The following is an 84340-nucleotide window of genomic DNA, read 5'->3' on the forward strand; positions in this document are numbered from 1 at the left end:
CATAACTCCAAATTCATCATTAGTCTTAACATCTATCATAGCAGAATCTTTTGTTTTATGATTGATAAAGTCAAAGAAAGAGTTAAGGCCGGTTTGGATTTTTTGAAGTGGAGAAAGATTATATTGGATTACAAGTTTAACCACAAGTAGAGCGACTGCTATTGCTATTAAACCTACTATAATTTGAGCAGATAAGGCTTTTTTAATAGGATTTGTATAAGCACGATTTTCTGTAATTGTACAAACTTTAAAATTTTGATTTATGGTAGAATTACACATTACTTCATATAATGTATTTTTATCATCTTGAACTTGAAATAAAGAGTCTCTATTATCTGGATCTAAATAGTATGACGGATTTGTGTTTATAATTTTTGATATATTTATGCCTAATTGGTCTTTTGTTAGTATTTTATCTTGATTTTCGTGAAACATTATTTCACCTTCATTGTTGTATACTACCGCATAAGTAGTAGCAGATCTACCAAAAGCTAATACATCTTTAGAAAAAGAACTTAATGCATAATCGCCACCAACAACACCTATAAATTTTCCATTTTTGTATACAGGTGCAGCATATGTCATGGTAACGGTATTATCTGTTGATGACTTATAAGGATTAGTTGTAATAACTGTTTTTGCTTGTTTTGCTTGAGTATACCAAATACTATTTTGTAAATTAAATCCATTTTCAGGATTTAAAAATTTTCCATTTGATAAAAATACACCATTTAACTCTTCAATTCCAAAAAAAGTTAGTTGAAAATTAAAAGCTTTTTGAAAAGATGAAATAAGCGATAAAATCTGTTCTCTATCATCTAATGGTGCTTTAGAGAGTTCGCTTGCTAAAGTATTTATAGCATTTCTTTTGCTTTGACCATAATTATTAAAAGTTAGAGTTACATCATCCATTGTTTTTAATTGAACATCTTTTATGAGTTCAAAAGTATTGTTTTTGGTTTGAAAATAACCCAAAATACTAACTATACTTAATATGGTGATAATTAATAGTCCAACTATTGAAGTCATTTTGCCTGATACATTCAATTTTAACATTATTTTTGTGTTCTCCTTGTTTTTGATTTTTACCTTATATTTTAAAATATAATAATTTTATATCTAACTTTATCATTATATTTTAAAAAGTTTATTGTATTTACGGAATTATATTATAAAAAAATAATTTTTTTATTAATTTATAATAAAAATAATTTTTATATATATTTAAGATTAGTTTGATATAATTTCAACTTTAATGCGGGAATAGCTCAGGGGTAGAGCACAACCTTGCCAAGGTTGGGGTCGCGAGTTCGAATCTCGTTTCCCGCTCCATTATCACCCGCCCGGGTGGTGGAATTGGTAGACACAAGGGACTTAAAATCCCTCGGAATTTTTCTTCCGTGCCGGTTCAAGTCCGGCCTCGGGCACCACTTTTTGGTAACTCAAGGCGACATAGCCAAGCGGTAAGGCATGGGCCTGCAAAGCCTTGATCTCCGGTTCGAATCCGGATGTCGCCTCCAATGCGATGTTAATACTTGATATTTTTATTCTTTTACGGGAGATGGCTGAGTGGTCGAAAGCGGCGGTCTTGAAAACCGTTGAGGGTCACACCTCCAGGGGTTCGAATCCCTTTCTCCCGGCCACTTTAACATAATTTTTCATATTTTGTTTTACATTTAAAAAGATATTTCTTAATTTCTTTAAGAAATTAAGAAAATTATTCTAAGTCTAAAACCCCGCCTTTGCTAGCATTACTAACAAGCTTTTGATACATTTTAAGCCATCTTGAATTTATTTGCTTATAAGGCATTTTAAAATTTGCTTTGCGTTTAGCAATTTCATCTCGGGCTAAATTTGCATTAATGCTGTAAGTATCTACATCAATTTCTATCTCATCACCATCTTTTAAAAGCGCTATAAGTCCACCTTCTGCAGCCTCAGGAGAAATGTGACCTATACTAAGTCCTCTTGTAGCTCCGCTAAAACGACCATCTGTTATAAGTGCAACTTTAGCACCAAGCCCCATGCCTGTGAGTAATGAAGTCGGACTAAGCATTTCTTGCATGCCAGGTCCACCTTTTGGCCCTTCATAGCGTATCACGCACACATCGCCTTCTTTAACTTTACCTTTTATAATGCCTTTGATAGCTTCTTCTTGAGAGTTAAAACAAACCGCTTTTCCTTTGAATTTACGCTCGCCCATAATACCTGCAGTTTTTATCACACAGCCTTGCTCAGCTAAATTCCCAAAAAGTATAGTAAGCCCACCTACATTTGAATAGGCATTGTCTATTTTTTTTATAATGTTTTCATCTTTAATATCAGCATTCTCAACGCGCTCTTTTAAAGTTTTTCCACTAATATCTAGAGTGTCAAGTTCTAAAATATGGCCTGGTTTTTTGGCTATTTCAGCTATTACTGCACTTACTCCACCTGCTTTGTGTATATCTTCCATATATATTGTGTTTAAAGATGGAGCGATTTTGGCTATATGAGCCACATTAGCGCTGATGTGATTGAGCTCTTTTATATCCAAATTTACACCTGCTTCATAAGCAATGGCAAGCATATGTAAGATAGTATTTGAACTTCCACCCATAGCCATATCAACAACTAAAGCATTGTTAATGGACTTTTTAGTAATAATATTGCGAATTTTAAAACGCTCATCTAGTGCAATTTCACAAATTCTACGCGCAGCCTTTCTTAAAAGCTCTTCTCTTTCTTTGCTAAGTGCTAAAATAGTTCCATTTCCTTCTAGTGCTATACCCATAGCCTCGCATAAAGTATTCATAGAATTTGCAGTAAACATACCCGAGCAAGATCCACCGCTAGGACAAGCTTTGCATTCTATATCTTTTAAATCCTCTTCATCGATTTTTTTAGCCTCATAAGCTCCCACTGCTTCAAAAACAGAACTTAGACTGATTTTTTCTCCGTGTTTATTTACTCCCGCTTTCATAGGTCCACCACTAACGAAAATAGTCGGCACATTAACTCTTAAAGCCCCCATGAGCATACCTGGAGTAATTTTGTCACAATTTGGGATACAAATTAGTGCATCAAGTTGGTGTGCATTCATCACTGTTTCAATAGAGTTTGCGATGATTTCACGACTTGGTAAAGAATAAAGCATACCATCATGCCCCATAGCTATACCATCATCAACACCTATGGTGTTAAATTCAAAAGGAATACAGCCATTTTTTCGGATTTCATCTTTAATGATTTTTGCATATTCATTTAAGAAAAAATGTCCCGGGATGATATCTATATAGCTATTTGCTACACCTATAAAAGGCTTATTAAAATCTTCATCATTTAAGCCACATGCTCTAAGTAAAGAGCGATTTGGTGCTTTTAAGTGTCCTTTTTTGATTGCGTCACTTCTCATTTGTATCCTTTTTTAAAGTAAAAACTATCATTTTATGCTTTTATTTTGCAATTTTTGCTTAAATTTTTTAAACTTAAATAGTATTTTAAAGAAAATTATTTAAAATGTGCAATTATTTTGATTTAAGGAATGTAATGCTTTTAACTAATCCAGTATTTATAGGCGTTTTGTTAATGACGCTTTTGTGTTTTTTTAGGTTTAATGTTTTACTTAGTGTTTTGCTTTCTGGGCTTTTTGTAGGTATTTGGTCTAAATTTATGCATATGGAGCATTTAACTTTGATGGATTTTTTTACCCAACTTCCACAAGCTATGATGGATTCTATGAAAGTTTTAATTGATGGTATGCAAGGGAATTTGCAAACAGCACTAAGTTATATTTTGCTTGGAGCGGTGGCCGCTGCTATATCAAAAACTAATCTAACAGCATATTTGATTAAAATAGTTTCGCATTATATTTCACATAAAAAATATTTACTTATACTTTCTTTGGCACTTATTGCTTGTTTTTCGCAAAATTTAATCCCTATCCATGTAGCTTTTGTGCCTTTATTAATTCCACCTTTGTTGAAACTTTTTAATAAATTAAAAATAGATCGTAGAGCCATAGCTTGTGCATTAACTTTTGGACTTACCACACCTTATATGGTTGTGCCTTTAGGTTTTGGGCTTATTTTTCAAACTTTGCTTGTGGATAATTTAAATTCAAATGGGGTACAAATTAGCCTAGGAGAAGTTTCTCAAACTATGGCTTTTGCGGCTATTTGTATGTTAGTTGGTTTATTTTTGGCTGTATTTGTATTTTATGCTAAGCCAAGAGAATATCAAGAAGAGCAAATTGCCAAAATGGATTTTGAAAATCTAAAAATGAGTAAAAAAGAATGGGGAGTTTTAGCTGGCCTTGGATTGACTTTGATTTTGCAAATTTTGACGCACAATTTACCTTTATCAGGGCTTTTAGGTTTTGTTTTGATGGTGATTTTGGGTGGAGTAGAGTATAACAAAGTTAATTTAGTTTTTGATGATGGGCTTAAAATCATGGGTTATATAGCTTTTGTAATGCTTGTTGCTTCAGGATATGGAGAGGTTTTAAAACAAAGTGGAGGTATAGCTGAGCTTGTAAAAACAAGTGTGCCTTTTATGGAGCAAAGTCACTTTTTAGCTATTTTTATTATGCTAGCTATAGGTCTTTTAATCACTATAGGTATAGGCAGTTCTTTTGGTACTATTCCTATCATCGCTGCCTTATTTTGTCCTATATGTATAGAACTTGGTTTTTCACCTGCTGCGATTATTTTTATCATCGGTGTTGCTGGAGCTTTGGGCGATGCAGGATCACCTGCTAGTGAAACGACTTTGGGAGTGAGTGTAGGGCTTAATGCAGATAAGCAAGGTGATCATATAAAAGATACTTGTATACCAACCTTTTTATGCTTTAATGGCTCTTTGCTTATCTTGGGTAGTGTTATAGCATTTTTCTTAATTTAAAATATTAAAAGTCTAAAAAGGCTTTTAATATTCAAATTCTTCCATATAACCACAATCAATTGTAAGAATTTTCATTTGAAATGATTTTATAAACTCGATTATAGGTTCAACTCCACCATAAGGAAAAGAAATGGGGTAAAAATACAATTTGGCGATATTTTCCTCTATTTTTTCTATGGAGTGAAAATAGTATTCTCCATTTCCTATGCAGTCAAAAATATCATCAAACTCCCAACAATCTTTGCTTGAGAAATATTCTAATTCTTTTTTGCTGTAAAAATTATATATACTTTTATCTGTGTATAAATCTTCTATTTGTAAATTCTCATCTTTTAAGATTTTGATATAATTAAACAAATCGCACAATCTTTTAAAAGACTTTTCATTATTAATGATAAACTTAATAAAGCAAAATTTTTCCATTTTAATACATTAACAATATTCCACTTGAAAGTCTGCTTGAAGATTTATTATACTCAATAAGACTCTCGCCGTATCCGTTAAAATACTGAGTGTAAATATATAAGCCATTGTTAGAAATTTTATAAGCTCCACTTATTTCTACTGCACCGCGGTTATTAGCAAAATTTAAATTATTACGCCACAATATATTGATAAAATAATCATCTTGGGTATAAGCAAGATTAATATCAAAATTACCTAAATATTTTTCTATGTCAGGATTATCATCTTCTGAACTTTTTTCAGGAATTCTTAGCCAAACTCTAGGTATGAACATAAAATTGCCAAAAAACCATGCATTGCTTAGATAAATTCTATTCCATGATCTTGATTTTGGATCATTTTGCCCGTTAGATTCATGTAATAAGCCTATGTGTATATCTTTTAAATTCTCAAAAGCACCATATCCGCTTATAGGAAAGTTGATAAAAAATTCAGGTAAATAGTTTGTTTCTCTAAAAGGAGCAGAATGTTTATAAAGTTGCCACCATGAAATTTGCGTATAGCCTATGTTATAACTTTCATTTAAACCCAAAAGATTTTCAAAAAGAGTTTTTTTAAGGCTTACTTGAAATTTAGTTTCAGTGCTTTTATAATCTCTCTTGCTAAAACTATAAGAAACAGGCATAAAATAGCTAAGATTATGCGTGCTAATACCAAAGGGATTGTATGATTTTTCTGTGCCAAGGTAGTTTGCTAAAGCTTCATTTTTTGGATTAATATCATCTAATTTTTTCTCTTTGGATGTATTTTGCTCAAAATTAAAAGACTTTTCTAAACTTGCTTCTTTTTGTTTTTCTTTTAAAGCTAAGCTTTTATAAATTTGCATAGCTTTTTTGTACTTACCTTGATTTTCATATTCTAAGGCTTGATTGAATAAATCCTCATTTGCTAAAGCACTAAAAGCACATACTATGGGTAGAATTGTCTTTTTCATGAAGCCACTTTTTATATTCTTTAAAATAATTTAAATTTATAAACTCATTATCATCTTCAAATTCTATAAATTCTGCTTTCATTGTATCACAAAAAAGGGCTAATTTGTGGTTGTTTTCTTGTAAAAATTGCAAAGTTTTTTCAAAATTCCTACTATGGTAAAATCCACATAAATAATGCTTGTGTTTTTTTGTGCTTGCTAAGAGTATATTTTGTGATTTTAGATGATCAAAAAGCTTGTAAAAACTTTCTTTGTTTATGTTTGGAGTATCCACGCTAAGGATAAATACATAGGTATTTTTAAAATGTTTAAGTATGGAATTTAAGGCAATGAGTGGAGAGTAGTTGTTTAAATCCTCATCTAAAATAAGTGCTAAGTTTTTTTGATGAAATTTATCTTTTTTGCTGCTAATAAAAACTTGATTAAAAATCCTTGACATTTTTTCATATTGATAAAGAGTTAAGTTTTTATTATCTACTTGTAATAAGCTTTTATCTTCTCCCATACGCGAAGATTTTCCACCACATAAAATCACACAAGGATAGGGAATTTTTTCACTCATAAAAACCTCATAAATTCATCAAAATATTTTATAATACATTTATGAAATATACAGATTTAATACAAATAAAAGATTATTTTAAACAATTTCAAAGACTAAATTATCTCAAACGCCTTGATGATAATATCTTAGAGCTTAGCTTAGATCATCAAGCTTTTATACTAGACTTAACGCGTGGAAAAAGTGGAATTTACCAAGATAAACTCCAAGCAAAAGTCTATAATGCACCTTTTGATTTTATGCTAAAAAAATACTTTTCAAACGCAAAGATTTTAAATTTAGAAGTATTAGAAAATAATAGAATTTTATCTTTTGAAGTTTTATCGGAAAAATCTTATAAAGCTTATGGAGCTAAGATTTATTTTGAATTTACAGGAAAAAACACTAATGTAATCATCACAGACACCGATGATATTATCATAGAAGCTTTGCGTCATATAGATAAAAGCTACCGCGTTGTAAAAATAGGCGAAAAACTCCAAGCTTTAAAAGCTTATGAGATCAAAGAAGAATTTGTAAAGATTGATGATTTTAATGTGTATTTTAAAGAAAGTGCTAAAAAGTTACAGCAAGAGCGCATAAAAGATATTAAAGAAAATAAACTTTTAAATATAGATAAAAAAATCTTTACTCTTAAAGAGAGCATAGAAAATTTAGAACAAGAAAGTAATTTATTAAAAAAAGCTCAAGAGTTAAGCCAAAAAGCAGATGTTTTGTTTGCTAATTTAAATTCTTTAAAAGATTATCAAAGAGAATTTATTTTGCAAGATTTTAATGCAAATGAGCTTGCCTTTAAACTCGAAGATACACCTAAAAATAGTGCGAATGAATTTTATAAAATGGCTAAAAAGCTAAAACAAAAGGCTAAAAATATCAATATAGAAAGAGAAATTTTAAGTGAAAAACTTGATTTTTTAATAAATTTAAAAGACTTAATTGCTAAAAGCACCTCTTTGAGAGAATTAGAAGTTTTAATGCCTAAAAAAACGAAAAAAACAAAAAAAGAGGAACTAAATGCAGGGGTTAGTAGCTTTTATTTTGATGAGTTTAAAATCAGCGTAGGACGCAATGAAAAAGCTAATGAGTATTTATTAAAAATAGCTAAAAAAGATGATATTTGGCTGCATGTGAAAGATTATCCTAGTGCACATGTGATCATTACTTCAAATAAATTAAAAATAAGTCAATTAGTGCTAGAATTTGCAGCAAAGCTTTGTGTGGAATTTTCCAAGCTAAGTTCTGGAGTTTATTTGGTCGATTATACTAGTAAGAATTTTGTAAAAATAAAAGAAAAGGCTTTTGTAAATTATACAAATTATAAGACTTTAAGCGTTTTAAAGGAGTAAGTATGCCTATAAGTCCCATAGGTGGTATTCATTTTGCTAACCAAAATGCACCAGTACATTCAGCACAAGCTAGTAATGAATTGGCAAAAGATTCTTTTGCAACTTTGGTAAATATGAGTGAATTTCAAGCAAAAGAAAAGGCGGTTGAAAAACTTGAAAAAGTTAATCAAACTCATGAAGTAAGTGATGAAGTAAAAGAAAGGCAAGAGGAAGAAAAAAAGCATTCTAAACATCATCAAGAACAAGAGCAAGAAGATGAAGATGAACAAGAGGGGCAAGAAGTAGTTAAAAAAAGTTCTCATTTGCTTGATTTAAGTATATAGAAAGGATAAAAATGTTTTCAAAGACAAGAATTCTTAGTGCTATTGTGATGATAGCTGTGATAGCTGTTGTTGCTTTGGTGGATAATTTTTTGATTAATTTTGCGATTTTTGGTGTTTTATTGTTTTTGGCATTTAATGAAGCAAAAACTATGTTTAAAAGCAAACATGCAAGTGTTTTTGTAGCTTTGTGTGTTTTTGCAATAGGAGCATTTTTAGATAAACCTTTCTTTATAGGCCTTTTGGCTTTGATTTTGATTTTAGGATATTTAGTTTATAAAAAAAGTGAAAATTTAAATGAACTTATGCCTTATATATATCCTACTTTACCTATTTTAATGCTTTATCAAGTATTAAGTTATGAGGGTATGTTTGTATTATTTTGGCTTATAGTGATTGTCGTTGCTTGCGATAGTGGGGCGTATTTTATAGGAAAACTAATTGGCGAGAGAGCTTTTTCTCTAACAAGTCCAAATAAAACCTTAGAAGGTGTTGTAGGTGGCATTGTTTGTGCGGGGATTTTAGGAACCATCATAGGCTCTTTTGAATTTAGCTTGGTAAAAAGTATTTATATATCTTTAATCGTAGCTATTTTTGCTGTGATAGGGGATTTGCTTGAGAGTTATTTTAAAAGACAAGCAGGTATTAAAGATAGTGGTAATTTAATCCCAGGGCATGGGGGAGTTTTAGATAGAATTGATGCTGTTATCATTGCAGCATTTGCAATGGCAACTTTAGTATGATCGTACTTGGAAGCACGGGAAGTATAGGAGTTAATACTCTTTTTATTGCTAAAGAAAAAAACATAAACATAGAAGCCTTATCTTGTGGTAAAAATATCAAGCTTTTAAATGAGCAAATAGCTCTTTTTAAGCCTAAATTTGTATGTATACAAGATGAAAAAGATAAAACCTTAGTTGATCATGATAGGATTTTTTGTGGTCAAGATGGTTTAAAAGCGATGATAGCTGAGTGCAAAAGTTCTTTAGTGGTAAATGCTATAGTAGGTTTTGCAGGCTTAAGTTCAAGTCTTATGGTGCAAAAGCTTGGTAAAATTTTAGCCTTGGCAAACAAAGAAAGCCTAGTAGTAGCAGGGAAATTTTTTGACACTTCTAAGATTAAAGCCATAGATAGCGAACATGCAGCACTAAAGTGCTTGATAGATAAAAGAAAAGATATTAAAAAGCTTTTTATCACGGCAAGTGGCGGGGCCTTTTATAATTATAAAATCAAAGATTTAAAAAATGTCAGTGTAAAAGAAGCTCTTAAGCATCCTAACTGGAGCATGGGAGCTAAGATCACCATAGATAGTGCTAGCATGTGTAATAAACTTTTTGAAATTATCGAAGCTTATCATCTTTACGGTATTAAACAAATAGATGCTTTGATAGAAAGAAAGTCTTTAGTGCATGCTTTATGTGAATTTAAAGATGGTGGTATGAGTGCATATTTTTCTCATGCAAATATGCGTTTGTCTATAGCTCAAGCTATTTTAGATGAGCATGAACAAAGCTTTATAGAAAATTTGGATTTGTTAGCTATGCCAAGTTTAAAATTTGAAAAAATTAGTTTAAAAAAATATCCTATATTTTCACTTAAAGATGAGCTTTTGAAAAAGCCTGACTTGGGTGTGATTATAAATAGTGCAAATGAATATATGGTGTATCAATTTTTAGCCCAAAAAGCGCAGTTTTTAGACATAACCAAGGGTATTTTTAAAGCATTGGATTATTTTGGTGTGCCAAAGATTAACCAAATTGAAGATGTTTTTGAGTATGATAAGCAAGTTAGGCTTTATTTAGATAAGGAAATGAAGTGAGATATTTTTTAAGTATTTTGATTTTTATAAATGTGGTTTTTGCTTTAGAGTTTAGCGTTAAAGAAAATGGAAAAAGTTTAGATGATAATAATACGGTTTTAATCCTTGGAGGTATACAAGGAGACGAACCAGGTGGGTTTCATGCTGCTAGTTTGCTTTTGAGTGATTATAATATCACTAAAGGTAAAATTATTGTCGCACCAAATTTAGCTTTTGAAAGTATTATTGCTAGAAATAGAGGAAATTTTGGAGATTTAAATAGAAAATTTGCCCATATAGATGAAAACGATCCTGATTTTCACACTATAGAGCGCATAAAAAAGCTTATTTTGGAACCTGAGGTAAATATGGTTATAAATTTGCACGATGGAAGTGGATTTTATAGACCTCAATATGAAAGCAAAGATAAAAATCCAAATCGCTGGGGCAATACTAGTATTATTGATCAAAGTGAGGTAAATTCTACTAAATATGCAGATTTGGAAAATATTGCTAAAGAAGCAGTGGAAAATATCAATAAAGCTTTGGTTAAAGAAGAACATCAATATCATTTAAAAAACACCAAAACCCAAGAAAGCAATGATAAAGATATGCTAAAGGCTTTAACTTATTTTGTGGTGTCAAATCACAAAGCAGCTTTTGCTAATGAAGCGAGCAAAAATTTACCAACGCATTTAAGAGTATATTATCATCTTTTGGCAGTGGAATATTATCTAAAAAAGGCAAATATAGAATTTCAAAGAACTTTCGATTTAACTCCAAATGGAGTTTATAGAGCTATTGAAAAGCCTTTAGAGGTAAAACTTTTTAATGATAAAATTTTACTTTATCTTGATAAACCTGCTAGTGCTATAAATTTTTTACCTTTTCCTATTAATCAAGCTTTAAATTATGAAGCAAGTAATGAGATTACTGCAGTAATTTCCAATGCTAACTCATATTCAATCAATTATGGCAATCGCTTGCAAACAAGATTGTATCCTGAATATTTTGAATTTTCAAATGCTCTAGATAGTGTTGAAGTGATAGTAGATGGAAAAAATATACAAACAAATTTTGCTCAAAAAATTATGGTAAAAGATAATTTTAAAATACCTTCTATAGCAGGTGTAAGAGTTAATGTTATAGGTTTTGATAGAGGTGTTGATGAAAGTGATATTGTTATAAGCAAAAACCAAATGCAAAGCCGTTATTCTTTGGATAAAAAAAGAAAAATTTACAGAGTAGAATTTTATGAGCTAAAGAATGCAAATTTAGCCGATCAAGTTTTAGAAAGAAAGACTAATTTTAAAGAAATTAAAAAAGCAAATATACCTGCAAAAGCCATAGAAAAAGCAGAACAAAAAGACAAATTTATCGGTATGATTTTAGTGGAATTTCAATGAGAGATTTGATTCTTGCCATAGAAAGTTCTTGTGATGATAGTTCTATTGCTATCATTAATAAAAATAGCTTTGAGTGTATCTTTCATACAAAAATTTCTCAAGAAAATGCCCATAGTGCTTATGGAGGGGTGGTGCCCGAGCTTGCCGCAAGATTACATAGTGAAGCTTTACCTAAGATTTTAAAAAGATGCCAAAAATACTTTGATAAACTTTGCGCCATAGCAGTTACAAATGAACCTGGCCTTAGTGTGAGTTTGATAGGTGGGGTAGCTATGGCTAAAATGCTTGCTATTAGTTTAAATTTACCGCTCATTGCGATTAATCATCTAAAAGGGCATATTTATTCTATGTTTTTAGATAAAAAAGCTAATTTTGATATGGGTGTATTGCTTGTAAGTGGTGGGCATACTATGGTGCTTTTTATTAATGAGCAAGGTAAAATCACAGAATTAGCAAGAACAACCGACGATAGCTTTGGAGAAAGCTTTGATAAAGTAGCAAAAATGATGGATCTTGGTTATCCTGGCGGAGCTATCATAGAAAATTTAGCTAAAAATGTAAAAGAAAATGATTTAGAATTTAGCATACCCTTGCTTCATTCTAAAGATTTAGCTTATAGTTTTTCAGGACTTAAAAACCAAGTGCGTTTGGAAATTTTAAAAGAAGAATTAAGTTTGGAGCGTAAAAGTAAAATTGCCTTTGCATTTCAAAAAGCAGCCATAGCTCATATTTTAAACAAGTTAGAAAAATTTTTTAAAGAGTATAAATTTAAACGCTTTGGTATAGTAGGCGGAGCTAGTGCAAATTTAAGCTTAAGAAGTCAAATAGAGCATTTATGTCAAAGTTATCAATGTGAGCTTTTGCTAGCTCCGCTTGAGTATTGTTCGGATAATGCTTTGATGATAGCAAGGGCAGCTTGTGAGGCTTATGAGCGTAAAGAATTTGTAAATATAGAAGATGATCTTATAAAGCCTAAGGTAAAAAACTTACAAGGCATATTATGAAAAAAGCTTTTACTATTATAGAGCTTGTGTTTGTAGTAATTATACTTGGAGTTTTAGCTGCGGTTGCTCTGCCAAAATTTAGCACAAGTAAAGATGAGGCAAGTGTAGTTCAAGCTTTGGGAAATTTAAAAATTTTTATTAATGATATAAGTGCTTATATATTAAAAAATGAAAGTCTTTCAAATATAGCTTTAATGAGCAATGTAGCAAATATAAAAAATGAAGATTTATCAACTTTGCAAAATTCCACCAAAGAGCTTGATTTTAGTGTGGGAAATGATGAGCAGTGTTTTAAAGTGCTTTTTGTAGATAAAGAAAGTGTTTTGCTTTTAGCGCTTATGGTAGATAATGCTCAAAAAAGCAAAGCCCAAAATATAGCAGATTTAAAAAATCAAGCTTTGAAAGATCCTAAAAATCAAAGCATAAAAACTCAATTAGATGAGGCTTTAAATGCTTTTAGTCAAAGTGAATTTGCAAGCACTTCAAAATCTAAAGCTTGTCAAGGTCTAATCCACTCTAAAGCTTTTAAAGATTTAGCTACTAGAGTGTATTTTCTAAGTGGTAGTTAAAAATACACCCCACCACTTAAATACAATTTCATTCTATGTTCATCATCGTATTTATATTGATGTAATGCTCTTGCTGCATCAAGCTTTATATAATACTCATTAGCTTTATTATAAAGTATTTGTAAGCCTACTGCATCTAAAAAATGCTCATCTGCTAATCTATCCCCTGAAGCTTTTTCATACCAAGCATAACCTACATCATAAAAGGGAGTAAAATAAAAATTAGTATTTGGTATATTTATTCTTATACCAAAGTTAGCTACTATGGTATTATCTCCATCACCTTCTCCATTATCATAAGCTCTTACTCCATAAGCTCCACCTAAAGATGAACTCTCAGAAGAATCTAATTCAAAATTCCCTAATACCTTTTGATAGTTTATATTTAAAGTATGAGTAATATACTCATTAATACTATAATAATTATTCAAACTAGCATTGAGTTTTCTAAACCAACCCATGCCATTACTATTATTTTTATAATTAGTGCCTAAAAAATTAACCCCATCGTCATAGACCTTGCCTAGGTTGATTTTGGTACTATAAATAAAAGTGTTATGAAAATTTCTAAATAAACCTTCTAAACCCATACTACCTACATTAGAATGCTTATTAAAAGTTAAAAATCCAGCACTTGTATCACTAAGTATTTTATGATAAATACTTGAAGTAAAGTAAAATGATGAATTGGTATTAATCCACACAGGATAAGAAAAGTCTATACCGAAATTTCTAGAAGTACCATAAAATCCGGCATTTTCATAATCTTCTCCCAAGGAATAATTTCCTTTTGATACACTTGGAGTAATTTTTAAATTTCCTAAAAAGAAAGTATAACTAGCCCCATAGTTAATTTGTTTTTCATTGCTTGATTGTAAGTAAAAATTATAATAATCTCCCATATTAAATATAGAATTAAATCCCATGCTGATGCCTATTCTATATTTACCAGAACTTTCAATACCATAATTATCAGCATATAATAATACATTAGCCTTAGTATCAGGAACTACTTCTATAACTACATCAGTTTCTCCTGCATTCTCTCCTGCTTGTAAGCCTGCTAGGGTTTGTACTCCATACATTTCATTGACTTTATATGCGCTATCTTCTATTAATTTAGTGGAGATAATTCTACCTTTAAGTTTTTTATCTAATTTATCTTTTATGAAATGATCTTTGATCGAGGTTTTGTTTTCTATTATGTGTTTTCCAAATACTCCTAAAGCAATGTTTAGTTCTATATTGCCATCTTCAAAATTTTGTTTTGGAATAAACACTGTTGCAGCAGGATAGCCATTAACTTGGAAATAATAAGCAACAATATTTGATACATCTTGCAAATCTTGGATATTAAATTTTTTCTGTTCATAATTTAATATGAGATTATGTAATTCCTCTTCTTCAATTCCTAAATTTTCAAAATCAATTCCTTTGTTTGTGATGTGAAAATTATAGTGAGTAAGTATTTCTTTTTCATAATGTTCTTGGTGTGTATTTATGATTTCTCTAGCATCTTGAAATTTTTCATAATTTTGTTCGGTTTTTAAATTTTCTTTTAAAGCTTTGTTTTGTGGTATATTTCTATCAGGAGATAATTCTATTATTTTTATATTGTCATTTGTAGCTCGTAAAGCACATGTTAAAATTAAGGTGCAAACAATAATCTTATGCATTTAACTTTCTTTAATTAGCACATGGGTTCATAGCTTTAAACCCATCGCTTACAATACAAGTTTTTTTACGAGCTTCTATATCAAGTTCCCCAATTTCTTTGATTATTATTTCATCTTTAACTAAATCATCTCCTAAAGAATTAAATAAAAATAAATTAGCAATATTGTCATTAATCATTGCAGGATAGTTTTGATTATTGTTTAGACTTGATTTTGCTTGATTGTTTTCTAGTGTAGGAATGCTAGGAATACTAGGTGTTAGATCGGTCCAAGGTAAATCAGGTTCAATAGGAATGCTAGGTGTTAGATCAATGCTTTCTAAAATAGGTTTATATAAGTCATATTGATAATCTCCCATTATTAAAAAACTACCTTTATTGTGTTGATATTCTATTTTATTTTTAATTTCTGCTAATCCTAATTTGGAAGCTATTGTTTCTTGTTGTTTTTCTAGCATATTGATATTTTTAAGTAATTGAGCTAGCTTATTAGGATCTAGTGAAGAATTGTTTTTTATATAGTCATTATAAGATTTTTCTGCTATTTGAAGTTGTAATTTTATATTTTCCAATTCTTTTAGAAGTTGTTGTGAATTTAAAACTATATCTTTTAATTCTCCTTTTAGAATTTCTAATATACTTATTTTTTTCTCAATTGTTTTGTCTATATTTGATTTTATATTGTTTTGATAAAAATCTTTTACACCTTCTTCAAATTTATCATTATTTGCATTATTTAATCCGTTGTTTTGATAAGCCATTATAAAATCTAAACTTTGAACTATCTTCAAGGCTTGTGATTTATTATTTGCTGTATCTTTGATGAAGTATTTTGCCACAAAATCTACTTTTTCATCTTCTGTCATTAGATTATAATCTTTTTCTGCTAACATATCCAATAAAACATCAATATATATTTTATAATGCTGATTGATAAGATCTGCTAGAATTTCATTTTTGATGACATCTTCATATAAATCATCTTTACCAAGGATGGCTTCTTCTTGTATGATATTGTCTATATTTGGGTAATTAATTTCTATTTTATTTGAAAAATCTGGTTTTTTTGGTAGTTCTATAATAGGTCTTGCTATTGTATTATCTTTACTTAAAAAATCTTCAAATTTTAAATTTTTATTATCATCATTATAGGTATGAATATTAATTTTCATATCTTTCCATAATTTTAAGTCGCTAAAAACATCATTAAAATCATTTTCATGATGATAAATATGTATATTCTTAAAAGCTAAATTTACATTTTTATCGTTATAGGCACTAATAAATTTTCCACTTAAATTTTTACCATCACTTGCAAAAGATTGTATTTGGGAGTCATTTTCAAAAAATAAATATATATTTTTAAAATCTAAATTAAATTTTTGAAACATTGAACGCCCTTCAATATATCCGATAAACCCAGCAGCATTGGCAAAGTCTTTTTGTCCATAAGCTTGTATATTTTTTATATCATATATGCTTATGTTAGAAAAACTTCCTTTACCTTCTTTTTGAATCCATCCTGCAAAACCTCCAACATTTACCATTCCGCTTTTGTCTTTTTCAATCTTGCCTGAAATAGTGTCAATATTTTTTATTGTGATATTTGAAAGAGATAAATTATCACTTCTATATCCTTCTATTTTTCCTGCAAAGCCACCACTTGCAGCACGAGTGCCTTCCATGGAGTTGTTATTAATGCTTTCTATTTTTTCAGCTTCTATGCTAATATTATCAAAAACACCTCCATTAGCAAAACCTACAAACCCGCCAGCATAAGCATTTCCTGTATCAAAAAAATCTTCTTCCAATGAGCCATCTTTGTTATCTTGACTAATGCTTTTTACATTTTTAACACGCACATTGATGTTTTTAAAATAAGTATCACCAGAATCAATACTTCCTACAAACCCGCCAGCATAAGTATGGCGTAAAGTAGTAAAAGTGGAGGTTATGTTGTTTATATCTAAATTTATATTTTCAAGATCAGCATAGCCTATATTACCTGAAAAACCACCTGTAACAAAGCCTCCATTAATTTCATCAATTTGTCTTATATCGATATTGCTAAATTTTCCTCCCCATACTTCTCCGGCAAAACCACCCGTATATGTTGCTTTTGTTGTTTTATCATTAATAATTTTATTTATTTGTGATATGTTTATATTTTCAAATTTTCCATTGTTAATTCCACCTACAAAACCTCCAATATGTGATCTATTTTCAAGGCTAATACCGCTGATTTCTCCTATTGATTTTATATCAATCTTGTTAAAGTTAGCACCATTAACATATCCTATAAAACCTCCTGCGTAGAGGTTGTTTTTATTTTGTGTAGAGATTTTAGAGATATTTTTTAACTCTATATTTTCAAATTTACTACCACCACTTGCATGTCCTACAAAACCTCCAGTATACATTGAGTTTGATAGAATAGAATTATCGTTATAATCAATTATTATATTTTTAAATTCAGAACCATTAGCATTTCCAAATATACCAACATATCTTAAAGAATCTGATAATACATTTGTATCTATGAATATATTTTTTAAAGCAAAATTTTGTCCGTCAAAAATTTTATTATAAAAGCTATTATCTTCTATAATTTCTCAATTATCATTGTAAATAGGATCTTTATATCCTACTATCATATTGGTGCAACCATATCCTTCTATACAGTAATTTGCATAGTTTTTTCCTTTAAAATCTATATCATTTGTTAGTCTGTATTCAGTAGCTGTATTTCTAAAATCTTTTTTATTTTCATTCCAACCTTTGGCAAAATGCCACCAATCAACATCTGAAGATATTCCTACAAAATCATATATGTTAAAAGAGTTATTATTATGTTTTATATTTTGAAAATCAGCTTGTTTAAGTTTATCAAAAACTGCAAAAGAATTAGGATTGTAGTAATATCCACTAGCATTTAAATATATAGAACCTCTTTCTTTAGCACTTACTTCTAATTTTGATAAAGAATTTGCGTTTATATTTGATGTATCAATGTCTATTTCGTTTCCTATAAGTTTGATGTTTTTTGAGTTGATTTTAGTTAATAAATCATTTGAATTTTTAATATTTGAATTTAATAAAATTTTATTTCCTATAAAGACAACTTCTTCAGCGTTAATATTTCCCATATTAACTACATTGCCATTGTTTTTATCTAATTTTATAATGGGTGATTGTATGGTGTTTGTTTTTCCATTTGCAAATTTTTGTATTTCATCAGAACTTATTGATGAGGTTGAAGCTACAAAGCGATTGGCATTGATAGTTCCTGTTTTAGTTATGATTACTCCATTAGGATTGATTAAAAAGACATTATTGCCACTTGCATTTAATAAACCTTCTATGGTGGATTTACTTGTACCATGAGCAATGTTTAGGTAGTTTTTATTGTTTCCATTAAAATTTACACTTTCACCTTTGCCTATGCTAAAGCCACCACCCCATTGTATTACAGAATTTTGCCCATTTCCGTGGATATTCATATGATTATCATTTATGCTAATAGAACCACTAGTTCCATGTGTAAATTTACCACCACTAGGTAGCGCTAGACTTTGATCAAATAAGATAGAAATAACAATACCAGATAAAAGAATATGGTTAGAAAAACTAGACATCAGCTATCCTTAAATAATTATTAATATCAATATGTAATTTTTAAATATATTATAACAAAATTTATTTATAGTTAAATAAAAATAAATAAACATAAACAATATAAATAATTTATTATGCATATTTTTGTTATATAATTTACTTTTAGAGTTAAGGTTTAGATTAAATGAAATTTTTAGTTTTTTTATTTAAAGAAAGCAAATTAAAAATCATTCTTTTTTTGCTTTTTAGTATTTTTACGAGTATATTAGGTGTATTGACTTTAGTTTTTATCAATGAATTTTTATTAAAAGCTAATCTTGAAAACTCAAATATTATCGTGTATTTTGTGCTTTTGTTGCTTGTATTTTTTGCGAGTTCTTCTTTTGTAGAAATTGCTTTAAGCTCGTTTGGACAAAGTTTTATTTTTAAAATGCAAAGAAGGGTTGTAAAGCAAATTTTAGATACAAGTGTTTTGAGTATTTTAAATACTACTAAAGCAAAGATTTTGGCTTCTTTGAATAATGATGTGCGTAGTATTTCTTTTGGACTTTTAAGACTTCCTGAATTCATACAATCAAGTGTTTTGATTATTTGTGTAAGTGCTTATATAGCTTATCTTTCTTTAGAAATTTTCTTTTTGTGTTTTGTGTGGATAGTGTGCGTTTTTTTGGTGGATAATTTTTTAATGAGTAAGGTGTATTTTTATTTTAAAAATGCTAGGGAAAATGATGATGCTTTGCAAAAAAACTATCAAAATATTTTACAAGGGCATAAAGAATTAACCTTAAATCCTTTAAGGGCAAAGTATTATTATGAAAACGAGTTTGAAAAAAATGCTCTAAAAAAGAAAAAAAGCTCCACTATAGGAAATATCTTACATATCTTATCTAATAATTGGAGTAATAGTGCCATGCTAGCTTTAGTAGGAGTGGAGTTTTATATAGCTTTAAGCTATGAACTTGCTAGTTTGCAAAGTGCTACTACTATTGCTTTAAGCGTGCTTTTTTTAAGATCACCACTTGGAGCTATGATAGGAAGTTTTCCTACGCTTATGATGGCAAAAATCGCTTTAGATAAAATTTCAAATTTAAATTTAGAAAATTATTCTCATGAGTTTAAATTCAGTCAAAATAAAAAAACTTGGCAAAAACTTTGTTTTAAAGATGTATCTTTTTCTTATAATGAAAATTTTGCACTAAAACCTGTAAATTTTGAGCTTAAAAAGGGCGAATGCGTATTTTTAATAGGTAAAAATGGTAGTGGTAAATCTACTTTTTCTATGATTTTAGCAGGACTTTTTATAGACTTTAAAGGGGATATTTTTTTAGATGATGAAAAAATAACTTCAGAAAATATTTATGAATATAGAAGTTTAATTAGTGCGATTTTTAGTGATTTTCATTTATTTGAGCATGTTTTAGAAGATGAGAAATTTAGCAAAGAAGACTTGGTATACTGGCTTGAAATTTTAGAACTAAATGAAAAAGTAGAGCTTGTGGAAAATAATTTTAGCACTATAAAGCTCTCGGCTGGACAAAAAAAGCGCCTTGCTATGCTTAATGCTTTACTTGAAAAAAGAGATATTTTAATATTAGATGAGTGGGCAGCTGATCAAGATCCTATGTTTAGAAAGTTTTTTTACACTAAGCTTTTGCCACTTTTAAAGCAAAAAGGCATTACAATATTTGCTATAACACATGATGAAGTATATTTTGACATGGCTGATAGAATTTTACTCGCACAAAATGGTCAAATTTGTGAATTAAAAGGCGATATTAAAGAACTAGCAAAAAATGCAGTAGAAAAATTTTAAAGGATAAAAATGAAAAAATTATTTATTTTATGTTTATTTTTAGGAGTAAGTTTGATGGCAAAATCTTTTGAGCTTGTAAAAGAGCCTGTTCTAACTTCGCAAATGGTTGAAGGGATTTTGGATCTTGCAAAGAAAGAAGCAAGAAAAAATGGCTTTCATGTAAGTATTACCATAGTAGATAAATCTGGTCAAATTTTAGCAGTTTTAAGAGATGATAAAGCAGGTGTGCATACGATTAATGCTAGTTATAAAAAAGCCTACACAGCCACTTCGCAAAAAAGAGAAACAGCAGTTATTTTTAAAGGTGTAAAAGAGGGTAAAATACCTGAAGATATTCGTTATTTAGATGATAAGTTTTCTATTATGCCTGGTGGGGTACCGATTTTTATAGATGGAGTTGTTGTTGGTGGTATAGGTGTGGGTGGAGCACACTTAGATGAGGATGTAAAAATAGCAAAAGCAGGGATAGCGTTTTTAAAATAGGCTTTGAAAAATCAAAGCCTATTGTCACTTAGCTTTTGCATAAATTTCTTTTTCAATGTTTATGTAAAATTGTGCGATAGCTTTGTAAGCTTCTTCCCAAGCTTTTAGTGTAGTTTCATCTGCATTTAACACTACTTTAATAGCCTTTAAAAGACAAGCACCTACTATAGGGTAATGCTCCTCTTTGACATTTAATTTTGTATGAGTGATAGCTACTTTATCAACAAAGCTTCTCATATTTTCTAAATTTTCTACATTTTTTGCTGCCATTAAAATAGCCATTGCTAAAGCTTTTGGTTGCTCGCCTGAAGCTTGTTTTTCCATATTAAACATAGGTTTTACTTCAGGATATTCTTCAAACATGATTTTATAAAATTCTTTTGTCAAAACTTCACCATTTTTTTGTAAAATTGGTACACAATCTTTGATGATTTGAATTTGCTCTTGTGTCATTTTATCTCCTTTGTATATTGTATTTTTGATGATTATATAAAAATAAGAGAAAAAATATCTTGATTTATGTTAATTTTGTATTATTTTAAATTGATTATGTATATCAATTTAAGTAAATATAAAGTGAATTATTAATATAATAATCCTTATCAATTTCAAAATTTAAAATTAAGGAAATTTATAAAATGAAAGCAAAAGTAGTTTTACTATCTTTACTAGCTGCTATGAGCTTAAGTGCTCAAGAGCTTACGATTTATTCTCATCGTCATTATGATTCTGATAAAGGAATTTTCAAATTATTTCAAGAAAAAACAGGCATTAGTGTAAATGTGGTGCAAGCTAAGGCTAATGAGCTTGCTAAAAGATTAGAAGTTGAAGGTAAAAATTCAAAAGCAGATTTATTTATGACTGCTGATGCGGGAAATTTAGAACAAGTTCGCACAAATAATCTTTTTGTTTCAGTTAGCTCGCCTGAGCTAGAAAAACTTTCTCCAAAAGAGCTAAGAGGCAAAAATAACGAATGGTATGCTTTTACAACAAGAGCAAGAATCATCATCGCTTCTAAAGATAGAATTAAAGATGGAGAGATTAAAACTTATGAAGATTTAACTGATCCTAAATTTAAAGGTAAGGTTTTAGTAAGAAGTTCAAATAATGTTTATAATATTTCTTTGTTAAGTGCTATGATAGATACTTTGGGTAAAGAAAAAGCAAAAGAATGGGCACAAGGCATAGCAAATAATCTTGCACGCACTCCAAAAGGTGGGGACCGTGATCAAATTCGTGCAATCTATGCAAAAGAAGGCGATGTGGCTATATCAAATAGTTATTATCTAGGACATTTAGCAAATTCAAAAAATCCTAAAGATGTTGAAGCCGCAAATTCAGTAAAAGTGATTTTTCCAAACCAAGATGATAGAGGAACACATATCAATGTAAGTGGTATAGGTGTTTTAAAAACTTCTAAAAATAAAGAAGCTGCGGTTAAATTTATTGAGTTTATGCTTTCAAAAGAAGCACAAGAAATTTTAACAAACCAAAATTATGAATATCCAGTAAATAAAGAAGTAAAACCTGCTAAAATTTTACAATCTTGGGGCGAGTTTAAAGTAGAAAAGCCAAATTTTGAAGCTTATTGGGGTAATGCTAAAGAAGCTTTAATGATTTTTGATGAAGTTCAATGGAAATAATTTTAAGGAAAAATAAAATTTGAAATTTTTAAGTTTAAGGTGGTCTTTTGCCACCTTTTTTTTCTGTAGTTTAATCATACTGCCTATACTTGCTATTATCTTACACCTTCCTTTTATAGATATTAATACCTTAAAACATTTGAGTAAAAATGTCTTACCAAGGTATATTTTTGGTAGTGCTTTTATATTGTTTGGGACTTTAGTATTGTGTTTGATTATAGGATTAATTAGTGCTTATTTGATAGCTTTTTATAAATTTTTTGGCTCGAAATTTTTTGAATGGTTTTTGATTTTACCTTTGGCTATACCTTCTTATGTAATGGGTTTTGTTTGGATTGATTTGTTTGAATTTCAAGGCTTAATTCCCACGTTTTTAGGTGTTGATAGGCGTATAGATATCATGAATGCATATGGCGTGATTGTGATTTTATCTTTTGCTCTTTATCCTTATGTGTATTTTTTTGCTAAAAATACCTTTGCTTATGGACTTGGAAATATCATTTTAAGTGCCAAAACACTTAAGGCTTCTAATTTAAAAACATTTTTTAAAGTGATTTTACCATTTTGTCGTGTGGGTATAGTGGGTGCTTTGCTGTTGGTGGCTATGGAGGTTTTGAGTGATTATGGTTTGGTGGCGTATTTTGGCGTGGATACTTTTAGTGCAGGAATTTTTAGAACATGGGGAAGTGGTGGCGATGAAGTCAGTGCTGTGGCTTTAAGCGTGGCTTTACTTGTATTTATCGCATTTTTAATGCTTTTAGAAAAAATTCAAAGAGGTAAAAAAGGCTTTAATCAAAATGTGTTTTTACCTACCCCAAAAGATGAGTTAAAAGGCTTTAGGGCATTTTTAGCCTTTTTATGGTGCTTTTTAGTGGCATTTTTAGCCTTTGTCGTGCCTATTATGTGGCTTGTTTATTGGGCCGGGTTTGATTTTATGCAAAATTTAAGCAATGTCTCAACACCTGCATTTTATAGTCTTAGTGTGGCTTTGGTGAGTTCTTTTGCTATTGTGGGAGCGGCATTTTATTTATGTTTTATAGTGCGTTTAAATGATACAAAAGCTTCTAAAATCATCCTTTGGCTTACGACTTTGGGGTATTCTTTACCTGGAGCTGTGGTAGCTGTGGGAATTTTAGTGATTTTGGGTGTGTTAAATTATATTTTTGATCTTTTGTCTTTTGAGTATGCCATAGGTGGTGGATTTTTAGTGCTGTTTTTTGGATACTTTGTGAGATTTTTAGCTTCTGGAATTTTTGCAACCCAATCAGGCTATGAGAGAATTTCTAAAAATATAGACTATGCAAATTTAACCTTAAAATCAAAACCACTTAAAATTTTCACTCAAATTCATTTTCCTTTGATGAAGCATTATTTAGCTTTGGCTGTGGTGATTATTTGTGTGGATATTTTAAAAGAATTGCCTATTTCAACTATACTTTCACCTTCAGGTTTTCAAACACTTTCATCACTTGTATTTGCTTATAGTGAAAATGAGTTAATTTATAATGTTTCTTTGCCATCTTTGATTATAGTGTTATTTGGGATTATCCCTACATTTTTAATGCATTATTTGCAAAATAAAAACAACCAAAAAGGACAATAATGGAAATCTTAAAAATTGACAATCTTTACAAATCTTTTGGAAAAATAGAGGTCTTAAAGGGAATTTCTTTGAGCTTAAAAGAAGGCGAGATTGTCAGTATTTTGGGAGAAAGTGGCTGTGGTAAGAGTTCTTTGCTTGGTTGTATAGCGGGTTTTTTTGAAATCAATGATGGTAGTATTTATATAGGGGATAAACTAGTTGCTTCTAAGAGTATGTATTTAGCCCCACAAGAGCGTGATGTGGGGGTTTTGTTTCAAGATTATGCTTTGTTTCCGCACTTAAATGTAGAAGAAAATATATGCTTTGGTATAAGCTCTTTAGGTAAAAACGAGCAAAAACAAAGGCTTGATGAGGTTTTGGAAATTTTAAATTTAAATACACTTTTAAAACGCTATCCAAATGAGCTAAGCGGTGGGCAAGCTCAAAGAGTAGCACTAGCAAGAACCATAGTCGCAAGGCCAAAAATTATACTTTTTGATGAACCTTTTTCAAATTTAAATCACACTTTAAGCGTTAAAATGCGCAAAGAAATCAAAAATATTTTAAAAGAGCATAAGCTTAGTGCTATTTTTGTTACGCATGATAAAGACGATGCTTTTTATTTATCAGACAATATCGCTTTGATTAAGGATGGAAAAATTTTAGACTATGGAAGTGCTAAAGAGCTTTTTTATAAGCCTAAAAATATAGATAGTGCTTGTTTTTTGGGCGAAGCATTTTTTATAGATCCAAATACAATTTTAGATGAGAATTTTAAAGCATATTTACAAAGTAAAAATGGCATTTTACGCCCTAATGATATACAAATTTCAACCTCACAAACTCCTTTAAAGGCTAGCGTTTTAGAATGTGTGTTTTATGGGGATTTTTATGAGCTAGGCGTGAGTTTGGAAGGACATATTTTTAGCATTTATCATCATAAAGAGCTTAGTAAAAATGATGAGGTTTATCTTAAGTTAAGTGATATAGAAAGTTTTTAATTTGCTAAAATTATAATGAGTATGCGAAAATAAAAGTTCTAGTAATTGGAATAATATCAAATTATATTTGCTATTTTATAATGTTTCCATTAGTATCTACAAAGCCCCATTTTCCATTTAGCTGAACTATTGCGGCTTTATTATAAAAACTCTCTACTTCATCAAATATAGGGTTTATAACAATATTTCCACTTTTGTCTATAAACCCAAATTTTTCGTTTAATTTTATCTTTGCGAGGCCTTCGCTAAAACTCTCTACTTCATCAAATATAGGATTTATAACAATTTCCCCTTTATTGTTTATAAACCCCCATTTTTCATTTAGTTTTATATCTGCAAGTCCTTCGTTAAAATTTCCCGCATAATCAATTTTAGGTTTTATTATAAATTCTCCATTTGTGTCAATAAAGCCCCATTTGTCGTTTATTAAAACCGATATCAAGTTTTCGTAAAAACCATTCGTATCGTCAAATTTTGGTTCAGTTATAATTTTTCCGTTTTTGTCAGCGAAACCGTACTTATTACCTATTTGAATAGTTATAAAATTTTCATTAAGGTGACTAATATAGTCATATATTGGGTTTATTATAAAATTTCCATTTTTATTTATTAAGCCCCACTTGCCACTGAGTTTTACTGTTGCTATATCATTGTGAAAAAATAAAACTTCATCAAAAATCGGCCACATCATTTTTTTACCATTTATATTTACAAAACCTTGGTTGTTGTTTAATTTAATCATGGTAGAACCTCGTATTTATGTTGATGATAAGTTTTAAAGATTATTTTACAATAAAATATCAAATCACAATATCAAAATAAAATTTGCTAAAGATTATAAAATAAAGTAAAATCACAGCAAAAAAAGGAAATAAATGATTAGTGTAGAATTGATAGAGCATATTTTTAAAGCTGCTTCTATATCAAGGTGGAATGATTATCCTAGAATGACAAATTTAGTTGAGCTTGATAAGCAAGCGCATAAATTCATCATTGCTTATTTCATTGCTAAAATGGAAAAAGATGTCAATATGCGCTTTATCATAGAAGCGGGGATTTTTGAGTTTTTAAGTAGGGTGGTAGTGACTGATATACGCCCTGATGTGTATCATGAGATAACGCGTGCAAAAAATGAGCAAGTAAGTGCTTGGGTGTTAAGTAAAATCGCACCAATGATTCAAGATATTGAAAATGGTGAGTTTTTAAAACGCTATGAGCTTTTTTTGCAAGGTAAAGATTGTGCAAAAGAAAGGCTTGTTTTAAAAGCTGCTTCGTATTTTGCGACAAGGTGGGAGTTTAATATAGTTTATCAAACTAGTTCATTTTTAAGTGATATTGATGAGATTAAGGCTAAGGTTGAAGAGGAATTAGAAGATTATTATGAGTTAATTGGCGCAAGAAAAATAGCTCTTAATCAAAAAATTTCTAAAATAATCGATCTAAGCGGACGCTTGCGTTTTCAAAAAAGATGGGCACAAACTCCAAGGATTCCAGAAACTGCGGTTTTAGGACATATGCTTGTGGTAGCTATTTTGTCTTATTTTTATTCTTTAGAAGTAAAAGCATGCGATGGTAGGATAGAAAGCAATTTTTATTGTGCTTTGTTTCATGATTTGCCTGAAAGTTTAACTAGAGATATCATCTCTCCGGTAAAATATGGCATAGATGGTTTAAATGAAATCATCAATGAGTATGAAATGAAGCTTATTAATGAGAAAATTTTACCTTTTATACCACTATCTTTTAGAGAAGAATTTAGTTATATACTTGGTATTAGAGAAGGACAAAATGAAGAAAGTGCCTTTGTAAAAAATGAATTTGAAAATCGTATTTTTAATAACAAGCCAAGTGTTTATAGCGGTAGTTTGGATGCGGTTAATGAGGATCGTTTTAAGGCTATTGATGGAAAGGCTTTGAAATATTGTGATAAGCTAGCAGCTTTTATAGAAGCGGCTTTATCGATTAGCTATGGAGTAAAGTCTAAAGAGCTTGAAAGCGGTTTTGTGGGAATGTATGAGTATTTTAAAACAAATCCGACTATTAATGGGGTAAATTTCTTTAGAATTTGTGAGGATATTAAAGGGTATTTTAAACTTTAAAACCCTCTCCCAGATGACTGCGGCACACACTAAGTCTAAGTGCTCTGCTGTGTTCCCACCCTGAAGCGGTGCTTAAAAATAGCATTGCACAGGTCTAAGAGAAGGCAGTTGAAATAATATCTTAAAATATCTTAAAAAACATTGAGGTGAAGTATGTTGAGTATATTTGCAAATTTTTTATCTAAATTTAGAGAATTTTTTGTTCCTAGTCATCTGTCTTTAGAATTTAGAGCAAAATCTTTTGCGGCTATTATTGTGGCAAATAAAAATATAAAAGCAGAAATTTGGCAAGTTTTAGCTGATATTGCTAGTGAAATTTATCCAAAAGATAAAAGCAGGCAAGCAATTTTGGTGCAAACTTCTAAAGAATATGTAGATAGAGTTTTAAAAAATGAGCTTAGTTTGGATACTTTACTTAAAAATATTGCTTTGCTTTTGAAAAAAAATCCAAGATATATACAAAAGATAAAATTTGATAAACTTGAGCGTTTAATAGATAAAAATGAAGAAGAATCTTTGGTTCAGCTTAGGGTGTATGAATTTTTTGAGCAAGAGGTAAAATATATCTTAGAGCAAAAAAATATAAATAAAACATGAAAAGCTAAAATTAGCGTTTCATGTTGATTGCTTTTTGTATCATTTGATCGGCTGTTGTGATACTTTTACTACTTGAATCATAAGCTTTTTGTAGAGTGATTAAGTTAGTAAAAGCTACCGATAAATCTACATTAGATTGCTCTAAATAAGAACCTTTAAAAGTTGCTGTGCTGAAATTTCCATTAGCATCAAGTAAAAAAGTTGGATTACCGCTATTTCCTGTTTGCCCATAAAGATTTTCCCCTAGCTTTTCCAAGCCTTGTTCGTTTGTAAAATTAAACAAAGCAAGTTTTGCCATAGCTATTTGATCTCCATTGGTAAAAGTGGCGATGATAGTGCCATCTGTGTTAATAGAATAATTATTTAAAAACCCCTCGCCCTTACCATCTGTTTGTGTATGCACTGAAGGTTGTTTGTTTTGTAAAGCATGAAGCCCATCATAGCCTGAATTTGGTATATTTGGATCATAATAAGAACCAAGATTTATATTAACCCTTGTGCCATTATTATCTACCGAATTTAAGGTGTTAGATACTAAAGCTCCAGATTCGTTAAAAGTGATTAAACCTTCAGTTGTTCCACCTATTTTATTGCCATCATTATCATACACTTGTGCAACAGCTTTGTATTCTAAATCTGTACCATTTTGCGGTAAAACTCTATCTAATTTAACTTTTACCCAACTAATAGATCCATCAGGATTTATTAATTTTGCAGAAAGTTCTGTGCTATCAGCTACTTCTTTTTCAACACTTAAGTGAGATGATTCTAATTTGGCTGTTTCTAAATCGACTTTATCTAGTTTTTGATTGTCGATACTAAAAGCTAAATTTTCATCTAAAGTAGCTTGTAATGTTTGACTAGCACCCTTTTCATCAGTGATTTTAAAATATATAGTATCGCCAGGTTTTATACCATAAATTTGTTCATCTTTTACACTACCTGAAATTTTTACACTACCATCTTCATTTTTACTAAATTCAAATTTAGAAGCATCTACATCTACATTTACTGCTTCTGTTTTGGTGCTTGTGTCTAAATTTCCACTCCAAGTTATATTCTGCGTTGGTTGAGGTGGTAAGTAAAGATTTTTAGGTACAGAAATAGGTCCTTGAGTATTAACTCCGCCCATTTGTAAATTCTGTCCAGGTGTTCCACTCCAAGCTGTAGTGACTTTTTGTCCCATAATCTGACCAAACATATTAGAAACTCTATCACTTAGTTGAATTTCTTGTAATGATGGATTCATAGTTCCAAGTACATAATTTCCATTTGAATCTACTAAAAATCCATTTGCATCAGGTTTAAAAGCACCATTTCTAGTATAATAAACCCCATTGGCATTACTTACACCAAAAAAGCCTTTTCCAGCAATTGCTACATCAAATTCATTATCAGTAGAAACTAACGGACCTTGTTCAAAAATATCATTAGTAGCTCCTGCTACACTACCATAACCAGTTTGACCTTTGTTATATGATTGTGTTGTTATGGTGCTATAAAATACATCTTTAAATGCCACATCAGAGTATTTAAAACCGACTGTATTGACATTGCTTATATTATGAGCGGTATTGTCTATACCATAACTTTGGGATTTTACTCCATTTACTCCATTGTAAAATGCTGTAAACATGATTTTATCCTGTAATCTCTTTAATATCTTCCCATTTAACCCAGCTACCGCCCATACCAACTAGAGCTTCACCTTCTTCAAATTTAACTCCAGTGATAGGATAAGCACCATAAGTTGAATTAACGGTTGTGCCATCTTCACCTATATAACTTGCTCTTACATAATATTTTCCAGATGGTACAGGACTTCCACTATCATCTGTTCTATCCCAAACGATTTGTTTCATACCAGCACTCATATCTTTAACACTCATTGTTCTTACAGGATCTCCTGCTTCATTATAAATAGTAAATGTTACAGGTGTGCTGTCTGATTTATAAGCTGAATCAATCTTTGCTGTTTTGATATCAACACTTGGGGTATGTCCTACTATTTTAAATGTTTGATCTTCTCCAACTACTGCTTGAACCGTTTCTTCTTGACCTTTGTCATCTTTTAATTTTATATGTATAGTTTCTCCAGGTTCAGCTATTTCTTTATCAACTTTACCTGTTATATCTAGTTTATCTTCGCCATTTTTCTTAAGTTCAAAACCTTCAATATCAATATCAGTCTTTTTACCTTTTTGTGGTTCTTGTGGTAAATACATATTAATTTGAAATTGTATATCATCATCTGCCACTACAAGGTAATTATCTTTAACTGTTGCAAGCTTTCCAACTGCAGCTAGTGCGCTCATACCTGTGCTTGCTGCAATAGAATTTTGTAGTTTTGTCATCGCAGTTACAAGTTGAGTCATGGTTTTATTAGTATTATCTTGCATTTCAAGTGCTGAAAGTTGTGCCGTTTGGGTAAGCATTTTTTCAGTATCCATAGGATCTGTTGGATCTTGATGTTGGAGTTCTATTAAAAGAAGCTTTAAAAACGCATCCTTGTCAAGTTCTGCCCCAGGGTTGTAAATCAACCCGCTATCACCTTCACCGGTTCTAGTGCTTCCTTTAGTATTTGGCATATCTTTAGTATTAAGCGTTGCTAAAGGACCTTGAAGGGTTTGTGTGTTTATATTTGACATAAAAATCCTTTTTTATATATTTTTAAAGCTCAAAGCAAAAAATATTCCATTTAAAAATATTTTGCTAAAACCATTTCTAAGCTTGGTTTTTCTTGAATTTCTTTTTCAAAATTCACCTTATCTTCTTTGCTATTGTTGTTTTTTTGTCTTTGCGGATTGCTTTGTTCTTTTCTTTCTTGATTACTAAAATTCATTTCTAAATTTGTAAATCCCATATTTACAAGAGCATTTTTAAACTCAGCTTGATGTTGTATGAAAAGATTTAAGGTATTTTGATTAGAGTTAAAGCTAATATTTAAATTTGAACCCCTTTGGACTAAAGTTACTTCTACTTCTCCAAGATTATGTGGATTAAGAGTTATACTAAAGCGAGTTATAGGTGCTTTGTAGCTTTCTAGTTTTTCTTTAAATTCTTGGGCAAAATCATTGAAAGTTTCTTTCATAGGAATATTTTGATTTTTTATAAAATTATTAGAAACCCTATTCATTTCCCTTACATAAGAATTTAAATTTTCTTCACTATGATCATTTTCATCTTTTGAAAACTCTTTTGTGTGTTTAAAAATATCACTAAAATTATCTATATTTTGATTATTTTTATCTATTTTTAAATGTTTATCTTGAGGGGCTAATAGATTTTCTAAGTTAATTTTTAAATCTTGATTTTGTATATTTTGAGTATTTTTTATATTTGTTAATTCAGTTTTTAAATCTTTTGAATTTTCTAAAACAGAACTTATTTTTTTACTAAAGCTATCTTCGCTAGTAGTTAGTTTTTCATTCTTTAATATTTCTTTAAAATCTAGCTTTTCTTTTTCTTTGATATCTTTTTTTAGGTTTGTGTTTTGAGTAAGATTAATTAACTCAATATCACTTAGTTTTTCATTGAATTTTGTTGTTGTATTTTGGATATTTTTTGCGTTTTTTATTTCTTTTTCATCCTGAATTTGAATTTTTTCTACTAATTTTTCTTTAAAATCTATGTTTTGAATGTTTTCTTTTGCTTGTGTTTTTATATCTTTTTTTGGAAGTTCTATATTTTTTAAAGCAGAAGAAAGCAAAGACACACCTTCGTTTTCTTTGCTTTTTATATTTTTGCTTGTATTTGGTTCTTCTTTTAAAAGCTTGGTAATTTTTTGATTGATTAAATCTTGAAAAACATTAGTATTATTATTTTGTTTTGGTATTTCAAAAAAACCTTTTTTATCAAGATTTGGAAAGGCTTCTTTTAAATCTTTAATTTGTTCAAATTTTATATTTTTGATGTTTAATCCAAGCTCTTTTGCCACATTAAAAAGCTCATTAATATTTTTTATATTTTTTAGCTTGTGTAGATTTTTTTCAAGAGCTAAAATAGCAGTATTATCTTGGACAAGTTTGTTTAGTTTTATATCCTTGCTATCGCTTTGTAAAACCTCTAATAAAGAAAGAATTTGCATAAAATTTGCACCCTCAAAAAGCTTCAAAGCATCTTTTTCATCCAGCGGTATTTTATCTTTGACATCATCTTTTAAAATTTTATCATTAACTTTATCATCTTTTTGTAGAGTCTTGAAATCTTTTGGTAAACTTCCATCTTTTTCATTTATTGCTTGCAATAAGGAATTTAAAAATTCCTCGCCATCACTTTGTGAGCTAGTATTTTCTTTACTTGGGTTTTCATTCTGTGGAGTGATGCTTAGTAAGTTTAAAGCATCACTAGCTTGGATATTAGACATTAATTAACCTACTAAAAAATTATTTTTTGCTAAATTTGGAAATAAATTTTGTAATTGTGCTGCACAATCAAGTTTTAAATTTTCATGAGTAAGATTAAAATTTTTAAATATTACTAATAATTCTTCTATGTTTTTAGCATTTAAAACCGCATTTTCATTTTGCGCATCATCTAAAATTTCACTTACTTTGCTTGAAAGTTTTGCATAATTTAATTCTTTTTCTTCATTTGAATTTATAACTTCTAAATAATTTAAAAGTTCCATAAAATGCTTACTATTTAAAACTGAAGTTCCTTGTTTTTCTAAGTTAGCGTTAAAGATTTGAGTATTTAGGTTTGACATATTTTTCTCCTTAAAAATAATTCTTACTCAAGACAAAAGCAACAAGTGTTCCAATTTTTAAATCTTAATTTTTAAGCATTTTTTTTATATAATATTAGATTTTAAATTTAAGACTTTGGAGAAAAACTTGGATAATATTAGAAATATAGCTGTTATAGCTCATGTTGATCATGGTAAAACAACAATGGTAGATGAGCTTTTAAAACAATCAGGAACTTTTAATGAGCGTGAACAAATAGCAGAGCGTGTAATGGATAGTAATGATATAGAAAAAGAAAGAGGTATCACTATACTTTCTAAAAATACTGCTATTAATTATAAAGGCACAAAAATAAATATCATAGACACTCCAGGCCATGCTGATTTTGGTGGTGAAGTTGAGCGTGTGTTAAAAATGGTTGATGGGGTTTTGCTTTTAGTTGATGCACAAGAAGGGGTTATGCCTCAAACTAAATTTGTGGTAAAAAAGGCTTTATCTTTAGGGCTTAAACCTATTGTTGTTATTAATAAAATCGACAAGCCAGCTGCTGATCCTGAAAGAGTGATCAATGAAATTTTTGATCTTTTTGTGGCTTTAGAGGCAAATGATGAACAACTTGATTTTGCAGTAGTATATGCGGCTGCTAAAAATGGTTATGCAAAACTTGCACTTGAAGATGAAAGCACTAACATGGAACCATTGTTTAAGACTATACTTGAGCGTGTGCCTGCTCCAAGTGGTAGTGATGAAAATCCTTTACAGCTTCAAGTTTTTACTCTAGGTTATGATAATTTCGTTGGTAAGATAGGGATTGCAAGAATTTTTAATGGTAAAGTAAAGAAAAATCAAAATGTTATGCTTGCTAAAGCAGATGGCTCTAAAATCAATGGAAGAATTTCAAAACTTATTGGTTTTATGGGTCTAGAAAAAATGGACATTGAAGAAGCAGGGACAGGCGATATTGTAGCGATTGCAGGTTTTGAAGCTTTAGATGTAGGAGATAGTGTGGTAGATCCAAATAACCCTATGCCGCTTGATCCTTTACATATAGAAGAGCCAACTTTAAGTATAGTATTTTCAGTAAATGATGGTCCTTTAGCGGGTACTGAAGGTAAACATGTAACTTCAAATAAAATCGCAGAACGCTTAGAAGCTGAAATGAAAACTAATATTGCCATGAAATATGAAAGCACAGGCGAGGGTAAATTTAAAGTAAGTGGAAGAGGTGAACTTCAAATAACTATTTTAGCCGAAAATATGCGTAGAGAAGGTTTTGAGTTTTGTATGGGTAGACCTGAAGTTATCGTTAAGGTAGAAGATGGTGTTAAAACAGAGCCGTTTGAGCATTTAGTGATTGATGTGCCTGATGATTTTACTGGAGTAGTGATTGAAAAACTAGGTAAAAGAAAAGCTGAAATGAAAACTATGACACCAACTGGAGATGGTCAAACAAGACTTGAGTTTGAAATTCCTGCGCGTGGGCTTATAGGATTTAGATCACAATTTTTAACAGATACTAAAGGCGAGGGTGTGATGAACCATAGCTTTTTAGAGTTTCGTCCATTTAGCGGGGCAGTTGAAAAAAGAAATAATGGCGCGTTAATTTCTATGGAAAATGGTGTTGCACTAGGATATTCTTTATTTAACTTACAAGATAGAGGGGTATTATTCATTGATCCTCAAACAAAAGTATATACAGGCATGATTATAGGTGAGCATTCACGCCCAAATGATTTAGATGTTAATCCTATTAAAGGTAAAAATTTAACTAATGTTAGAGCAAGTGGTAGTGATGATGCGATTAAGCTTGTACCACCTAGAAAATTAAGCCTTGAAAGAGCATTAGAGTGGATAGAAGAAGATGAACTTGTAGAGGTTACTCCACAAAATATTAGAGTTAGAAAAAGATATCTTGATCCTACTCAAAGAAAAAGAATGGAAAAGGCTAAGTCTTAATGGATTTTGAAGCCATAAGACAAGCTTTAAATAAAAGACTCAAAGCTTTACAAATTTTAGCATTTGCTGAAGCTTTGGTTATATTTTTTCTTGCTTTTCAATTTAGCAAAGATGTGATTATAGCTTTGTTTTTTGCTGTTTTAGCAGGAGTTTTGTTTTTTAGAATTTTAGGAAGAAAGCTTATGTGGGGACGCAATGAGCTTGTATTTAAAATGTGTGAAGAATTTTTAAAGCAAAACAATGCTAAATTTGACAAACAAGGCTTTTATCAGAAAGATTTTGAAAAAATTACTTTTGATTTTTCTTTAAAAACTTATCATTCTCAAAATTCTTTTATTTTTGATGATTTTATTCTTTATGATGTGAAATTTAAAGATGAATTTGGGAATTTCTTTTGTGGAATTTTGCTTTATAGTAAGAAATTAAAAGAAGATATTAAGTCAAATGAAAGTATTTTTGAAAAAGTAAAGGATAAAGAATTTTCTACACAAAGAGTTTTGAAAAAAGATGATTATTTGCTCATAGCTAGTTTGAAAAATCCTTTTTTTGCTGATTTAAAAATTTCAAGCGAGTTAAATTTTAAACTTTTTAGAGCTAATTTAGAAAAAATTCAAGCTTTTATACATGATTAAGTTTAGCTTACTTAATCATTTTGTTCTAAATTATTAATTTCTTGTATTTTTAAATTCTCATTTTTTCCCATTAAATTTTGTATGATTTGAATTTGCTCTTTAGAGGCATAGCTTATGTCTTTTAAAACTATCCAAGTGATTTTTTGATTACAAGGCTTGTTGAGTTTATTTTTAAAGATATAAAAAGATTGAAGATTGTTTGGCAATAACTCATTAGCACTTAAGCCTTGAACATAAAGCTTATCGCCTTCTTTTTTAGGAAAAGCACGGATGATTTTTTTAATAAAAGGATTTTCCGCGCCTTCTTGTAAAAACAGCACAACCACTACTATATCGCCTTTTTGACTTACATGGCTAAAATGAATTTCTAAAGGATAAGATTTTTTATCAATAGAAATCTTTGATGGGCTATGAAAGTGAAAATGCGATAAATTATAAGCTGTATTATCTAGCACGATATGGCTTCCATTGCTTGCAAAATACATTTTTATGGTATAACCATCATTTATTAAACCAAAAGAATCATTTGAGTAGTTAAATTCTAAAGAATGATTTTTGTTTCTAGACTTTTTGCTATTTATATTAATAAAATCTTGATTTAAACCACTTTCACAATAAATCCAGTTTTTATCTAAATTTTTCCATTTGTCTTTGTCTATGAAATTTCCATGTGAGGTATTTTGAGGCATTTGCTCATAGGCAAAAAGCATGCTAGTAGTAAATAAGCCAAAAAGTATTCTTTTAAAACTCATAATATTCCTTTTTTAACATAATTATAAAAAAACATCCCCTATAAAAAGCTTATGTTTAAAAATAATTATATTAAAATTAAATATTTTAAAGAAATTACAGATAATATTAAGGATAAATTGATCGATATATGGGAGGATAGTGTGAAACATTCCCATGATTTTTTATCTGATTTTGATAGAGAAAAGATTAAAAATGATCTTTTAAATTCTCAAGTATTCTTTAGTTTAAATTATTTGATTTGTTATAATAAAGACAAAATGATTGGATTTTTAGCATTTGTGGATGATAAAATTGAAATGTTGTTTTTAAGTTCAAAATATTTTAACAAAGGTATAGACACTACTTTAATATCTAAAGCCATAAATGATTATCATTTGAAATATGTTGAAGTAAATAAAGATAATTATAAGGCGTATAAATTTTTATCAGAAAAATGGTTTTTTACAAGAGGGTGAATATAAAGATGAATATGGTTTTATTATTTTAAAAATGAAATTTTAACTATTCTTTACCATCTTTAATAGGTACAAAAAGGCATTCATCTAAAATTTCTTTGCTAATCTCACCATCTTTTTTGGTAAATTTAGTGATGAATTGTTGATTTCCTATGAGTAAAGGAGCTACTAAAATTCCATTGTTTTCAAGTTGATCAAATAATACATTTGGAATATGCTCTATATAAGCTGAGAGTAAAATTCTATCATAAGGTGCATAATTTTTCCAACCATTTTGCCCATCATCAAATTTTACATGAATATTAGCATAGTTTAGTTTTTTAAATTTTTCTATAGCACTAATTGCAAGTTTTTCAATGCGCTCTATGGTAAAAACTCTTCTAATAAGCTTACTTAAAATCGCAGCTTGATACCCGCTACCACAACCTATTTCTAAAACACTATCAGCATCTTTAAAATCAAGTGCCATAGTCATTTTAGCCACGGTTAAAGGCGAGCTTATCCATTGATTACCCATTAAAGGAAGCGCATCAAGTCTATAAGCATGCATTTTTAAAGGTGAAAAAATTTCTCTTGGAGTAGAACAAAAAGCTTCAAATAATTCTTCATTAATGAAAGTGTTTTTGCGAATTTCTTCTGCCATAGTTTGACATTGTTTTTGTTCAAATATATGAATCAATAAGCACTCCTTGATAAAAAGTGTTATTTTATCTTAAATTTTATTTATCTAGCTTTAAAGTCTTTAAGGCGTAAAAACGCCTTAAAGATTAATCAAGCGTATAAAGGATGTTTGATCCATCTTGATAAGATAAGATGTGTATTTTGCCATCTTTGAAGAATAAGCTTCTTGCGTTAGTTATATTTTCTGGATACGAAATAGTTTTTACAACCTCTTCTTTGTCTAGATCAATTACAGCAATAACATTATGCTTTTTACTTAATGCATAAATTTTACCATTTTTAAAAGCCATTGAAGTTATATAAAGATCGCCCAAAGTTTTTCCTTCTTTTAACTCAGCTTTAGGAGTAAATTCAGCTGAAAGAACTCTATCTGCTAAAGAAATTTTAGAAATTACAAAAGTTTTAGTATCCTTATTGTTTGGAACGGTAGCAAGATACATGTATTTTCCATCAGTAGTTGTGCTTAAAATATGATGGAATTTAGCTCTAACTGTGTCAATTCTACCACGACCAAGGTTTTCACCTTGTCCTTCAAAATTATTTGCCCCTCTAATAAAATCAGCATATTGTAAAGCTTCATCTGCATTAGGATTTTGAGCAAATCTTAAGAAAGTTTTATTAGAGCCCATTAAGATGTATTTGTTGTCCAAATAAGGAATAATTCCTATGATAGGATTAATTGTGGCTGAAAAATATGGGTCTAATAGAAAATCTGTTTTAGTGCTAAAATTATCATCTAGGAAAAATACTTCCCATTTTGAACTTGCGACATATTCTCCATTGATATAATCAAGTGTATTGATAGCTTTAGGAAAATCAATTTTTGTTTCATTTACGATTTTTAGATTATCATCGATATTTGTAAATGGAGCATTACTGATATTATTATCAAATTCAATACCTAGTTTTTCATTAGCAGGAGCAAAAGCAAAATCAGGTTCTTTAACATCGCGTTTTCCTAAGAAAGAAATGCTTTTCCAACTTTTATTCCAGCCTGAATCATCCCAAATAATATATTTTGGATTTAAACTAAAACGAACTGGATCACCTTGTCCGCTATATGGGATAGGACCAGTGCTTACGAAAGCTTGGAAGACATTTGAAGCTACGATAAAAGCAACAATAACCATAGCAGCTAGGTTAAATTTAGTTAATTTTCTAAAACTAACTCCTTCCATTTCTTTTTCAAAGGAGTCAAATTTTGGAGCAAAAGCAAAAATTACACCAAGTAATAAAACTACAGCCCAAAATACTACTTCAGCCCAAAAATAAGTATGCAAACCAAAAATAGGCAAACCAAAACCTTGATCAAGATCACGATGTGCATGTCCGCTTATATGATTAAATGATTGCCATAAACCAAATGCAGTTGCAATTAAAAGAAAAGCTAAGAACTTACCTTTCATACCATAACGCACGATAAATAAAGCTGCAACACCAATGAAAATCATTGATTCTCTTTGGCCCCAACAAGAAGTACAAGGGCTATCACCTAGCATATAACCAAAAATCAAATTTGCAATTCCAACAGGCATTAAAATGATTAAAAAACCTGCCAAGCACATTAAAAAATAAAAAAATTTAGTTTTGTTAATATCACACATATTTGCCACCTTATAGATTCATTAGGCCTAAGATTGCGCCTGATTTACGACCTAAATAGTCAAATACCATAATAGCCCATGAAATTACAAGTATAGAAAAAGCTAGTTTTTCTTTTTCAGGCTTAATTATCATGAGAACTATGGCAATAAAGACTAGCAAAAGTTCTAAAAACTCCATAATTACCCCTTTACTAATAAAATAAAATGGCCGATTTTACAATAATGAAATAAATAAAAATAAAATATTAAATAAAAAGAGAATTTTAGTTTAAAAAAATGTAAAATATGGGTAGTTTTGTGACTTAAAAGTCATCAAAACTCAAACTCCCTTTAGAATAGTTTGTAACCTTGCTTTCAAAGAAATTGCTTTTTTGATCATTAAATTTAGAAAAATCATCTACCCATTTAATAGGATGTTTTGCATTATAAATTTTATCAAGATTAATAGCTATTAGTCTTTGATCAACAAGATAGTGAATGTACTCTTCTATAATATCGTCTGTAAAACCCATGATTTGATTTTGAGTGATGTATTTGCCCCATTTGATCTCAAGTTCACCTGCTTTTTTAAACATATCATAAATTTTGTTTATATTGATATCATTAAACAAATCAGGTCTTTCTTTACGCACAGAATTAATCATATTTTGAAATAATAATAAATGAGTAATTTCATCTCTTTGTATAAAGCGTATCATTTGTGCTGAACCTAGCATTTTTCCTGCACGTGCTAAAGCATAAATAGCAGTAAAACCACTATAAAAATACACTCCTTCTAGAATTTGATTTGCTACCATTGCAAGTAAAAGTTTATTATCATCTACTTCGCCAGCTAATTCTTCATAAATACTTGAAATGAAATCATTTTTTTCTCTTAAAGTCTCATCGTGTTTTTCCATTTCATAAATTAAGTCTGTATTTTCACAGATTGCTTCAACCATCACTGCATAAGATTTTGAGTGATTTGCTTCTTCATAAGCTTGTCTTGCTAAAACCGCATTGATTTCAGGTGCTGTGATATAAGGGTTGATATTATCAGCAAGATTGTTTGTTTGAAAACTATCCATTGAGATAAGTTGAGACCAAACTAGATCATACATTCTTTTTTCTGCTACGGTTAGATTGCAACGATAATCTAGTGCATCTTTTGTTGTATCTACTTCTTTTGGAAACCAAGTATTTGCTTCCATTAAATCCCAAAGTTTTAAAGCCCATGTGTATTTTGCTTTAGTAAAATTTAAAATACCATGTGGGTTGCCGTTAAATACTTTTCTATCATTTAAAGTTTCATTTGATTTTGGATTATAAATTCTTTTTCTATTCATTTTTCCACCTTTGTTACAATAGCGCTTTGGCTTAAAATATCATGCAAGGCTAAGGTATCCTTTCTTAAAAAGCTTACCAAAAAGCCAATCAACAAGCCAAAGCTTATAATGAAAATTACATAGCGTAGGATTATTCTAAAAAAATTAAGTTTGTGTCCATTTTTAATATCAATCAAGTATAAATCATAAGCTTTAAGTCCAGGACTTTGAGCTTTTTTTACTAAAAATAATGCTTGTAAAAATCCAAAAAGTAATGGGCACAAAAAAATTATAAGTTGATTGTTTAAAAAAGCTTCTTTAGAGCCAAGAGTAAAATAAAACAAATACAAAATGGGCACATAAAGCAAAAATAGATCAATCAGAAAGGCTTTAAATCTTAAAAAGCGAGTGGCTATTTTTGCTTTAGTTTTCATTAGTTACCACGACTACCAGGTTTGATAGCTTTAGTGCCTTTTTCACAAAGTGGGCAAGTATTTGCATCATAAATATCAAATTCAAAATTTCCTAGTGCAAAAAGTGGTAAATTTTGTGGTAATTTTGCATTTTCTTTTCTTGGATTGTTTAAATTTTTTACAGCACAAAAACCACGATTTGCTAAAGCTGCAAAACCTACTACTTCTCCACCTAAATTCTCGATGATTTTTGCACTCTCAAGTGCTGAGCCACCTGTTGTAATAATATCTTCACAAACGATAAATTTTTCACCTTTTTTTACTTCAAAACCGCGTCTAAGACTCATCACTCCTTCTACGCGTTCAGTGAAAATAAAGCGTTTGTTGCAAGCTCTAGCAAGTTCATAACCTGCTAAAATTCCACCCAAGGCAGGCGAGCAAATACTATCAAATTCAATATTAAAACTGGCAATAACTTTCGCAAGCTCATCACAAAGCTCACCTGCTAGTTTTGGATTTTCTAAAACTTTAGCACTTTGAAGGTAAAACTCAGAGTGTTTCCCTGAGCTAAGTAAAAAATGTCCTTGTAGGTATGCTCCACAATCTTTATAAATTTGTTCTAAGTTCATTTTTAAACCTTTAAAAGTTCCGCTTCTTTGTTTTTAACTAACTCATCTACTTTTGCTGTATAATTATCGGTTTGTTTTTGTACTTCATCATAAGCTTTTTTAGCTTCATCTTCTGAGATTGCTTTATCTTTTTCTAGTTTTTTTACCGCATCATTTGCATCTTTTCTAATATTTCTAATAGCAACTTTAGCCTTTTCACCCATAGCTTTAGCATTTTTAGCATTTTCTTCTCTTTGTTCTCTTGTCATAGGAGGAAAAAATAATTTAACACTTTCGCCATCATTGTTCGGATTTACTCCAATGTTTGCCGCAGCTATAGCACTTTCTATGGCTTTTAGCATTGATTTTTCCCAAGGAGTAATGCTAATAGTTGAAGCATCGGTTGCTAAAACTGTTGCTACTTGATTTAATGGAGTTGCACTACCATAATAATCTACATGAATATGATCAAGTATATTTATATTTACTTTGCCAGTTCTTATGGTAGTAAAATCTTTTTTTAAGGCCTCTAAGCTTTTGTCTGATTGTTGTTTTTGCTTGGTATAAATTTCATTTAGCATGGTATTTCCTTTTTTTATTTGCTAGTATTACTTTCGCTAATTGGAGCACTTGGTGCAACTGGAATGCTAGTTGTGTTTGTTTCAGGTGCCTTTGGTAAAATTTGTTCTGCTTTTTCAGCAAGTGAGTTAGAATTAGCATTATTATACATATAACTTAGAGCAATTGTATTAGCGATAAGTAAAACACCCATCACAAAAGTAAATTTAGCTAAAAACCCTGCAGGACCCTTTGCTCCAAACAAGCTTTCATTACTTCCGCTATATGCTCCAAGTCCTATGCTTGAGCTTTTTTGTAATAAAACAGCAATACAAATAATCACAACAATTGCAAATTGCAAAATAATTAAAAGAGTAGTCATGAATTTTCCTTATTGAAAATAAAATGAGTATTTTAACTTAAAAAGTTTGATAAAAACTTGAAAGAGGTAAAGAAAATTTGCGAGAATTTTTCTCGCAAATTTTTATCTGCTATTAAAGCTTCTTAAAATATTAAGAAGAGAGATGAAAAGATTGATAAAATCAAGATAAAGTGCAACTGCACCTTCGATTGGTGTTTCATAATTTCCTCTAATGATGTTTTGAGTATCATAAAGAATGTAAAAAGAAAATAAAATTGCACCAATACCAGAAATTGCTAAGCTTAAAAGTGAACTTTGAAAAAAGATATTAATTAAAGAAGCTACTACGATAACAATCAAAGCTATAAAAAGCATTTTTCCCATCATAGTAAAATCTCTTTTTGTATTCATAGCAAAAACGCTTAAAGCACCAAAAGCCACTGTTGTTAAAGCAAAAGCTTGAGCAATAATGCTAGCTCCTGCAGGAAGTGCTAAAACAGAATATAAAAGTGGTGTTAAAGTAAGTCCTGAAACAAAAGTAAAGGCAAAAAGTAAAACTAAATTAAGCGGAGCTTCTCTTTTTTTCCATTGTAATGCAAATAACAAGCCAATTTCTACGATAAATAAAATCCAAAAAGTTGCTTGAGATTGTGCAAATAAATGTGCTAAGGCAAAAATTCCTATGTAAGCACCTGCTGTTGCAGCTAATAATGAAGCAGCAAAAAGCTGATAAGTTTGTTTTATAAAAATGCTCAAATCACTTCTAGCATAACCTTCAAATTCTTGAGTTTTAGAGTTAGAATAATCTCTATCATAAAGACTCATTAAAATCCTCCAATAATTTTTAAAAATTAAAATTTACAAAAAAAAGATAAATAAAAGATTAAAATTGTATAAAAATATAACAAAAAATAAATTTATAGATTTATTTTAAGTAAAAATAATTTAGTATAATTCTTTATTAAAATGCAAAAAAGGACTTTTTTTGAAAGACTTGATCGAGGGTGCTTTAAAATTTATGCAAGAAGATTTTAAAGAGCATGCAGAACTTTTTGAAAGTTTAAAAAATAAACAAAATCCCCACACGCTTTTTATAGGATGTGCTGATTCAAGAGTTATACCAAATTTAATTACTAATACAGGTCCAGGAGAGCTTTTTGTTGTAAGAAATATAGGCAATATAGTTCCACCTTATAGAGTAGGAGATGATTTTTTGGCAACTACTTCAGCTATTGAGTATGCTTTTAGTTCTTTACATATAAAAAATATCATAGTTTGTGGACATAGTAATTGTGGTGGCTGTGCGGCTTTATATGCAAATGAAAATGAGCTAAAGAGTATGCCGAATGTGAGAAAATGGCTTACCTTGCTCGAACCTATTAAAAATAAGGTTTTAAAAGTTGCAGGTAGTGATTTAGCCATGCGATCTTGGATGACTGAAAAAATGAACTTGGTTAATTCTTTGCAAAATTTATTAACCTATCCAGGTATAGAAGAAGCTTTAAATAAAAAAGAAATAGAACTTCATGCTTGGTATTACATCATAGAAACGGGTGAAATTTATGAGTATGATTTTAATTTTGAAAATTTTGTTTTAATACAAGAGAGGGTGAAAAAAGTATGAAAAAGATTGTTAATATTATTTTATTATTTTTATTTATCAGCACTTTGAATGCACAGGAAAAAAATGCTTTAGAGGATAAGAATAGTATTTTTGCTTTGGTACAAGATTATATAGAGCTTAATTTACTTTTGGAAAGTTTTAAAACTGGTGATACAAATAGCACCGAATTTCAAGATAATATCAAAGAAATAGAAAAACAAAAAACAGCTCTTTTGACTACTTTACCTTTAAAAATGGTATCTCAAAAGATTGATGATAAAGAAGCAAAAGATTTTTTAAAAACTAAGAATGCTTTACAAAAAAGTGTTGAAAATGCCCAAGCTAAAAAAAGATATTATGATTATGTGGATAATAAAATCAAACTTTTAAATTTAACCTCTGCAGAACATTTTTATCTTTGTATATTTGAATTAGAAAAAGTTTTTATAGAAGGTGCTCAAAGTCAAAAAATAAAAAAAATTATTGATGAAAGCATTGACTCATTAAAAGAAGATATAGTTTTTAATTTTGCTTTAGATAAAGAGAAAATTAATGATATTACTCAACTTAGAACCTTAGAGCTTAGTGAAAATAATTTAAGAAATACCATCAAGTCATATAATGAAATTTTGGTATATCTAAGAAATAATGCAAATTTGCTTGAAACTAATTTTTTATTTACGGGCTTGGGCTTGCAAAATGCCATTAATTATATTAATAAACAAACCTCTATTAGTAGTGTAAATGTTGGAAAAATAGTTATTTCTATTATTGTCATTGTTTTGTTTTATTCTTTGAAATTTTATCTTGCAAAAATTTTGTATTTTGTATTGATACATTTATTTGGAAAAAATTCAGAAAATGTAGAAATAAAAACTCATTTTTTAGAAAAGCTCCAAGGACCAGTGGGTTGGTTTTTGTTTGCTTATGCTATTGGAATTTGTTTTACTATTTTTTACTATCCTGCGCCTGTAGATATAAGAATTAGTAATATTTTATCAATTGTTTATGTTATTTTAACTGCTTGGCTTGTGATAAATATTTTTGATAGTTATGGTATGGTAATTGTGGCAAAGCTTGCTGAAAAAAGTGGCAAACGCGAAGTGGTTAATTTAATTATTAAAATTTTATATTTTATTATTATAGTAATAGCTGTTTTATTTGTTTTATCACATTTAGGATTTAATATTTCAGCATTGATTGCATCTTTAGGTATTGGTGGTTTGGCTGTGGCATTGGCAGCTAAGGATATTATTGCAAATTTCTTTGCTTCTGTGCTTTTGCTTTTTGATAACAGCTTTAATCAAGGCGATTGGGTTGAAATTTCAGGTATAGAAGGAACTATAGTAGAAATTGGGCTTAGAAAAACTACTATTAGAACTTTTGATAATTCTTTGGTGTTTTTACCAAATTCAACTATTATGGGAACTAATATAAAAAATTGGAGTAAAAGAAAAATAGGACGCCATGTAAAATTATTTATAGGTGTAACTTACGATGCAAGACCTGAACAACTTGAGCAATGTGTAGAAGATATAAGATATTTATTAGCTACTAGTCCTTTGATAGCTCAAGTTGATGATAGTGCGCTAAATCATGGTGGAACCCGCGCTAGATATAGACAAAATTTAGTTTCAGTGAATGATTTAGAAGGATATAAAAATAATACTTATGTGGCTGTGAGTGGCTTTAGCGCAAGTTCTATTGATATAGAAGTATATTTTTATACTAAAGCAGTTGATGCTGCAGGTTTTAGAGAAGCACGACAAAGTATTTTACTTGAATTAATGAAGATTGTCGAAAGAAATAAACTAAGTTTTGCATTTCCTTCACAAAGTCTTTATATAGAAAAAATCAATAAAGACGATAAAGAAGAGTTATTATCTTAATAAGCTCTTCTTTGATCATCACACTCTACTATAATTTTTTCAGCAATGATAATGCTTCCATTTTTACTGCCTTTAACTTTAACAAGACTTCCTTTTTTTAGATCTTGTACATTGGCTTGTTTTTTATTGCTACCAAAAATTCCGCAGTTATAAATATCTATATGTGTTTGGGGTAAAATGGTAATAATTAAGTTATTATCAAAACTTGTTTGAATACTTATTGTATGTGTAGTAGTGTTTTTTAAAATACCTTGAATTTTATAAGCAAATACAAAAGTGCTAATGCAAATTAATATAAGAAAAAAACGCATTAAAATAACTCCTTTTTAGGAGTTATTTTACTTAATAAGCTCTTTTTTTGCATTCTATTTTAATTTCTTTAGCGGTTATATTTTGAATTTGATTTGGTGTTTGTGGGTTTGGTGTTGTTTGAGTATAGCCATGAAAAACTTCAGCTTCTATAAAAGTTCCTACTTTTAAATCTCTAAAAGTGCCATATCTATCCATACCAAAAATACCACAATCATCCATGTCAATTTCTGTATTTGGTAGAATTTTTATATTCATTTTTTCTCCATAGGTAGTATCGATTAAAATAGTCTTTGCACCATCATTTACATCTACTATCACACCATAAATTCCATCTGCATAAGCAAGACTTGAAAGACTTAAAGTTGTTAATAATGCAGCGATTTTCTTTTTCATTTTTTCTCCTTTATTTTTATGTAAGAATTATATAATTTTTTGAGTGAAGCAAGAGTGAATTTAGATATAATTTGAAAAATTTACCAAAAAGAGGATAACCCATGAAAGGATTTTTACATTATTTTTTTATTGTTTTGCTTGCAAGCTTGTTGTTTGCATGTTCTAAAAATGAAGATAAGAGTTCTATTATAAGATCTTATGGTTTTAATGAAAATACGCATAGTATTTTTATAGAATTTAATACCAATATCATTACAGAAAACATAGGTGTTGTAAAAGAAAGAGAAATTGTTATTAATAATCAAAAAATAAAAGCAAAGTATGAACTTGAAACTTCCACAAGATTAAACATATACACTTCTTTAAAAGCAAATCAAAATTATGATATTTTTATAGACTTAAGTGATATTGTAGCTGATGAAAAAATACAATTAAAAGTAAAAACTTCTTTTGAAAAACTAGATGTCAAAGGATATTTTCAAAATATATCAAATGATGAGAGTGTGTTGATTTTAAATGTTCAAAGTTTTTATGCTTTTAATAAAGATGAGTTGTTAAAAGCCGTAAAAATTAATGCACAAGAAAAAGAAATTCAAATAGATAAAATTATCATCCAAGATGATATAGCAAGTGTGTATTCTAAGCCATTAAAAATTAAAAATACAAACACTAATATAAAAGTAGTTTTTGATAAAGAAATTTTAGGTTTAGAGAAAAATATAGATTTAGAATATATTTTACTTGCAAAGAGCGAATTTGTATTTCAAAATGCAAATATAATCAATAAAAACATAGAATTACTTTTTTCTCAAAGTATTTCGCAAGATCAAAATTTAAAAGAGTTGATTTTTATTACACCCAAAGTAGATTTTAAAGCATTGGTATTTGGGAATAAAATCAAGCTCATAGGAAATTTTACTCCAAATAAAACTTATGAAATTCAACTTGCTCAAGGGATTAAAAGCGCTGATGGAATTAGTACAAAAGAAAGCTATAAAACTCAAGTGAGCTTAAAAGACTATGAGCCTGCTATAAGTTTTACAAATCAAGGGGTATTTTTATCTAGCAAAGCGAGTAAAAAAATAGCTTTTAAAAGTTTAAATATTAAAAAGATCCATTTAGAAGTTCATCAGGTATTTTCAAATAATTTAAGTGAATATTTAAGATATAAAAATCTTCAAGGTGCTAAAAATTTAAGTGATTATGATAGTGATATTTTTTCAGAGAGTGATTATACTAGTGAAGTAGTATTAAAAAAAGACTTTGATATTAAAAATGTTAAAAATCAATGGCAAGAAAATGAGATAGCTTTAGATGGTTTAAAAGATTTAAGTGGTGTGTTTATAGTTAAGCTTTATTTTAAAGAAGAAGATATTGATTATGTTTTTGATGAGGGTATGGAGAGTTGGAAAAAACAAAGATTTTTTGATCAAAAAGCAAAGATTAGTAAAAATTTGATTTTTTCAGATATAGCTTTAATTGCTCAAAATTTAAATAAAAAACTTTTTGTCGATGTAAGAGATTTTACCACACAAAAGGCTTTAGGTGGGGTTAGGGTTGATATAATTAGCAAAAGCAATCAAATTTTAGCTTCTAAGACAAGCGATGATAATGGTTTGGCTGTTTTTGATGATATTGATGAGTCAAGAGCTTTATTTATCATTGCTTCAAAAGATAAGCAAGCTTCTATTTTACGCTTAAGTTCGCCTTTGTTATATGATGGTTTTGATGTAGATGGTTTAGAGCAAAATTCTCAAAACAAAGTGTTTATTTACACAGAAAGAGGGGTTTATAGACCAGGTGATGATATACATTTAACTATGGTTGCAAGAAATGATAAAGGAGCTGTTAATCACCCTATATTTTTGAGTTTTTTTGATCCACGCAATAAAAAGTTTTTAGATAAAATTAAACTTGATCCTTTGAGTAATGGAACTTTTTATAAAAAGATTTCACTTGATCAACAAGCTTTAAGTGGAGTGTATTTAGCTAGAGTAGAATTTGCAAATGCTATTTTTGATAAAGAAATTTTAGTGCAAAATATAGTGCCAAATCGTATAAAAGTATCTATACAAGCTCCAAAAAGTATAAAAGAAAATGAAAAATTAGATTTTAATATTAGCTCAAAATATCTTTTTGGAACACCAGCAAGTAATTTACAATATCAAGCTGATTTATTTGTAAGTAAAAAAGAATATAAAAATTCAAAATATCCAGAATATATTTTTTCAAATCCTAGTGTTTTAGTGCAAAAATATCAAGATAATTTAAAAGGCATTTTAGATGAAAGTGGCTTTGTAAAGCAAGAATTTGCTTTAAAAGATTTTTTTAAAAATACTCCATATAATCTTGAAGCTAACATAAGGGCTAGGGTTTTTGAAAAAGGTTCAAGATCAGTTGAAGCGCTTGTGAATTCACAAGTGATATTACATGAGTATTTTGTGGGTATTAAGCGTTTGAAAAATCACTATTTAAGCTCGGGTTCTACAATTAATTTTGAAGCTATTGTGAGTGATTTAGATGAGAATTTGATAGCAAATAGGGAGATTAAATATACTATTTATGCAAATGATTATTCTTGGTGGTGGGATTATGATAATTATGATGATTTTTTAAAATCACTCAAAAAAGATAAAAACACACAAATCATTACCCAAGGAACTATTTTAAGTAAGGATAAACCGGTTAAAATAGAATTTGATCCCAAAGAATACCATGGTGAAATGTTTATAGAGCTTGAAGATACACAAAGTAAAACAAGCACAGGAGAGTTTTTTTATATTAGTAGTTTTGGTGCGCCAAGTAATGCTGATATAGTGAGTTCTTTAAAAATAAAAAGCGATAAAAAAGAATACAAACCAAACGAAACAGCTTTTATTGAATTTGAAAGTGTTAAGGGTGCAAAAGCCATCGTTACTTTAAATGATAATGTAAAGGTTTTAAAACGCTTTGTGATAGATACGCATGAAGATATTACAAAGGTTGAAATTCCTATTCTTAAAGAATATAAGCCAAATGTGTATGTGAGTGTGATTTTGCTTCAAGATTATAATCAATACACTAACGATAGAGCCTTAAGACTTTTTGGTGTAGTGCCTTTGAATGTAGTAGATGAACAAAGTAAAATCGAGCTTGATTTAAAAGTACCGGATAAAATCATGCCAAAACAAGATTTTGAAGTAGAAATTCAAAGTAAAAACAAGCAAAGTTATACTTATACCATAGCTATTGTAGATGAGGGTTTGCTTGATGTGAATGCTTTTAAAACTCCAGATATTTGGGGATATTTTTATCAAAAAATTCGCTTTAACATGAGCATATATGATACCTATGATAAAATCATTGCTAAAAATATTTCTAATGCTTCCAAAGTATTAACTACAGGCGGTGATGTTTTCTTAGAAAGTAGGGCAAATAAAAGTAAAAACGATGAAAAAGCAAGACGATTTAAACCTGTTGTGTTGTTTCAAGAGCCAGTACAAAGTGATGAAAATGGTTATGCAAAATTAAAATTTAATATGCCTTCGTATCTAGGTTCGGTTAGAGTTATGGTAGTGGCGAACAACTTAGCAGGTTTTGGCAGTGCTTCTAAAGATATCCAAGTTAGCGCACCTGCTGTAATGCTTGAAACTTTGCCAAGGGTTTTAAGACTTGATGATGAGTTTAAGCTTTTGGTGCAGGTATTTAAAGTAGATGATGATGTAAAAAATGCAAAACTTAAACTAAAAACAAAAAATTCACTCATAAATTTTGAAAAAGATGAAATTTTAATTGATTTTGGTAATGAAAAAACAAAAGATATTTATATTAACACAAGAGTAAATTCAAGCAAGCTTGGGGTGGAAGAAATAGAGTTAAGTTTAAATGCAAAAGATTACACCTATACTCAAAATACTCAAATTGACATAAAAGCACTAAATACGATTACTTATGAGGGAAAATCTTTTAAAATTCCTGCAAATACTTCTATGGAGTTTAAAATCACACAAGATTATATCAACCCAGTGGCGTTTTTAAGTGTGAGTTCTAAGCCTATTTTAAATATAAATCATAGATTAAAATACTTGCAAAATTATCCTTATGGATGTATAGAGCAAAGTACTTCAGTAGTTTTACCGCAACTCTTTTTGCAAAAACTTGATCAAGGAGCAAATGAACAAAAAAATATTAACAATATCAATGCATTGTTAAGTAAATACGCAAATTTTCAAACTGCCAATGGTGGCTTTGCTTATTGGCAAGGACTTAAAGATTCTGATGCATGGGGAAGTAATTATGCGGGTATGTTTATGATTTTAGCCAAAGAAAGAGGCTATTATGTGAGCGAGGGAATGTTTAAAGCATGGCTTGATTATCAAAAACACTATGTTTTAAAAGCTCAAACAAATAAAGAAATTAGAATAAATTCTTTATATCTTTTAGCTTTAGCCAAAGAGCCAAATTTAAGCATAATGAATGCTATTTATGAAGATAGTACTTATTTGCAAAGCTTAAACAATGTAAGTCTTTGGCAACTTAGTGCAGCTTATAAATTAGCAGGTTTTGATGAGGTAGCTTTAAATATAGCTAAAAATTTAAGCACAAAGCCTGATGAAAAAGCTAATTATACTCATACTTATGGATCTTTTCTAAGAGATGAAGCTATTATTGCAAATGCGTATAAAATAATTTATGGTAAAAATAATGATGAATTATTAGATGATATTAAAAAAACTTTAGAAAGCCAAGCTTGGCTTAGCACTCAAAGCACAGGCTATGCTTTATATGCTTTGGCAAATAGCTTTAGTGATGAAAATCCTAAAACTATCAATGCAAGTGTAAAAATTAATGGTGAGAGTAAAAAGCTCAATGCAAGTTTTTCTAAATTTGAGTTTAATCAAGGCAGCGCTTTGATAGAAGCTAAAGAAGATACTTATGTGCATTTTGGAGTAGAGGGAATTAAAAAAGGTATTGTCGAACCTTTTGCGCAGCGTATGTATATAGAAAGAAGTTTTTATGATGAAAATGGAAATGAAATAGATGAAAGTGCTATAAAAAGCTCTCAAATTTTTTATATGAAATTAAAAATATCAAATAAAAATTATCCGGGCACTTCTAATATAGCTTTAACTCAAATTTTACCAAGTGGATGGGAGATAGTGCATGATCTTTTAGATGATGAAACTCCTGATTTTGTGAAAAATTCTTATTATGATTTTGTAGATATAAGAGATGATAAAATCATGTATTTCTTTCCTTTATACTCTGATGAGTCAAGAGAATTTTTTGTGAAATTAAGTGCTGTTACTCCAGGTGTTTATACTTTGAGTGGAGCTTATGCTGAAGCAATGTATGATAATACTTATAGAGCTTTAAGTGAGAGTAAAAGAGTTAAAGTAGTGCAGTGAAAATCAAAATAAGCCTTGCAATATGCTTTTTAAGCCTATGTTTTTACATAGGCTTAATTTATTTTAGCTTTGATAGTAAGGATTTATTTAAATGCACTTATAGTAAGGTTTTATTTGATAAAAATAAAGAAATTCTTAGTGTATTTTTAGATTCTAACGAACAATGGCATTTAGAGAGTGAGTTTATACCGCAAAAATTAAAAAGTGCAGTTCTTTTATATGAAGATAAAAATTTTTATTCTCATTATGGAGTAGATTTTTTAGCGATTATAAGGGCTTTTAAAAATAATATTTTTTCAAGTAAAAGAAGTGGTGCAAGTACAATTTCTATGCAAACAATCAAACTTCTAGAGCAAAACAAACGCACATATTTTAATAAATTTAATGAAATCATCAAAGCTTTTGCTTTAGAAAATGCTTATGATAAGGAAGAAATTTTAAGACTTTATTTAAATAATGCTCCTTATGGAGGAAATTTAGTAGGTGTTGCAAGTGCTGGTTTATTTTATTTTGAAAAAGATTTAAAAGATCTTACTTGGAGTGAAGCAGCCTTGCTTGCTGTGCTTCCTAATAATCCAGGTTTAATTAATCTTGAAAAAAACAAAGATAGACTTTTAAAAAAACGCAATGCTTTGCTTGATAGGCTTTTTGAAAAGGGATATTTTTCTAAAGATATTTTAACTCTTGCAAAGGCTGAAAAACTTCCTAGCTTTAAAACAAGGAAAAACTTGGCTCCACATTTAGCGCGTAGGCTTTTAGCGGATAAAGAAAAAATCGTTTCTAGTATAGATAAAAAAATTCAAATCAAATTTGAAGAAAAAGCTAAAGAATATTCTTATAAACTACAACAAAAAGGCATAAAAAATCTAGCTATATTGTTAGCAGATACCAAAACAAATAAAGTTTTAGCTTATGTAGGCTCTAATGATTTTTATGATTTTGCAAGTTTTGGTCAAGTTGATGGGGTGATAGCAAAGCGTAGTGTGGGTTCAACCTTAAAACCTTTGCTTTTTGCTTTTGCCATAGATGAGGGACTTATAGTGCCTGAATCTTTAATGCTTGATGTGCCTACATTTTTTTCTAACTTTGCTCCACAAAATGCAAATAAAAAATACCATGGTTTTATTAGTGCAAAAGAATCTTTGCAAAAATCACTTAATGTTCCTTTTGTAAGCTTACTTGCAGAATATGGGTATGAGAAGTTTTTTTATAAACTCAAAGATATTTTAGATTTTGAAGATGAAAATTTTAAAAAATACGGACTTTCTTTGATTTTGGGCACAAAAGAATTTAGTTTAGAAGATATGGTAAAAATCTATCTAGGACTTGGAAATTATGGAAATTTTAAAGAGCTTTTATATGAAGAAAATGCATTTACTGAAGAAAATAAAAAGCTTATTAGTGATGGAGCAAGCTTTTTAACCTTACAAACCTTAAAGGATTTAGATAGAGCAGGTTTAAGACAATATGATTTTAATACTATTATTTCTTGGAAAACAGGCACAAGTTATGGTAGAAAAGATGCCTGGGCTATAGGAACTTCTCCAAAATACACTTTAGGAGTGTGGGTTGGAAATTTTAATGGCGAGGCAAATGCAAATTTATATGGTGTAAGCATAGCAGGGGAATTGTTTTTTGAACTTTTATCCTTACTTGAGAGAGTTAATTTAGAATTTGAAAAGCCTAATGATTTAGTTTCTATCAAAATTGAAAATCAAACAGGATATAGATATGATTATAAATTTGACTTTAAAGAAGTGCTTTACCCGCAAAGTGCAAATGTCTTAAGAACTTCACCATTTCTAAAAGAAGTTTTTATGTATAAAAATAAAGAAGTTGATTCTTTAGATGAAAATTTCATCCATGCAAAGAAAAAGATTATATTAAATTTACCTTCCAATGCACAAGCATTTTTTGCAAAAGAAAAGCAAAATTTACAAAGCTCTAATCAAAATTTAAAAATCATATATCCACTAAATAATCTTAATATCATTTTGCCAAAAGATTTAAAAAATAAGCAAAAATTGTTAATTAAACTTATAAACCCTAAAAAAGAAAAACTTTTTTGGTATTTAAATCAAGAATTGATTTTTGAAGGAAAAGAAGAAAGTTTATCTTTGGATTTAAAAAAAGGTAAATATGTTATTAATGTTATTAGTGAAAATGGCTCTAATGATTTTATAAAATTTAATATATTTTAATATTATAAAAATATTTTTAAACTTTAATATCTATAATTTTTGGAGTGATATTTTGAGAAAGAAATTGATTAAATTCTTTCACATCATCATTAAATTTTATACCAAAAAGAATTTCTAATTCTTCTCTTGTGCTAAATTTATTTTTTAAAAGCTTTGTATAAGTTCATTTTTTGCATTATCATCTTTGTAGGTTTCTTTATTTTTACTTTCACCTTGTATAGGTTTGAAAGATTTTTCTTTGTCTTTTTCTAAAGTTTCCTGAGGTTCATTAATCTTTTTACTAAAATCAACAAAGTATGTATTTTGAAGCCCAAGGTATTTTTCTTTAAACTCATCTATGCTTTTGCTTGTGTGAAAAATTTTAACATAAGCTTCATCATAATCTATTCCATTTACGCTCAGCCAACGAGGTGATTTGGCATTTTCATTCATCCATTTAAATAAATCTTCAACTTCTTTTCTTTGTAAAAACTACTCAATTCTTTAGCTTTAACTTGATAATTTTTATTGTTTATAAAATATTTAATATTTTAATAAATTTTAATTTTTATTTAATGAAAAGTTTTTATAATTATAAAAATTTATAATTTATTAACTAAAGGAGAAAAAATGCGTAATTGGAGTCTTGGTGCTAAAATAGTTGCAATAGCTATTATAACGGTTGTTTTAATCTTAAGTATTTTATCTTTTTTGATTATAAACAGATCCACAGCTATTTTAAATACACAAATAGAAAATACACTCACAGCTTCTGTGCATCGTTATGGAAATCAAGCTGAAGCGAGCATTAGGTCTTTATTCGTCAGTACTATTGGTACACAAAGAACTTTAAACAATCTTATTTCAGAAGGTGCTATAAACCCAAAAAGGATAGAAAATATCCTCGGAGAAGCCATTGATGCAAATGGAGATATAGCTTATGGTTATTATTATTTAAAAGACGGAACTGCATATAAAAATTTGGGTGTTGATGTAAAATATTTTTCAAATAATAATGAATTTATGGTGTTAATGAGAGATGTAGATATTAACAATGCTGGCGGTATGCAAACTTTAGCAGCAAGTGAAGAGATTGCTAAAACGAATGCTATAAAAAATTTGATGGGGGGGGGTAAGTTATATTTTGGAGAACCAAGATGGTATAACATACATGGAAATAAATTTCTAGGTGTTCATGTAGCTGCACCTATTGCAGATAAAAAAGGAAAGGCTATAGGTGTTGTTGGTATGCTTTTTGATCTTAAACCTACGGCTGATTTTTTAAATGATTCTTCAAGATCTATTTATCAAGGAGCAAGAAGGATTTTAATAGCAAGTAATGGTGTTATAGCTACGCATCCAAATGCTGAATTTGTTACAAAAAAGATTACAGAGGTTAATAAAAATACAGCTCATATAATAGAAGCACAAAAAACTATCCATGCAGGAGCTATTGATTATAAAGCAGATGATGGTAGTGAATATCATGGTGCTATAAGAGTATTTGAAATATGGCCAAATACAGGAATTTATTGGGCTATGTTGGCTATTGTCCCAAATGAATCTGTATATGCTTCTATTGTGGATTTAAGAAATATTATTTTGATTAATTCTATTATAGCGATAATTGTTATAGTAGTTGTGATTGGTACTTCAGTAAAAAGAATAGTTTCTATAAGAGTGCAAAGACTTCAAGATCATTTAATGAAATTTTTTAGATACTTAAATCATGAGCTTCCAACCGTTGAGGTTTTAATTCCTAGATATAATGATGAACTTGGAAAAATGGCATTAATGATTAATGATAATGTTCAATATATACATACTTGTTTAGAAAAAGATGACATAACTGTGCAAAATATCTTAGAAGTATCTTGTGATATAGAAAAAGGACATTTTACTCAAAGAATAAAAGCAAATCCTGTTAATCCAAAACTTGTGGAATTAAAAGAAGTATTAAATAAAATGCTTGATGATATGCAAATGAAAATTGGTAAAGATTTAAATGAAATAGAAAGAGTTTTTAAAAGTTTTAAAAATCTTGATTTTTCAGATAAGCTTGAGTATGCTGATGGTGAGATAGAAAAATCGCTTAATGCAGTCGGAGAAGAAATAAGAAAAATGCTTCAAGCTTCATTAAAACAAGGGGAAATGCTTCAAACTAAAGCTGATGCTTTAAAAGAGAGTGTTTTAAAGCTTAATGATGGCGCACAAAAACAAGCTGATTCTTTACAAGAAAGCGCAGCTGCTGTTGAAGAAATGAGTGCTTCTATGAACGCAGTAGCAGCAAGAACTGAAGAGGTTATTAAACAAAGTAGCGATATTAAAGATGTAACTGATGTTATTAGAGATATTGCTGATCAAATTAACCTACTTGCATTAAATGCAGCTATTGAAGCAGCTCGTGCAGGAGAACATGGTCGTGGCTTTGCTGTTGTTGCTGATGAAGTTAGAAACTTAGCAGAAAGAACTCAAAAGTCTTTAGGTGAGATTGAAGCTAATACTAATATCTTAGTTCAATCTATTAATGAAATGGGTGAGAGTATTAAAGAGCAAGCTTTAGGAATTTCACAAATTAATCAATCTGTTTCAGTAATAGATGGTTTAACTAAAGAAAACTCACAAATTGCACATGCAACTAATTCTGTAGCAAATGAAGTTGATTCTATGTCGGCTGATATTGTAGCAGAAGTTAGAAGAAAGAAATTCTAAAAAAACTACCCTTTTTAAGGGTAGTTTAATTTACAAAATACTCTTGAATTTTATTTTTATCTTCAAAAGCCATACTTTGGAAAATTTTATCTTTAAAACCTATTTTGTATTTTGTATTATTTTGAGTTTTAGCATAAGTTAGTGCTATGCTTAGAGCAAGTTCAAGATCTTGCGGATTGATATTTTCATCTACTAAAGAATAAGCACCGATTAAATCAAAGAGTTTTAATTCTTCATATTTTTGAGTTTTTAATTCTTTTAAAAATTGATTTTCTAGCTCATTTCTACCTACTATCATTTTAGAGCCATTTGGAAGTCTTAAGTGGCGTCCATATTTTAAAAGTTGTGCATCATTAACTTGTATATTTTTATCAAATTTAATAAAATCTTTGATTTTATTTGAAAAACTCTCAAGTGTGAGCAAACATCCACCACCTGGACTTTCAAAATCTTCAAAACCAAATTTGGCAGCTAGTTCAAGTTGTCTTTTTCTACTTCTTCCGCTGATGTTTTCTAACTTTTCTCTATCAACCCAACCCTCACGCTCAGGTTTAGTTAAAGGTAAATTTTTAGCGCACATTGGACGCAAGATTAAATCTTCTTCATCAAGTGCTAGTTTTTTAACCTTGGCCATAGCATCATTTCTTTGACTCATAGGGCGTTGACCAACTACTTCTCCTGTGATGATAAAACTTGCATTTTCATCTTTTAACATAGAAAGAGCGGTTTTAAACATAAAAGCATGACAATCTATACAAGGGTTAAAATGTTTTCCATAACCATATTGAGGATTAAATAAAACTTCTTGCAAATATGCATTTCTTACATCTATCATTTCAAAACTAGCCCCTGCCATAGCAGCGCGTTTTGCCATGAGTTCGCTTTTATCGCTTGTACCACCAAAGCCTATATTGATATTTAAAGCTTTTACCTCTATGCCTTGAGAGCTTATAAGCTTTATAGCAAGCATAGAATCAAGGCCACCACTAAAAAGTGCTAATGCTTTCATTTTTTCCTTTCGAAATTTTTGGCATATTGTAGTGAATATTTTTTAATTTTTATGTAAGTTTTTATTTAAAAAACTTCTTCTTCAAAGTTATAATGAATTGCTTTTTTATCTTTTATATTTTTTTGTAATCTACTTAAAAATAATTCTAAACTTTCCTCATCATCTAAAAATTGGACATTTTTTAAAACTTCCATTAAATGATTAAAAAAATTTTCATCATTTTGATAGTTTTTTTTGATTTTTTCTAAATTTTGATTGAGCAAATTATAAATTTGCTTTTTAAAGGCTTGTTTTAAATTTAAGTTTTTTAATTTGTTAAAATGAGCAAAATTAATTTTGCAAATAGCATATAAAAATTCTTCTAAATTACTTAAAATTTTAATATTTTCGATCTCATAAAGTTCTCTTATGCTAGGATCATTAAAGTCTTTTTGTTCTAAAATAGCCTTAGCAATATCTTGATGTAAGAAATATTCTTTTGCACTTAAAAGTTTAAAAAGTCCTATGGCTTTTTGATTTTCATATAAAAATTTCAAAAGCTCCAACTCGCTTATGTTGTTGATTTTATTTTGTTTTGTAGGAGTAAAAAAATTTATATTTTGTCTAGTATTTTTAGAAAGTTTTATATCATTAACATTTACACCCAAAAGATTTGCTACTAAGGTAGTGTAGGAATTTGCTATTAAAGGTTCAAGGTTAAAAGTGTATTTTTGTACCTCTTCTAAAGCCTTTTGCTTACTAAGTGCTGAGCTTAAATCAAAATTTGTGATCAAATTTCTTATATAAAATTCTCCAAGTTCTATACCTTTTTCTAAAATATTAAAAAGCAATTTTTCTTGATGAGCGGCCACTAGTTCAGCCGGATCTTTCCCGCCTTCTATTAAAACTACTTTTCCATCAATTTTTGCTAAACTTAGTAAATGTGCTGAACGCACGGCAGCATTAAGTCCTGCATTATCATTATCAAAGCACAAAATCACTCTCGCCTCTAATCTTTTTATCAAAGGTATGTGATTTTCACCTAAAGCTGTTCCTAAAACTGCTACAGCATTTTTAAATCCTGCCTTATGAAAGGCTATGGCGTCCATATAGCCTTCACAAATTATCATTTCTTTTTGTTTGTAAATGGTATCTTTTGCTAAATTGAGTGCATAAAAAACGCGTGATTTATCAAAAAGTTTGCTTTGAGGTGAATTAACATATTTTGCCATATTTGCTTCATCTAAAGTTCTACCACCAAAGCCTATGAGTAAATTTTTATGATCATAAATACTAAAAGTAATGCGGTTGATAAAACTTGCATAAGCACCATTTTCATTTTGTTTTATTGCGCCAACCTCTAAGGCTTCTTCTTGAGTGATTTGCTCATTTTGTAAAAGTCTTAGTGTTTCATTAGAACTTGGTGCAAAGCCTAGCTCAAAGGTTCTAATATCCTCATCATTTAAACCTCTTTTATAAAGATAAGTTAAAGCTTCTTTGTTTTTAGCTAAGTTTTGCTTATAAAAAGCATTAAGAGTAGGTAAGATGTGAGTGATAGATTTTTTATTATCCTGTTTTTGTGAGGTGTAAGTAAGTGAAAAATTACTCCACGAAGCAACCTTTTCTACCGCTTCAACAAAGTTTAATTTCTCATAATCCATTACAAATTTAAAAACATTGCCCCCAGCTTTACATGCAAAACAATGATAAAATCCTTTAATAGAATTAATATGCATGCTAGGATTTTTATCATCATGGAAAGGACAAACGCATACATAGCCTGAACCTTGTTTTTTTACTTCAACATAATGAGCTATAATATCAACAATATCTGTTTTTTGTAAAAGTTGTTCTATACTTGCTTGTTCTATCATATTTAAACCTTAAAGAAAATTATATAAGCATTTAGCTATAATTGTTATAAATTTGAAAGTTAAGTTGCAAGATTATGGATTTTTTCTTTGTAGAATACCGCGATCCTTTATTCGGTCTTATTGTTTTGACGGCTTTGATTTTTATCGTTGCTAGCTCACATTATATATGGCGGTTTTTTGCAAGCAAAGATCAAAAAAGCAAGCTTGATCGTTTTGTAAAAAAATTTGAAATCAATTCTACCCATCAGCAGATTTTAAAAAATGCCAATTTAAGTATAGAAAATTTAAATTTCCTAGCTCAAATTTTTACCAAAAGTGGTGAATTTGAAAAAGCTGTGGGAATTTATCTTATAGCTTTGCAAAAGACAAATGAGGCTAACCAAAAAGAATTTATCTTTTTTTCATTAGCACAAGTTTATCTAAAAGCAGGATTTTTAGAGCGTAGTGTAGAAGCTTTGCTAAATGCTTTAAAAATTAAAGCACGCAATAAAGAAAGCTTAAAACTTTTAAAAATTGTGTATTTAAAACTTAAAGATTATGATAAGGTTTTAGATGTTTTAGAATGTTTGTTTGAGCTTGGAGAAAATATATATGCAGAAAAAGCTTTGATAAAGGCTTTAAAAATTCAATCAAGTTCTAAAGAGCAAGAGCAAAAGATTAAAGAAATTTTAATTTTTAGCAAAGATAATGAGTATGTTTTAAGATTTTGTTTTTTACACTATAAAGATAAGCTTACTCAAATGCCTAAATTTGAAAATGTTATTGATTTACTTAATGAATGTAAAAGCCCACTTAATCTTGAAGATGAAAAATACCATGAGTTTTTTTATGCAAAAAATTTAAGTACAAAATCTATTCCTATAAAAAATCATAAACTAAAAATTTTAAAAATTTTAAATGATAATAAGCTAAGTGCTAATCTTAGCTTTACTTATGTGTGTAATAATTGCAAAAATCAAAGTCCTTTGTTTTTTTATCATTGTCCATTTTGTTATGAATTTGGAAAATGTGAGATTTATTATGAGGTAAAAGCTTGAAAAATATTGAAATTTATACAGACGGATCGTGTTTAAATAACCCTGGTTTTGGAGGGTGGGCTTATGTTTTAACTTATAAAAATCATCAAAAAGAACAAAGTGGGGCATGTGAGAATACAACAAATAATCGTATGGAGTTAATGGCCATTATACAAGCTTTGAAAGCTTTAAAAGAGCCATGCGAGGTAAAATTATACACAGATTCAAATTTAATGGTGCAAAGTATTAATGAATGGCTTAAAGATTGGATAAAAAAAGATTTTAAAGGTAAAAAAAATATTGATCTTTGGAAAGAGTATTTAAATGTTGCTAAAGATCATAAAATAACTGCTTTTTGGATCAAAGCACATAATGGCCATGAATTAAATGAGCGTTGTGATGAACTAGCAAGAAATGCAGCTTTGAAACTCCAAGAAGAAAGGTTGATAAATGCTTAAAAAACTCCAAGAAAGATTAAGTTATCATTTTAAAAATGAGCAATTGCTCATCGAAGCTTTGACACATAAAAGCTATAAAAAGCCTTATAATAATGAAAGATTAGAGTTTTTGGGTGATGCTGTAATGGATTTAGTAGTAGGGGAGTTTTTGTTTTTTAAATTCCAAAAAGACTCAGAAGGAAACCTTTCTAAGCTTAGGGCAGCTTTGGTAAATGAAAAATCTTTTGCAACCTTAGCACAAAAACTTGATCTTGGAACATGTATTTTTATGTCTATTGCAGAAGAAAATAATGATGGACGCAATAAACCTTCTATACTTTCTGATGCCTTTGAAGCTTTAATGGGAGCTTTGTATTTAGAAATAGGTTTTGAAAAAACTAAAAACATAGCATTAAATTTACTCAATGAAGTTTATCCGCATATTGATACACAAAGTTTATTTAAAGACTATAAAACAAGACTTCAAGAAATTACACAAGCAAATATGGCAGGCACACCCGAGTATGTAGTGATGAAAGCTTTTGGACCTGATCATAAAAAGCAATTTGAAATTGCAGTAAAAATTCAAGGTATAGAAGTAGCAAGATCTATAGCAGGTAGTAAAAAAGAAGCCCAACAACAATGTGCCAAAATAGCACTTGAAAAATTAGGAAAACTATGAATAGCTTTGGAAAAAGATTTAAATTTACAAGTTTTGGCGAATCTCATGGTCAAGCTATAGGTTGTGTGATAGATGGTATGCCAGCAGGGGTGAAGTTTGACTTTGATTTTTTGCAAGAAATGTTAGATAAAAGAAAACCAGGTCAAAATAAATTTAGCACTCCTAGAAAAGAAGAAGATAAAGCTCAAGTTTTAAGCGGGGTTTTTGAGGGTTATACAACAGGAACTCCTATAAGTGTTTTGGTGCATAATGAAAATACACGCTCAAAAGATTATGAAAAAGATGTGTTTCGTCCTGCACATGCTGATTTTACTTATTATCACAAATACGGCATTAGAGATTATAGAGGTGGTGGAAGAGCTAGCGCTAGAGAAAGTGTAGCAAGAGTGGCAGCAGGGGCGTTAGCTTGTATGCTTTTAAAAGAGTTTGATATAGAAATAATGAGTGGAGTTTTTGGGGTAGGAAGTATTGATAGCAAACTTAGTAATGATGAGTTCGATTTTAATTATGCTAAAAATAGTGAAATTTATGCTTTAGATAAAAATTTAGAGCAAAACTTTAAAGATGAAATTTTAAAGGCTAAAAATGCTAAAAATAGCGTAGGTGCAAGAGTTTTTACTAGAGTGAAAAACCCTATCATAGGCTTAGGTGAGCCTTTGTATGATAAGCTTGATTCTAAACTTGCTCATGCGATTATGGGTGTAAATGCAGTTAAGGCTGTAGAAATAGGAAGTGGCATTCAAAGCAGTTATATGTATGGAAGCGAAAATAATGATGAGTTAAAAGATGGAGTATTTTTAAGTAATCATAGCGGAGGTATATTGGGTGGAATTTCTAATGGAAATTTTATCGATATAAAAACATATTTTAAACCAACCCCTTCTATATTTTTACCCCAGCAAACACAAAATATTCAAGGAAAAAATATCATATATGAGTTAAAAGGTAGACATGATCCTTGTGTGGGTATAAGAGGTAGTGTTGTAGTAAATGCTATGGTAGCCATATGCATGGCCGATGCTTTACTTTTAAATGCAAGTTCAAATTTGCAAAATTTACAATGTATTTATGAAAAAAATAAATAAAAATTTAATACTTATTTTGATATGATGATAAAATATCTTTAAAAAGGGAGCAATATGAAAAAAAATATCGTATTTTTTGAAGTTAGAGGTGGTAGCGATAAAGGTGAAGATGGCCATAGAAAAGACACCATGCCTATGGTAAATGCTTTAAAAGAGCAAGGTTGGAACGCTGAGGTTATCTTTTTTGAGGTTGAAAAAAAAGACGAAATTTATGAATATGTAAAAAACAATGCTGATGCTTATGTTTCTAGAATTAACCCAGGAAATTTAAAAGAAGAAAATGAATACTTTGATATGTTAAGAAAACTTTGTGCAAATGGTGTTATAGGTATGCCTCATCCTGATGCGATGATAGGATATGGCGCTAAAGATGCACTTACTAAGCTTAATAAAACAGCTTTAGTGCCTGAAGATACTTATGCGTATTATGATATTAAAACTTTTAAAGAAAGTTTTGTAAAAACCTTAGCAAAAGGCGAGAGGGTTTTGAAGCAAAATCGTGGTTCAACAGGTGAGGGAATTTGGCGTGTGAGATTAATAGATGAACTGCCAGCAGGGACTACAAGTGTGCCATTAAATGCAAAAATCAAATGCACAGAAGCAAAAGACAATCATACAGAAGAAAGAGAGCTTGGTGAATTTATGGATTTTTGTGAGCAATACATTGTGGGTGATAATGGTATGCTTGTAGATATGACTTTTTTACCGCGTATTAAAGAAGGTGAAATTAGAATTTTAATGCTTTATCATACTCCAATTTATGTAGTGCATAAAAAGCCTGCAGAAGGTGCTGATGCATTCTCTGCTACACTTTTTTCAGGTGCAAAATATAGATATGATGAGCCAAAAGATTGGCAAGAATTGATAGATTGGTTTTTAGCAACCTTACCAGAAATTCGTTCAAAGCTTGGAAATTACGATATTCCTTTAATTTGGACTGCCGATTTTATCTTAGATACAGATGAAAATGGTAAAGATAAATATGTTTTAGGTGAGATTAACTGCTCTTGCGTAGGATTTACTTCTCCTGCTGAATTTGTTGAGCCTATTGCTAAAAAAGTAGCTCAAAATATCATTAATATCGTGAGTAAAAATTAACCCTTGTTTAACAAGGGTTTTAACTCATTATGCTTTTAACTATACTTTATATTATCGGAATTACTGTTGATGCAATGACGGGGGCTATTGCTGCAGGACGGCACAAAATGGATCTTTTTGGAGTGATATTTATAGCTTTGGTAACAGCTATTGGTGGAGGTTCTATTAGAGATATTTTACTTGATCATCATCCATTAACTTGGATTAAAACTCCTGAATATGTCATTTTGATTTGTGTTGCGGCTATGATTACAACAAAAATTGCTAAATATGTTATAAGACTTGAAAAACTTTTTTTAATTTTAGATGCTATAGGTTTGGTTGTTTTTAGTGTTTTAGGGGCACAAATTGCAATAGAAATGGGGTATGGTTTTATAGTGGCTGTGAGTTCAGCTGTGATTACAGGTGTATTTGGCGGGATATTAAGAGATATATTATGTGCTAGGATACCACTTGTATTTCAAAAAGAAATTTATGCAGGTGTGGCCATATTAACAGGAGCTTTGTATTATATATTACATATTTTAGGCATAGATGAATTATGGGTAATTCTTGCTTCATTGATTGTAGGAACTATAGCAAGACTTTTAGCGATATATTATGGTTTAAGTTTGCCTATATTTTCTTTTAAAGATGGAGAAAATAAAGAAAGCTAATTTTATTTTTTAGATTTTAAAATGCAAGTTTTGCTATTTATAATGTTTTTATAAAATCCCTGCGAGCTCTGCTAGTAAGCAATATTTATTTATATTTTATTTTAGAATATATATTTGATATATTAAATTTATATTAAGCTTAAATATTGAAACTATTGTTTATGCTATTTTTATTTAGGAGTTAAAAGAGTGGTGACCCATACGAGACTCGAACTCGTGTTACCGCCGTGAAAGGGCGATGTCCTAACCGCTAGACGAATGGGCCAAAACATTAAATAAGAAATGAAATTATATCTTATTTAATTTAAAAAAAGCTTAATTATTTAATAAAACGCAGGTAAAAATAGCCAAATACACCAGAAGTTAATGAGGCTAGTAAGATTGCAAAGTTATCTACAAAATTAAATATATCACTCACTTCATAAGCAAGAGCATCTATAAAAAAGCTCATGGTAAAACCTATACCTGTGAGTATGCAAACTCCATAGAGTTGTTTAAAATTTGCATCTTTTGGTAGTTTTGCAAGTTTGAATTTAATCGCCATATAGGCAAAGCCAAATACACCTAGTTGTTTTCCAACAAAAAGTCCCAAAAATATACCCATGCTTACACCACTAAAAAGCATATGAAATTCTATTTTAGAAAGATCAACTCCTGCGTTTGCAAAAGCAAAAAGTGGTAGTATTATAAAAGCTATCCAAAATTTTAAACCATGCTCAATTTCTTCTAATAAAGCATGATTGTTTTTTGTATATACAGGAATGAATAAAGCAGTAATAATACCTGCTAAAGTCGCATGTACTCCACTTTTTAATACGCTAAGCCAAAGCAGAGCACCAAGTATATAATAAAATGATTTTCTTTCATTACCTAAGCGATTAAGTAAAAACAAGCCAACAATGCAGCAAAAGGCAACAAAAAAAGCCAAAGTTGAAAGCTCACCTGTATAAAAAATAGCAATGATTAAAATAGCTCCTACATCATCAAAAATCGCCAAAGAAACTAAAAATATTTTTAAAGAGCTTGGTATGCGTTGTTTTAGCATTGCAAGTATAACTAGAGCAAATGCAGTGTCAGTTGCTGTTGGTATAGCCCAACCTTTTAAAACATAAGTATCATTAAAATTAATAGCACAAAATATCAAAGCAGGTACTACTATACCACCTATAGCAGCTATTAAGGGTAGAGTAATATTGCTAAGAGTTTTAAATTCTCCTTGAACAAATTCTTTTTTTAATTCAAGTCCTATTGCAAAGAAAAAAATTGCAATCAGTCCATCATTAATCCATAACAAAGAAGGTTTAAAAAGCTCCCAAGCTCCTATTTTTATACCCATTTCTACACTTAAAAAATTCATATAGTGTTGTCCATAAGGGCTATTTTTGAGTAATAAAGCAAAGATTGTTGCTATTAAAAGCAACAATCCTCCTAAAATTTCAAGAGATAAAAAGCTTTGGAGGTTTTTAAATTTCATTTTTTGAAACTATAAATGAGTTTTAAATAAACATAGCCAATCACAGCGCTTAACAAAGAGGCTATTAAAATAGCAAGCTTATCTGAATATGCAAAAATATCACTATTTTGATAAGCTAAGCCATCTATAAAAAAGCTCATGGTAAAACCTATACCTGTGAGTATGCAAACTCCATAGAGTTGTTTGAAATTAACATTTTGTGGAAGTTTTGCTAAGCCTAGTTTTATACTAATATATGAAAATAAAAAGACACCTATTTGTTTTCCTAAAAATAAACCTAAAATAATACCTAAGCTAACCGAAGAAAACATAAAGCTTGGATCCATATCTTTTAAATCAACACCTGCATTTGCAAAGGCAAAAATAGGTAAAATAAAATAACTTACCCAAGGTGCTAAATCATGTTCGATTTCTTTTAAAAAAGATTTTCCATTTTTTGTTTCAAGTGGTATAAACAAAGCAGTAATCACACCCGCTAAAGTTGCATGCACTCCACTTTTTAGCATGCTTATCCAAAATACTATAGCTATAATGATATAAAAGGATTTTTTAGTAACATGAAAATGATTTAATAAATAAAGTGCTAATATACATACCAAAGCAGCGATCATAGCAAATACTGAAAGCTCGCTTGTGTAAAATAAAGCAATCACAATAATCGCACCCAAATCATCAAAAATAGCCAAGGAAAGCAAGAATAATTTTAATGAAGTAGGTACTTTTTTACCTAAAAGCATTAAAATTCCTACTGCAAAAGCCACATCAGTTGCTGTTGGTATAGCCCAACCTTGCAAAGCAAAAGCATCTTTATAATTAAAAAATGCAAAAATCAATGCAGGTACTATCATACCACCAAGTGCAGCAAATACAGGTAAAGACATAGCTTTTATACTATTTAGTTGTCCTCTTGTTACTTCATATTTTAATTCAAGCCCTATTGCAAAGAAAAAAATCGCAATAAGTCCATCATTAATCCATAAAAGCAAAGGTTTGAAAATTTCTAAACTTCCTGCTTGAAACCCAAAAGGAATATTTAAAAAGTTGGTGTATTGATCTGTTAAAGAGCTGTTTTGTAAAATTAATGCAAGTAAAGTGAAAAATATTAGCAAAACACCCGGAAAAGTTTCGCTTTTAACAAAGGTTTGAAGTCTTTGCATATAAATAGCCTTTTTAAATTTTTAATTAATGCGTTATTTTAACATAAAAAGGCTTGAAATTTAAAAGTTTAAGCAGAAAAACTGCTTAAACAGGTATAACGCGTATATTTGGACTAAGTTCTTCTTGTAAGATATTTTCTATGGCATATAAAGTTGCGCCACTTCCGCTTGAGCAACCACTGCAAGCCCCAAGATAGCGTATATATACATCTATATTTTTACTTTCACTTTTTTGTATATCAATTACTTCCAAATCCCCACCATCTCCGTGTAGCATCGGACGCACATCGCTATCTAAAACAGCCTCTACTGCTTTTAATTGTTTAACCATGGTCATATCATCAAAAGCAATATCTGCTTTACTTTGATCTTTTAATCTCTCTCTTTCCATTTCAGCTCTAGTTTCAGCTAAAATATCTACAAGGTAATAATCTTTTTTCTCATGTCCTCCAGGTTTAACACAAGATTTACAAAAAGCTCCTGCTTTTGTAAATTGTGTGATTTCTTCTACTGTATGTAAATCATTTAGTTTAATTACCTCTTTGATAGTTCCAAGGCTTACCCTAGCACACTCACAAACTATAATTTGATCTTCAAAATCTTCAGGATTAACACCTTTATAATGCGCTGCCGCTTGTTTGATAACATCATAAGCCATAACCGAACAATGCATTTTTTGAGGTGGAACCGCAGGAGTTTGCGGATTATCTCTCATAGCAAATTCAACATCTAAATTTGTAATTTTAACAGCTTCATCCACGGTTTTACCTATGCAAAGATCAACCATAGTATCACTACTTGCTATTGCTGTTCCACAGCCAAAGCTTTTAAATTTAGCATCAATGATTTTATCTGTTTTTTCATCCACTAGCCAATAAAGTCTAACTGCATCACCACAGCTTTCAGCTCCAAAATCTGCAATAATAAGTTTTGCATTTGCTTTTTGTGCATCTTCTTGTGTAAATTCGCCCATATGTTGAGGGTTATTCATTCTATCTTGTACTTTTTGAGAATACTCATCCCAAATAGATCCGCCAATTAAATTATTTTTTGCCATTTTTTATCCTTTAAATATTTTCAGGCTTATACGCATAAGTACTTGAGATTGCTCTAAGTCTTTGCGTTGCTTTTTTTATCTGCTCTGCTGTATAATCAATTTCATCTTCTGTGTTAAATCTAGATAAAGAAAGTCTTAGGGCAGTATGAGCTAAATCATTTTCAGCACCAATTGCTTCCATGATAGGGTTGCTCTCAAGTGCTTCACTAGCGCAGGCTGATCCAGTGCTTGCTGCTATGCCATTTTTATTTAAATCCCAAAGCATAGCTTCACCTTCTACGCCTTTAATGCTTGCTAAAATTGTATTTGGAACTCTTCTTGATCTATCTCCAACTACGCTTGTATCAGGCATTGCTAAAATTAAATCTTCTAGTTTGTCTCTTAATCTTCTAATGTGTGAATTTTCAAAGTCAAGCATAGTATTTGCAATTCTTAAAGCTTCTGCCATTGCTATAATATATGGCACATTTAAAGTTCCACTTCTTCTGCCACCCATATGCTCACCACCATGTAAAAGTGGAGTTAGTTCTATATCTTTTTTAATATAAAGCCCACCAACTCCTTTTGGACCATGGAATTTATGTGCAGAAAATGAAGCAAAATCAACTCCAGCTTTTGCAAAATTAACTTTGATTTTCCCAACAGCTTGGGTTGCATCAGTATGGAATAACGCTCCGTATTCATGAGTAATTTGAGCCATTTCTTCTATAGGAAAAATCATACCAGTTTCATTATTTGCCCACATAATACTCACTAGGGCAGTTTTATCTGAAATAACTTCTTTTAAATCTTTTACGCTAGAAACACCCTCATAATCAACACCAAGTTCTATAACTTTTACCCCTAAAGATTTTAAAAACATAGCACTAGCAGCTACTGCGGGATGTTCCACGCTAGAAATAATTACTTCATTTCTATCGTTATTTAAAATTTTATCAAAATACACACCTTTTAACACCCAATTGATACTTTCTGTAGCACAGGAAGTGATAATAATATCATCTAAATCACTTGCTCCTACACCTATATAAAGTTTATCCATAGCTTCTTTTAAGGCAGGATGGGTTGCACTACCCCATTGATGAAGACTATTTGGGTTTCCAAAATGCTCTTTTAAAAAAGGCTTCATAAGCTCGTAAGCTTCTGGTGCAAGTTGTGTTGTTGCGTTGTTATCTAAATATACTTTCAAATTATACTCCTTTAATTAGGATAATTTTTATCTTTTTTGTTAATATACACTAAAATATTAAATTTAATATTAAATCAAGTAAGTTTTTAACTTGTGTAATAATTTACATTATTATTTTAGCACAAGTTAAGCCATAGCATTTAAATAAGAATGTAAAATTTTGTTAATACTAGCTTGTTTTTTTCTATTTTCTAAAAATTGAGTATCTAAAAGTTCTTTTTGAGTATTGATTTTTTCAAGATCAATATTAGGATTGTTTTGATTGAATTCTTCTTTTAAAACTTCAATTTCTTTACTAACTTGCTCGCTATAAAGACTATAAATAGAACTTGAATTGGCAAATTCTTTCATGTTAATGCTATGTTGATAGTTAATATATTGTTGAAAGAAAACTGAAAGCTTATCTTCTGAAGTGTTGTTTTTATCTACTCCATTGATATATAAATATAAATCAAAACTCATTTTTTCTTTGTTGTTTTCATTAATATAATCTTGCATACTCATTTGACCTCTCATGAGTTTTTGAAAATTTACACTAGAGGACATATCCAACTCAATAGGCGATAGAAAAAAATTAGCTTTATTGTGATTTTGTTCTTTTAAATCATGATAAATATAATTGAGCAGCAATCCACTTTTAGAAACCTCCCCTTGTTTATTTAAATAAGGTTTGATAACAGGATTACTAGCTGTATTTTCTATGCTTGCGTTAAACGCAAAATCACCTATTTTATTATCAAGCATTAAGGTGTTTAAATTTTTATTTGATTCTTTTGCATTTTGTAAATTTTTAGCATTTTCATAAACTTTTAAAATTTTACCCTCATAAGTATAACTATAACCTTGATTTAACTCTGAAATTTGAGCTTTACTTAAAAAATCATTGTCATTGTTTTGAAACTGTGGATTTATAGTTTTTAATGTGTTGTGATAAGTGTTTAAAAGTCTTGGTAAATCTATTTTGTTATAATTTAAATTCTCATCAAGCTTTATAAGTTGTTTTGAAATTTCTCTTATACTTTTTATATTAATATCATAATCAAGAGGCAAAGCAGCTGCTTTATTAAGATCTTTTTCAAAAAAACCTTGCTCATTGATTCTAAAACCAAATTCACTTGCATAAGTAATTTTATAGTCTAAATTAGAACCATTGATATCAAGTAAATCACTTTTAATATTAGTATTTTCTTTTTTTTCTTCTATGTGTCCAGTTTTTGCAAAAGGATAATTTGCAAAATTCTGATACGGATTAACATTAGAATTTACAAACATAACTCTTCTCTTCAAAAATATTGCTTAACTTTTAAAAAGCAAAAGCTATGCCAAAATTTTTGAATTGAAGAGAAAAATTTTAAGCGTAAATGTCAAGTAATCCTGAACTAGCAGTAGGAGTAGTAGTTGGAGCAGGGTTTGCATTTACGCCTTCAAGTACTTGCATTACTGCATTTTCATTAACTTCTATGGTTTTTTTCATCATAGTAGTTGCAATGTTAAGCATTAAGTTTGCTTGATTGTTTGTAACTTCGCCCATAACATACTCCTTTTGTTTGGATCAAAGGTATTATCGGCAAAGTTTGGTAAATATTAAGCTATATTATAAATTTTTGATAAGTAATGATTGTGGGTGTTTTCTTTTGCTTCAAGCATATCGATATAATTTTTAAATTCATCCATATCTTTAAAAAGATTTTTCATTGTAGTGCTAATTTCATTAGAAAAATTTTGAAGATTATTTTGGGCTTTTAAATATCTTTCGATTTGATAAATTCTCGCCACTTCTCTTTCATATTCATCTTGAGTCATTCTTTTTGCACTGAATTCTTCATTTAGAACTTTTTTATTATTAATAATAAAAGATTTTTTTTGATTATTGATTTTAAATTCGATTATAAAATCTTCTTTTGAAGCGATAATTTTTAAATATTTTAATTTTGCTTTATCTTCTAGTAAAACAAAACTTATGCATTCTAAAAACATATGTGTAAAAATTTCTCTTTCAAAAATATTTTGACAAATATCGGTATATTTTAAACCTAAGCTTTGTTGATGATCTAAAAATGCTATATTTGACATGATCTATCCTTTTTTCATGACTTTTTTATCAAAAAAAGCAAAAAATATTCCAACTATTATGTATCAATCATCTTAAGCATATTAATCGTATCTTCAAATTCAAAACTTTCTTCAGGATTTTGACTTAAAAATTGCTGCATAAAATCTTTTTTAGCAATAGCTTGATCGAGTTCTTTATCGGTGCCTTTTTGATAAGCACCAATACGCAATAGCACTTCATTTTCTTTAAGCAAAGAATTTAAACGCTTAAATTTTCTAGCAGCTAGCTTATGTTCATCACTAATAATATCCCCCATAACCCTTGAGGCTGAATTTTGTATATTTATAGGTGGATAAATTCCAAAGTCAGTGAGTTCGCGACTAAGCACTATATGCCCATCTAGGATAGATCTGCTTTGATCAGCTATTGGATCACTCATATCATCCCCATCAACCAACACGGTAAAAAAAGCTGTTATGGTGCCTTTACCTTCTTCCTTTCCTGTTCTTTCCATAAGCTGAGGTAAAAGACTTAAAACGCTTGGCGGATAACCTTTTGTTGTAGGTGGTTCACCTAGGGCAAGACCTATTTCTCTTTGAGCCATAGCAAAACGCGTTACGCTATCCATGATAAATAACACATCTTTACCTTGTTCTTTAAAATATTCAGCCACACTCATAGCACAAAATGCTCCGTATTTTCTCATCAGCGCGCTATCATCACTTGTTGCAACGATGATGACAGTATCATCAAGTTTACCACCAAGATTTTTTTGTATAAATTCAGGAATTTCTCTACCGCGCTCTCCTATTAAAGCTATAACTTTAATAGGAGCTTTGGAATTTTTCACTATCATACCCATAAGAGTTGATTTACCAACCCCACTTCCTGCAAAAATCCCAAGCTTTTGTCCTACCCCGCAAGTTAAAAGTGCATCTATTGTTTTAACACCTACTGGAAAAACTTCTTCTATCAAACCTCGCTTCATTGCATCAATAGGTGCTCGCATAATAGGCATAAATTTACTTGCCTCAATAGGTCCTTTACCATCTTTTGGTCGCATAAAAGGATCGACTACTCTTCCTAAAAGTTCATCACTAACTCCTATTTGCATACCTGCATCGTTAATAAAAGCACGATCGCCTATTTTAAAACCTTCCACAAAACCAAAAGGACTCAAATAGCTTAAATTTTCATCTACTTCTACCACCATAGCCATAGCTTCTTTACTCTCATCTTCACTAGAAACTATTTTAATGATATCACCTATGCTAGTTTTTAAGCCATTTATTTCTATACTAGTACTTGAAATTTTAGTAATCTGACCAAAAACACTAGCAAGATTTTGTGAAGCAATTTTACTACGAAGTTTTTCTAAACCCATTAAAATCTAACCTGTTTTGCCGAGTTAATTAAAGTGAAAAATTCTTTTCTTGTTTTTTCACTTTTTAAAAAGCTACCTCTTAGTGCTGAAGTGCTAGTAGTAGAATTTGCTTTTTGCACCCCACGCATTTCAACACACATGTGTCTTGCTTCAATAACTACTCCAACACCTTTTGCACCTACATGTTCCATTAAAGATTCTGCGATTTGTTCTGTGAGTTGTTCTTGAATTTGCAAGCGTCTTGCAAAAACTTCCACAAGGCGTGGAATTTTACTAAGACCTACGACTTTTTTATCCGGTATATACGCAACATGTACGCGCCCAAAAAAAGGTAAAAGATGATGCTCGCAAAGACTATAAAATTCTATATCTCTTACTAAAACCATTTCGTTGTTTGAGCTTTCAAATAAGGCATCATTTAGTATTTGTTTCGGATCTTGTTTATAACCATTATTTAAAAATTCAAAAGCTTTAAAAACTCTTGTAGGAGTTTTTAAAAGTCCTTCTCTTTGAGGATTTTCCCCGATAATTTCTAACATATTTTTTACTGATTGTTCAAATTTTTCTTGCATTTTTTCTCCATCAAAAATTAAAATTTTAACATATTTTTATTTTTATATAAAGTGATAAGGAAAATTTTGGTATATTATCAAGAAATTTTATTTAAAAAGGGAAAATATTATGGAAGTTACAGCAAAACTAATTGATTTTGCAAATGCAAATGCTACTGTGAAAATTGCTCAAGGAGCTATTAAAGCAGAAGTTGAAAAATTAGCTAAAAAAGCATCTAAAACTATGAAAATGGATGGTTTTAGAGCAGGAAAAGTTCCTGTTGCTGCTATACTTAAAAGATATGAAAAAGAGCTTACAAGAGATGCGGAGCAAGATCTTTTAAGAAATGCTGTAGATGGTGCTTTAAAAGAAGTTAAAAAAGAGGCTAAAGATTTAGTAGGTGAGCCATATTTTGAAAAATTTGATAGAAAAGATGGCGATATTGAAGCTCAAATGGTATTATCTTTTAAGCCAGAAGTAAAATTAGATGGATATGAAGAACTAATTCCAACTTATAATACACCAAAAGTAACTCAAAAAGAAATTGATGCAAAAAAAGAAGAATTATTAAAAAGATTTGCTACTCCTGAAGCGATTAAAGAGGCAAGAGCTTTAAAAGAAGGCGATTTTGCTAAATTTGATTTTGAAGGTTTTGTTGATGGTAAAGCTTTTGATGGTGGAAAAGCTCAAAATTATGTTTTAGAGATTGGCTCAAAACAATTTATACCAGGATTTGAAGAAGGTATGATTGGTTTAAAAGCAGGCGAGGAAAAAGATATTAATGTAACTTTTCCAAAAGAATATGGTGCAGCACATTTAGCAGGAAAAGATGCGGTATTTAAAGTAAAAATTCATGAAATTCAAGAACTTAAATTACCTGAATTAAATGAAGAGCTTTTAAAAAACTTACTTCCTGAAGAAAAAGAGCCAAGTGTTGAAAAATTAGACGCAAAATTAAAAGAACAACTAAAAAATGAAAAAATCTTTAAACTTATTAATGATGAGCTTAAAAATCAATTTGCAGAAGCTTTAGTAGCTAAGTTTGACTTTGTTTTACCAAGAAATATAGTAGAGCAAGAAACAGATATGCAATTTAGAAGCTCTTTAAGAACTTTAAGCGAAGAGGAATTAAAAGAATTTAAAGATGAGGCTAAATATAAAGAAAAAAGAGAGAGTTTCAAAGAAGATGCGCAAAAAAGCGTAAAATTAACTTTCATTATAGATGAGCTAGCAAAACTTAGAAATGTTACAGTAAGCGATCAGGAATTAATCCAAGCAATTTATTTTGAAGCTTATAGATATGGTTTTAACCCACAAGAACATTTAGATAATTATAAAAAGCAAGGTGCATTACCTGCCATTAAAATGTCTTTAATTGAAGAAAAACTTTTTGCTGATATTTTTAAAAAAAATGATAAAAAGAAAACCGAAAAAGAAAGTGAAAAATAATGAGTTCGTATATACCCTATGTAGTTGAAAAAACAAGCAGAGGTGAAAGAAGTTATGATATATACTCAAGACTTTTAAAAGATAGGATTATCATGCTAAGTGGCGAGATCAATGATGATCTTGCTGCTTCTATCGTGGCACAGCTTTTGTTTTTAGAAGCTGAAGATCCTCAAAAAGATATTTATCTTTATATTAACTCACCAGGCGGGGTTGTGACAAGTGGATTTAGTATTTATGATACGATGAATTATATTAAAGCTGATGTAAGTACTATTTGTATTGGTCAAGCTGCTTCTATGGGTGCATTTTTGCTTAGTTGTGGTACTCCAGGGAAAAGATTTGCTCTGCCAAATTCAAGAATTATGATCCACCAACCACTAGGTGGTGCAAGAGGACAAGCAACAGATATAGAAATTCAGGCAAAAGAAATTCTAAGATTAAAAGCGATTTTAAATGATATTTTGGCAAAAAATACTAAGCAAAAACTTTCTAAAATAGAAAAAGATACCGATAGAGATTTTTTTATGAGTGCTATAGAGGCTAAGGAATATGGTTTAATAGATAAGGTTTTGGAAAAAAGTTTTAAATAAGGAAACAAAGCAATGCTAGATGATGATTTATTTGCTGATTTAAATTTAAATAGCGATCCAACTCCAGCCAAAGAAGCTCCAAAAATTCAAAAAATTAGTGGAGGCGAATTTGAGAAATTTGCGAAATCTATTTTAACTGAACTTGTAAAAGATAATGTGCCTCCAACTCCTACTAATTATGGGGTTTATTTTCAAAAAATGCTTGAAGAGCGTCCAGGAGCTTTTAAGAAAAAAGTTGGTGAGATTATGGAATTTGAGCAAAATGATGATGGTCTTAAGCGTGCAAATATAGAACAAGAAATAAAGAAAAGTTTTAATTCTACTTCGGCATTATTGCAATATATTGCCATGATTTATAGGCATCTTGAAACAGTTAAAGATATGCTAAAAAGGCGTAATTCAGAACTTGCTATTAGTACAGGAAATTTAGCTGTTTCTAATGTAATCCATGCCCTTGAAACAGACCTTTCAAGATTTTCTAGCATTTTAGATAAGTATTCAGATGAGATTAAAGAAAATTTTGATGAGGTTAGACAGACTTATAAACATATAGAAGAGCAGAGTGATTTTGACTCTAAATTTGGAGTTTTTAATAAAAAATATTTTTTAGAAAATTTGGAAAAAAGCATAGAGAGTAATGCTAAATATAATTATTATACTTCTTTGATATTCTTTAGAGTAAAAGAGGAAATTTTAGAGCAAACTTATACTCAAAAAGAGAAAAATGCCTTTTTAAAAAGTGTTTGTAAAATTTTTAGTAAAAATGTTTCTTCAAGTGATATAGTAGCACATTGTGGAAATAATATTTTTGCTATAATGATCTCTCATACTAATTTAGAAAAAGCACAAGAAATATGTAATAAAATTTTAGAATCCTTAGAAAATTCAAATTTTTTCTTAGCAGATAAAGAAATAGAAGCAGATGTGGAGGTTGCTATTAGTGCAGTTAATAGTGACAGCAAAGGTGAAGAATTAATAGAAAAATGCATTGAAGCTTTAAAAGACTCGGGAAAAAATTTAGAACCTTTTGTAATAGTGGAAAAAGAAAAATGATAAGAAAGATAATTACCTATCCTAATCCAAGATTATTTTTAGAATCAAAAAAAGTAGAAAATTTTGATAAAGATTTACATATACTTTTAGATGATATGTATGAAACAATGATAGCTAATAAAGGTGTAGGTTTGGCAGCTATCCAAGTTGATGTGCCAATTAGAGCTTTACTTGTAGATATTGGTGATGAAGAAGGTGAGCAAAAAGAAGACAAACAAACTCTTTTAGAAATCATCAATCCCATTATAACACCTTTAGATGATGAAAGAATTTCTTGTAATGAGGGTTGTTTAAGCATACCAGGCTTTTATGAAGATGTAATGCGTTATAAAAATATACAACTTGATTATCAAGATAGATTTGGCAAACCACAAAGTTTGCAAGCACATGAGTTTTTAGCAGTAGCTATCCAACATGAAGTTGATCATCTTGATGGACATTTATTTATAGAAAAACTTTCTTTTTTAAAGCGTCAAAAATTTGATAAAGACTTTAAGAAAAAATCCAAAAAGAATAAATGAAAAAGCTAAAATGTGCAAGTTTTTCTACAGAACTTGATATCATCGATGTAGAATCAACTTTCACAAGAGGCTTGCCAGGCTTTAGCATAGTGGGTCTTGCAAACTCTACCATCAAAGAAAGCACTGAAAGAATTAAAGCAACTTTGTTAAGTCAGAATTTTAGCTTTCCAGCACAAAAAATTACTATCAACTTAAGTCCTTCGGATATTCCTAAAAATGGTTCTCATTTTGACTTAGCTATTGCAATTTTGATTTTATTTCAAAAAGAAATTTTAGATGATTTTTTTGTTTTTGGAGAACTTGGATTAGATGGGAGTATAAAAAGCACTGCTAGTTTATTTTCTATCTTGCTTTTTTTAAGTACAAAAATACAAAATGCTAAAGTAGTAGTACCAAAAGCCATAGCACAAAAAGCTTCAATGATACCTAATTTAACAATTTATGCTTTAGAAAATTTAGCCCAGGCTGTAGATTTTTTTAAAGAAAAAAAATATGAGAATTATCATATATGCAATGCTCATCCTTTATTTGAAAATGCTATAAAACTTAATGGGGAAAAATATATAAAAAATACTAGCTTTCCTTATGATTTTAAGGAAGTTAAAGGCCAAGAAAATGCTAAATTTGCTTGTATAATAGCAGCTTTAGGAATGCATAATATTTTATTTGAAGGTAGTCCAGGTAGCGGTAAAAGTATGTGTGCTAAAAGACTTCCTTTTATCATGCCACCGCAAAGCTTGAAAGAAATTTTAGCTCAAAACGCTTATAAGTCATTAAATTCTTTAGATGATGATTTTAGCGCTAGTAGGGTTTTTAGAAGTCCTCATCATACAAGTACTAGAGCTAGTATTTTTGGCGGAGGAACTAAAAATGCCAAGATAGGAGAAATAGCACTTGCAAATGGAGGAGTTTTGTTTTTTGATGAGTTTCCTCATTTTTCAAAACAAATCATAGAAAGTTTAAGAGAGCCATTGGAGGATTTTAAAATTCTTATTTCAAGAGTTAATACCAAAGTGATTTATGAGACTAAATTTTTATTTGCTTGTGCGCAAAATCCTTGTCCTTGTGGAAATTTATTTTCTAAAAATCAAAATTGTCGTTGTCAAGAAATAGAAATAAAAAAATATAAAAACAAAATTTCATCTCCAATTTTAGACAGAATTGATCTTTATGTAGCTATGGATGAAATTTCACATAAGGATAAAATGAGTTTAACATCAGAGCAAATGAGCGAGATGGTATTTAAAGGATTTTTATTTCAAAAACAAAGACAGCAAGAAGAGTTTAATGCTAAATTAAATGATGAGCAGATGAAACAATTTTGTATTTTAGAGTCTTCTGCTAATGAAATTTTGCAAAAGGCTATAAATTCATATAATCTTTCTCAAAGAGGGGTAAATAAAACTATAAAAGTAGCAAGAACCATTGCAGATTTAGAGCAAAGTGAGTTGATTTTAAAAACTCATATTTTAAAAGCATTAAGTTTTAGAATGAGAAATATTTAGGAGCAAAAATGGAAAATAAAAGCATAGCAATTTTTATAGATGCGGAAAATATTCCTTCAAAATACGCAAAATCGATTTTTGGTATTGCTTCTGATTATGGAGAAATTGTTATAAAGCGAATTTATGGAGATTGGACTCAAAAAAATATACAAAATTGGAAAGAACAAATTGCACAATATTCTATCATTGCTATGCAACAATTTAATTTTTTAGCTAATAAAAATTCAAGTGATATGTATTTAATTACTGATATTATGAGTGTTTTTTATGAAAAAGATATTGATATTTTTGTTATTGTATCAAGCGATAGTGATTATACTAGTTTGATACAGAAGCTAAAAGAAAATAAAAAACAAGTTATAGGCATGGGTTTAAAGCAAGCTGTAAAATCTTATGTGAATTCCTTTAGTGAATTCTTTTATTTAGATCAAGATAAATCAAAAACAAAAGTCATAATTGAAAAAGAATATATCAAAGATTTAATCAATATCGCAGAGGCTTTGATAGAAGAAAAAGGTCGCGCAGAATATGCTCAAATTCGTACCAATATGAACAGAAAACATGCAAATTTTATTCCACAAAATTTCGGCTTTAAAAATTTTAAAGCTTTGATGAAAGAACTTTTACCAAAGATGAAACAATTTAAAGAAGCAAATGAGAAAAATATTTATTTCCTTGAAAAAGCAAAGGCTTAAAAATGGAAAATATCTTAATAGCTTTTTTGGCTGTTGTAATTTTAGCTTTTGTATGGGTGGTATTTAAAAGTCAGAAAGAAAAAGTAAAGTTAGAATTTTTAAATCAAAACAATATGACTTTGCAAAATCAACTTTCTAATTTAGAGTTTGAAAAAACTGCACTTATAGAAAAAAATTCCAAACTTTTAGATGAAAAAATATCGTATTTATCTAAAAATGAAGTTTTAGAGGCAAAATTAGCACAAAAAGAACAAACTCAACAAGAACTTTTAAATATGCATTTAAAAGAGCGTGCGAATTTAAAAGAAGAATACACTCAAACCTTAATAAAATTAGAAGAAAAATATAAACAAAGTTTGACGGGATTAAAACAAGAGCTAGAGCAAAATTTCCAAAAACAAAATGCTAGTATTTTAAATCAAAACAAACTTATGCTCAATGAAGATACAAAAAAAATCTTAGAAGAAATTTTCTTGCCTGTGAAAAAAAGTGTTAAAGAATATAGTGAAAAACTCAGTCAAAATGAAGTTAGCATTAAAACACAAATTGATCATATGTTTAAATTTAGTCAAAATATGGGAGAAAATGCAGATAAGCTAGCTAAAATTTTAAAAGGAGATAAAAAAATTCGTGGTAATTTTGCAGAATTGCAACTAAAATCAGTTTTAGAAAATAGTGGTTTAGTAGAGGGTGTGCAGTATAAATTGCAAGAGAGATTTCAAGATGAGGGTAAAACTTACATTCCTGATGCGGTTGTGTTTTTAGATAAACAAAAAAGTATAGTTATAGATGCAAAATTTTCTCTACCAAGTGATTTTAGTTTTGAAGATATTAGTAAAAATACCTGTCTTGATTTGGCTTATAATCTAAAATCAAGGATTGATGAGTTAGCTAAAAAGCCTTATATGCAGTATGATAAACACACTTATGAGTTTGTTTTGCTTTTTATACCTTATCAAAATATTCTAGATTTGATTTTAAATGTAGATCTTGAAATTTATCAATACGCTTATAAAAAAAAGGTTTATTTAACTACACCAAACACTCTTTTTATGGCATTAAATACTATAAATATTTCATGGAAAAATATACAAAGTAATGAAAATATCTTAAAAGCTTTTGATGAACTGGGTAAATTTCATGATAAATTTGCAGGCGTTTTGGATGATTTTGAAAAAATCAAAGAAAATGTTAAAAGATTAAACACAAATGTAGATAATATGCAAACAAAGCTTACTCATGGAAGTGGAAATATCGCTTCAAGAGTGATGAAGCTTAAAGAGCTAGGCGCTAAAACTCAAAAATTTATAAAATGTGAGATGAGCGATGAAAGCAGTATTTAAAGATAATATTTCTTATGAAAAAAAACTTATTGAAAAAGGTTTGGATGAGTTTTTAATGATGGAAAATGCAGGCATAGAGCTTGCAAATTTGATTAAGAAAAAAAGTAAAAACATAAAAAATGCCAAAATTTTATTTTTGCTCGGTACTGGTGGAAATGGAGCTGATGGACTTGTGGCTATAAGGCATTTAAAAAAAGCTTTTGCTTTTGTTATGCCATATAAAAAAAATACAATGTTTATCAAGCAAGAGCAAATTTTAAAAAATATAGGTTTTAAATTTTTAAAAAAAGAACCTAAATTTAAAGATTTTGACATCATTGTTGATTGTGTTTTTGGGAGTGGTTTAAATAAAGCTTTAGATGAAAATTTGCAAAGAATTTTTAAAAAAATTGCTAAAAGTAAGGCTTTAAAAATAGCTTGTGATGTTCCTAGCGGGCTTGGACAAGAGCTATGTTTTAAGGCTGATTATACTCTTTGCATGGGAGTGATTAAAGAAATTTTATTAGAAGATTTTGCAAAAGAATTTGTAGGTAAAATTAAAATTGCAAATTTGGGTTTAAAACCTTATATGCAAAATACTTCAAGTTTTTTACTAGAAAAAAAAGATTTAAAACTTATTACAAAAAAGATTAACTCAAATAAAGGCGATTTTGGCCATGTTTATATTTTTGCAAATAAAAGTGCAGGTACTCTAGCTGGACTTGGTGCTTTAGAATTTGGAGCAGGACTTGTATCTTTAGTGGCTAAAGAAAGTTTTTCACCTTTGATTATGCTAAAAGATGATATTGAAAGCAAAATAAATGCAGCTGCTATAGGTATGGGACTTGATGATTTAAGTATTTTAAAAGATGAAAGATTAAAAAACATTCCTTTGGTTTTAGACGCAAATTGCTTTCAAAGTGAAAATTTACCTTCATATCTTGCTAGAGAAGATGTTGTTTTAACCCCTCATCCTAAAGAATTTTGTATGCTTTTAAAACTTTGTTTTAATGAGGATATAAGCGTAGAAGAAATTCAAAACAAACGCTTTTTTTATGCAAGAAAGTTTAGTTCTAAATTTCAATGTGTTTTGGTATTAAAAGGAGCTAATCCTATTATTGCTCAAAAAGAAAAATTTTTTATAGTAAATTGTGGCAATGAAGCTTTAGCAAAAGGTGGAAGTGGGGATGTGTTAAGTGGTATGATAGCAGCTTTGCTTGGAGCTAAATTTAATGCTTTAGAAGCTGCTAAAAATGCAGTATTAGCTCATGCTTTAGTAGCTAAAAATTATAAGAAAAACAAAATTAGTTTTGATGCTTTAAAATTGATAAAGGGGTTAAAATGCTTATAAAATTAGCAATTTTATTTAGTGGTAATGGAAGTAATTTGGAAAATATTTTAGCAAAATTACATAAAAAAACTTTTGGTAAAAATACCTTTGAAGTGGTTTTATGCGTGTGCAATAAAAAAGAAGCTTATGGTATACAAAGAGCTTTAAAATATAACCTTAATACTCAAATTATAGAGCATGAAAAATTTACTTCAAGAGAAGAATTTGATGCAGAATTAGTAAAAATTATAAAAGAAAGTCAAGCAGATCTGACCATCTTAGCAGGATTTATGCGAATTTTAAGTCCTATTTTCACTCAAAATATAAAAGCTATTAATCTTCATCCTTCTTTGCTTCCTTTATTTAAAGGTGCTCATGCTATCAAAGAAAGTTATGAGAGCGATATGAAACTTGCGGGTGTTAGCGTGCATTGGGTTAACGAAGAGCTTGATGGTGGTAAAATCATTGCTCAAAAGGCGTTTGAAAAAGCTAAACTAAGCTTTGAAGAATTTGAAGATAAAATTCATAAATTAGAGTATGAAATTTTACCTGCAACTATTGTTGAAATTTTTGAAAATGATTAATTTTTTATCATTATAATTACGCTTTTTATTTTAAGGAAGTTAAATGTTTGAGTGGATTTTTAGTGTGGATGCGTGGGTAGTGTTGCTTACGCTTACAGCTTTAGAGATTGTGCTAGGGATTGATAATATCATTTTCTTGGCTATTTTGGTTTCTAAATTACCACCAGAACATAGAGATAAGGGTAGAGTTTTAGGCCTTGCTTTTGCGATGATTACTAGAATTTTATTGTTATTGTCTTTGTTTTGGGTTATGAAGCTTGTCACACCTTTATTTAGTATATTAGGGAATGAAATTTCAGGTAGGGATTTGGTGCTTTTGCTTGGAGGATTGTTTTTGATAGTTAAATCTATCAAAGAAATCAAAGAAAGTATAACACATCAAGAGGAAAGTCAAAGTAATATAAAAATCAGCAATAAACTTTGGATTGTAGTTGCTGAAATAGCTGTGATAGATATAGTATTTTCTCTAGATAGTGTTATTACTGCTGTGGGTATTGCTCAAGATATAGAGATTATGATTATTGCTGTTATTATTGCAGTATTAGTAATGCTTTTTGCTTCTAAACCAATTGCAGATTTTGTAGAAAAATATCCAAACATTAAAATTTTAGCTTTGGCATTTTTAGTAATGATAGGTTTTGTTTTAGTATGTGAAAGTTTTGATATTCATATAGATAAGGCCTATATTTATGTAGCTATGGCCTTTTCTTTGGTAGTTGAAATTTTAAACATCATTTCACAAAAAAAACAAACAAATAATTCTTAAAATATTTAGCATTTTTTATGCTAAATATTCTTATTTATCTTGACTTTTAATATTTTTTTATGTAAAATAACGCTTTATTTTTATACATCGGGGTGTAGCGCAGTCTGGTTAGCGCACTTGGTTTGGGACCAAGGGGCCGAAGGTTCGAATCCTTTCACCCCGACCATTTTTATAAATGGTGAGTGTAGCTCAGTCGGTTAGAGCATCAGATTGTGGTCCTGAGGGTCGTGGGTTCGATTCCCATCACTCACCCCATCAGCGCTCGTAGCTCAACTGGATAGAGCGACAGACTTCGGATCTGTAGGTTATGGGTTCGATTCCTATCGGGCGCACCATAAGCCTATTGTTACTTTTATTTTTTTGCGCTCATAGCTCAGCTGGATAGAGCAACGGCCTTCTAAGCCGTAGGTCAGAGGTTCGAATCCTCTTGAGCGTACCACTTTTGCGGATGTGGTGAAATTGGCAGACACGCCAGACTTAGGATCTGGTGCAGCAATGCGTGAAGGTTCAAGTCCTTTCATCCGCACCACTAATCTAGATTTTACTCAAATATGAAAACCTATAATTTATTTTTAGTTGTACAATAATAATATTTTAAATTAAAATATATTGCAAATATTAGGAAGATATTATGGTAAATATATATCAAGTTAAAATTATCGAAAATTTTTGCAAGGATAAATTTAAAAAAGATACAAGGCTAAAGGATTTTTTTCATATCTTTTTGGCGCAAAATTTAGAAATTTATACCAATATAGAAGACCAAAATTATACCAAAGGTACAATACTAATATATAAAATTTTTGATATATGTATTATATGTATAAAAGATGGAGTTTTCGTAGGTCAAGAGTATTGTCAATTTAAAAAAAGCGTGATAGATTATATAGTTGCTTATACTGATGAAAATATGAATGATGGTAAAATATCGCAACTATTAAGAGGTAGTTTTACATTAAAAATAGATAAATCAAATTGTTATGATAATCCAGATATTAAAGTTGTGTTTTCAGAAAAAGGCTTTTTGTTTCAGGCTAAATTTAACAATTGTGAAAGTAAATTTAAAGATACAATGACTATGTTTGCACTTTCTTTGGCTTATCGTGAGAAAATGGAGTATTATTTGAATTTGACTTCAAGTATTATAGATAAAGAAAACTACCATGATGTTATTGATATTAAAAAAGATTTTTATGTTTTTAATTTGAAATATTTTTTTAGCAACCCAATACATTATAACTACCAACAAAAACACACAATATGGAAAATTATATTTCATTATTATAATATTTTAGAGCAACATCAAGAATTAAAAATTCAAATAGAAAATCTTGTTGATATTTTGCATATTGAGCAAAATCAAGAAGAAGATAAAAAGGAAAAAATAAAAGAGAATAAAAGAAAAAAAATTGAAATGATTTTTTTAATCATCGGTGCTTTTGTTACTTTAGCTTCGCTAGTTAGTGTATACAAAGATGCTATGGAATTACTTGGTTAAAGTTATAGTATCACTTGTTTTGTGTTTTACTAAAATTTAACTC

76 protein-coding genes, 10 tRNA genes, 1 other RNA gene and 3 pseudogenes are annotated in these 84340 nt (G+C 29.6%); 50 read left to right on the top strand and 40 right to left on the bottom strand.

All coding sequences use genetic code 11. From position 1 onward, the window contains the following. On the bottom strand, positions 1-1029 hold a 1029-nt coding region (locus L8W56_RS04420), incomplete at its 3' end, for a cache domain-containing protein (protein ID WP_263659544.1). A 228-nt stretch (positions 1030-1257) separates the two neighbouring features. On the opposite strand from L8W56_RS04420, the gene L8W56_RS04425 reads away from it, so the two are divergent. The 4 genes from L8W56_RS04425 to L8W56_RS04440 all read left to right on the top strand — a co-directional run bounded on the left by L8W56_RS04425 (position 1258) and on the right by L8W56_RS04440 (position 1643). After that, a tRNA-Gly gene (locus tag L8W56_RS04425) sits at positions 1258-1332 on the top strand. A 9-nt stretch (positions 1333-1341) separates the two neighbouring features. Then, positions 1342-1430: transfer RNA gene (locus L8W56_RS04430), tRNA-Leu, on the top strand. A 16-nt stretch (positions 1431-1446) separates the two neighbouring features. Then, positions 1447-1520 (top strand) — tRNA-Cys (locus tag L8W56_RS04435). A 35-nt stretch (positions 1521-1555) separates the two neighbouring features. Next, positions 1556-1643, top strand: a tRNA-Ser gene (locus L8W56_RS04440). A 74-nt stretch (positions 1644-1717) separates the two neighbouring features. On the opposite strand, the gene ilvD is transcribed toward L8W56_RS04440, so the two are convergent. Further along, entirely contained in the window at positions 1718-3394 is a 1677-nt protein-coding gene (ilvD, locus tag L8W56_RS04445) for a dihydroxy-acid dehydratase (RefSeq protein WP_263659545.1), read from the bottom strand. Positions 3395-3528: 134 nt separating this feature from the next. On the opposite strand from ilvD, the gene L8W56_RS04450 reads away from it, so the two are divergent. Then, entirely contained in the window at positions 3529-4881 is a 1353-nt protein-coding gene (locus L8W56_RS04450; protein ID WP_412175485.1) for a Na+/H+ antiporter NhaC family protein, read from the top strand. A 24-nt stretch (positions 4882-4905) separates the two neighbouring features. Here L8W56_RS04450 and L8W56_RS04455 read toward each other — a convergent pair whose 3' ends face one another. From L8W56_RS04455 to L8W56_RS04465, 3 genes are read right to left on the bottom strand one after another with little or no spacing between them, the layout of a single operon-like run. Then, positions 4906-5304 carry a hypothetical protein gene (locus tag L8W56_RS04455; RefSeq protein WP_039629213.1) on the bottom strand — a complete coding sequence of 133 codons (399 nt, stop codon included), beginning with the start codon at positions 5302-5304 and terminating at the stop codon, positions 4906-4908. A 1-nt stretch (position 5305) separates the two neighbouring features. After that, the gene (locus L8W56_RS04460; protein WP_263659547.1) at positions 5306-6280 is read right to left on the bottom strand and encodes a phospholipase A; all 975 of its coding nucleotides are present in this window, start codon (positions 6278-6280) and stop codon (positions 5306-5308) included. After that, positions 6243-6842 (bottom strand): molybdenum cofactor guanylyltransferase, encoded by a 600-nt coding sequence (locus tag L8W56_RS04465; RefSeq protein ID WP_263659548.1) that lies wholly within the window; start codon positions 6840-6842, stop codon positions 6243-6245. The genes L8W56_RS04460 and L8W56_RS04465 overlap by 38 nt, the downstream gene beginning before the upstream one ends. A 41-nt stretch (positions 6843-6883) precedes the next feature. Here L8W56_RS04465 and L8W56_RS04470 point away from each other — a divergent pair, with 41 nt between their 5' ends. The 7 genes from L8W56_RS04470 to L8W56_RS04500 are packed head-to-tail and all read left to right on the top strand — an operon-like array spanning position 6884 to position 13285. Further along, positions 6884-8188, top strand: a complete 1305-nt coding sequence (locus tag L8W56_RS04470; RefSeq protein ID WP_263659549.1) for an NFACT RNA binding domain-containing protein — start codon at positions 6884-6886, stop codon at positions 8186-8188. A 2-nt stretch (positions 8189-8190) separates the two neighbouring features. Further along, positions 8191-8511: a hypothetical protein gene (locus L8W56_RS04475; protein ID WP_133319048.1), complete on the top strand. Its 321-nt coding sequence runs from the start codon at positions 8191-8193 to the stop codon at positions 8509-8511. Between the two features lie 11 nt (positions 8512-8522). Beyond that, positions 8523-9251 (top strand): phosphatidate cytidylyltransferase, encoded by a 729-nt coding sequence (locus tag L8W56_RS04480; protein ID WP_220566711.1) that lies wholly within the window; start codon positions 8523-8525, stop codon positions 9249-9251. After that, entirely contained in the window at positions 9248-10327 is a 1080-nt protein-coding gene (gene dxr / locus L8W56_RS04485; RefSeq protein WP_263659550.1) for a 1-deoxy-D-xylulose-5-phosphate reductoisomerase, read from the top strand. Before L8W56_RS04480 ends, dxr begins: the two co-directional genes overlap by 4 nt. Beyond that, entirely contained in the window at positions 10324-11712 is a 1389-nt protein-coding gene (locus L8W56_RS04490) for a M99 family carboxypeptidase catalytic domain-containing protein (protein ID WP_220566709.1), read from the top strand. The genes dxr and L8W56_RS04490 overlap by 4 nt, the downstream gene beginning before the upstream one ends. Beyond that, the gene (gene tsaD, locus L8W56_RS04495; protein WP_263659551.1) at positions 11709-12716 is read left to right on the top strand and encodes a tRNA (adenosine(37)-N6)-threonylcarbamoyltransferase complex transferase subunit TsaD; all 1008 of its coding nucleotides are present in this window, start codon (positions 11709-11711) and stop codon (positions 12714-12716) included. Before L8W56_RS04490 ends, tsaD begins: the two co-directional genes overlap by 4 nt. Beyond that, positions 12713-13285 carry a type II secretion system protein gene (locus L8W56_RS04500; RefSeq protein ID WP_133319043.1) on the top strand — a complete coding sequence of 191 codons (573 nt, stop codon included), beginning with the start codon at positions 12713-12715 and terminating at the stop codon, positions 13283-13285. Before tsaD ends, L8W56_RS04500 begins: the two co-directional genes overlap by 4 nt. Here L8W56_RS04500 and L8W56_RS04505 read toward each other — a convergent pair. From L8W56_RS04505 to L8W56_RS04515, 3 genes are all read right to left on the bottom strand, one after another. After that, on the bottom strand, positions 13282-14961 hold the full coding sequence (locus L8W56_RS04505) for a ShlB/FhaC/HecB family hemolysin secretion/activation protein (protein WP_263659552.1): 1680 nt from the start codon (positions 14959-14961) through the stop codon (positions 13282-13284). The two genes, L8W56_RS04500 and L8W56_RS04505, sit on opposite strands and share 4 nt — an antisense overlap. Positions 14962-14971: 10 nt before the next feature. Next, the gene (locus tag L8W56_RS04510) at positions 14972-17380 is read right to left on the bottom strand and encodes a hypothetical protein (RefSeq protein WP_263659553.1); all 2409 of its coding nucleotides are present in this window, start codon (positions 17378-17380) and stop codon (positions 14972-14974) included. A 192-nt stretch (positions 17381-17572) separates the two neighbouring features. After that, entirely contained in the window at positions 17573-18595 is a 1023-nt protein-coding gene (locus tag L8W56_RS04515) for a filamentous hemagglutinin N-terminal domain-containing protein (RefSeq protein ID WP_263659554.1), read from the bottom strand. Positions 18596-18759: 164 nt separating this feature from the next. Here L8W56_RS04515 and L8W56_RS04520 point away from each other — a divergent pair, with 164 nt between their 5' ends. Then, the gene (locus tag L8W56_RS04520; protein ID WP_263659555.1) at positions 18760-20388 is read left to right on the top strand and encodes a multidrug ABC transporter permease/ATP-binding protein; all 1629 of its coding nucleotides are present in this window, start codon (positions 18760-18762) and stop codon (positions 20386-20388) included. A gap of 9 nt (positions 20389-20397) precedes the next feature. Continuing rightward, positions 20398-20871 carry a GlcG/HbpS family heme-binding protein gene (locus tag L8W56_RS04525; protein ID WP_133319039.1) on the top strand — a complete coding sequence of 158 codons (474 nt, stop codon included), beginning with the start codon at positions 20398-20400 and terminating at the stop codon, positions 20869-20871. A 24-nt stretch (positions 20872-20895) separates the two neighbouring features. On the opposite strand, the gene cgb is transcribed toward L8W56_RS04525, so the two are convergent. After that, entirely contained in the window at positions 20896-21324 is a 429-nt protein-coding gene (cgb, locus tag L8W56_RS04530; RefSeq protein WP_133319038.1) for a single-domain globin Cgb, read from the bottom strand. Positions 21325-21509: 185 nt separating this feature from the next. Here cgb and L8W56_RS04535 point away from each other — a divergent pair, with 185 nt between their 5' ends. The 3 genes from L8W56_RS04535 to L8W56_RS04545 are packed head-to-tail and all read left to right on the top strand — an operon-like array spanning position 21510 to position 25097. Next, positions 21510-22514 (top strand): extracellular solute-binding protein, encoded by a 1005-nt coding sequence (locus L8W56_RS04535; protein ID WP_133319037.1) that lies wholly within the window; start codon positions 21510-21512, stop codon positions 22512-22514. 19 nt (positions 22515-22533) lie between these two features. Beyond that, on the top strand, positions 22534-24117 hold the full coding sequence (locus L8W56_RS04540; protein WP_263659556.1) for an ABC transporter permease: 1584 nt from the start codon (positions 22534-22536) through the stop codon (positions 24115-24117). Further along, entirely contained in the window at positions 24117-25097 is a 981-nt protein-coding gene (locus L8W56_RS04545; RefSeq protein WP_133319035.1) for an ABC transporter ATP-binding protein, read from the top strand. Before L8W56_RS04540 ends, L8W56_RS04545 begins: the two co-directional genes overlap by 1 nt. A gap of 70 nt (positions 25098-25167) precedes the next feature. Here L8W56_RS04545 and L8W56_RS04550 read toward each other — a convergent pair whose 3' ends face one another. Then, positions 25168-25839 (bottom strand): WG repeat-containing protein, encoded by a 672-nt coding sequence (locus tag L8W56_RS04550; RefSeq protein WP_263659557.1) that lies wholly within the window; start codon positions 25837-25839, stop codon positions 25168-25170. A 133-nt stretch (positions 25840-25972) separates the two neighbouring features. Here L8W56_RS04550 and L8W56_RS04555 point away from each other — a divergent pair, with 133 nt between their 5' ends. After that, positions 25973-27196, top strand: a complete 1224-nt coding sequence (locus L8W56_RS04555) for an HD domain-containing protein (RefSeq protein WP_263659558.1) — start codon at positions 25973-25975, stop codon at positions 27194-27196. Positions 27197-27199: 3 nt separating this feature from the next. On the opposite strand, the gene ffs is transcribed toward L8W56_RS04555, so the two are convergent. Further along, positions 27200-27297: signal recognition particle sRNA small type (gene ffs, locus L8W56_RS04560), an RNA gene on the bottom strand. A gap of 52 nt (positions 27298-27349) precedes the next feature. Here ffs and L8W56_RS04565 point away from each other — a divergent pair. Beyond that, a complete protein-coding gene (locus L8W56_RS04565; RefSeq protein ID WP_263659559.1) occupies positions 27350-27793 on the top strand; it encodes a hypothetical protein in 444 nt (147 codons plus the stop codon). Between the two features lie 10 nt (positions 27794-27803). Here L8W56_RS04565 and L8W56_RS04570 read toward each other — a convergent pair whose 3' ends face one another. From L8W56_RS04570 to L8W56_RS04585, 4 genes are read right to left on the bottom strand one after another with little or no spacing between them, the layout of a single operon-like run. Next, a complete protein-coding gene (locus L8W56_RS04570) occupies positions 27804-29429 on the bottom strand; it encodes a flagellar hook protein FlgE (RefSeq protein WP_133319032.1) in 1626 nt (541 codons plus the stop codon). Positions 29430-29433: 4 nt separating this feature from the next. Then, positions 29434-30441, bottom strand: coding sequence for a flagellar hook capping FlgD N-terminal domain-containing protein (locus L8W56_RS08880; RefSeq protein ID WP_263659560.1), 1008 nt, complete (start codon positions 30439-30441; stop codon positions 29434-29436). Between the two features lie 50 nt (positions 30442-30491). After that, entirely contained in the window at positions 30492-32159 is a 1668-nt protein-coding gene (locus tag L8W56_RS04580; RefSeq protein WP_263659561.1) for a flagellar hook-length control protein FliK, read from the bottom strand. A gap of 3 nt (positions 32160-32162) precedes the next feature. Further along, a complete protein-coding gene (locus L8W56_RS04585) occupies positions 32163-32501 on the bottom strand; it encodes a hypothetical protein (protein WP_133319030.1) in 339 nt (112 codons plus the stop codon). Between the two features lie 127 nt (positions 32502-32628). On the opposite strand from L8W56_RS04585, the gene typA reads away from it, so the two are divergent. Both typA and L8W56_RS04595 read left to right on the top strand, forming a co-directional pair. Continuing rightward, positions 32629-34437, top strand: coding sequence for a translational GTPase TypA (gene typA, locus L8W56_RS04590; protein ID WP_220567072.1), 1809 nt, complete (start codon positions 32629-32631; stop codon positions 34435-34437). Beyond that, positions 34437-35069, top strand: coding sequence for a poly(A) polymerase (locus L8W56_RS04595; protein WP_263659562.1), 633 nt, complete (start codon positions 34437-34439; stop codon positions 35067-35069). The genes typA and L8W56_RS04595 overlap by 1 nt, the downstream gene beginning before the upstream one ends. A gap of 11 nt (positions 35070-35080) precedes the next feature. Here L8W56_RS04595 and L8W56_RS04600 read toward each other — a convergent pair whose 3' ends face one another. Next, complete coding sequence (locus tag L8W56_RS04600; protein ID WP_263659563.1) at positions 35081-35821, bottom strand: carbonic anhydrase family protein; 741 nt, start codon at positions 35819-35821, stop codon at positions 35081-35083. A 117-nt stretch (positions 35822-35938) separates the two neighbouring features. Between L8W56_RS04600 and L8W56_RS04605 the strand changes: the two genes are divergently transcribed. Next, positions 35939-36277, top strand: a complete 339-nt coding sequence (locus L8W56_RS04605; RefSeq protein WP_263659564.1) for a GNAT family N-acetyltransferase — start codon at positions 35939-35941, stop codon at positions 36275-36277. 46 nt (positions 36278-36323) lie between these two features. Here L8W56_RS04605 and L8W56_RS04610 read toward each other — a convergent pair whose 3' ends face one another. From L8W56_RS04610 to L8W56_RS04650, 9 genes are all read right to left on the bottom strand, one after another. After that, positions 36324-36953 carry a protein-L-isoaspartate(D-aspartate) O-methyltransferase gene (locus L8W56_RS04610; RefSeq protein ID WP_263659584.1) on the bottom strand — a complete coding sequence of 210 codons (630 nt, stop codon included), beginning with the start codon at positions 36951-36953 and terminating at the stop codon, positions 36324-36326. A 91-nt stretch (positions 36954-37044) separates the two neighbouring features. Further along, positions 37045-38562 carry a disulfide bond formation protein B gene (locus L8W56_RS04615; protein ID WP_263659565.1) on the bottom strand — a complete coding sequence of 506 codons (1518 nt, stop codon included), beginning with the start codon at positions 38560-38562 and terminating at the stop codon, positions 37045-37047. Positions 38563-38572: 10 nt separating this feature from the next. After that, entirely contained in the window at positions 38573-38740 is a 168-nt protein-coding gene (locus tag L8W56_RS04620) for a dihydroneopterin aldolase (RefSeq protein WP_133319023.1), read from the bottom strand. A 124-nt stretch (positions 38741-38864) separates the two neighbouring features. Beyond that, positions 38865-39887, bottom strand: coding sequence for a ribonucleotide-diphosphate reductase subunit beta (locus tag L8W56_RS04625; protein WP_133319022.1), 1023 nt, complete (start codon positions 39885-39887; stop codon positions 38865-38867). After that, positions 39884-40300 (bottom strand): RDD family protein, encoded by a 417-nt coding sequence (locus L8W56_RS04630; RefSeq protein WP_133319021.1) that lies wholly within the window; start codon positions 40298-40300, stop codon positions 39884-39886. Before L8W56_RS04630 ends, L8W56_RS04625 begins: the two co-directional genes overlap by 4 nt. Continuing rightward, the gene (gene pyrE / locus L8W56_RS04635) at positions 40300-40908 is read right to left on the bottom strand and encodes an orotate phosphoribosyltransferase (protein WP_133319020.1); all 609 of its coding nucleotides are present in this window, start codon (positions 40906-40908) and stop codon (positions 40300-40302) included. The genes L8W56_RS04630 and pyrE overlap by 1 nt, the downstream gene beginning before the upstream one ends. A 2-nt stretch (positions 40909-40910) precedes the next feature. Beyond that, positions 40911-41468 (bottom strand): ribosome recycling factor, encoded by a 558-nt coding sequence (frr, locus tag L8W56_RS04640; protein ID WP_039668941.1) that lies wholly within the window; start codon positions 41466-41468, stop codon positions 40911-40913. Between the two features lie 14 nt (positions 41469-41482). After that, positions 41483-41827 carry a preprotein translocase subunit SecG gene (secG, locus tag L8W56_RS04645; protein WP_133319019.1) on the bottom strand — a complete coding sequence of 115 codons (345 nt, stop codon included), beginning with the start codon at positions 41825-41827 and terminating at the stop codon, positions 41483-41485. A 102-nt stretch (positions 41828-41929) separates the two neighbouring features. Beyond that, entirely contained in the window at positions 41930-42631 is a 702-nt protein-coding gene (locus L8W56_RS04650; RefSeq protein WP_039629164.1) for a Bax inhibitor-1/YccA family protein, read from the bottom strand. A 160-nt stretch (positions 42632-42791) separates the two neighbouring features. Between L8W56_RS04650 and L8W56_RS04655 the strand changes: the two genes are divergently transcribed. Both L8W56_RS04655 and L8W56_RS04660 read left to right on the top strand, forming a co-directional pair. Next, complete coding sequence (locus tag L8W56_RS04655) at positions 42792-43430, top strand: carbonic anhydrase (protein WP_133319017.1); 639 nt, start codon at positions 42792-42794, stop codon at positions 43428-43430. Continuing rightward, complete coding sequence (locus L8W56_RS04660; protein WP_133319016.1) at positions 43427-45298, top strand: mechanosensitive ion channel family protein; 1872 nt, start codon at positions 43427-43429, stop codon at positions 45296-45298. Before L8W56_RS04655 ends, L8W56_RS04660 begins: the two co-directional genes overlap by 4 nt. On the opposite strand, the gene L8W56_RS04665 is transcribed toward L8W56_RS04660, so the two are convergent. Together L8W56_RS04665 and L8W56_RS04670 are read right to left on the bottom strand one after the other, a co-directional pair. Beyond that, positions 45295-45609 (bottom strand): hypothetical protein, encoded by a 315-nt coding sequence (locus L8W56_RS04665; protein WP_263659567.1) that lies wholly within the window; start codon positions 45607-45609, stop codon positions 45295-45297. The two genes, L8W56_RS04660 and L8W56_RS04665, sit on opposite strands and share 4 nt — an antisense overlap. Positions 45610-45640: 31 nt before the next feature. Further along, positions 45641-46003 (bottom strand): hypothetical protein, encoded by a 363-nt coding sequence (locus tag L8W56_RS04670; protein ID WP_263659568.1) that lies wholly within the window; start codon positions 46001-46003, stop codon positions 45641-45643. A gap of 101 nt (positions 46004-46104) precedes the next feature. Here L8W56_RS04670 and L8W56_RS04675 point away from each other — a divergent pair, with 101 nt between their 5' ends. After that, positions 46105-51390: an alpha-2-macroglobulin family protein gene (locus tag L8W56_RS04675; protein ID WP_263659569.1), complete on the top strand. Its 5286-nt coding sequence runs from the start codon at positions 46105-46107 to the stop codon at positions 51388-51390. Further along, entirely contained in the window at positions 51387-53591 is a 2205-nt protein-coding gene (gene pbpC / locus L8W56_RS04680; RefSeq protein ID WP_263659570.1) for a penicillin-binding protein 1C, read from the top strand. The genes L8W56_RS04675 and pbpC overlap by 4 nt, the downstream gene beginning before the upstream one ends. 16 nt (positions 53592-53607) lie before the next feature. Here pbpC and L8W56_RS04685 read toward each other — a convergent pair. Continuing rightward, positions 53608-53828: pseudogene (locus L8W56_RS04685) on the bottom strand (hypothetical protein); the annotation flags it as partial. A 372-nt stretch (positions 53829-54200) separates the two neighbouring features. Here L8W56_RS04685 and L8W56_RS08885 point away from each other — a divergent pair. Both L8W56_RS08885 and L8W56_RS08890 read left to right on the top strand, forming a co-directional pair. Further along, positions 54201-54824: pseudogene (locus tag L8W56_RS08885) on the top strand (hypothetical protein); the annotation flags it as partial. 1077 nt (positions 54825-55901) lie between these two features. After that, positions 55902-56282: pseudogene (locus L8W56_RS08890) on the top strand (methyl-accepting chemotaxis protein); the annotation flags it as partial. A 25-nt stretch (positions 56283-56307) separates the two neighbouring features. On the opposite strand, the gene L8W56_RS04695 reads toward L8W56_RS08890, so the two are convergent. Then, a complete protein-coding gene (locus L8W56_RS04695; RefSeq protein WP_263659572.1) occupies positions 56308-57291 on the bottom strand; it encodes an argininosuccinate synthase in 984 nt (327 codons plus the stop codon). A 65-nt stretch (positions 57292-57356) separates the two neighbouring features. Next, the gene (dnaG, locus tag L8W56_RS04700; RefSeq protein ID WP_263659573.1) at positions 57357-59144 is read right to left on the bottom strand and encodes a DNA primase; all 1788 of its coding nucleotides are present in this window, start codon (positions 59142-59144) and stop codon (positions 57357-57359) included. 74 nt (positions 59145-59218) lie between these two features. Between dnaG and L8W56_RS04705 the strand changes: the two genes are divergently transcribed. From L8W56_RS04705 to L8W56_RS04730, 6 genes are read left to right on the top strand one after another with little or no spacing between them, the layout of a single operon-like run. Next, complete coding sequence (locus L8W56_RS04705; protein WP_133319007.1) at positions 59219-60181, top strand: hypothetical protein; 963 nt, start codon at positions 59219-59221, stop codon at positions 60179-60181. Continuing rightward, the gene (gene rnhA / locus L8W56_RS04710; RefSeq protein WP_133319006.1) at positions 60178-60618 is read left to right on the top strand and encodes a ribonuclease HI; all 441 of its coding nucleotides are present in this window, start codon (positions 60178-60180) and stop codon (positions 60616-60618) included. Before L8W56_RS04705 ends, rnhA begins: the two co-directional genes overlap by 4 nt. Next, complete coding sequence (gene rnc / locus L8W56_RS04715) at positions 60611-61279, top strand: ribonuclease III (RefSeq protein WP_263659574.1); 669 nt, start codon at positions 60611-60613, stop codon at positions 61277-61279. The genes rnhA and rnc overlap by 8 nt, the downstream gene beginning before the upstream one ends. Beyond that, complete coding sequence (gene aroC, locus L8W56_RS04720) at positions 61276-62364, top strand: chorismate synthase (protein ID WP_133319004.1); 1089 nt, start codon at positions 61276-61278, stop codon at positions 62362-62364. Before rnc ends, aroC begins: the two co-directional genes overlap by 4 nt. A 54-nt stretch (positions 62365-62418) precedes the next feature. Then, positions 62419-63462 carry a Cj0069 family protein gene (locus tag L8W56_RS04725; protein WP_133319003.1) on the top strand — a complete coding sequence of 348 codons (1044 nt, stop codon included), beginning with the start codon at positions 62419-62421 and terminating at the stop codon, positions 63460-63462. Positions 63463-63491: 29 nt separating this feature from the next. Further along, positions 63492-64118 (top strand): trimeric intracellular cation channel family protein, encoded by a 627-nt coding sequence (locus tag L8W56_RS04730; RefSeq protein WP_133319002.1) that lies wholly within the window; start codon positions 63492-63494, stop codon positions 64116-64118. Positions 64119-64308: 190 nt separating this feature from the next. Here the strand turns inward: L8W56_RS04730 and L8W56_RS04735 are convergent. The 10 genes from L8W56_RS04735 to folE form a co-directional block, all read right to left on the bottom strand. Further along, positions 64309-64383: transfer RNA gene (locus L8W56_RS04735), tRNA-Glu, on the bottom strand. Positions 64384-64437: 54 nt separating this feature from the next. Beyond that, entirely contained in the window at positions 64438-65592 is a 1155-nt protein-coding gene (gene nhaA, locus L8W56_RS04740; protein ID WP_263659575.1) for a Na+/H+ antiporter NhaA, read from the bottom strand. Next, entirely contained in the window at positions 65589-66749 is a 1161-nt protein-coding gene (gene nhaA, locus L8W56_RS04745) for a Na+/H+ antiporter NhaA (RefSeq protein ID WP_133319000.1), read from the bottom strand. The genes nhaA (L8W56_RS04740) and nhaA (L8W56_RS04745) overlap by 4 nt, the downstream gene beginning before the upstream one ends. 85 nt (positions 66750-66834) lie before the next feature. Next, positions 66835-67806, bottom strand: a complete 972-nt coding sequence (locus tag L8W56_RS04750; protein ID WP_220566466.1) for an iron-sulfur cluster assembly scaffold protein — start codon at positions 67804-67806, stop codon at positions 66835-66837. A 10-nt stretch (positions 67807-67816) separates the two neighbouring features. Further along, complete coding sequence (locus L8W56_RS04755; protein WP_263659576.1) at positions 67817-68995, bottom strand: NifS family cysteine desulfurase; 1179 nt, start codon at positions 68993-68995, stop codon at positions 67817-67819. A gap of 126 nt (positions 68996-69121) precedes the next feature. Further along, positions 69122-70267: a hypothetical protein gene (locus tag L8W56_RS04760; protein ID WP_133319187.1), complete on the bottom strand. Its 1146-nt coding sequence runs from the start codon at positions 70265-70267 to the stop codon at positions 69122-69124. A 79-nt stretch (positions 70268-70346) separates the two neighbouring features. After that, positions 70347-70526: a putative motility protein gene (locus L8W56_RS04765; protein ID WP_133318997.1), complete on the bottom strand. Its 180-nt coding sequence runs from the start codon at positions 70524-70526 to the stop codon at positions 70347-70349. Between the two features lie 53 nt (positions 70527-70579). Further along, positions 70580-71068 carry a hypothetical protein gene (locus tag L8W56_RS04770; RefSeq protein ID WP_133318996.1) on the bottom strand — a complete coding sequence of 163 codons (489 nt, stop codon included), beginning with the start codon at positions 71066-71068 and terminating at the stop codon, positions 70580-70582. A 56-nt stretch (positions 71069-71124) separates the two neighbouring features. Continuing rightward, positions 71125-72432, bottom strand: a complete 1308-nt coding sequence (gene fliI, locus L8W56_RS04775) for a flagellar protein export ATPase FliI (RefSeq protein ID WP_220566469.1) — start codon at positions 72430-72432, stop codon at positions 71125-71127. Beyond that, complete coding sequence (folE, locus tag L8W56_RS04780) at positions 72432-73004, bottom strand: GTP cyclohydrolase I FolE (protein WP_263659577.1); 573 nt, start codon at positions 73002-73004, stop codon at positions 72432-72434. Before folE ends, fliI begins: the two co-directional genes overlap by 1 nt. 109 nt (positions 73005-73113) lie before the next feature. On the opposite strand from folE, the gene tig reads away from it, so the two are divergent. The 16 genes from tig to L8W56_RS04860 all read left to right on the top strand — a co-directional run bounded on the left by tig (position 73114) and on the right by L8W56_RS04860 (position 84297). Further along, the gene (tig, locus tag L8W56_RS04785) at positions 73114-74433 is read left to right on the top strand and encodes a trigger factor (protein ID WP_263659578.1); all 1320 of its coding nucleotides are present in this window, start codon (positions 73114-73116) and stop codon (positions 74431-74433) included. Continuing rightward, on the top strand, positions 74433-75023 hold the full coding sequence (gene clpP, locus L8W56_RS04790) for an ATP-dependent Clp endopeptidase proteolytic subunit ClpP (RefSeq protein WP_133318993.1): 591 nt from the start codon (positions 74433-74435) through the stop codon (positions 75021-75023). Before tig ends, clpP begins: the two co-directional genes overlap by 1 nt. A 12-nt stretch (positions 75024-75035) precedes the next feature. Further along, on the top strand, positions 75036-76076 hold the full coding sequence (locus L8W56_RS04795) for a GGDEF domain-containing protein (protein ID WP_133318992.1): 1041 nt from the start codon (positions 75036-75038) through the stop codon (positions 76074-76076). Then, a complete protein-coding gene (def, locus tag L8W56_RS04800) occupies positions 76073-76597 on the top strand; it encodes a peptide deformylase (RefSeq protein WP_220566472.1) in 525 nt (174 codons plus the stop codon). The genes L8W56_RS04795 and def overlap by 4 nt, the downstream gene beginning before the upstream one ends. Continuing rightward, positions 76594-78102: a YifB family Mg chelatase-like AAA ATPase gene (locus tag L8W56_RS04805; RefSeq protein ID WP_263659579.1), complete on the top strand. Its 1509-nt coding sequence runs from the start codon at positions 76594-76596 to the stop codon at positions 78100-78102. The genes def and L8W56_RS04805 overlap by 4 nt, the downstream gene beginning before the upstream one ends. 8 nt (positions 78103-78110) lie before the next feature. Further along, positions 78111-78797 carry an NYN domain-containing protein gene (locus L8W56_RS04810; protein ID WP_133318989.1) on the top strand — a complete coding sequence of 229 codons (687 nt, stop codon included), beginning with the start codon at positions 78111-78113 and terminating at the stop codon, positions 78795-78797. A 2-nt stretch (positions 78798-78799) separates the two neighbouring features. Further along, a complete protein-coding gene (rmuC, locus tag L8W56_RS04815; protein WP_263659580.1) occupies positions 78800-80140 on the top strand; it encodes a DNA recombination protein RmuC in 1341 nt (446 codons plus the stop codon). Continuing rightward, positions 80124-81470 (top strand): NAD(P)H-hydrate dehydratase, encoded by a 1347-nt coding sequence (locus L8W56_RS04820; protein ID WP_263659581.1) that lies wholly within the window; start codon positions 80124-80126, stop codon positions 81468-81470. Before rmuC ends, L8W56_RS04820 begins: the two co-directional genes overlap by 17 nt. Beyond that, positions 81461-82033 (top strand): phosphoribosylglycinamide formyltransferase, encoded by a 573-nt coding sequence (gene purN, locus L8W56_RS04825; protein ID WP_263659582.1) that lies wholly within the window; start codon positions 81461-81463, stop codon positions 82031-82033. Before L8W56_RS04820 ends, purN begins: the two co-directional genes overlap by 10 nt. A 43-nt stretch (positions 82034-82076) precedes the next feature. Next, positions 82077-82799: a TerC family protein gene (locus L8W56_RS04830; protein WP_220566477.1), complete on the top strand. Its 723-nt coding sequence runs from the start codon at positions 82077-82079 to the stop codon at positions 82797-82799. Positions 82800-82887: 88 nt separating this feature from the next. After that, a tRNA-Pro gene (locus L8W56_RS04835) sits at positions 82888-82965 on the top strand. Between the two features lie 12 nt (positions 82966-82977). Beyond that, positions 82978-83054: transfer RNA gene (locus L8W56_RS04840), tRNA-His, on the top strand. A 3-nt stretch (positions 83055-83057) separates the two neighbouring features. After that, positions 83058-83134, top strand: a tRNA-Arg gene (locus L8W56_RS04845). Between the two features lie 27 nt (positions 83135-83161). Next, positions 83162-83238, top strand: a tRNA-Arg gene (locus tag L8W56_RS04850). A gap of 5 nt (positions 83239-83243) precedes the next feature. Next, positions 83244-83328: transfer RNA gene (locus L8W56_RS04855), tRNA-Leu, on the top strand. Positions 83329-83430: 102 nt separating this feature from the next. Next, on the top strand, positions 83431-84297 hold the full coding sequence (locus tag L8W56_RS04860; RefSeq protein WP_263659583.1) for a hypothetical protein: 867 nt from the start codon (positions 83431-83433) through the stop codon (positions 84295-84297). The last annotated feature ends 43 nt before the right edge of the window (positions 84298-84340 follow it).

The organism is Campylobacter sp. IFREMER_LSEM_CL1085 (assembly GCF_025772235.1).
In the GTDB taxonomy this organism is placed as follows: domain Bacteria; phylum Campylobacterota; class Campylobacteria; order Campylobacterales; family Campylobacteraceae; genus Campylobacter_D; species Campylobacter_D lari_D.

Excerpts from the sequence above, each read along its gene's own strand:
- fliI (WP_220566469.1), bottom strand. The coding sequence starts at position 72,432 with ATGGGTTTAGAAAAACTTCGTAGTAAAATTGCTTCACAAAATCTTGCT.
- L8W56_RS04535 (WP_133319037.1), top strand. The coding sequence starts at position 21,510 with ATGAAAGCAAAAGTAGTTTTACTATCTTTACTAGCTGCTATGAGCTTA.
- aroC (WP_133319004.1), top strand. The coding sequence starts at position 61,276 with ATGAATAGCTTTGGAAAAAGATTTAAATTTACAAGTTTTGGCGAATCT.
- L8W56_RS04665 (WP_263659567.1), bottom strand. The coding sequence starts at position 45,609 with ATGCGTTTTTTTCTTATATTAATTTGCATTAGCACTTTTGTATTTGCT.
- pyrE (WP_133319020.1), bottom strand. The coding sequence starts at position 40,908 with ATGAACTTAGAACAAATTTATAAAGATTGTGGAGCATACCTACAAGGA.
- cgb (WP_133319038.1), bottom strand. The coding sequence starts at position 21,324 with ATGACACAAGAGCAAATTCAAATCATCAAAGATTGTGTACCAATTTTA.
- L8W56_RS04600 (WP_263659563.1), bottom strand. The coding sequence starts at position 35,821 with ATGAGTTTTAAAAGAATACTTTTTGGCTTATTTACTACTAGCATGCTT.
- L8W56_RS04470 (WP_263659549.1), top strand. The coding sequence starts at position 6,884 with ATGAAATATACAGATTTAATACAAATAAAAGATTATTTTAAACAATTT.
- ilvD (WP_263659545.1), bottom strand. The coding sequence starts at position 3,394 with ATGAGAAGTGACGCAATCAAAAAAGGACACTTAAAAGCACCAAATCGC.
- L8W56_RS04730 (WP_133319002.1), top strand. The coding sequence starts at position 63,492 with ATGCTTTTAACTATACTTTATATTATCGGAATTACTGTTGATGCAATG.
- L8W56_RS04565 (WP_263659559.1), top strand. The coding sequence starts at position 27,350 with ATGTTGAGTATATTTGCAAATTTTTTATCTAAATTTAGAGAATTTTTT.
- L8W56_RS04830 (WP_220566477.1), top strand. The coding sequence starts at position 82,077 with ATGTTTGAGTGGATTTTTAGTGTGGATGCGTGGGTAGTGTTGCTTACG.
- L8W56_RS04505 (WP_263659552.1), bottom strand. The coding sequence starts at position 14,961 with ATGCATAAGATTATTGTTTGCACCTTAATTTTAACATGTGCTTTACGA.
- dnaG (WP_263659573.1), bottom strand. The coding sequence starts at position 59,144 with ATGATAGAACAAGCAAGTATAGAACAACTTTTACAAAAAACAGATATT.
- L8W56_RS04695 (WP_263659572.1), bottom strand. The coding sequence starts at position 57,291 with ATGAAAGCATTAGCACTTTTTAGTGGTGGCCTTGATTCTATGCTTGCT.
- rmuC (WP_263659580.1), top strand. The coding sequence starts at position 78,800 with ATGGAAAATATCTTAATAGCTTTTTTGGCTGTTGTAATTTTAGCTTTT.
- nhaA (WP_133319000.1), bottom strand. The coding sequence starts at position 66,749 with ATGCAAAGACTTCAAACCTTTGTTAAAAGCGAAACTTTTCCGGGTGTT.
- L8W56_RS04620 (WP_133319023.1), bottom strand. The coding sequence starts at position 38,740 with ATGGAGTTTTTAGAACTTTTGCTAGTCTTTATTGCCATAGTTCTCATG.
- L8W56_RS04770 (WP_133318996.1), bottom strand. The coding sequence starts at position 71,068 with ATGTCAAATATAGCATTTTTAGATCATCAACAAAGCTTAGGTTTAAAA.
- nhaA (WP_263659575.1), bottom strand. The coding sequence starts at position 65,592 with ATGAAATTTAAAAACCTCCAAAGCTTTTTATCTCTTGAAATTTTAGGA.
- L8W56_RS04810 (WP_133318989.1), top strand. The coding sequence starts at position 78,111 with ATGGAAAATAAAAGCATAGCAATTTTTATAGATGCGGAAAATATTCCT.
- L8W56_RS04760 (WP_133319187.1), bottom strand. The coding sequence starts at position 70,267 with ATGTTTGTAAATTCTAATGTTAATCCGTATCAGAATTTTGCAAATTAT.
- L8W56_RS04515 (WP_263659554.1), bottom strand. The coding sequence starts at position 18,595 with ATGTCTAGTTTTTCTAACCATATTCTTTTATCTGGTATTGTTATTTCT.
- L8W56_RS04750 (WP_220566466.1), bottom strand. The coding sequence starts at position 67,806 with ATGGCAAAAAATAATTTAATTGGCGGATCTATTTGGGATGAGTATTCT.
- L8W56_RS04660 (WP_133319016.1), top strand. The coding sequence starts at position 43,427 with ATGAAAAAGATTGTTAATATTATTTTATTATTTTTATTTATCAGCACT.
- L8W56_RS04450 (WP_412175485.1), top strand. The coding sequence starts at position 3,529 with ATGCTTTTAACTAATCCAGTATTTATAGGCGTTTTGTTAATGACGCTT.
- L8W56_RS04550 (WP_263659557.1), bottom strand. The coding sequence starts at position 25,839 with ATGATTAAATTAAACAACAACCAAGGTTTTGTAAATATAAATGGTAAA.
- L8W56_RS04595 (WP_263659562.1), top strand. The coding sequence starts at position 34,437 with ATGGATTTTGAAGCCATAAGACAAGCTTTAAATAAAAGACTCAAAGCT.
- L8W56_RS04520 (WP_263659555.1), top strand. The coding sequence starts at position 18,760 with ATGAAATTTTTAGTTTTTTTATTTAAAGAAAGCAAATTAAAAATCATT.
- clpP (WP_133318993.1), top strand. The coding sequence starts at position 74,433 with ATGAGTTCGTATATACCCTATGTAGTTGAAAAAACAAGCAGAGGTGAA.
- L8W56_RS04475 (WP_133319048.1), top strand. The coding sequence starts at position 8,191 with ATGCCTATAAGTCCCATAGGTGGTATTCATTTTGCTAACCAAAATGCA.
- dxr (WP_263659550.1), top strand. The coding sequence starts at position 9,248 with ATGATCGTACTTGGAAGCACGGGAAGTATAGGAGTTAATACTCTTTTT.
- L8W56_RS04670 (WP_263659568.1), bottom strand. The coding sequence starts at position 46,003 with ATGAAAAAGAAAATCGCTGCATTATTAACAACTTTAAGTCTTTCAAGT.
- frr (WP_039668941.1), bottom strand. The coding sequence starts at position 41,468 with ATGCTAAATGAAATTTATACCAAGCAAAAACAACAATCAGACAAAAGC.
- def (WP_220566472.1), top strand. The coding sequence starts at position 76,073 with ATGATAAGAAAGATAATTACCTATCCTAATCCAAGATTATTTTTAGAA.
- L8W56_RS08880 (WP_263659560.1), bottom strand. The coding sequence starts at position 30,441 with ATGTCAAATATAAACACACAAACCCTTCAAGGTCCTTTAGCAACGCTT.
- L8W56_RS04820 (WP_263659581.1), top strand. The coding sequence starts at position 80,124 with ATGAAAGCAGTATTTAAAGATAATATTTCTTATGAAAAAAAACTTATT.
- L8W56_RS04580 (WP_263659561.1), bottom strand. The coding sequence starts at position 32,159 with ATGTCTAATATCCAAGCTAGTGATGCTTTAAACTTACTAAGCATCACT.
- L8W56_RS04570 (WP_133319032.1), bottom strand. The coding sequence starts at position 29,429 with ATGTTTACAGCATTTTACAATGGAGTAAATGGAGTAAAATCCCAAAGT.
- L8W56_RS04630 (WP_133319021.1), bottom strand. The coding sequence starts at position 40,300 with ATGAAAACTAAAGCAAAAATAGCCACTCGCTTTTTAAGATTTAAAGCC.
- L8W56_RS04615 (WP_263659565.1), bottom strand. The coding sequence starts at position 38,562 with ATGTGTGATATTAACAAAACTAAATTTTTTTATTTTTTAATGTGCTTG.
- L8W56_RS04650 (WP_039629164.1), bottom strand. The coding sequence starts at position 42,631 with ATGAGTCTTTATGATAGAGATTATTCTAACTCTAAAACTCAAGAATTT.
- L8W56_RS04805 (WP_263659579.1), top strand. The coding sequence starts at position 76,594 with ATGAAAAAGCTAAAATGTGCAAGTTTTTCTACAGAACTTGATATCATC.
- L8W56_RS04860 (WP_263659583.1), top strand. The coding sequence starts at position 83,431 with ATGGTAAATATATATCAAGTTAAAATTATCGAAAATTTTTGCAAGGAT.
- purN (WP_263659582.1), top strand. The coding sequence starts at position 81,461 with ATGCTTATAAAATTAGCAATTTTATTTAGTGGTAATGGAAGTAATTTG.
- L8W56_RS04555 (WP_263659558.1), top strand. The coding sequence starts at position 25,973 with ATGATTAGTGTAGAATTGATAGAGCATATTTTTAAAGCTGCTTCTATA.
- L8W56_RS04725 (WP_133319003.1), top strand. The coding sequence starts at position 62,419 with ATGAAAAAAAATATCGTATTTTTTGAAGTTAGAGGTGGTAGCGATAAA.
- L8W56_RS04705 (WP_133319007.1), top strand. The coding sequence starts at position 59,219 with ATGGATTTTTTCTTTGTAGAATACCGCGATCCTTTATTCGGTCTTATT.
- L8W56_RS04545 (WP_133319035.1), top strand. The coding sequence starts at position 24,117 with ATGGAAATCTTAAAAATTGACAATCTTTACAAATCTTTTGGAAAAATA.
- L8W56_RS04765 (WP_133318997.1), bottom strand. The coding sequence starts at position 70,526 with ATGGGCGAAGTTACAAACAATCAAGCAAACTTAATGCTTAACATTGCA.
- tig (WP_263659578.1), top strand. The coding sequence starts at position 73,114 with ATGGAAGTTACAGCAAAACTAATTGATTTTGCAAATGCAAATGCTACT.
- L8W56_RS04480 (WP_220566711.1), top strand. The coding sequence starts at position 8,523 with ATGTTTTCAAAGACAAGAATTCTTAGTGCTATTGTGATGATAGCTGTG.
- folE (WP_263659577.1), bottom strand. The coding sequence starts at position 73,004 with ATGCAAGAAAAATTTGAACAATCAGTAAAAAATATGTTAGAAATTATC.
- rnc (WP_263659574.1), top strand. The coding sequence starts at position 60,611 with ATGCTTAAAAAACTCCAAGAAAGATTAAGTTATCATTTTAAAAATGAG.
- L8W56_RS04460 (WP_263659547.1), bottom strand. The coding sequence starts at position 6,280 with ATGAAAAAGACAATTCTACCCATAGTATGTGCTTTTAGTGCTTTAGCA.
- L8W56_RS04625 (WP_133319022.1), bottom strand. The coding sequence starts at position 39,887 with ATGAATAGAAAAAGAATTTATAATCCAAAATCAAATGAAACTTTAAAT.
- L8W56_RS04675 (WP_263659569.1), top strand. The coding sequence starts at position 46,105 with ATGAAAGGATTTTTACATTATTTTTTTATTGTTTTGCTTGCAAGCTTG.
- L8W56_RS04585 (WP_133319030.1), bottom strand. The coding sequence starts at position 32,501 with ATGTCAAACCTAAATACTCAAATCTTTAACGCTAACTTAGAAAAACAA.
- L8W56_RS04510 (WP_263659553.1), bottom strand. The coding sequence starts at position 17,380 with ATGTATACTGGAGGTTTTGTAGGACATGCAAGTGGTGGTAGTAAATTT.
- L8W56_RS04465 (WP_263659548.1), bottom strand. The coding sequence starts at position 6,842 with ATGAGTGAAAAAATTCCCTATCCTTGTGTGATTTTATGTGGTGGAAAA.
- L8W56_RS04525 (WP_133319039.1), top strand. The coding sequence starts at position 20,398 with ATGAAAAAATTATTTATTTTATGTTTATTTTTAGGAGTAAGTTTGATG.
- L8W56_RS04795 (WP_133318992.1), top strand. The coding sequence starts at position 75,036 with ATGCTAGATGATGATTTATTTGCTGATTTAAATTTAAATAGCGATCCA.
- L8W56_RS04455 (WP_039629213.1), bottom strand. The coding sequence starts at position 5,304 with ATGGAAAAATTTTGCTTTATTAAGTTTATCATTAATAATGAAAAGTCT.
- L8W56_RS04500 (WP_133319043.1), top strand. The coding sequence starts at position 12,713 with ATGAAAAAAGCTTTTACTATTATAGAGCTTGTGTTTGTAGTAATTATA.
- tsaD (WP_263659551.1), top strand. The coding sequence starts at position 11,709 with ATGAGAGATTTGATTCTTGCCATAGAAAGTTCTTGTGATGATAGTTCT.
- secG (WP_133319019.1), bottom strand. The coding sequence starts at position 41,827 with ATGACTACTCTTTTAATTATTTTGCAATTTGCAATTGTTGTGATTATT.